Origin of the sequence: Bradyrhizobium ottawaense, assembly GCF_900099825.1 — a bacterium.
GTDB lineage: Bacteria > Pseudomonadota > Alphaproteobacteria > Rhizobiales > Xanthobacteraceae > Bradyrhizobium > Bradyrhizobium ottawaense_A.
In genome coordinates, this window is record NZ_LT629693.1 from 335,612 (window position 1) to 450,954 (window position 115,343).

A 115,343-nucleotide genomic window follows, 5' to 3' on the forward strand; every position below is an offset into this window, starting at 1 on the left:
AATTTTTCGGCCGAGCGGAACGGCGAACGCAGCTTGTTGAGGCGATCCTCGATCTCCTTCAGCTTCAGTGCGGGATCGCCGGCGGCGTCGATGTCGGCGCGATAGGCGGCCTCGATGCCGCCTTCCAGCGGCAGCGAGCCCCAATAGGCGGACGGCCACGCATAGCGCATCGAATAGCGGTTGGCCGGCTGGTGCACGACGCCGGCGACGCCAAAGGCGTTGCGCACGATGATGGTGCACCAGGGAACGGTGCTCTGGTTGACGGCGGCCATCGCCCGCACGCCATGGCGGATGGTCGCCGACTTCTCGGCCTCGAGCCCGATCATGAAGCCCGGGCAATCCATCAGATAGACGACCGGCAGATGGAAGGTTTCAGCGAAGTCGACCCAGCGGATCACCTTGTCGCAGGCGTCCGCCGTCCACGAGCCGCCGTAATGAAAGGGATCGCTGGCGAGCACCATCACCGCGCGGCCTTCAAGGCGCGCAAGCCCGGTGATCACCGGACGGCCGAAATTGGCGTTGACCTCGAAGAACGAGCCCTTGTCGACGACAGCGTCGATGATCGGGCGCATCTTGTAGACTTGGCGGCGGTTGCGCGGCACCGCCTTCATCAGCGATTCCTCCGCCCGTTCCGGATCGTCGCTGCACGGCGTGGTCGGCGGCAGGTCGAACACCGAGGATGGGAGGTAGGACAGGAATCGCCGCGCGCGCACGAACGCCTCCTCCTCGGTGTCGACGGCATCGTCAACGCCGCCGGCACGGGTCTGGATATCGGCGCCGCCGAGTTCCTGTTTCGTCAAATCCTGACCGAGGCGCTTCACCACCGGCGGACCCGCGACGAACATCGCCGAGCTCCGGGTCATGATCGAGTAATGACTGGCCGCCAGCCGTGCGGCGCCAAGGCCCGCGACCGAACCGAGGCCAAGACCGACCACCGGCACCCGCGCCATGTTCGCCGTCGTGAACCAGTACGCCCGCGTGCCGCCGACGCCGCCCGGCAGATTGGCCGCCCCCCGGGTTTCGATGGTCTTGACCGAACCGCCGCCGCCGGAACCTTCGATCACGCGGATCATCGGCAGGCGGAAATCATGTGCCATCTCCTCGGCCATCAGCGGCTTCGTCGAGATCGAGGCATCGGCCGAGCCGCCGCGCACGGTGAAGTCGTCGCCGACCACGACCACGGTGCGGCCGTCGATCTTGCCGCGGCCGAACACGCAGTTCGCCGGTGTCAGATGCTTGAGTTCGTTGTTTTCGTCGTATTCGCCGACGCCGGAGACCGCGCCGACCTCGTGGAAGCTTTTTGGATCGACCAGTTTGTCGATGCGCTCGCGAACGGTGAGCCGGCCCTGGTCATGCTGACGCTTGACCTTGTCAACGCCTCCCATCTCGCGCGCGAACGCTTCGCGCCGGGCGAGGTCGTCGAGTTCCGGCTTCCAGTTCATTCGTCTCCTCCGTTTTTATGATTTTATTGTTGTTGATCTTATGGGTCGGCACCGGAAGCGGCTTTCGTTCCAGCCGGCTCGAGAAGATGTCGCCGTCGGCGCCTTCGAGCAGGCCGCCGATCGCAGCCGCCAGTTCGCGCATCGGCGGCGCCACTTCGCGGTGCAGCCGCTTCTCGTCGAACATCGCGGAGAGAAGCCCGATCGTCGCCACCACATAGGTCTGGTATTGCGGCGACCACAGCGGCACCGCGAGCCCGTTGATGTGCGGGCTCCACAGGCCGCAAGCCACGACATAGCCGTGTTCGCGCAAGTGACGGCGGTTGTCCTCGATGCGCGGCTTCAACAGCTTGGCGCTTTCCGGGATCTCGCGCTCCATCTCCGCGATCAAGGCATCGCCGACGTCGATATCGAGTGCGGCGGTATAGGCATGGCCCGCCGCCGTGCTCGCCATCGCGATGCGGCTACCGGTGGTCTCGTGCAGGCCGAGCGCGTTCGCCGCGCGCGCGAATTCGAGATAGACCAGATGAAAGCGATCGGGGATGACGAAGCCGACCGTGCCCGGCAATTGCTCGGCGACATCCTGCAGCCGCAGCCGGATCAGGTTGCGAAGCTGCAGCCCCTTCATCATAGAGGTGCTCATCGCCACCGCGCTCGGTCCGATGCGATATTTCTGGTCGCGCGGCAGATAGACGAGTTGCCCCATCCGCGTCAGCGTGTGCGTCAGCCGCGACACCGTCGAGCGCGGCAGGCCGCAGCGATTGGAAATTTCGAGATTGCCGAGCCGGGCTTCATGACCCTCGAAGCAGCGCAGGACATCGAAGGCCCGCGATACCACCTGAATCACGTCGCCCTCGCCTGCCAGATCGCTGGCGAGCATTCCCTGTTTGCTGAGCCGTTCCGAGCGTCTTCCCATCGATGGCCTCATTCCGTCGAGCGGAATAAAATTCCACTTGCGGATCAAGCTACCTCAGGCAATCTGCCGCCACAAACAAAAAGCCGTTCACAAGGACGAAAAGTCCATCAGACGGTCCCGGGAGATTGGAATGCCAGATATCAAGATCGTCACCGAAGTGGCCGGCCGCGTCTGCGCGCTTGCGGTCGAGAACGGCGCAAGCATCGGTGACGGCGACGAGATTGCCTTCGTCGAAGCCATGAAGATGGAAATCCCGGTCACCTCGACGGCCGCAGGAAAAATCAAGGCAATTTTGGTCAAACTCGACGACGTCATCGCCGAAGGACAGGTCGTCGCGATCATCGACGCCTAGAACTTCACCACCCTACTTATGACGCGCGACAATCTGTCCGGTGGTGGATCGGCTGCAATTGCGGCTTTGAAACTGTGCGGACGTTGTCATCGCCATCCTGCGATGACATGATCGCGGCAATCAAAAGTTTCGTCTGACGAAACAATTAGGGGGAAACATGATCGGTCGGCTGATGAACTTCGCACCTGCCGCGTTGGCAGGCATCTCGCTCGTGGCATCCGCCGCGGCACTGGCCGACGACGTCAAGCTGCCGCCCACGATGGCGGTCACCGCCTACGACACCGGCACCGCCGGCTTCAACATCGCGGTCGGCGTCGGCAAGATGATGAAGGACAAATATTCGACCGACGTTCGCGTGCTGCCCGCCGGCAACGACGTGGCGCGGCTGGCGCCGCTGCGGGCCAAGCGTGCGGCGATGTCGGCGATGGGATCGGGCAGCTATTTCGCGCAGGAAGGCGTGTTCGAATTCGGCGCCAAGGAATGGGGCCCGCAATCGCTGCAGTTGCTGCTGTCCTCGGTCGACTGCAATACCGGCACCCTCGGCGTCGCTGCGGATGCCGGCGTCAAGGAAGTCAAGGATCTCCGCGGCAAGCGGGTCGGCTTCGTCGTCGGCTCGCCGGCGCTGAACCAGAACTCGCTGGCCATTCTCGCCTTCGCCGGCCTCAAGCAGACCGACGTCAAGATCGTCGAGTTCGCCAGCTACGGCGCGATGTGGAAGGGCCTGATCAACAACGATACCGACGCCGCCTTCGGCACCACCATCACCGGGCCCGCCAAGGAAGCCGAAACCTCGCCGCGCGGGCTGGTGTGGCCGCCGCTTCCCGCCGGCGACAAGGCCGGATGGGAGCGGGTCAAGAAGGTCGGCTCCTTCTTCTTCCCGCAGGTGGCGACCTGTGGCGCCGGTATCTCTCCGGACAAGCCGATCGAGTCGGCGAACTACCCCTACCCGGTCTTCGTCACCTATGCCGCGCAGCCGGCCGAACTCGTCTATGCCATCACCAAGGCGATGATCGTGAACTATGACGCCTACAAGGATTCCGCGCCCGGCGCGGGCGGCCTTGCGGCCAACCGCCAGACCAAGAACTGGGTAGTCCCGGTGCATCCCGGTGCCGTGAAGGCGCTGAAGGAAGCCGGCCAATGGACCGCCGAGCAGGAGGCCCACAACAATGGCCTGCTGAAGCGCCAGGACGTGCTGGCAGCGGCATGGGCCGAGTACGGCAAGGGCAGCCCGGCGTCGGACGACAAGGCGTTTCTCGACGGATGGATGACCGCGCGCGCGGCAGCCCTTGCCAAAGCCAATATGCCGAACGGCTTCGAACAATAACCGCCGTTTTCGCTCGCGCGGAAAATCGAAGGCGAACACGATTCTGCTGGGGGTAAATGATGTCTGCGTCCGATAGTGCGGCGGCTACGACGAAGCGAATCGAGTTCGAGGATCCGCACGCGGGCATCGGCAATCTGCAGGAAGCCGAAGTCACGCGGGTGCGGGTCTTGCAGGGTGGTTGGCGCTGGGCACTGGTGGTCGCGACCGCGGCCACCATCCTGCTCTGCATCAACCAGCAATTCTCGCTGCGGTTCTTCGTCGACTATACCCAGCTCAACACCGAATATTTCTATCTGCTGATCGCGCTGATGCTGCCCTTCACGTTCCTGATCTTTCCGGGAACCGAGACCGCGCCGCTCGACCGCATCCCCTGGTACGATCTGTTGCTGTTCGTGGCGACCTTTGCCGCCTCGATCTGGCTGATGCTGAACGTTCGCAAGGCTGCCCAGTTCGGCTGGGAATCCGATGGCGCGCCGCAGAACGTGATCGCGGCGGGCCTGGTGATGTGGTTCGTGCTGATGGAGGCGCTGCGCCGCACCGGCGGCTGGAGCCTGCTGTTGAGCGTGCTCCCCTTCACCGTCTATCCGTTGTTCGCCGAAGCCAGCTGGCTCGGTCCGTTCCGCGGCTCGCAGCTCACCTTGGACCAGACCACGGCCTATCACGTGCTGTCGGGCGAAAGCCTGCTCGGCATTCCGATCCAGGCCTTCGCCGATACCGTGATCGGCTTCCTGGTGTTCGGCACCGCGCTGATGATGACGGGCGCCGGCAAGTTCTTCATCAACATCGCCTTTGCGATGTGCGGGACCTTCCGCGGCGGCGCGGCAAAAGTCTGCATCTTTGCCTCCGGCCTGCTCGGCATGATGTCCGGCTCGATCATCTCGAACGTGCTGACCGCGGGCACCATGACGATTCCCGTCATGAAGAAGAGCGGCTTTCGCGCCTCCTATGCCGGCGCCATCGAGGCCTGCGCATCGACCGGCGCGGTGCTGGCACCACCGGTGATGGGCGCGACCGCGTTCGTGATCGCCCAGTTCCTCAATGTCAGCTATGCCGACGTCGCCATCGCCGCGATCATTCCGGCCGCCCTGTATTATGTCGGCCTGTTCATGCAGGTGGATTCCTACGCCGCGCGCCATGGCCTGAAAGGCATTCCGCGCAGCGAACTGCCGAAGATCTGGGACACCATCAAGGCCGGCTGGTACTACGTCTTCGTCATCGCGCTTTTGGTGGTGATGCTGCTCTACTTCAAGCGCGAGAGCCACGCGCCGTTCTACGCCACCGCGTTGCTGCTGGTGCTGAACCAGTTGTTCTCCAAGGACACCCGCTGGACGCTTTCGACCATCAGCAAGTTTCTCGAGGTCAACGGGCGCACCTTCGTCGAACTGGTCGGCATTCTCGCCGGCTGCGGCCTCCTGATCGGCGCGTTCTCGATGACCGGCGTGGTCTCGAGCCTCGCCAACGACCTGCTCGCGATCGCCGGCGACAACGCCTTCCTGCTGCTTGGCATGTGCGCCTTCACCAGCCTGATCCTCGGGCTCGGGCTGACCACGACGGCCTGCTATATCTTCCTCGCCATTCTGGTGGCGCCGGCGCTGGAGAAGCTCGGCCTCAACCGCATGGCCGTCCACATGTTCATCTTCTATTGGGGCATGCTGTCGTCGATCACGCCGCCGGTTGCGATCGCCTCGTTCGCCGCCGCCGGCATCGCCGGGTCGCCTGCGATGAAAACGGGATGGGAATCGATGTGGGTCGGCAGCATCATCTACTTCATCCCGTTCTTCTTCGTGCTCAATCCTGCTCTGGTGCTGCAGGGTGACAACCCCTATCTCGAAGGCCTCGGCCTGATGGGGCTGGCCGCCTTCGGCACGCTGTTCATCTGCGGCGGTATCCAGGGCTATCAGGCCTTTGTCGGCGACCTCCGCGGCGCCGGCGCGCTGGAATGGCCGTTGCGGGTATTGCTGGTGATCGGCGGCTTTGTGGTGGCGACGCCCGGCGGCGGTATCATGCCGCTGTCGCAGATCCAGGTCACGTCACTGGGACTCGCCATCCTCGTTCCCACCGTGTTGATCGCGCTGCTGCTGGTCCGCCGCCAATCTCTGGTGGCGAACCAGTTGCGCGTTCCGTGATTGCGTTGCAAAACGGGGGCGATGAAAGTATCGCCCACCGGTGCTGCGGCCTGGACCAGCTCGAAACCGCCTTTGCTGCGGTTTCTGAACGCGTGTCACGCGGATTTCGCGGCAGAGACCGGCGGCGCCGTCGCCGATTACATCCCTGAACTCGGCAAGGCCGACCCTGCCCATTTTGGCATCAGCCTCGCCACCCTCGACGGCCACGTCTACGAGGTCGGCGACACCCAGATTCCCTTCACCATCCAGTCGATGTCAAAGCCGTTCGTGTTCGCGCTGGCGCTGGACACGCTGGGCGCCGCCCGCGTCGAAAGCGCGATCGGCGTCGAGCCGTCGGGCGACCCCTTCAACTCGATCCGCCTCAACGCCGAGAACCACCCCTTCAATGCGATGGTCAATGCCGGCGCGATCGCCTGCACCGGGCTGATCCACGAGACCAAGGGCGACGGCGCGTTCGAATACATCCGCCAGGCACTCGGGCGATTCGCCGGACGCGACCTCGACGTCGATGACGCCGTTTACGCCTCCGAGAGCGCCACCGGCGACCGCAACCGGGCGATCGGCTATCTCCTGCGCACCAACGCCGTCATCAAGGACAATGTCACGTCGGTGCTGGAGGCCTATTTCCGGCAATGCGCGGTGCTGGTGACCGCGCGCGATATCGCCGTGATGGCGGCGACTCTGGCCAATCGCGGCGTCAACCCGGTGACCGGCGAACAGGTGATGACGCCGTACGCGATTTCGCGGACGCTGTCGGTGATGACGTCATCGGGCATGTACGACTATGCCGGCGAATGGATCTACCGCGTCGGCATTCCCGCCAAGAGCGGCGTCGGCGGCGGTATCCTGGCGGCATTGCCCGCCCGGCTCGGGCTCGGCAGCTATTCGCCGAAGCTGGACAAGCACGGCAACAGCGTGCGCGGCATCAAGGTCTGCGAAGCGCTGTCGTCGCATTATAACCTGCACATGCTCAACCGCAGCGACGACGCCCGCAACAGCATCATCGCCGACTACAACATGGGCAAGAGCCCGTCGCGGCGCAGCCGCCGCCCGCACGAACAGAACATCCTCTCCGCGCATCACCAGGACGTGCTGGTCTATGAACTGGTCGGCGCACTTTCGCTCTCCAGCGTCGATTATGTCTCGCGCGCGCTGGCGGCCAAGCCGCGTCCGCAATTCGTGATTTTCGACCTGCGCCGCGTCGCCTCGGTCACCCCCGCCGGCGCCCGGCTGTTCGCCGAGGAATTCCGCGAGCTCGCGGCCTACCATGTCACCGTGATCCTGTCCGGCATCAAGCGCGCTTCGCCGGAATGGAAGATGATCGCGGAATGGACCGAAGGTCTCACCAACATCCGCAACTACTTCTTGCTCGATGCGGCGATCGAATGGGCCGAGGATCAGGTGGTGTATCGCCATGGCGGCGCGATCGATTTTTTCGAAGCGACGGAACTGTCCGAGCAATCGCTGCTGGATGGGTTGACCGACGAGGAACTGACCGACCTCGCTTCGCTGGCTTCGATCAGGAAATATCAGGCTGCCGAGAAGATCATCACGACCGGCGATGACGCCGGTTCGCTGTTCTTCCTCAGAAGCGGCGTGGTTCACGTCACCCTGCCCGACGGCATCCGGCTGGCGACGCTGACGGCGGGAATGCCGTTCGGCGAGATGGCGCTGTTGGAACCGCGCCGCTCCGCCGACGTGGTCACCGATATGTCCGCCACCGCCTATGAAATTCCGCTGCGCGATTTCGAACGCTTCCGAAAGCAGCACCCCCGCGCCGGCGAGCGCATCATGCGCAACCTCGCGCAACTGCTGGCCGATCGCCTGATCCTCGCCAACGCCAAGGTGAACCTGCTGACGTCGAGCTAGGACCGGCCGACTCGACAGCGGCCACATGGTTCGAGACGCACGGCGTTGCCGTGCTCCTCACCATGAGGATTTGAGACCTCATCTCAGGAATAAGCGCCCTTGCGCTTATTCCGAAGGAGCATCGCACAGCGATGCGTCTCGAAGGATGAGAGCCACCGAATCCACCTCTAGGCGCCAGTTTTACCCCGCCCGTTTTTCTCGGCCGCGCGGCGCAGCGCTTCGGCGAGTGCGCCACCGCCCGACGCCTCCTGCGGCTTGCGCGGTGCCGACGACGTCATCGACGCCTTGGAAAACTCGCGTTGCCGGTCTGCTGCCGCCGGCTTGGCGCCCTTGGCGCCGATCTCGTCATCCAGCCGCAGCGTCAGCGCGATGCGCTTGCGGGCGACCTCGATCTCCAGCACCTTGACCTTGACGATGTCGCCCGGCTTCACCACCTCGCGCGGATCCTTGATGAAGGTTTTTGACATCGCCGAGACGTGCACCAATCCGTCCTGATGCACCCCGATATCCACGAACGCGCCGAACGCCGCGACGTTGGTAACGGTCCCTTCGAGGATCATGCCGCGCTTGAGATCCTTGATCTCCTCGACGCCTTCCTTGAACACCGCGGCTTTGAAGGCCGGGCGCGGGTCGCGGCCCGGCTTTTCCAGTTCGCGCAGGATGTCGGTCACGGTCGGCAGGCCGAAGGTGTCGTCGACGAAGGCCTGCGGCTTCAACTGCCGCACGATCTCGGCATTGCCGATCAGCGCCTTGATGTCGCTCTTGGTCGCCTCGAGAATCCGCCGCACCACCGGATAGGCCTCCGGGTGCACGCCGGACGTATCGAGCGGGTCCTCGCCATCGTTGATCCGCAGGAACCCTGCGCACTGTTCAAAGGCCTTCGGCCCGAGCCGCGGCACTTCCTTCAGCGCCTTTCGCGACTTGAACGGACCGTTGGCGTCACGATGCTGCACGATGCTCTGCGCCAGGCCGAGACCGATGCCCGACACCCGCGCCAGGAGCGGCGCCGACGCCGTATTGGCATCGACGCCGACCGCGTTGACGCAGTCCTCGACCACGGCGTCGAGCGAACGCGCCAGCTTGGTTTCGCCGAGGTCATGCTGATACTGCCCGACGCCGATCGCCTTGGGATCGATCTTGACCAGCTCGGCCAGCGGATCCTGCAGCCGCCGCGCGATCGACACCGCACCGCGCACGGTCACGTCGAGTTCAGGCAGTTCTTCCGACGCGAAGGCCGAGGCCGAATAGACCGAAGCTCCGGCTTCCGACACCACGATCTTCGACATTTTCAGGTCGGGCAACAGCTTGACCAGTTCGGTGGCGAGCTTGTCGGTCTCGCGTGACGCCGTGCCGTTGCCGATCGCGATCAGGTCGACGCGGTGGGCGACCGCAAGCCTGCCCAGCGTCGCCAGCGCTTCGTCCCACCTCTTTTGCGGTTCGTGCGGATAGATCGCCGTGGTCGCCACCACCTTGCCGGTCGCATCGACTACCGCAACCTTGACGCCGGAGCGATAGCCGGGATCGAGCCCCATGGTGACGCGTGCGCCGGCGGGTGCCGCCAGCAGCAGGTCGCGCAGGTTGGAGGCAAACACGCGAACGCCTTCGGTCTCCGCGGTCGTCCACAGCCGCATCCGCAGGTCGATGTTGAGATGCACCTGGATCTTGGTGCGCCACGCCCAGCGCGCGGTGTCGATCAGCCAGCGGTCGCCCGGGCGGCCCTGATCGGTAATGGCAAAGCGCTGCATGATCTTCAGTTCATACGGACTCGGCGGGCTGGCGCCGGTCACCGGCGGCTGAGCATCCGGCATAATCTGCAGCTCGAGAATTTCCTCCTTCTCGCCGCGGAACATCGCGAGGATGCGGTGCGACGGCAATTTGCTCAGCGACTGGGAGAATTCGAAATAGTCCTTGAACTTCTCGCCCTCGGTCTTCTTGCCCTTGCGCACCGTCGAGGCCATCAGCCCGTCCGACCACATCTGCTCGCGCAAGCGCCCGATCAGATCGGCATCTTCGGCAAAGCGTTCCACCAGGATGGCGCGGGCGCCTTCGAGCGCCGCGGCCACGTCGGCGACCTGTTTCTCGGCGTCGACGAAACCGGCGGCCACGACCTGCGGGTCGTTTTGCGGCTGCGTCAGCAGCATCTCGGACAACGGTTCCAGGCCGGCTTCCCTGGCGATCTCGGCCTTGGTGCGGCGCTTCGGCTTGAACGGCAGATAGATGTCTTCCAGCCGCCCCTTGCTGTCGGCGGCCATGATCGCCGCTTCCAGCGCGGCGTCCAGCTTGCCCTGTTCGCGGACCGAATTGAGGATCGCGACCCGGCGCTCCTCGAGTTCACGCAAATAGGTCAGCCGCTCTTCCAGCGTACGCAGTTGCGCGTCATCGAGACCGCCGGTGATTTCCTTGCGGTAGCGGGCCACGAACGGGACCGTGGCGCCGCCGTCGAGCAGTTCCACCGTCGCGTTGATCTGCTGCTCGCGTACGCCGAGTTCTTCCGCGATCTGTCGATTGATATTTGCCACGCAAACTCTTTCCTGAACCGTCGCCGCAGGTGAATCGCCCGCCGCCGGATGCCGCTTATGGACCATCGCCGATTATTTCATCAAGGCGTCACACCAAACAAATTGATCTGTGGATGGACCTGGGCAGCGAATTGGCGGGCAATAACAACAGGCTGGCATGACACGACGAGATAAAGGTGGATCGATGGCGCCGTAATGTGTAAACGGACGCTCCTCCTGGAGCTCCCATGTCCATCTGCGGCCTAGATTTCGGAACGTCGAACACGACGCTCGGCACTATCGACGGCCATGCGCCGGTTCTGGTGGCGCTGGAGGATGGCGAGAGCACAATTCCCAGCGCGATCTTCTACGAGACCGACGGCGCCGTGCTGATCGGCCGCAGGGCCGTGGACGCCTATGTCGAAGGGGCTCCCGGCCGGCTGATGCGGAGCCTCAAATCGGTGCTCGGTACCTCGCTGATCGACGAGACCACCCGGTTGGGCCGCGAACGGGTCAGTTTCCGCGACGTGATCGCCTATTACCTTGGCGCCGTGAAACGCCGCGCCGAACAGACGATGGGCCGCGAGTTGCGTGACGTCGTCCACGGCCGGCCGGTGCACTTCGTCGACAACGCGCCGGACTCCGACCGCAAGGCGGAGGAAACCCTGCGCGTGATCGCCCGCGGGATCGGCTTCGACGAGGTCACCTTCCAGTTCGAACCGATCGCGGCCGCACTCGAATACGAACGCCAGATCGGCTCGGAGGAAGTGGCATTGATCGCCGACATCGGCGGCGGCACGTCGGATTTTTCCATCGTGCGTCTCGGCCCAGAGCGTCACGGCAAGGCCGATCGCGCCGCCGACATTCTCGCCAATGACGGTGTGCGCATCGGCGGCACCGATTTCGACCGTCAGCTCAGCCTCGGCGCGGTTATGCCGCTGTTCGGCTTCGGCAGCGCCATGAAGCGTGCCGGGCTCGACGTTCCCTCGAGCTATTTCCAGGACCTCGCCACCTGGTCGAGCATCAACCGCATGTACGAGCCGCGCGTGATCGCCGACATCCGCCAGGTCCGGCACGAGGCCAGCGAGCCTGAACTGCTCGATCGGCTGATCCGCGTGGTCCACGAACAGCGCGGCCATACGCTGGCGATGGAAGTCGAGGACGCCAAGATCGCGCTGTCCGAAAAGCGCCGAGCGGATATCCCGCTGGAATGGGTGGCGCCCGGCCTGGGTGCGGCCATCGGCCGCCCTGACCTTGTCAGCCACACCAGACAATTGGCCGATCGCATCGCGGCTCGCATCAAGAATTGCCTGACCCAGGCCCGCCTCGCCGCCGGCGACATCGACGCCGTGTTCCTGACCGGCGGTTCGGTCAAGCTCGCCCATGTCCGCAAGGCGATCACCAACGCGGTGCCGTCGGCCCGCATCGTCGAGGGCGACATCTTTGGCGCGGTCGGCAAGGGATTGACGCTTGAGGCGCTGCGGCGATACGGACCCGGACGCTAAGGTTCGCATCAGGCAACGCCAGGACGCTGCCATTCCATCACGACGAACCACGGCACGCGCCGAAACCGCTCTCTGTGTTGCTGGTCACCGGACACCGAATCGGGTTCCGAGAAAAACGTGAGCCGCAAACCGCACTTCAGGAAGGTTTCCATGTAAGCCGCCAACGGCCGGTGCCAGTTTTCAATGCGTATCCCCGCCCATTCGAACCAGAATGAAAGTTCTTCCAGGTAATTGTCGACCGGGAAATGTATCGGCTGGCCGTCTGCGTCCTTCACCCAGCCTTGCGCGGCGCCGGCCGAGGCGAAGCCGGTAAGATTGGCGATCAGCAGCGAGCCGCCCGGCTTCAACACCCTCGTCATTTCGCCGATCGCGGTCCTGAAATCGGCGATATCGAGCAACGTGAGATAGCTGACCACCAGATCGAAACTGGCGGTATCAAATTCGAGCCGTTCCGCGCAGCCGGATCGATAATCGCCGGTAGGGTCTCGACGCCGTGCGGTCTCGATCAATTGTGGGGTCGGCTCGATTCCAACCGTGTTCACGCCGGCCGACTTCAGCATTCTGCAGAACCGGCCCTCGCCACAACCGACATCGAGCGCGTTGGAAAACCGGCCGTCGCTGACGCGGCCGAGCATGACCGGATCGAGCACGTGCTCCCGCGCCCAATCGCCGCGCTCGCCCATGGAGTCGATCCATGCCTGCGCCGAACTTTCCCATCCGTTGCTCATGACCCCACGTCGCTCCCGAGTCACCGCTGCCTGGACGCCACCGACCTCATTCACTTCGCAAGTCTGGTCGACGGCTGGTATTGCGATTCCAGCCGGTTGCCGTGGCGATGAAGGAGACGCCACTCGCCGGCCTCCTTGCGAAAAATATGCGTCACCCGGTTGGACCAGCCGGTGATGTTCTCGGCATCGGCGACGCGCTGGTTCTCGAAGGTTTCGATATCGGTCACATAGAACAGTTCCGGCGTGATGACCGTGGAGACGTTCTCGTAACGAACCGTTCCGCCCGTGAACTGGGCGCCGGCCCAGTCCCAGCGCTGCGAAACCGCTGGCCATCCCTTCTCGTAGCCACCCCAGCCGTAGAAGCTGGTGGCGTCGTCGCTGTGCGAATAGAGCGCCTTGATAGCCGAAACGTCACCGTTCGCGACTTTGGCCATCGCCGCATGTAAGCGCGCGATGGCCGCATGCACCGACGCTTCGACTTCCGCGTGGCTCATCGCCTCACTCTGACTGGTTGGCTGCCTATGAAATCACTTCCGTCACCGGCTGCATGTCGATGGCGAAGGTTTCGAGGAACTTCGAGGTCATGATGTAGAAGCCGACCGAGAGTTGCAGTTCGACCAACGCGCCCGGGGTCAGCTTGGACGCGATCGCGTTAAAGGTCGCATCGGTCGGCTTGCGCAGCTTGACGATCTCGTCGGCGAAAGCGAGTGCGGCGCGCTGCACCTCGTTGAAGCATTTTGCCGACTGCCAGTTCTCCAGCGCTTCGTTCTGTTCGTCGGTGACGCCGACATTCTTGCCGATCCGCTTGTGGGCGACGATCTCATACGGCGCCTCGCACAGGATGCCGGTGCGGGTGATGGCGAGTTCGCGCACCACCGGATCCAGTTCGCCCTTGTTGCGGATCGCCCCGCCCAGCCGGCAATATTGTTCGAAATAGCTCGGCGAATGCGCCATCATCCGGAAGATGTTGGCGTTGCGGTTCTTGCCGAGAATTTCGCGGGTGCGGTCGCTGGCTTTCGCGGGATCGCTGTAGTCGATACGGGCCATTCATCACCTTGGGTGTTCTGGGTTTTTATGATTTTTAGCGGCCGGATCATGCCCTGCAGCAAGGGGCTGATCAACCCACCGAAACGCGGCAATCCGGGGTTAGGGCCAGACCTTTGGGCAGCCAAGCGACGCCAAAAAACTCCATCCCGCGCGCACAAACCGGCTGCGCCCGGGCCAAATTGCCGCCGTATTGCTGGTCGATTTTGAGACGGTCGATATTCGCTGAGTGGGGACTCAATCAAAAGCGAATACTCGTCGCGGGGTGTTCCGAGTTAAAAATCATTGGCCGTTGCTTGCGCGTTGTTCGCGCAACGATGAGCCATGCCCAGGAGTGCGCTTCGCGCACGTCTAATGAAAACGCATGATCTTACGCCAAATCGCTCACGCCTTGGCGGATCATGCGCTAGGGAGTTGGACATGAAGGAAGCCACCAAAAGGGCAGCCTCGGAAGCGCTTGCGCAGACGCTGGCGGTGACGGCAATGCTCGTCATCGCCAGCTTCGTCTTCTACTCGCGGTAACAGCCGTTGCCGCGAGTCTTAACGCGACGAAGCAATCCAGACCTTTATAGTTTTGCGTAGCTCTGGATCGCTGCGTTGCCTCCTATAGCGTTTTCAAGCGAAGTGGGTACCGGTTCGCGTAAAGAAAACGCGTCAAAACAAAAGTGATCACTTCGCCTTGGTGAAGTACGGCACCAGTCTGCCCGCAAACGGCTGGTAGCGTGCCGTGACTTCGTCGCCGATGGCGAGGTCGTTGTCGCCATGAGCCATCATGCGAAAGCCTTCGGCGGTGTCGACCAGCACAATGTTGTAGGGAACGTGGGCCCGGGTTTCCGGCGTCGCGGCACGGCAGACCAGCGACGTCGCATAGACCGTCCCTGCCCCGCCGGCGCGTTTTTCGGCCGGCTCCGGCGCGCCGCAGGCGGCGCAGAAGCTGCGGTGGAAATACTGCGCCTTCCCGCATGCGCCGCAGGCTTGGTAGACGATGGCTTCCACGCCCTTGGTCCAGTCGGCGAGTTTGTCGCTCATCGCACCCGCTCCAGGAACATGCTGACATGCGACGACAGCACGCCGCCGTCGCCATGCAGCAGCGCGATCGAGGCGTCGCGGACCTGTCGGTTGCCCGCGCGCCCTGTCATCTGCAAATGCGTTTCCACCAGATGCGCCATCGCGCCACCGACGCCGCAATGGCCGTAGCTCAGCAGCCCGCCATGGGTGTTGAGCGGCATCGCGCCGTCGCGCGCGAAATGACCTGATCGCACCCGCGCCGCCGCCTCGCCGCGCCCGGCCAGCCCGAGGTCTTCCAGCAGCATCGCCAGCGTAATGGTAAAACTGTCGTAGACTGCGGCATACCGCACGTCCGAGATCGCAAGGCCGGAGGTCGCCTTGGCCCTGGCGATCGCAATCTCGGCGCCAAGCTCGCTCAAGGCCGGCGCCGCGGTGATGTGCTGATGCGTATGGGCCTGCGCACAGCCGCGCACCTGAACGCCAGCTTCTCCGGTCCGCTCACGGCTGATCACGAACGCCGCGCCACCATCCGACACCGGGCAGCAATCCAATAGCTTCAGCGGCATCGCCACCGGCTTTGACGCCATCACGTCGGCAACCGTGATCGCCTCGTGGAATTGCGCGCCGGGATGGGTCAAGGCGTGGGACCGCATCAGCACCGCGAATTCGGCGAGGTCTTCTTGTGTCACGCCGTATTCGTGCATGTAGCGGGAGGCGACGAGGCCGTAATAAGCGGGGATCGTCGGTCCCAACGTCACCTCGTAATCGGGATGACCGACCTGCGCCAGCGCCTGGATCGAGGCGTCGCGGCTCTGACCGGTGAGGCGGTTCTCGCCGCCCACCACCAATACATGCTTCACCACGCCGGCATCGACCAGATGATGCGCCAGCATGGTCATCGCAAGGCCAGTGGCGCCGCCAACCTGCACGGCATGTGCGTAGGACGGCTGGATACCAAAGTGTTCGGCGAACACGGTCGCCAGCATGATGTGCGGCGACACGGTCGAATAGCCGCACAAAATGCCGTCGATCTCGGGTCGCTTCAGCCCGGCGTCGGCAATCGCAAGCTCGGCCGCCATGCTCATGAGATCGAGCGAGGACGAGCCTTCGTGCTTGCCGTAGGACGTCAGCCCGACTCCGGTGATGAAACTCATGGTCGATGCATCTTCCTAATACGACTTCGGCAGGCCCAGCACCCGCTCGGCGATGAAGCTGAGAATGAGCTGCGGGCTGATCGGGGCGATGCGCGGGATCAAGGATTCCCGCAGGTAACGCTCGACATGATATTCCTTGGCGTAGCCGAAGCCGCCATGGGTCATGATCGCCTGTTCGCAGGCGTGGAAGCCGGCTTCGGCGGCGAGATATTTCGCGGCATTGGCGGCCGGTCCGCAGGGCATACCCTGGTCGTATTGCCAGCCGGCAGAGAGCACCATCAGCCAGGCGGCTTCCAGCTCCATCCAGTTTTTCGCCAGCGGATGCTGGATGGCCTGGTTCATGCCGATCGGGCGGTTGAACACGATGCGGCTTTTCGCGTAGGCGGAAGCCTTGGACAGCGCGATCTGTCCGAGACCGACAGCTTCGGCCGCGATCAGGATGCGCTCCGGGTTCATGCCGTGCAGGATGTATTCGAAACCGCGGCCTTCCTCGCCGAGCCGATCCTCGACCGGAATTTCAAAGTTCTCGAAGAACAGTTCGTTGGAGTCGACGGGCTTGCGGCCCATCTTCTCGATCTCATGCACGGTGACGCGCTTCTTGTCGAAGTCGGTGTAAAACAGGCTTAAGCCCTGCGTCGGCGTCTTCACCTCTTCCAGAGGCGTGGTGCGCGCCAGCAGCAGGATCTTGTTGGCGACCTGGGCTGTGGAAATCCACACCTTCTGGCCGTTGACGATATATTTGTCGCCCTTGCGCACGGCGCGGGTCTTCAACTGCGTGGTGTTGAGCCCGGTATTCGGCTCGGTCACCGCGAAGCAGGATTTGTCGCGGCCGTCGATGATCGGCGGCAGCATGCGCGTGCATTGCTCCTTGGTGCCGAACACCACGACCGGATTGAGCCCGAACACGTTCATGTGCACGGCTGATGCGCCTGACATGCCGGCGCCGGATTGCGCGATCGTCCGCATCATGATCGCAGCGTCGGTGATGCCGAGACCCGAGCCGCCATATTCCTCGGGGATGCAGATGCCGAGCCAGCCGGCATCGGCCAGCGCGCGGTGGAAGTCAGCGGGATAGCCGCCCTCTTTGTCCTTCTTCAGCCAATAGGCATCGTCAAACCGCGAACAGATCTTGCCGACCGCATCGCGGATCGATTCCTGGTTGGCTGAGAGCGCAAAATCCATCTGTCTTGTCCTATGTGTTGGGTATCGCTTTGGTGACGCCATCGCGCACCAGCGCCGTGATTTCGTCGGGTGAGAAGCCGGCTTCCCGCAAGATTTCCGCGCTGTTCTCGCTGAGGCGCGGCGCCAGCCGCTTGGTCTCCACCGGCGTTTCCGAAAACCGCGCCGAGGGCCTCATGTTGCGAATGCGTCCCTCGGTCGGATGATCGATGACGGGAAAGAAATCGGTCGCGACGATGTGCGGGTCTTGCAGCAGGCTCTCGAGATCGTGCATCGGCATGACCGGCACATCCGCCTTCTCGAGGATGTCGCTCCACTCGGCGGTGGTTTTGGTTTCCAGAATGCGCGCGAGTTCCGCATAGACGACATCGATGTTGACGGCGCGGCCGGCAAAGGTCGCAAATTTCGGATTGGTCCTGAGATCCTCGCGGCCGGTCGCAGCGAAGAAATTCTGCCACTGCTTGTCGTTGTAGACGATGACGCAGATGTAGCCGTCGGAGGTCTTGTAGGGCCGCCGGTCCGGCGACAAATGCCGCGCATAGCCGCCCTTGTCGAGCGGCGGCTCGTAGGTGAGCCCGCCCATATGGTCGCCCATCACGAAACCGGCCATGGTCTCGAACATGGGGATGTCGACGCGCTGGCCGCGGCCGGTGCGGTCGCGATCGACCAGGCTGGCGCAGATCGCGCCAACCGCCGTGAGACCGACGATGCGGTCGACCAGTGCATTGGGCACATAGCGCGGCACGCCGTCGGAGGTTTGCGCCATCAGCGCCGGCAGCGCGGTGGCGCCCTGGATCAGGTCGTCATAAGCGGGCTTTGCCGCATAGGGTCCGTCCTGGCCAAAACCGAACACGCCGGCATAGATCAGCCGCGGGTTGATTTTCGATACCACGTCGTAGCCGAGCTGCAGCCGCGCCATCGCCTGCGGACGCACATTGTAGACCAGCACGTCGGCGGTCTTGATCAGCCGCAGCACGGCGTCGCGCCCGGCCGGCTTCTTCAGATCGAGGCAGATCGATCGCTTGCTGCGGTTGGTATTGAGGAACACCGGTCCCATGCCGGGGTGGCGGGTCGGGCCGATCTGCCGCGTCACGTCGCCGTCGAGCGATTCCACCTTGATGACGTCGGCACCGTAATCACCGAGCATCTGGGTGGCATAGGGCCCCATCAGCACGGTCGTCATATCGATGACCTTGATGCCCTCTAGCGGTCCCATGGTCCCATTCGCTCCCGGATGTTGTCGTTCCGGTCTAGTAACGGGAGGTTTTCGGGAAGATCAAGCGCGCCCCGGGTATGGGCGTATGCGTGGGCACTGTCGTCCCGGCCTGGTGCACAATTGCGCATCAGGCCGGGACGAAAGCAGATATCTACTTCTTCAACCTGACGTCGCGCTCCTTGATCAGCCTTTCGAGCTCTTCATTCTGCGCGCTGAGGCGGTCGGCGACACGCTCTTCGTTTCGTTCGCCGGAGGCACCGGCGCCCTGTTCGACGAGCTGCCGGATGTTGTCCTGGAGAATTGCAATCCGGTCGCTAAGTTCGGCCAGTGACAGCGAGCCTTCGTTACCCATGCGATACGTCCTCCAGGAACTTGCCAGACCGTAACGTGGGCTCGGCGCAAGCGTGCCGTAGCCCACCTAACCAACCCCCGGTTACTTCGCCGGTTCCAGCACGGAGACGTAATTCGCCACCGCAGCGCCACCCATGTTGAAGATTCCGGCAAGCTTGGGGTCCTTGAGCTGCATGCCCTCGGGCGCCTGGCCGACGAGTTGCATCGCGCTCATCACGTGCATGGAGACCCCGGTGGCGCCGATCGGGTGGCCCTTGGCCTTCAGGCCGCCGGACGGATTGATCGGCAGCTTGCCGTCCTTCTGGGTCCAGCCTTCCTTAATGGCGCGGGCGCCCTGCCCGCGCGGCGTCAGGCCCATCGCTTCATACTCGATCAATTCGGCGACGGTGAAGCAGTCGTGGGTCTCGACAAAGGAGAGATCGGAAAGCGTCACGCCGGCCTGCGCCAGCGCGCGCTGCCAGGCGACCGTGCAGCCTTCAAACTGCAGGATGTCGCGCTTGGACATCGGCAGGAAATCCTGCGCGTGCGCGGTGGCGCGGATATTCACCGCCTTGCCCATCGTCTTGGCGGTTTCGCTGTCGGTCAGCACCAGCGCCGCCGCGCCGTCCGATACCAGCGAGCAATCGGTACGCTTCAAGGGACCGGCGACGAACGGGTTCTTCTCGCTTTCGGCGCGGCAGAACTCGTAGCCAAAGTCCTTGCGCATCTGCGCATAGGGGTTGGCGACACCGTTCTTGTGGTTTTTCGCCGCGATCATCGCCAGCGCATCGGACTGGTCGCCATATTTCTGGAAATAGCTCTGCGCGATCTTGCCGAACACGCCGGCAAAACCGCCGACGGTATCGCCGTCCTCAGGCAGATAGGACGCCTTCAAGAGGTTTCGGCCGATCTCGGCCGCGGGCGTCCGCGTCATCTGCTCGACGCCGACCACCAGCACGATCTTGGCCGCACCGGCCGCAATCGCCCGGATACCCTGATGCACGGCGGCCGAACCGGTGGCGCAGGCGTTCTCGACCCGCGTGGTCGGCTTGAAGCGCAGTGCCGGATCGGCCTGCAATACCAGCGAGGCGGTAAAATCCTGCGGCGAGAAGCCGGCATTGAAATGCCCGAGCACGATTTCGTCGACATCGGCTGCGGAAATGCCGGCGTCCGCCAGTGCTTCGGTCGCAACCTTCACCACGAGGCTTTCAACGGTTTCCGCGTCGAACTTGCCGAATGGCGTGTGCGCCCATCCCACGATGCTGGCTGTCATGGTCGTTCTCCCTGATCTGGTTTCGGACGGCTTTGTAGCCTATCGGCCAAAAGACTTCACGCCGGTTTCAGCAATTTCATGGCCCGCGCACACATGGCTGAAATGCCGGCCCAGTTGCCGGACCGGATATCCGCCGGCGGGCAAAGCCAGGAACCGCCGACCGCCAGCACATTCGGCTCGGCCAGCCAGGACGCCGCATTGGCCTCACCGACGCCGCCGGTCGGGCAGACCCGGATGTTCGGAAACGGTCCCGCCAGCGCCCGCAGTGCCTTGATACCGCCGGACTGCTCGGCCGGAAAGAATTTGACGATGTCGAGGCCGTGCGCCAGCGCCTGCATCAGCTCCGACGCCGTCGCGATCCCCGGCGCGAACGGCAGATCGCCTGCCGCCGCGGCTTTCAAAAGCTCCGGCGTGCCCCCCGGGCTGATGCCGAATTTGGCGCCGAGCGCTTTGGCCCGCGCGAGATCGTCGGCGTTCAGGATGGTGCCGATGCCGACAATGGCATCCGGTACCTCTGCGATCATGGCCTTGGCCGCCTCGATCGCGACCGGCGTCCGCAGCGTGACTTCGAGGACGCGTACACCGCCGGCGACCAGCGCCCGGGCCAGCGGCACCGCGTCTTCCAGCCGCTCAATGGTGAGCACCGGGATCACCGTGGCTGAGGTGAAGAGATCGGCGAGTTTTTGCTGCCTGGATGCGGTCATGGAGAAACCCCGGTGAATCCTGAAATCAAGTCCGACGGCATCGCCGCACGCGGGATGATGGCGCCGGGATGACATACCACAATGCCGGCCAGACGATGCCCGGCGCGAGCAGCTTCCACGGGCCCAGCACCCGCCAGCCGCGCGGCCACATAGGCCGCGGCAAAGCTGTCACCCGCCGCCGTGGTATCGACGACGGGCGCGGTGACGGGCTCCGCCTTGATCGCGTGCGAAACATTCGCGATCCGCAGGATGCTGGCGGGTTCGGAAAGCTTCAGCGCCACCTCCCCACCGGGAATGCGCGCCAGCAAAGCTTCATGGCTTTCACTGGGATAGAGCGGCAGCAGATCCTCGGTCGAAGCCAGCACGATATCGGCAATCTCAAAAGCCTGCCGAAAGACGTGGCGCGCGACCTCGAGATCGGGCCAGCCGCGGGCGCGGAAATTGGTGTCGAAGGCAAAACGCGCCCCACTCGCTCGTGCGCGTTTCAGCCCGGCGAACAGCCGCTCGCGTCCCTTTTCGCCGTACAACGACAATGTGATCGCCGAGAGATAAACGACGTCATAATGCGCCAGCGAACTCAGGATGCTGTCGGTCTCCGGCAAATCCATCAGGCTGCGCGCGGCGGCACTGTCGCGCCAATGGAAGAATCGCCGCTCCCCGCTGGCATCGGTCTGGATCATGTAGAGGCCCGGCAGCTTGCCGCGCAACCGCAGCACCTGCCCGGTACCGACGCCTTCCGTCGCCCAGCCGGCGATCATCTCGTCGCTGAGCGGATCGTCGCCGAGCGCGGTGATGTAATCGACGCCGGCGCCGAGCCGGGCGAGATAGACGGCGGTATTGAGCGTGTCGCCGCCATAGCCCCGCGAAAACAGGCCGCTGCCGGCCTGTTTCAACTCGACCATGCATTCGCCGATGCAGGCTACCTTGGTCATGACCGCATCCGCGCGAACAGGCGTGAAGTCACCTCAGGCCGCGAACTTGCCGCCGAGCTCATCGTCGATGTGAATCCGGATGATGTCGTCAAAGGTCTTTTCGGCCGTGGTGAAGCCGAGCTTGAGTGCGCGATCGGTGACGAAATCGCGCGGCCAGCCGCCGACAATGCCGATGATGGTCGGATCGGGCACGCGCTTGATGCGCGCGGTGACGTTCTTGCCGGCCACGCGATCGAGCGCGGCGATCTGCTCGCCGACGGTCACCGACATCCCGGGCATGCTGAGATTGCGCCGTGCGCCCATGGCGTCGAGGTCCATGGTGCCGGCATGAATCAGAAAGCCGACCGCCGATTTCGGCGAGGCGTGCCAGTGCCGCACGTCGTCGGACACCGGCAGTATCGCCTCCTCGCCCGCGAGCGGTTCACGCATGATGTTGGAGAAGAAGCCGGAAGCCGCCTTGTTCGGCTTGCCCGGCCGCACGCAGATCGTCGGCAGGCGGATGCTGATACCGTCGAGCAGGCCTTTGCGGGTGTAGTCGTTGATCAGGAGTTCGCAGATCGACTTCTGGGTGCCGTAGCTCGTCAGCGGCGTATGGAAGAACTCGTCGCCGATCTTTTCCGGGAACGGCGCGCCGAACACCGCGATCGAGGACGTGAACACCAGCCGCGGCTTGTAGCCGCCGCCGACCGCGCGGATGGCATCGATCAGAAATCGCGTGCCGTCGAGATTGATCCGGTAACCCTTGTCGAATTCGGCTTCGGCTTCGCCCGAGACGATCGCGGCGAGATGAAAGATCACCTCGGGCCGGTGGGCGATCAGCGGTCCCGCAGCCCCGGCATCGGCGAAATCGGAGGCCACCACCGTGATCGGGATCGACGCATTGGCGGGTTTCGCTGGCGCCACCACGTCCTGCAGGGTCATGCGGGTGATGTCGTGCTTGCCGAGGCGTCCGTCGCGCAGCAGCCGTTCGGTCAGTTTGCGACCGACCATGCCGGCGGCGCCCAGAATCAGAATGTGCAAGACCCGTCTCCTTTTTGAACGTTCTTATTAGACGTGGGCCCCGTTCACTCCTTCACGGCTCCCGTCATCGCCGACACATAATGCTCAACGAAGAAGGCGTAAAGGATAACCAGCGGCAGCGAGCCCGCCAGCGCGCCCGCCATCAGCGAGCCCCAGCGGTAGACGTCGCCGTCGACGAACTCGTTGACGATCGCGACCGGCACCGTCTTGTTGGAGGTCGATTGCAGGAAGGTCAGCGCGTAGATGAATTCGTTCCAGCACAATGTGAAGCAGAAGATAAACGCCGAGATCAGGCCCGGGATCGCCAGCGGCAGCACGATCTTGATCAGGATCTGCCAGCGGCTGGCACCGTCGATCAGCGCGCATTCCTCGAGCTCGAACGGGATGGTCTTGAAATAGCCCATCAACAGCCAGGTCGAGAACGGGATCAGGATGGTCGGATAGGTCAGGATCAGCGCCATCGGCGAATCGAACAGGCCGTACTGAAACACGACGGTCGCCAGCGGAATGAACAGGATCGAGGGCGGCACCAGATAGGACAGGAAGATCAGGCCGCCGACCCAATGGGCGCCCTTGTAGCGTAGCCGTACAATCGCATAGGCAGCCAGCACGCTGGCGACGATCGACAGGACGGTGGCGCAGACGGCGACATACATCGTGTTCCAGAGCCAGTGCGGATAGTAGCTCTCGAACAGCAGCTTGTGGATGTGCTTGAAGGTCGGATTCCAGGTCCAGAACGGATTGAACTTATCGAGATCGATCAGTTGCTCGTCCGGCTTGATCGCCGTCAGACCCATCCAGTAGAACGGAAACAGCAGGACGATCACAATGATCGACAGCGGCAGATACAGCGTCACCATCCGGCGCGGCACCGACTGCAGATAGCTCATGCCCTCGCTGTGATCGATGCGCGACGGCGTCGACAGGATGGCCTTGAGATCGACCGGCTTCTGGGTCGCGGGGAGATCAGTCATTGTTTTCACCCTGCTGCCACAGCGCGCACGGGGCCTGCCCCGTTCGCGTAAAAATAAAGAGCGCCTTGGTGATTCCTTGGGGATTAGTCATTGTTCTCCCCCTGCTGCCACTTGCGCCGCTGCAATCCGAACCACGACACCATGATCGCGGCGAGCAGGAACGGAATCATCGCGCTCGAAATCGCGGCCCCCTCGCCCAACTGACCCGCAATGATCGCGCGCTGGTACGACAACGTTGCCATCAGATGCGTGGCGTTGACCGGACCGCCCCGCGTCATCGCCCAGATCAACTGGAAATCCGTGAAGGTGAACAGTACCGAGAACGTCATCACCACCGCGATGATCGGCGTCAGCAGCGGATAGGTGATGTAGCGGAACAGCTCCCACCTGCTCGCGCCGTCCAGCGTCGCGGCTTCATACAGCGACGGCTGCACGGTCTGCAGCCCAGCCAGCAGCGTGATCGCGACGAAGGGAACGCCGCGCCAGATATTGGCGAAGATCACGCAGATCCGGGCCCAGGTGGTATCGCCGAGGAAATTGATGTTCTGGGTGATCAGCCCCATGTGCTTCAGCGACCACGAGATGATCGAGAATTGCGAATCGAAGATCCACCAGAACGCCAGCGCCGACAGCACGGTCGGCACGATGAAGGGAATCAGCACCAGCGCCCGCAGCATCGCCTTGAACGGCATGTTCTCGTTCAACAGCAGCGCAAGATAGAGGCCGATCGCAAACTTGATCGCACTCGCGATGAACGTATAGAGCAGCGTGTTGAAGACCGAGAGCCAGAAGATCGAGTCATCCCAGAGCCACTGGTAGTTCTCGACACCGATGAACTGGCCGGGCCGTCCGATCTTGGCGTCCGTGAACGAAATCCAGATGCCCAGTCCCAGCGGATAGGCCAGGAAGAAGATCAGAAACCCCATCGCCGGCATCATGAACCAGAAACCAAGCCAGTTGCGGTTGGTCTTGATCAGGTCCCACCTCGTGGCCTCGCGGATCTGCGGCTTGGCTATCCGTGGTTGGAGCGCGATGTCAGCCATGTGCGGTGTCCCGATTGAAATGCGAAGGAGCGGACGGCGGTCACCCGCCGCCCGCTCCAGTTTCGTCAGCGATAGATACGCTTCAGTTGCCGTTCGGCTTCCGACATCGCCGTCTTGGCATCCTTCGATCCGGTGCAGTAGTTGGCGAACATGTCGACCACGATGAAGTCGGCGATTGCGGTCGCCGCCTTTTCGCCGGGCGTGCCGATGCCGGAAGCCGGAAGCGCGCGCTTGCTGGCCTGGCTGAACACCTGATTCTTCGGATCGGCGGTCCACACCGGGGCCGAGTCGTAGGCGTTGAGCGTGTGGGTCAGATAACCCCGCGCACCCGACAGCCACTTCTCGAAGTTCTCCTTCTCCAGCATGAAGGCGATGAACGCCTTCGCCGCATTCGGATATTTGGTGAAGTTGAAGGCCAGGATCGGAACTGCAAGCTGCAGCTCGGTCGGCTTGCCGATCGGACCGACCGGCATCAACGCGTGGTAGGTGTCGTCGGCGAGATCCTTCATCTTCGGATCGTCCTTGGCCGCGACATAGATCGAGATGCCGTTGGCGGTGCAGAACAACTCGCCGGCCAGGAACGCCTTGTTGTTCGATCCGTCGTTCCAGGAGGCGACGCCGGGAATGAAGCTGTCCGACAGTTGCTTGCAATATTCCAGCGCCTTCGCCGTTTCCGGCGAGTTGATGATGACCTTGTCGTCCTTGTCGACGGTGTAGGCGCCGTGGCCCCACAGGATCCAGTGCAGCCAGCCATTGGCGTCGCCCGTGGCGTGACCGAGCGCGAAGCCCGCCGGGGTGTTGTTGGCCTTCAGCGCCTTGCACATCGCAAGGAAGCCCGGGAAGTCCGTCGGGAATTCCTTGAAGCCGGCCTTGTCCAGCGCCGACTTGCGGTAGGTCATGTAGCCGCCGATGGTGGCGACGGGGATGCCGAGCCAGTCATTGCCGAGCTTGCAGGTCTTGGCAGCGGCATCGGTCCATCCGCCGTATTTCTTGCCGAGATAGTCGGCCACGTCGTTCATTTTCAGCACTTTGGTCGGGAACAACTGCGGCAGCGTGTGCAGGCCCCAGGCGAGATCGATGCCCGAACCGGTATTGGCAGCGACCGAGGCCTTCGGCTGCACGTCCTCGAAGGATTCTGAGAACACGTTCATGTCGGTGCCGGTCGCGGTCTTGAACGCCGCCACCATCGCGTTGAAGGCATCGTCTTCCGCCGGCACGAAGCGCTTCCAGCGCATCACCGTCAGCTTGGCGCCCGCCTCGGCTTTCCACGGCGCGGTCTGCGCCCAGGCCTTGGCGAATTCAAGCAGTGCCGGCCCGGTCAACGCGCCGGCGGCCGCCAGCGCGGTGCCGCCCTGAAGCAGAGAGCGGCGAGTAAAGTCATTCATGGTCCATCCTCCCGTTGAATTATTTTTTGATTATCGCTCAGCCATTCAGTCGCTTGCCCGAGGTCTCGTCGAACAGATGCACGAGCGACGGATCCGGCTTGAGCCGGACCTTGTCGCCCGGACTGAATTGATGCCGCTCGCGGAACACCGCGACCACCTGCTCTCCGCCGAGCTTGGCGAAGACCTGGGTTTCCGAACCGGTCGGCTCGACCACGACGATTTCGGCTTCGGCGCCGTCATCGGCAATGGTGAAATGTTCGGGCCGCACGCCATAGACGGCGGGCTGGCCGTCGGAATTGGCGGGCGCGGATGCCAATGGCAGCTTGACGCCGTTCGGACCTTCGAAATAGGCGCTGCCGTTGACCTTCACCTTGCCTTTAAGGAAGTTCATCGCCGGCGAACCGATAAAGCCCGCGACGAACTGGTTGGCGGGCGTGTCGTAAAGCTCGAGCGGCGTGCCCATCTGCTCGACGATGCCGTCATGCATCACCACGATCTTGTCGGCCATGGTCATGGCCTCGATCTGGTCGTGGGTGACGTAGACCGTCGTGGTCCGCAGCCGTTGGTGCAGTTCCTTGATCTCGGTGCGCATCGCGACGCGCAGCTTGGCGTCGAGGTTGGACAACGGTTCGTCGAACAGGAACACCTGCGGATCGCGCACGATGGCGCGGCCCATGGCGACGCGCTGGCGCTGGCCGCCGGACAATTGCCGGGGGTAGCGCTCGAGCAGCGGCGTCAGCGCCAGGATTTCCGCAGCACGGCTGACGCCCTTGGAGATTTCGTCGGTGCTGGCGCCGCGCAGCTTGAGCGAGAAGCCCATATTGTCGGCGACCGTCATGTGCGGATAGAGCGCGTAGTTCTGGAACACCATCGCAATGTCGCGCTCTTTGGGCTGGACATTGTTGACGACGCGTTCGCCGATCGAAATCGTGCCCGAGGTGATGTTTTCCAGGCCTGCGAGCATCCGCAGCAGGGTCGACTTGCCGCAGCCGGAGGGGCCGACGAGCACGACGAACTCGCCGTCCTCGATTGGAATCGACACGCCGTGCAATACTTCGAAATTGCCGAACGACTTTCGCACGTCGCGAATCTGTACCGACGACATCGGAATCCACTCCCCTCATTTTATGTTTTCTGGCGCCTACACCGAAGGTGACGCCTTGACTGTCTTGTTCGACTTTAACGCCGGCCGAGTTCGACGGGCGCCATCATCAGCAGTTTGAAGGTTTTTAGCAATCCGATGGTAGCGCTGTCAATAATTGTTCAAACGTCTAATGCATTGTGATAAGAGCGTTGCATGGGACGGAAAACGACAAAGTCTGGCAAAATACGCCTCATGGAGGTCGCCAAGCTTGCTGGCGTCAGTCCGATCACGGCATCCCGGTTTTTCAGAAATCCCGAAGCGCTGTCGTTAGCTAAGCGCGAGCGCGTCGATAGTGCGGTGAAGGAACTGGGTTACGTGCCCAATCTTGCGGCACGCGCGCTGGCTTCGCACCGCACCGAAGTGATCGGCGTCGTCATCCCCTCGCTCACCAACAACGTATTCGCGGACGTCCTGCGCGGCATCTATGATTCCTCGGAAGGAAGCCGCTACAGCATTCAGCTTGCCAACACCCGCTACAGCATCCTGCAGGAAGAGAAACTGCTGCGGCTGTTTCGCGCCCAGAAGCCGGCGGGATTGATCGTGACCGGCATCAACCAGACCGCAGATTCCCGCGCGATCCTGGAGTCGATGAATTGCCCGGTCACGCAGATCATGGAGATCGGCGATTCTCCGGTCGACATGATGGTCGGATTCTCGCATTACGATGCCGGTTTCGCCGCGATTTCGCATATTCTCGCGCAAGGCCGCCGGCGTATCGGATTTCTCGGCGCGCGCATGGACCCGCGCGTGCAGCGGCGGTTCGAAGGGTATCGCGAGGCCATGAAAGCGGCCTCGCTGTTCGACCCCAACCTGATCGTTACCACGACGGTGCCGACCACGGTCACGCTTGGCGGCACGCTGTTCGCCGACCTCGTCGCGCGAACGCCCGATATCGACGCGGTCTTCTGCGTCAACGACGACCTGGCGCTCGGGGTGCTGTTCGAATGCCAGCGCCGCCAGATCTCGGTTCCACGGGATCTCGCCATTGTCGGCTTCAACGACCTCGAATTCATGGCCTCCGCCGTCCCGTCGCTGACCAGCGTCCGCACCAATCGGTATGAAATGGGCCGCCACGCCGTCACCATGGTAATCGAAGCGATCGAGGGACGCCGCCCCGAGGTCCCGGTCCTCGACCTCGGTTTTCAACTCATGGTGCGCGAAAGTTCGACGGCGCTGGACACGTGATCGCGACAAGACGCGGCATCCGGATAGACGACGGTCAAAAAATGGTAGCGCTACCTTTTGGGCCGAACTAAGATTGTGACGGGCTTGCATTTGCAGCGGTCGAAATTCTGGGCAAGGTTCGCGCCGCCGCCAGGGTCTGAGCCCTCTTCAGTTTGCAGTGCGGGAGGAACCAATGAAAAAAACCGACAACAAGACCAACGGCAAGGGCCGAAAGCTTCGCTCCCTGGAGTGGTTCAATAATCCGCATAACCCCGGAATGACCGCACTCTACCTCGAGCGCTACCTCAATTACGGCCTGACCCGCGAGGAATTGCAGTCCGGCAAGCCCATCATCGGCATCGCGCAGACCGGCAACGACCTGTCGCCATGCAACCGCCACCATCTGGAACTGGCGCACCGGGTGCGCGAGGGCATCCGCGCCGCGGGCGGCATCGCGATGGAATTCCCGATGCACCCGATTCAGGAGACCGGCAAGCGGCCGACTGCGGCGCTTGACCGCAACCTCGCCTACCTCGGCCTGGTCGAAATCCTGTTCGGCTATCCCCTCGATGGCGTGGTGCTGACGACCGGCTGCGACAAGACGACGCCGGCCTGCCTGATGGCGGCGGCGACCGTCAACATGCCGGCGATCGTACTCTCGGGCGGACCGATGCTGAACGGCTGGTTCAACGGCGAGCGTACCGGTTCCGGCACCGTGGTCTGGAAGGCCCGCGAACGGCTCGCCGCCGGCGAGATCGACTACAACCAGTTCATCGACATCGTGGCCTCGTCCGCCCCGTCGGTCGGCCACTGCAACACCATGGGCACCGCCTCGACGATGAATTCCCTTGCCGAGGCGCTCGGGATGTCGCTGCCGGGATGTGCGGCGATCCCCGCGCCCTATCGCGAGCGCGGCCAGATCGCCTACGAGACCGGAAAGCGCATCGTCGAGATGGTCTGGGAGGACTTGAAGCCGTCCGACATCCTGACTCGCAAGGCGTTCGAGAACTGCATCGTCGTCAATTCGGCGATCGGCGGTTCGACCAACGCGCCGATCCATATCAACGCGCTGGCGCGGCATATCGGCGTCGAACTCTCGATCGACGACTGGCAGAAACACGGCCACCAAGTTCCGCTGCTGGTGAACATGCAGCCGGCCGGATTCTATCTCGGCGAGGAATACCACCGCGCCGGCGGCGTGCCGGCAGTGGTGCGCGAATTGATGGCGCACAAACTGATCCACGAAGACGCCGTCACGGTCAACGGCCGCACCATGGGCGACAATTGCCGCGAGGCACCCAAGCCCGACGGCGACGTGATCTGGAGCTACGACAAGCCGCTGGTGAAAGATGCCGGCTTCCTCGTCTTGCGCGGCAACCTGTTCGATTCCGCGATCATGAAGACCAGCGTGATCTCCAAGGAATTCCGCGACCGCTACCTCATCAACCCCAAGGATCCGAACGCCTTCGAGGGCCGCGCCATCGTGTTCGAGGGTCCGGAGGATTATCACCACCGGATCGACGATCCCGCGCTCAATATCGACGAGCACTGCATCCTGTTCGTCCGCGGCACCGGGCCGATCGGCTATCCCGGCGGCGCCGAGGTCGTCAACATGCAGCCGCCGACGGCGCTGATCAAACGCGGCATCCTCTCGCTGCCCTGCATCGGCGACGGCCGGCAGTCCGGCACTTCGGGTTCGCCCTCGATCCTCAACGCCTCGCCGGAGGCTGCCGCCGACGGCGGGCTGGCGATTCTCAAGACCGGCGACAAGGTTCGCATCGACCTCAACAAGCGCACCGCGAATATCCTGATCCCGGATGCGGAGGTCACAAAACGCCACGCCGATCTGAAGGCGAAGGGCGGCTTCCCCTACCCGGCCAACCAGACCCCGTGGCAGGAAATCTATCGCTCGACCGTGGGCCAGCAGTCCACCGGCGCCTGCATGGAGTTGGCCACGCGCTATCACGACATCGTCGGCAAGGTCGGCGTCGCCAGGGATAATCATTAGGTAACCGCCGTCATTGCGAGCGGAGCGAAGCAATCCACAGCCCAGCAAGGACTGGATTGCTTCGTCGCTTCGCTCCTCGCAATGACGAATGAAAAACAAGGAGAGAAGACCATGTCAGACCGCCTGAAGGGCAAGCGTGCCTTCGTTACCGCTGCCGCCGTTGGAATTGGCCGCGCCTGCGCGGTGGCGTTTGCGCGCGAGGGTGCGACCGTATTCGCCACCGACATCGACGAGGGCAAACTTGCCGCGCTGAAGAGCGAAGGCATTGCCGAAGTGGCAAAACTCGATGCCCGCGACAGCGCGGCGGTGGCCGCGATGGCCAAGCGCGCCGGCAAGACCGACATCCTGCTCAACGCGGCCGGATTCGTGCACCACGGCACCGTGCTGGAATGCTCCGACGAAGACTGGGACTTCTCGTTCGACCTCAACGTCAAGTCGATGCACCGCACGATCCGCTCGTTCCTGCCGGGCATGCTGGAAAATGGTGGCGGCGCGATCGTGAACATTTCCTCTGCGGCGGGCGTCTTCAAGGCGGCGCCCAACCGCTACGTCTACGGCGCCACCAAGGCCGCGGTCGCGGCGCTGACGCGCGCCGTCGCCGCCGACTTCATCACCAAGGGCGTGCGCTGCAACTGCATCTGCCCCGGCACCATCGAGACGCCCTCGATGCTGGACCGCGCCGCGGCCGCGGGCCCCAACGGCCGCGAGATGTTCATCGCGCGGCAGCCGATGGGCCGGCTCGGCACCGCCGAGGAAATCGCCATGCTCGCCGTCTATCTCGCCAGCAACGAAAGCGCGTTTACCACCGGCGTTGCTCACATCATCGACGGCGGCTGGACGCTGTAACTCACCCCTCATCCCGAGGAGCCGCGCCCGCGCGGCGTCTCGAAGGATGGGCCACGGGCCACATGGTTCGCCCGGCGATGCGAAGCATCGTCCGGAGACGCGCAAGAGCGCTCCTCACCATGAGGATCTTCAACCGAAAGGATCTCGCATGAACAAGATCGATCTGAACGGCCGCTGCGCCATCGTCACCGGTGGCGCCCAGGGTTTTGGCCGCGCCATCACCGAACGCTTCGTCGCCTCCGGCGCCAAGGTCGCGATCTGGGACCACGACCTGCCGTTCGCGGAAAAGACCGCGAAGGAAATCGGCCCCAATGTCACAGCCTTCAAGGTCGACGTCTCCGACCTCGCTGCGGTTCAGCAAACGACCGACGCAACGCTGAAGGCGCTCGGCAAGATCGATATCCTCGTCAACAATGCCGGCATTGCTGGCATCAACAAGACCGTGTGGGAAACCGACCTTGCGGAATGGCGCAAGGTGATGAGCATCAATCTCGACGGCCCGTTCATCTGCTGCAAGGCGGTGGTACCGGCGATGCTCAGGCAGAAGTACGGCCGCATCATCAACATCGCCTCGATCGCCGGCAAGGAAGGCAACCCCAACGCCGCGCATTATTCGGCCTCGAAGGCCGGCGTGATCGCGCTGACCAAATCGCTCGGCAAGGAGCTCGCGCAGCACGATATCCTCGTCAACGCGGTGACCCCCGCGGCGGCCAAGACCGCGATCTTCGACCAGATGACGCAAACCCATATCGACTTCATGCTGTCGAAGATTCCGAAGGCCCGCTTCGTGCTGGTGGAGGAACTCGCGGCGATGGTGGCATGGCTGGCGTCGGAAGATTGCGCCTTCTCGACCGGCGCGGTGTTCGACATTTCCGGCGGCCGCGCGACTTACTGACGTGGGCGGGACCCGGGAAGGCGGATGCCTGTGCGGCGCGGTCAGGTTTCGGACCGAGGGCGAGCCGCTCAACGTCCGCATCTGCCATTGCCGCACTTGCCAGAAGGCGATGGGCTCGCCGTTCTACGCCCGTGCGCTGTTTGAGCCGCGCGCGCTCCACGTCGAGGGCGAGACCGGGCGCTATCCGTCGTCGGAAACACTCCATCGCGAGTTCTGCAAGGCCTGCGGCACCAGGCTGTTTTCGAGACGCACCAACGGCACCGCGGTCGGTGTAGCGCTCGCCACCTTCGACGACCGCAACGCCTTTGCGCCGACCGCACATCTGGGTCTCGGAGAAGATCGAGTGGGTGCGGATCGGCGATGGTCTGCCGCAACATCAATACGGGCTGCCGAAGGTGCCATAGCCGGGGCGTTCCGGCCTGCCGCTCCCGGATTGCGCTTCGCTCCATCCGGGCTACGATGCCGGACAACTTCAGGGGCCATCAGATTGAACATCTCCTTATATGACGTCTCGGTCTGGGTGCTCCCGCTCGTCATTGCCATCACCTTTCACGAGGCCGCCCACGGCTTCGTCGCCCACCGCCTCGGCGACAACACGGCCTTTGCGCTCGGGCGGGTCAGCTTCAACCCGCTGAAGCACATCGATCCCTTCGGCACCCTGATCCTGCCGGGCATTCTGCTGCTGTCGCATTCGCCGTTCCTGTTCGGTTATGCCAAGCCGGTTCCGGTGAATTTCCGCAACCTGAACCATCCCCGGCTCGACATGGTCTGGGTGGCGCTCGCCGGCCCCGTCACCAACATCATCCTGGCGCTAACAGCGGCGTTTGCGTTCCACGCCCTGCCCTTCGTTCCCGCCGACGCCGCGAAATGGACCGCGGACAACCTCAAAAACGCGTTCCTGATCAATATCGTGCTGGCGGTCTTCAACATGCTGCCGATCCCCCCGCTCGACGGCGGTCGGGTGGCGGTCGGGCTGCTGCCACGGTTCCTGGCGTACCCGCTGTCCCGGCTGGAACCCTATGGCATGCTGATCCTGATCGGCCTGTTGATCCTGCTTCCGATAGTGGGAACGCAGCTCGGCCTAAATCTTGATGTTATTTCGGCGATACTGCGGACAGTTACCGGCTATGTGATCGGCGCGCTTCTCTTCCTCACCGGCAACGCCTAATAAACCGGAGATAGAAACGACGGGTGCAGGAAAGAACCGGCTTGGGGCCATGGCGATAAAAGCTGCCGACATGTTGATCGCACGACGCGCGGACACCCGTGCGAGGGCAGACTTTGCGACCTGGAAAATGCTGGCCAAACTCAACGGCGCCTCCGCTTTGCCCACCGAGGCGCAGAACTTCCTGGTCAGCTACAAGCAGATGCTCGGCAAGATGACGGATGCAGAGGCTTCCGAGGCCACCATCCAGCTCATGTACAAGAGCTATTATGCCGAGATGGGCGGCACCGGCGCGCCGCCCGAGATCCCCCCACGTTCGAGCGATCCGGCCCCGGATACCGGCAACGTCACCGCCTTCCGCCGGCCGGCGCCGAAGCCGAAGCCCACCGCCTCCGGGGCGGCGTCCAAGCCGCGGCTGCCGGTGGCGCTGATCTTCGCCTGCCTTTGCGTGGTGTATGTCGGCATCCGCTATTACTGGCGATAGCCGAGGCTTTCTGATTCAATTTTCAAACAGCGTAGCCCGGATGAGCGAAGCGATATCCGGGGCGGCGACAGCGTGGTCCCGGATGTCGCTTCGCTCATCCGGGCTACGAATTTTACTGATTCAATTCTCAAACAGCCACTGCCGTCATTGCGAGCGCAAGCGAAGCAATCCTTCGCGCCGCAACAAGAAAGAATGGATTGCTTCGTCGCTTCGCTTCTCGCAATGACGTTGAGACATGTGCGAACGCGACTCCTCATTCTCGCGGCGCAAAGCGCCCGAAGTTTTGCATTTCGTTTGCCCTCCAAAAGTCAGAGGGCGCGGGGAAGACCGGGTGCGCGCTGCACCCGCGGTCTCGCAGGCTTGATGCATAACAAGATGCGCCCACGAGCATACAGGTTCAGCGGAGAACACTCCGGCCTCCCCCACGCAATGGCTTTACGGCTTATACGCGTTCGCCCTGGTGACCGGCTTTCTTGCCACCATCATCTGCAAGAGCTTTCACCCTCACGCAACTTGACGCCAGCACCGGGACGTCAGGCCCACACGACTTCACCGTACGCAAAAGCCACGCTCGTCAGTCGCAGCCTCACGTCCACCGCATCCCACCGCACGTCGTGACGATCGCGATCGCCCCTCTGCTTGCTGCGAGACGGGCGAAGTTAAACTTCTGATTTGCCCGACGGCACAACCAGAATATCTTTCGCGCGAGGGCTGGACAGACTTTTGGTGATTTGCCCGTCGGGTTACTTTGTCGCAGGGCGAGAAATCAATCTCATTGCGCGCGCAGGCGAAGCAGTGCATGCGCCGCATCGACTGACCTGCCCCCGAGTACCGGCCCCGCTCGCCAAATTCCCCTGCAGCGGAATATCCCGCCCCCGGGCCATTGGTCGCAACGGCTAGGCGGCAGGCCGAATGCCGGGCATAATGACCGCTTCAGTTCAATGAAATACTCAAAATGTCCTTGGAGGGGAAATGAAGCGATCACTCGCAGCCTTGATTATGACCACGAGCCTGGTGTTTGCCGGCGGCGCGTTAATTGCTGGCGGCGCCTTAGTATTTGCTGGCGGCGCCTTGGCGCAAACCATGGACAAGGTCGTCAAGGTCGGAAGCCTGGGAGACCAGTCGGGTCTCTACCAGGACATCGGCGGCCCCGGCTCGTCGGTCGCAGCCCAGATGGCAATCGATGATTCCGGGTTGCTCGCCAAGGGCTGGAAGATCGAACTGATCTCGGCCGATCACCAGAACAAGCCCGACGTCGGCGTCAATATCGGCAAGCAATGGATCGACGTCGAGAAGGTCGACGTGTTCGTCGATCTCGCCAGCTCCGGCGTCGGCCTCGCCATCGCGAACCTCGCCAAGGAAAAGAACGTCGTCAACCTGAACTCCGGTTCGGCTTCGTCCGATCTCACCGGCGCGCAATGTTCGCCGAACACGGTGCACTGGGTCTACGACACCTGGATGCTCGCCAACGGCACCGGCAAGGCGCTGGTCAAGTCGGGCGGCGATACCTGGTTCTTCCTCACCGCCGACTATGCGTTCGGTCATGCGCTCGAGCGCGATACCGCCGCGGTCGTCACCGCCAATGGCGGCAAGGTGGTCGGCGGCGTCAAGCATCCGCTCAACAATGCCGACTTCTCCTCGTTCCTGCTGCAGGCGCAGAGCTCGAAGGCCAAGATCATCGGCCTTGCCAATGCCGGCGGCGACACCACCAACGCGATCAAGCAGGCGGCGGAGTTCGGCATCGTGTCCGGCGGGCAGAAGCTCGCGGGCATGCTGCTGTTCATCACCGACGTGAACTCCCTTGGATTGAAGGTATCCCAGGGCCTGAACTTCACCGAGACCTTCTACTGGGACATGAACGACCAGACCCGCGCCTTCACCAAGCGCTTCAACGAGAAGTTCAAGAAGCAGCCCCCGACCATGGTCCAGGCCGGCGTCTATTCCTCGCTGATCCATTACTTCAAGGCACTGGAAGCGCTCGGCGGCAATCCGCATGACGGCCGCGCAGTGGTCGCCAAGATGAAGGAGCTGCCGACCGACGATCCCCTGTTCGGCAAGGGCTCGATCCGCGCCGACGGCCGCAAGATCCACCCGGCCTATCTGTTCGAGGTGAAGAAGCCGGAAGAGTCGAAGTATCCGTGGGACTACTACAAGCTCATCGCCACCATCCCGGCTGACGAAGCTTTCATCCCGCTCGAGAAGAGCGTCTGCCCGCTGGTGAAGAAGAGCTGAGGTTTAAGCAACGATTAAACAGAAATGCCGGCGATCACTCGCCGGCATTTTTTGTATTCGTAGGATGGGTGGAGCGAAGCGATACCCATCGATACTGCCCGTGTGGCGATGGGTATCGCTTCGCTCCACCCATCCTACGGTTCACGCAGTCTCAGTTCTTGCCCTTGACGCGGAAAATCACCGGCACGGTAAAACTCAAGCCATCGTCCGCGACCAGCGGCGGCGGCGCCGGCACCGGATCGGAGCGCCGCACCATCGCCAGTGCCGCCTCGTCGAACGCGGGATCGCCCGAGCCCTTCTCGATGCTGGTCGAGAGCACATGGCCCAGCCGGTCCAGCGTGAAGCGGACATAGATCTCGGCGGCCTTTTGCTGGCGTTCCGATGGGTAGCGCTTGTGCTTGTCGAGATGGGCGACCAGTTCCTTCTGCCAAGTCGCGCGAATACGGCGCGCCGTTTCGCCAGTCCCGATCGCCGGCGCGATCGAGCGCGGCCCTTCCGGGATCGCGTCCGAACTCGGCGTCGCCGTGGCTTCGGCCGCAACCGACTCGGTGGAAGCGGAGGTCTGCACCGCCGCGACCTTCGGATCGTCTTCCTTCGGTTTCTTCGACTCGTTCGGCGTCACCACCCGATCCGCCTCGTCGGTCTCGGTCGGCTTGTCCTGGGGAAGTTCGGTTTCCTTCAGCTCGGCCTTCTGCTCGGCGAGCTGCGGCGACGCCATCGACGCATCGGTATCCGGCCCCGCCGGCAGGTCGGTCGTTTCGCGGCGCACCGACGCCAGTTCTAACCCCACCTCGATCGCGTTGGCACCAACGGAATCTTCGGGCTCATCGGTCTGCAGATGCGCGATGGCCAACGCCGCGCCACCGGCATGCAGCACCAGCGCGGCCACTGCGGCCAAAACCCAAAGCCGCCGGGGCGGCTTTTGTTCGTCAAGGCCGCTCACGGCCTGGCCGGCGCCGCTTGCGCCGCCGCCGCATCCGGAACGCCTTCGAGCGCCACCAGCTTGATTTTCGAATAGCCGCCGGAACGCAGGATTTCCAGCACGTCCATCAGTTCGCCATAGGGTACGGCGCGATCGGCGCGCAGGAAGACCGGGCGATCCTTGCTGACATCAGACATCGTATCCAGCGTACGGACCAGATCGACCCGCTTGACCAGGTTCTCCCCGATCGCGACCGCGAGATCCGGCTTGATGCTGACATAGGTCGGCTTGTCCGGCTTCTTCTGCGGGATTGCGGTCGATGTCGGCAGGTCGATCGGCAGATCGACGGTCGACAGCGGCGCCGCCACCATGAAGATGATCAGCAGGACCAGAATGACGTCGATGAACGGCGTGACATTGATCTCGTGCGATTCCGCGAAATCGCTGTCGTCATCGAGGTCGGTATCGGCGAGTGAAACGCCCATCGGCTACTCCGCCGCTGCGCGGGAATGCGAACCGCTGACGGAACTGACATGGGTGCGGTCGAGATCGCGCGACAGCAGCCGGCCCGCGGCGCCCGAGGCCCGGCCGACCTGCTCCATGTAGCCTTTGGTGACGCGCGCGAAGTGATTGTAGAAGATCACGGCCGGGATCGCCGCAACGAGGCCGATCGCGGTGGCCAGCAGCGCCTCGGCGATACCGGGTGCGACCACGGCCAGGTTCGTGGTCTGCGATTTCGAAATGCCGATGAAGCTGTTCATGATGCCCCAGACGGTGCCGAACAGTCCGACAAAGGGCGACGTCGCGCCGATGGTCGCCAGCAAGCCCATGCCCAGCCGAATCCGTCGCGCCTCGGCGCGCACGATTTCGCCAAAACTCGACGCAGCGCGTTCCTTGATGCCGGCGTCGCTGGAAATTCCGGCCGACATCCGCGCCTCGCGCATGGCGGCTGCCAGCAACGAAAACAGCACGCTGCCCTTCGAGCCCAGCGCGAATTGCGCTTCCGCCAGCGACCGGGCGTCCGCGATCTTGCCGAGCGCCGCGCGCAGGTTGCGCTGCACGACGGACAGTTCGATCATCTTGGCGATAAAGATCGTCCAGGTGACAAGCGACGCAAAGGCAAGGCCGATCATGACCGCCTTGACCACCACATCCGCCGACAGGAACATCGACCACGGCGAGAATTCGCGCAGCTCAACTCCGGCCGCTTTCAACAGTTTGCCTTCCCGCTCGGGCGGCGGGGCGGCCGTATCGGTCTCCGCGGGCGCGGCTGCGGCGGCTGGCGCCGGCGCGGGAACGACGGCCGGCGGCGGCACCGCTACGGCCGGCTGACCGATCGTCGCCGGCGCCTGTGGTGAGGGAACCGTGGCGCGCTGTTGAGCGACGGCGGCGGAGGCCGCGGCAAGGATCGCCGCGCCAGCCAGCAATTTAAGAATCATTCTAAACATTGCCGCTCTTTTCCTTCGCCTCGGTAGCTGCCGCTCGGCGGATCATCGCAAGGTCAATTCGGCGAACAAGCCCAAACCATAGCCCAAATCCGACGTCCAAGCCTCAATCAGATCGCGGGAGCGGCATGCCGTAACACGCTCCGGCGCTCGAAAAAAGGCGCAAGTACCCCTGCTCACGGCATCGGCATCATCCGTTTCAGGTGGCCTCCTCCGCCTGTTCCGAGCCGCTAGAATTTCGCCATCGCGGTCAGGCGGAACGTGCGCGGCTGGCCGGGCGAAATGTTGTTGTTGCTGTCGGCCGTCGCCCAGTAGCCCTTGTTGAAGAGGTTCTCGACGTTGAGCTGCACCCGCCACATCTCGTCGATCTTCGCATAAACCGCGGCATCGACGCGGACGAACCCGGGCAGCCGCACGGTGTCGTCGGAAGAGGCGAAGGAATCCGAGAAATAGATCACGCCGAGCGCAGCCGCCCAGGTCGGGTTGAACTGGTACTTGTTCCACAGCGAGAACTGGTTGTAGGGCACGAGCTGCACGCGATTGCCGGCAACGATCGTCGTCGACGTGTCACTGGTAATCCGCGCGTTCGTGTAGGCATAGCCGATCACGGACTGCCATTCGGGCGTCACGTAACCGGTCAGGGCCGTTTCGAACCCGCGGATCTTGTGCGCGCCGCTCGGGAAGAAAGTCCCGTCACCGTTCGGATTTGCAATCGGCACGTTGGTGCGAATGAGATCATAGACCGCAGCGGTCCACAGCAGCTTGGGATTGATGTTCCATTTCGCGCCGATTTCGGTGTTCTCGAATTTCTGCGGCTGCAGGATCAGGGTGCCGGTGCTCAATGCACTGAACTGGTCGCCCGACGCCGGCAGATACGAGACACTCCAGGCCGTGTACAGCGACACACTATCCACGGGCTTGACGATGACGGCCGCGCGCGGCGAAACATTTCCGTCGACCCGGTTGCGCTGGATGTTGGTATTGAGGTCGAGGGCGGTCATATCGAAACTGTCGTAACGGGCACCGACCAGGAACTGCAGCCAGCGTGTCAACTCGATCTGGTCCTGGACATAGCCCGAGGCGATATTGAGCCGGTATTTGCTGTTGGCGTCGGTTGAGATGTGATTGAAGTTGACCGGGCCGAGATAGGCGGCGTTGAACGGATTGACGATCACAAACGACTTGTTGCCGTTGTCCGGAAAGAAGCCAGAATCGCGCAGCGACAGGCCGGTCTGACGGCCGAACTCGGTGCCGAAGGCCACGGTGTGGCGGATCGGGCCCGTCACGGTCTTGTAAATGAAATCGGTCTGGTTGAACGCGTTCTCACGGGGTGTGTAGTTCTGATATGCGTTCAGCGCGAGCTGCGTCTGATCCGGCGTCACCGCGCCGCCGCCGGCCGAGGCCGGTGCGCCGGTGCCACCCGGATAGACGTTGCGGTAGCCGCGGTTGTAGTCGGAATAGATCGATCCGTTCCTGACCGTCAGCCCGTTGCCGAAATCGTGCTCGATGACGGCCATGCCGGTCTGCACCTCGACCTTGGCGCTGTTGTAGAGCGGACTGCCGAAGAATTTGGTCATGTCGCCATTCGGCGCGAACGGCGTGGTCGGATTGAACCTTGTCGCCCCGCCGACGATACCTTGCGAGGGATTGCCGCGATCGGACAGCCGGAAGTCGTGAAAGAACTCGTAGCTCAGCTTCACGGTGGTGTCGTCGCTCGGCTTCAGCGTGACCGTCGGATTGAAGCCGTAGCGCTCCAGATGGCCGAAGTCGCGGAAGGTTTCGCTGCCTTCGTAGAAGGCGTTGAGGCGCACCGCGACGTTCTCATTGACGGCCTGCCCGGCGTCGAGCGAGACGCGGCGGTCGTTGTACGATCCGGTCTGCATCGTGGCTTCGTACACCCGCGTGCCGTCGGCTTCCTTGAGCGTACGATTGACCAGCCCGCCGCCGGCGCCGCGGCCGAAGATCAGCGCGCTCGGCCCTTTCAGTATTTCGAGGCTCTGGGTGTTGTAGAGGTCGCGAAAGTACTGCACGTCGTCGCGAAAGCCGTTGACGAAGAAATTGGCGCTGGAATCGACACCGCGGATCACGAGTTCGTCGCGATTGCCTTCGCCCTGGTGGATCGCCACGCCCGGCACGTAGCGCGTCACATCGGTGACGCTCTGAAAGCTCTGGTCGCGGATGAAGTCCTTGGTCACGACCGCGACCGACTGCGGGATGTTGACCAGCGGCGTGTTGGTCTTGGTCGCGCTCGAGGTGCTGTTGGCATAGACGCCGACGGTGCCGGTGCGCGCGGCTTGCGAAACCCCAAAGCTCTTCGGCGCGGCCTGCGGTTCCGGGGCGCGCGCAGCCTGAGATCGGCGTTGCGCGCCGCGACTGGCGCGCTGCGCCGTGGGAATGCCAGTGGCGCGCCGCTTGGCCTGCGGCGGCGGCGACACTTCGATCGCCGGGAGTTGTTTTTGATTGTCGGAGGACTGCGCGCGGACCGCTGCAATGTCGCTCAACAGGCCGAGCGCCGTGCAACTGACGGAAAGCAACGCCGCTTTGGCGATCAAGTTGATTCGATTCTTCTGTGCGTTTCTTTTTGTCACTGCGTGCCCCAACCACAATTCGATCGCGTGTCATTTTGATGCGCGACGAGTTAGCCCGATGGCTTGGTACTGAGCGTGCAAAGAGCGGTCAACGCGAATACGCGCGGAGATTCTTGAATCCATCCAGATCAAAACGATTCTAATCTGCAGTTTCAAATCGTTCTAAACGGCACTTTGTAAGCGTTCTAAACAGGCCCGGGAAATACCGCTAAATCTGGCGTTACCTGCATCGGGCAACTTCGGCAGCCCCTCGATCGCCGCGCCGCGGCTTCATTCGCAAACGCAGTTGATCGACGTTGGATTGCGCGATGCGGTTGACGCGATCCGCGGTTCATGTCGGCGATGTTGGCGCCCTTCACCACGGCTTTGATCTCGTCGCCGAGGTCAGTGAGGAAGCGCAGCGGATCGGGCGAGTTGTTGGCGATGCGCGCGGACGACATCCCTTCGCGTTTCAACCCGGACCGGGATGGCGCCGGCGCGACGTGCGCGCGCAAGCCTTGCTTTGCTCCCGGCCAATGCCATGGCGCAGGAGGCGCCGGCGGACCGGCCGCCGACAGCTCCGCGCCTCGCCCCAGGCGCTATTTTCCGGATCGCGCAATCCAGAGGAGAAAACCCCGCAAACCTTTCCAATTGTTTAGAATTCTCAAGCGTTAGTGTGTGTACATATGTCGCACCGGCAGACTATATCTGACGGCCTTGGGGAACCGTTTTGAGCACCCATTCGTTGTCTTTTGAACCCATGGGACCGTATGTCGACATCGCGAACCATCCGCTGGGTGTTGCTGGCCGCGGCGATCGTCGGGCTGGGTTATTTCGGTTGGCAGAAATTCCACGGTCAGGAGCAGTCGGCACAGGCTGACGCCCAGAAGCGCGCGCCGGCCCGCGTCGCCGTCCCCGTCAAGATCGCCCCCGTCGAAAAGGCCGATTTTCCGGTCTATTTGACCGGTCTCGGCACCGTGCAGGGATTCAACACGGTGGTGGTCCGCAGCCGGGTCGATGGCCAGATCAACAAGATCGCTTTCCAGGAAGGCCAGTTCGTCAAGGAAGGCGACACGCTGGTCGAGATCGATCCGCGGCCGTTCCAGGCGGCCCTCGATCAGGCCACCGCCAAGAAGGCCCAGGACGAAGCCAATCTCGCCAACGCCAATCTCGACCTGCAGCGCTATACCAAGCTCGGCGAATTCGCGACCCGGCAGCAGACCGACACCCAGCGCTCCACCGTAGCGCAACTGACGGCGCAGATTCAGGCCGACGCAGCGGCGATCTCGAACGCACAAACCCAGCTCGATTACGCGACCGTCAAGGCGCCGATCTCCGGCGTCGTGGGCCTGCGCCAGGTCGACGTCGGCAATATCGTCAACGCCGCGACCCAGACCGGCATCGTGTCCATCGCCCAGATCGAGCCGATCGCCGTGATCTTTACCGCCCCCGAAGACCAGTTGCCGGACATCAAGGGGGCGCTGGCCGCCTCCCCGCCGAAGACGATCGCGCTCTCCACCGACGGCAAGCGCGCGCTGTCGACGGGAACGCTGTCGCTGATCAACAACCAGGTCGATACGACAAGCGGGACTATTCGGCTCAAGGCGGTGTTTGACAACAAGGACCACGCGCTGTGGCCGGGCCAGTCGGTTTCGACCCGGCTCCTGATCACAACCTTGAAGGACGCCACCGTGGTGCCCGACGATGCCATCCAACATGGTACCGACGGCCTCTATGCCTTTGCGGTCACGCCCGAGAACAAGGCCGAACTGCGCAAGATCAAGTCGACGCGGTCGATCGATGGACGTTCGGTTGTCGATGAAGGACTGTCGCCCGGCGAGCAGGTGATCACGGCCGGCCAGTACAAGGTACAGCCCGGCACACTGGTCTCGACAGCAGTGGCGAGTTCAGATCCGGCCCAGGCCAAGGTCAAACAGGAATGAGCGACGGAATCTCGGCGCCCTTCATTCGCTATCCGATCGGCACCTCGCTGATGATGGCGGGGATTCTGTTCGTCGGCCTCGTCGCCTATCCGCTGCTGCCGGTGGCGCCGCTGCCGCAGGTCGACTTCCCGACCATCCAGGTTGCGGCCTCGCTTCCGGGCGGCAGCCCCGAAACGATGGCCTCGTCGGTGGCGCAGCCGCTGGAACGTCAGCTCGCGCAGATTCCCGGCGTCGCGCAGATGACCTCTACCAGTTACCTCGGCACCGCCGCGGTAACGATCCAGTTCGATCTCAACCGCTCGATCGATGCCGCCGCCAACGACGTCCAGGCCGCGATCAATGCCGCCGGCGGACAGTTGCCGAAAAACCTCCCCTCGCCGCCGACCTATCGCAAGGTCAACCCGGCGGATTCGCCGATCCTGCTGTTGTCGGCAACATCAGACACACTGCCGCTGACCACCGTCAGCGATGCCGTCGACGCCCAGCTCGCGCAGCAGATCAGCCAGATATCCGGCGTCGCCCAGGTCATCATCGGCGGCCAGCAAAAGCCCGCGATCCGCGTCCAGATCGATCCGGCCAAGCTCGTCGCCAAGGGCCTTTCCCTGGAGGACGTGCGCGCCGCGATCGCGATCACGACTGTCGACAGCCCGAAGGGCAACATCGACGGCGATACCCGCGCCTATACGATCTACGCCAACGACCAGTTGCTCGATTCCAAGGACTGGAACGACGTCATCATCGCCTATCGCAACGGCGGCCCGCTGCGGATCAAGGATATCGGCCAGGCCGTCACCGGTCCGGAGGACGCCAAGCAGGCGGCCTGGGCCAACGGCAAGCGCGGCGTGTTCCTGGTGGTGTTCAAGCAGCCCGGCGCCAACGTCATCGAGACCGTCGACAAGATCAAGGCGACGCTGCCGCGGCTGGTCGCGGCGATCCCGCCGGCCATCAAGATCGAGCTCATCAGCGACCGTACCCAGACCATCCGCGCCGCAGTCGAAGACGTGCAATTCACCCTGCTCTTGACCATCGCGCTGGTGGTGATGGTGATCTTCGTTTTCCTGCGTAGCTTCTGGGCCACCGTGATCCCGACTGTCACGGTGCCGCTGGCGCTGCTCGGCGCCTGCGCGCTGATGTGGGTGTTCGGTTACACGCTCGACAATCTGTCGCTGATGGCGCTGACCATCGCCGTCGGCTTCGTGGTCGACGACGCGATCGTGATGCTCGAAAACATTACCCGCTATATCGAGGAAGGCGAGAAGCCGATGGCCGCCGCCTTCAAGGGCGCCCAGGAAATCGGCTTTACCATCGTGTCGATCAGCGTCTCGCTGGTCGCGGTGCTGATCCCGCTGCTGTTGATGGGCGGCATCATCGGACGGCTGTTCCGCGAATTCGCCGTCACGCTGGCGATGACGATTTTCGTGTCGATGATCGTGGCGCTGACGCTGACGCCGATGATGGCCTCGCGTTTCCTGCGCGCGCATGGCGAGACCAAACACGGCCGGTTCTACCAGTGGAGCGAAAGCGCGTTCGACGCGATGCTGCGCGGCTATGAACGCGGTCTCGACCTCGCGCTGCGCTGGAAGTTCACCACGCTGATGATCTTCTTCGCCACGCTTGGACTGTCGGTCTACCTGTTCGTCGTCATTCCCAAGGGCTTCTTCCCGCAGCAGGACAATGGCCTGATCACCGCCACCTCGGAAGCCAACCAGGACATTTCCTTCGCCGACATGAAACGGCACCAGGAAGAGCTCGGCAAAATCGTGCAGGCCGATCCCGACGTCGCCACGGTCGCGATGGCGATCGGCGGCAGCGGCCGCGCCGGCAACAACGGCAACCTGTTCATCACGCTGAAGCCGCGCAACGAGCGCAAGGCCAATGCGCAGCAGATCATCGCCCGGCTGCGGCCTAAGCTCGAAAAGGTCGAGGGCGCCCGCCTCTATATGCAGGCTGCGCAAGACGTCCGGCTCGGAGGCCGGCCGACCCGAACCCAGTTCGAGTTCACGCTGCAGGATGCAGATCTCGGCGAACTGAATACATGGGCGCCGAAGATTCTGGCGAAGATGCAGACCTTGCCCGAGTTGCGCGACGTCGCCACCGACCAGCAAACCAACGGCACCACGCTTGAGCTCAAGATCAACCGCGACACCGCCTCGCGCTACGGCATCCAGCCGCAACTGATCGACGACACGCTGTATGACGCGTTCGGCCAGCGCCAGGTGACGCAGTACTTCACGCAGCTCAACAGCTATCACGTGATCCTCGAGGTGCTGCCGGAATTGCAGGGCAGTCTCGACACGCTGAACAAGATCTATGTGAAGTCGCCGACCACGGGCGATCAGGTGCCGTTGTCGACCTTTGCGACCTGGACCAGCGTCCCGGTGCGGCCGTTGTCGATCAGCCATCAGGGCCAATTCCCGGCGATCACCATCAGCTTCAACCTCGCGCAGGGCGTAGCGCTGGGCCAGGCCACTGTCGCCGTGCAGAAGGCGATGGCCGAACTCGGCGCGCCGACGACGCTCAATTCGAGCTTCCAGGGCACGGCGCAGGCGTTCCAGCAATCGCTCGGCACCGTGCCGCTGCTGATCCTGGCCGCGCTCGTGGTGGTGTACCTGATCCTCGGCATTCTCTACGAAAGCTACATCCACCCGATCACGATCCTGTCGACACTGCCATCCGCCGGCGTCGGCGCGCTCGCCATCTTGATGCTGTTCGGCTTCGACTTCAGCCTGATCGCGCTGATCGGCATCGTGCTTCTGATCGGCATCGTGAAGAAGAACGGCATCATGATGGTCGACTTCGCGATCTCGGCCGAACGCGACGAGCATCTGGAGCCTGAGGCCGCCATCCGCAAGGCGGCGCTGCTCCGGTTCCGCCCGATCATGATGACGACAATGGCGGCCCTGCTCGGCGGCGTGCCGCTGATGCTCGGCACCGGCACCGGTTCGGAAATCCGCCAGCCGCTCGGTTACGCGATGGTCGGCGGCCTGATCGTCAGCCAGGCGCTGACGCTGTTCACGACGCCTGTCGTATATCTCTATCTCGACCGGCTTTCGAACGCGTTTGCGGGTTGGGGGCGATCGACGCCATCAGACGAAGCGGAGCGTCCGGACACGCACAGTTCGGTCAAGCAGGCGGCCGAGTGACTTGACTTTAACCGGCCAACGGCACATCCGAAGGGTGCACATTCCGGAGCCGGTTCATTGAAAAATTCAGTCAGACTTTTCATCACCATCACGTTTGCCCTGGCCATGGCGCCCGGCCTGCCGGGTCTGGGCTACGCCCAGGCTCCCAAAGCCAAAAGCGCGCCTGCCGCACAGGCAGCGCCGGTGGCGGCGACGGCGGCTCCGGCCACCGCGCAGGCCGAGGCCGCGCCTGCAAACCCGCCCGCCGCTCCCGGCTGGAGCGCGCGATGCAGCAGCGTCAGCCGCGGTGCGCCGCTCGAATGCGCGATCGAGCAGACCGCCGTGCTGACCAAGACCGGTCAACTGATCGTGCTGATCAACATTCGCGTTCCCGCGGATACCCATGCGCCGGTCGCCGTCATTCAACTGCCGCTCGGGCTGAACCTGCCGGCCGGCGCCAAGCTGCAGGTCGATGACGGCAAGGCTACAGACCTGCAGATCCAGACCTGTGAGCAGCGCGGCTGCTACACCAATACGCCGATTTCGCCCGAGATGCTGGCGGCGATGAAGACGGGCAAGCAGCTCAAGGTCTCGTTCCAGAACCTAGCCAAGGAAGTGATCGCGATCCCGATGCCGCTCACCGATTTCGCCGCGGCGTACGACAAGATCAAGTAGGCGGACGCGAGCACTATCACCGTCATTGCGAGCGCAGCGAAGCAATCCATTTCGCGGCATAACGGATAGATGGATTGCTTCGTCGCTTGCGCTCGTCGCAACGACGAGGAAAGACCTTGCCTACTGCCGCGCCATTTCCGCGGCCCCGACGCCGTCGCCGTCGAGCTTCTGGTCCTCATGCATGTCGACCGTCACCCGTAACAGTCTCCCGGTGAATTCGAACGGCGCGGTGTAGTGCGAGACCGGGCTGGAGCGGTCGCGGCCGATGTCGAGGCCGGACCAGGAGATGAAATTGTTGAATCCGAGCTGGGTCTCGATGGAGCCCACGGGTTCACCGTCGATCACGAGCGTATAGGCCGTCACCCCGGTCCGCGCGCCCTTGGCCGGCGCCTCCTTGCGCACCAGCCGCTCGACATGCACGCCGAGGCGATGCGCCCCCGCCGGCACCTTGCGGCTCGAAGTCACGATCTCATGGCCGCCGCCGATATTGAGGTCGTGCACCAGCAAGCCGTCCTTGACGTACAGGCTGTAGCCGGTCGTCATATCGCCGTGCGCGATCAGCACGCCCTCGGCGCCTCGCTCGCCGATCTCGACATGGGCTTCGATGGTGTAGCTGCGGCTGCGGACATCGGGCGCGACATCGGTCGGCACATGGCCCATGCCGGCATGGAAGGTGAACTTGTTGCGCGCACCCTGGAACCGCGCCGCGTTTTCCGCAAACCGCGCCGCGAAACGATCGTCGAGCGGCAGCACATTGTGCTTCTCGGCCTCGCTCCACCACAGCTTGACCATCTCGGCCAGGCGCTCGGGCTCTTTTTCCGCGAGATCGTTGGTTTCGGGGAAATCCTGGTCGAGATGGAACAGCTCCCACTTGTCGTTCTCGAACGGCGTGCCCGAGGGGTGGAAGGAGACTGCCTTCCAGCCGTTCTGCCAGATGCCGCGATGGCCGAACATTTCGAAATATTGCGAGGAGGACTTTGACGGCGCCGACGCATCGCTGATGGAGCGGGCAAAGCTTTCGCCCTCCATCGGCATCTGGGGAATGCCGGCAATTTCCGCTGGCGGTTTGACGCCGATCAGGTCGAGCAGCGTCGGCGTCAGGTCGCAGGCGTGCACGAATTGATGGCGCAGCTCGCGCTTGGCGGCGATCCTGTTCGGCCAGTTCATGATGAAGGGATCGCGGATGCCGCCGCCGTGGGTGTTCTGCTTGTAGCGCCGCAGCGGCGTATTCGACGCCATCGCCCAGCCGTGCGGGAAATTGCTGTGCGAGTCGGGTCCGCCGATATCGTCGATCCGTCGTATCTTTTCCGCGATCGGCTCGGGACGAAAATTATACGGCCCCATCGCGTTGACGAAGCCGAGCGGCCCGCCCTCCTGGCTGGCGCCATTGTCCGACAGCACCAGGATCAGGGTGTTGTCGCGAATACCGGCGGTGTCGAGAAACCCGATCAGCCGGGCGAGATGCTGGTCGGCGTGGTCGAGCATGCCGGCAAAGGCCGCCTGCAGCCGCGTGAACAGGCGCCGTTCGTCGTCATTGTAGCTGTCCCAGGCCCAGACGCCGTCGTTGCGTGGGGGCATTCTGGTTTGTTGCGGAACGATCCCCATCGCTTTCTGGCGCGCCATGCGCTGCTCGCGCTCGATGTCCCAGCCATGGGCGAAGGTATCGTCATAGCTCCTGATGAGTTCGGCAGGGGCCTGATGCGGCGCGTGGCAGGCCGCCGGCGCCAGCCAGGTCAGCCACGGGATATCGGGCCGGTCGGCGGTGTGATCGGCGATGAAACGGATCGCCTGATCGACCAGATCCGATGTCAGATGATAGCCATCGGCAAACGTCCCCGGCGGGTCGATATGAGTGTTGTCGGAGACCAGTTCGGGCGCGAACTGATCGGTCTCTGCGTCAAGGAAGCCGTAGAAGCGGTCGAAGCCGCGCCCCAACGGCCAGCCGTCGAACGGCCCGGTGGCGCCGCTCTCGGTCAGCGGCGTGACGTGCCATTTGCCGACCATGTAGTTGCGATAGCCGTGCGGCCGCAGCATCTCCGCCAGCGTCCCCGCCTCGCGCGCGATCTTGCCGCGGTAACCGGGATAGCCACTGTCGAAATTGGCGAGGCAGCCGACGCCGACCGAATGGTGGTTGCGTCCGGTCAACAGCGCCGCGCGCGTGGTCGAACACATCGCGGTGGTGTGAAAGCCGGAATAGCGCAGGCCTTCGGCCGCGAGCCGGTCGATGGTCGGCGTCCTGATCGGCGAGCCGTAACAGCCGAAATCGGAAAAGCCGACGTCGTCGAACAGCACGACCAGGATATTGGGCGCGCCTTGCGGCGGTTTTGCCGCATCCGGCCACCACGGCTTGGAGCCGGCCACCGTCTTGTCGATGACGCCGCCGAACGATTTTGCGTTGCCTGCCGCCATGCTTGCCTCCCGTACCATTTGCGACCGCGGTTGATCCGCCGGCTTCGCTCGAAGCGATGGCCATGCCGTCGATGGGAACCATCCCGGGACGGCATTGCCAAAAACCATAATCCGAATTATCATTATGGATATTTTGCACGGAGATGCAATATCCCGATGCCGTCCCGACCCAGCGAATTCGACCTTCCCGGCGTCACCCCGTCGCGACAGAAGCGCAGCCGCGAGACCACCGCGGCCCTGCTTGGGGCCGGCGCGGACATGCTTCGCACCCACAGCCTCGCGGAATTGTCGATCGAGGCGCTGTGCCGGCAGGTCGGCGCCACCGTCGGCGCCTTCTACAGCCGGTTCGAGAGCAAGAACGCCTATTTCAACGCGCTGATGGCGCTGGCCGCACGCGACGGCGAACGACGGGTATCGGAAATGGCCGACGATGCGCGCGGCGACGCCGACCTCGCAACCCGCTGTCGCCAGCTGGTTGGCGGCATCATCGACTGGATGCGCGCGCATGAGGGCGTGCTGCACGCAGCGCTGCAACACGACGACAACCGGCCGGACAGTTGGAGCCCGTTCAAGGCGCTGGCCCGCGCCAACACCGAACGCGCCATCCCTCTCCTGCTGCCGGCCATGGGCAAGCGCCGCCGCGCCGCCAAGAGCCGCGCCATCGCCTTCGGTTTTCAGGTCGTGCTCGGCACGCTGGTCAATGCGATCCTCAACGATCCCGGACCATTGTCGCTGCACGACGCGGAGTTGAAGGTGCGGCTGAGTGATTGTCTGTTGCTGCTGCTCGAAGCCGAGATGAAGCAGAAATCGTAGGGCCGGTAGGATGGGTGGAGTGCAGCGATACCCATCACTCACGATCGCAAAGATGATGGGTATCGCTTCGCTCCACCCATCCTACGCATCACGCCCCGAGATACGCCTTCTGCACCTGCGGGTCTGCCGCCAGCGCCGCCGCCGTGCCTGACAGCACGCTCTTGCCGACTTGAAGCACGGTGGCAAAGTCCGAGACTTCCAGCGCCAGTTCGATCGACTGTTCGGCAAGCAGGATGGTCAGACCTTCCCGGTGCAATCGCTCAAACGTCTCATACATGGATTCGACCACGGCCGGCGCGAGGCCGAGCGACGGTTCGTCCAGCAACAGTAGTTTCGGATCGCTCATCAGCGCGCGGCCGACCGCCAGCATCTGCCGTTCGCCGCCGGACATGGTGCCGGCGCGCTGGGTGCGGCGTTCCTTCAGTTTCGGAAAGATCTCGTAGACGCGTTCCAGCAGCGTGGCCACGCGCGCCTTGTCGCGCAGCGGCGTCGCACCGAGCAGCAGGTTGTTCTCGACGCTCTGCTGCACGAACAGCCGCCAGCCTTCCGGCGACAGCGCCAGGCGCTTGCGCACGATCGCAAACGCGCTCTGCCCGCCGATCTCCTCGCCGTTGAAGCGGATCGACCCGGCATGAACAGGAATTAGCCCGGCGATGGCGTTGAGCACCGTGGTCTTGCCGCCGCCGTTGGAGCCGAGCAGCGCCACCACGCTGCCCTCGGGCACGTCGAGTGAAACATCTGCCACGCCGATCAGGTCGCCGTAGCGGACTTCGAGATGCTGGATCGAAAGCAGCGCCCCGGTCATGTCGCGGGTCCGCCCATCAATTCGACCGGCGTATGACCGGCAGCGGCTTTGGCGGCGCGGGTGCCGAGATAGGCTGCGATCACGGCCGGATTGGCGGTGACCTCGCGCGGGCTGCCGCGCGCGATTTCCTTGCCCTGGTGGAACACCACGACGCGGCTTGCCAGCGACATGATCACTTCCATGATGTGCTCGACGATCACGAGCGTGATGCCGGAGCGATGGATGTCGCGCACCAGGTCGATCGCAAGCCGCACCTCGCTCTGGGTCAGCCCGGCCATCGCCTCGTCGAGCAGCAGAACTTTTGGCTCGGTGGCGAGCGCGCGCGCGATCTCCAGCCGCTTGCGGCCGGGCGTGCCGAGCGAACGCGCCGGCGCATCCGCCAGTTTGCTCATGCCGACGCGTTCCAGCACGGCACGGGCCTTTGCCTCGGCCTGCGCGCGATGCGATGTGCGCAGGAAGGCGCCGATCATCACGTTTTCCAGCACCGTCATGCCTTCGAACGTCAGCGGCACCTGGAAGGTGCGCGCCAGCCCGAGTTGCGCCCTCGCCTCCGGCGTCATGGCAGTGATGTCGTGGCCTTCGAACAGCACCTTGCCGGAGGTCGAGACCAGATCGCCGGTCAGGCAGTTGAAGAAGGTCGACTTGCCGGCGCCATTGGGACCGATCAGGCCGAGAATGTCGCCCTGCTCCAGCGTGACGCTGGCGGCGTCGACGGCCTTGAAGCTGCCGAAGGCTTTGGTGACGTCGCGGGCTTCAAGAAGCATGGGGTGCTCCCTGCGCAGCCGGCGTCTCGGCAGGCTTGCGCTTCGCCCACAGCCGGTTGATCAGCGCCAGGATGCCGCCCGGCTGGAACCGGGCGATGATCACGATGATGGCGCCGTAGACGACGAAGGTGAGGCCTGCACCCTTGCCGCCCAGCAGATTGTTGGAGATTTCCTCCAGCGGCACCAGGATCGCCGCGCCGACCAGCGGTCCGAACAGCAGCCCGGCGCCGCCAAGCGCCGCCATGATCAGCATTTTTACCGAGATCAGGATGCCAAGGCCGGATTCCGGATCGACGAAGCCGAACATCATCGAATAGAGCGCGCCGCCGACGCTGGTAAGTCCCGCACTCAGCATGAACGCGTAGAGCTTGATGCGGCTCGCGGGTGCACCGAGCGAACGCGCCGCGCGCTCGGAATCCTTGATGGCGCGCAGGTAAAATCCGATCCGGCTGTTGGTCATCCACCAGGTGATGCCGAGCGTAATCAGGAGAACCGCGAGGAACAGATAGTAGTAGGGCAATGCCGAGATGAAGGAGAGATCGAACACCGTGCGCGGCACGGTCGGGCCGCTGAGGCCGACAGCGGCGCCGAGATATTCGGTGTTGGTGACGATCAGGCGCGCGAGTTCGGCGACCGCGATCGTCGCCATGCTGAAATAATGGCCCGACAGCCGCAGCGTCGGAACGCCGACCACGGCGGCGATCGCCACGCTGGCGACGATCCCGGCGGGAATGCCGACCAAGGGCGGCAACCCGAAATGCGAATACGCGGCCATCGAGGCATAGGCGCCGCAGCCGAAGAACACGACATGGCCGACCGACACCTGCCCGGCGTAGCCGCCGACGATGTTCCAGGCGGAGGCCGCGATCGCATAGAGCAGGATCAGCGCGCCGAGCCGCTGCTGGAACGGCGTGGTGAACACCAGCGGATAGAGGATGACCAGCGCGAGGGCGACCGATGGCCAGAGGAAACGCCGCATCACATCTTGCCCATCAGGCCTTGCGGCCGGAACCAGAGGAAACACAGGAACAGCGAATACACCACGATGTCCTTGTAGATCCCGCCGATCAAATAGGCCGAAACCGACTCGATGACGCCAATCAGGAGCCCCGCGACCAGCGCCCCCGGCACGCTGCCGAAACCGCCGAGCGACACGGTGACGAAAGCGACGATGCCAAGCGTCTCGCCGACCGTCGGCGCGATATAGAAGAAGGTCGCGATCAGCGCGCCGGCCAGGCCGGTGGCGCCGGCCGCGATCGCCCAGGCGATCGCCTGCATGCTGTCGGGGCGAATGCCCATCAGTTGCGCCGCGGTGGCATCCTCGGAAACCGCGAGCATCTTCGAACCGAGCGAAGTGCGCGTCAGCAGCAGATGCAGTCCAAGCGTCACCAGCAATGCGACGACGCCGGCCAACAGACGCGAAGCCTGCAGCTTGATACCGAGCACGTCATAGGTGCCGCCGACCAGGTCCCCCGGCAGGGTGAGGAAGTTGGCACCGAAAGCCCAGAACACGGAATAGCGCAGCAACAGCGCAAGCCCGAATGTGCCGAGAATCTGGGCCAGCATCGGCCCCTTCATCACGCTGCGGATCAGCCCGAAATAGACGACGATACCGACGGTCGCCAGCACCAGGGCCGCGATCGGCACCCCGGCCAGCGGCCCGACGCCGAGCAGCGTCCAGACCACGAAGGCGGTGTACATTCCGAGCATGACGAAATCGCCATGCGCGAAATTGACGATGTTCATCATGCCCCAGATCAGCGTGAGGCCGGATGAAAATAGCGCGTAGACCGCGCCGAGCAACAGGCCGCCGACGATTACCTGAACGAGAATGGAGGACATGTCAGCGGCTTGCGGGTTGGACGTCAGCGATCACGAAGCAACGGGATAACAGAGGCCGGCACCGAGGCGCCGGCCTCATGACCTTACCAACCCTTGTACGGAAATGCCGGAGCGGTCTTGGCCAGTTGCTTCGGCCAGACCGGCGTGTAGTTCTCGCCGTCCTGCAACTGGATCACGAGGCCCGCGGCGAGCACGTTCTGGCCCTTGTCGTCGAACTTCACGCCCTTGTAGCCCATGATCAATTGATCGGGCTTGAGGTCAGTGGCCTTCAGCGCGGCCTGGATCTTGGCGGGCTCGGTCGAACCGGCGCGGTCGATTGCCTCGGCCAGCACGAAGAAACCCTGCATCTGGCGCGCGGCGGTATCATCGAGATCGTCGCCACCGCTCTTCTTCTTGTACATCTCGTTGATCAGGAAGGTCGGCGTTCCCGGAGCCCCGATCGCGAAAGACGAGCGATTGAACAGGCCCTGCGTGAGCTTTCCGGCGGCCTTGATGAACGACGGATCGGAGAAACCGGAATTGTCGGCGATGATCATCGGCGGCTTGTAGTCCAGCGCCTGCATGGTCTTGGCGTACAGGATCGCATCGGACGTATAGCTGACCATGATCACCACGTCCGGCTTCTTGTCCTTGAGCTGCAGCACCTGGCTCTGCACGTCGGTGGTGTTGGCGGCGTAGGGAATATCGAGCGCGATGCTAAGGCCGTTGTCCTTGAAGACCGAGGTGATGACGCTGGCAACCGACGTGCCGTACTCGGTATTCTCGTGCACGATCGCGACATTGTCGGTCTTGATCCCGTTGGCCTTCATGTCCTTGAGGAATTCCAGATAGATCTTGGCGAAGTCCGACGCCACCGGCGTCACGCGGAAGAACCATTTGAAGCCGCGCTCGGTCAGGTTGGCGGCAACCGACTCGCCATTGACGAAGGGAATGCCGTATTTCTCGGCGATCGCACTGGCGGTCAGCGTGATGCCCGACTGATAGGCGCCGCCAAGCGCAACCACCTTTTCTTCGGTGATCAGACGAAGCGCCTGATTTTGGCCGACCGCGGGGCTGCCTTGGTTGTCAGCGAAGACGACCTCGAGTTTGGCGCCGCCGAGGCCCTTGAGGCCTGCGTTGTTGGTGAGCGGCAGATTGCCGAAACCGCCGCTACCGCTGTTGATGATCTCGACCGCGGTTTCGATCGCGGCCTTGCCGTGCGTGCCGGCGCTCGCGGCGTTGCCGCTCAGCGGAAGGACCATGCCGATCTTGACGGTCTTGTCCTGGGCTGAAGCAGCGCCTGCCAGCGCAACCGAGATGGCGGCAGCCGAAATCAGCCCAACGATATGTTTGAATGCCATTCTGAAAATCTCCTGGAGGTACCGCCCGGTGTGTGGCTCTTGAGAGCTCTGGATAAGCTTGGGCACAATGGCCCAGCGCTTTCCTTGCTTTTTAGCCCGGTCAGCATCGCATGGCCGGTTGGCATCGGCAAGTTGCGGCGGCGTCCGCGCGCGCGGCAATTAGTCGGGTGGGCCATCAGGCCCTTCCGGCGACATAGACCGTGTTGGTGGCGATGTGTTCCCCCGCCAGATCGTCAAAGGTCACGACGTGTGCAGCGGCGGTTGCGAAGATATCCTTTAGCACGCGTTCGAACGCTTCATCCGGAGGATCGTTCGACCACAGCGCGAAGACGCCGCCGGGTTTCAGATGTTCGGCCAACCGGGCAAGCCCGTCCTTCTCGTAGAGCGCGGCGTGGCGCGGATGCAGCAGCTTTGTCGGCGAGTGGTCGATGTCGACCAGCAGCGCATCGAAGCGGCGGCGCGGCGTTTGGGGATCGCAACCGCCGGCGGACTGCGTCATCGCGAAGAAATCGCCGTGGACCAGACGGCAGCGCGGATCGCCGGTCAGTTGTTTGCCGAGCGGCAGCAGGCCCTGCTCATGCCATTCGATCACTTCGGCCAGCGCATCGACCACGACCAGCGACCGCACGCTCGAATGTTCGAGCACGGCTTGCGCGGTGTAGCCGAGCCCGAGGCCGCCGACGACGACATCGAGATCCCCGCGCGTCAATGCCGCCAGCCCCAGCCGCGCCAGTTCGATCTCGGCGGCGGTGAACTGGCTCGACATCAGATACTCGTCGCCGAGCTTGATTTCGTAGACATCGACCCCGGTGGAAAGCGACCGGCGCCGCCGCAGGCTGAGCGCCCCGATCGGCGTCGGGCGATAATCCAGCTCTTCGAAATAGATGCTCATCCGCCCCGCCCTGAACGCGGCGCCAAGGCCGCCACAACAGGCCGGCGTTTATGGCCGGCCGCACCCTCAACGAAGCCGGACGCCCCGCTTGCCAAGGCCGGGAGCTAGCGGGTAGAAGGACCTCACTTGGACGCGATTTGCTGATCCGTCGCAAGCAATAGCCCAACGACCAATCTAAGCCATTGAATACGCTTAGGTATTGCCGCTGGAGCCGTTGGGGAATGGTGTAACGGTAGCACAACAGACTCTGACTCTGTTTGTCTAGGTTCGAATCCTAGTTCCCCAGCCAAAGTTTCCTGCTCAAAACCCTGGTCCGACGGCTGCCGGAGCGCTAGCGCTCTGAAGCCCCGCCGACGGGTCTACTTCGTTACGCCCCGGCCTTTCGAACTCGAGGCGCCTCGCGCAGCCGGGTCTCGCCGGGCTCCATTCCTCGATTGTGCCGTGTGCTGGCTCAGCCTTCTCGCCAACGTCTCCAGGTCCTGCTTCCGTCCGCTACGGAGCAGGTCCGAGAACTCCCGCGTATCGATCGACGAAATCGCGCGCGTTTCGGATGGCGGCGTCGACCAACGCCGCCAGGCCCGTCGCATCCAACGAAAAAATACGCGCGGTTTCCTCATTTGACGTCGGACGCAGAGGCCTCCTTCTGGGCGATCGGCGACACCGGCGAGCCGGGGCCGATCTTCTGCAGATTGCCTGTGATCACCCGGTCGGTTTCGACGAGGCCCTTCACGCTCACGGCATCGCCGTCCGTCGGCCCGAGGGTGACGATCTTCTGCTCGGCCTTGTTGCCCTCACCGACGACGTACACGTATTTTCCAAGCTGGCTCGATCCCAGAGCGACCTGCGGCACCAGCAGAGCGTCGGGCTCATCGCGCACATGCAGGCGAACGCGGACATATTGCCCGGGAAGCAGTGTGAATTTCGGGTTCGGCACGGTCGCTCTCGCCGTGATCGTTCCCGTCGTACGATCGACCCCGTTGTCGACGAAGGTAAGTTCCCCCGAATAATCCGCCGAGGCATCGTCGGGCAGAGAAACCTTGGCAACCACCTTGCTGGCAAGGCGCGCCGTCTGGATGACGCCGATATCCCGCTCGCTCGGATTGAACGTCACATAGAGCGGATCGAGTTGCACCAGCGTGTTGAGCGTGAAGCCGGATCCGCCGACCAGCGTGCCGACGGGAGCGCGATTGCGGCCGAGGCGCCCCGAAAATGGCGCGCGAATTTCGGTGTAGGCCAGATTGATCTCCGCCGAACGGACCGCGGCACTATCCTGCGCGACCGACGCCTCGCTCTGGCCGAGCGTGCTGGCACGCTGGTCGTAATTGTCCTTGGCCAGGAACCCGGTCTTCACCAGTTCATCGCCACGGTTGAAATTCGAGCGCGCATATCCGAGTGCCGCGACATTCCGTTGCGCCTGCGCCTTGGCCTGATCGAGCGCCGCCCGGTAGTCGCGTTCGTCAATCTTGTAGAGCAGCTCCTCGCCCTTGACGTCGGCGCCATCTGCCGCCGGCTGCGACTGGATGTAGCCGGCGACTTTGGCCTGCAGCGAGACTTCGCGGATTGACTCCGTGCGTGCGGAATATTCCAGATACACCGGGATCGTCCGCTTGATGACGGCCGTCACGGGGACCGGCATGGCCGGCGGACCCGACGGCGCCGCGGCGGCCACCGGCCCGGCACGGAGCGAGTAGGAGGCGATGGCTGCGCCGACACAGACGACGGCAGCGCCGCCGAGCAAGATTTTCCAGGCTTTCATGAGATTTCCTTGGGATTTCCTGATTTCATTCGGCCGGCGCGTGGCCCGGCTGAGGAGCATGTGATTCTTCGGATGAATGGCCGCGCTCACGGAAAGTTTCGATTGCGGCATAGAACACGGGTACGAACAGCAGGGTCAGGATCGTCGCCGCCAGCATGCCGCCGAACACGGTGGTTCCGATCGATTGCCGGCTGGCGGCCCCTGCCCCGCTCGCGATCATCAGCGGCACGACGCCGAGGATGAACGCGAAGGCCGTCATCAGGATCGGCCGAAGCCGCAGACGCGCGGCCTCCATCGCAGCGTCGACGATGCTCAAGCCTTCCTGGCGCCGGCGCTTGGCGAACTCCACGATCAGAATGGCGTTCTTGGCGGAAAGCCCGATCAGCATCACGAAGCCGATCTGCGAATAGACGTCGGTCTGCAGGCCGCGCACGAACAGCGCCAGGAAGGCTCCGAACAGCGCCAGCGGCACCGCAAACAGCACCATGAACGGCATCGACCAGCTCTCATACTGAGCCGCCAGAATCAGGAACACAAAGACGATCGCCAGCACGAACACGACCGTGGCGATCGATCCTGCCTTCAGTTCCTGATAGGTGATTCCGGTCCACTCGAACGCGAAGTCGCGCGGGAGTGCGACGGCCGCCGCCCGCTCCATCGCCGTGACCGCCTGCCCCGAGCTGTAACCCGGCGCAGCGCCACCGTTGACCAGCGCGGACGCGTAGTTGTTGTAGTGCGGAACGGTTTCCGGGCCGACGATCGGCTTGAGCAGGCCCAGTGTGCTCAACGGGACCATGCTGCCGCCTGAGTTGCGGACGTAGAGCCGGTTAAGATCCGTCGCCGCCGCGCGCGAATCCTTGTCGGCCTGCAACGTGACCCGGAAAGTGCGCCCGAACAGGTTGAAGTCGTTCACGTACAGCGACCCCAGGAATATCTGCAGGGTATTGAATACGTCAGGCACATTGAGCCCGAGCAACTTCGCCTTGGTACGATCGAGGTCGTATTTGAACTGCGGTGTTGAGGTCGAGAACGAACTGAACAACTGCATCGGATTCAGCTCGGGCTGCTTGCGTGCTTCCGCAATCAGCGCCTGCGTGGCCTCGTTCAGCGCAAAGCTGCCCCTGCCCGTCAGGTCTTCGACCTGGAACTCAAAACCACCGGTCGCACCAAGGCCCGGAATCGAAGGCGGATCGAAGCTCAGCACGAACGCCTCGGGAACCATCAACAGCTTCATCCGGACATCAGCCACGATTCGTGAAGCCGTCTGCGAAGCCGGCCGCTCATCCCAAGGCTTGAGAATTCCGAACTCCACCGCCGAATTCGATTGGGCGGCATTGGTGAGGAAGTTGAGGCCGCTGATCGATCCGACGATGTCGACCCCCGGCGTGCCTTCCAGTATTCCCCTCACCTTTTCGGCTACCGCATCGGTGCGTTGCAGCGAGGCGCCGTCCGGAAGCTGGATCACGACGAAGAAATAACCCTGATCCTCGACCGGCAGGAAGCTCGACGGAATGCGCTGTGCGAGAAAATAGGTTGCGCCCAGAACGCCAACGAATACTGCCAAGACCGCCCATCGCCATCCGATCAGCACCCGCACCAGCTTTGCGTAGCCGTGAGAGAGACGATCGAACCCGGCATTGAACCAGCGGCGCGAAATTTCCCGGGGGCCGGTGCCGCAAAAACGCGGCGCTCAGAGCCGGACTAAGCGTCAGCGAATTGAACGCGGAGATGCCGACCGAAATCGCGACCGTCAGCGCGAACTGATTGTAGAGACGGCCGGTCACGCCGGGGATGAACGCCACCGGCACGAACACGGCCATCAGCACCGCGGTGGTCGCGATGATCGGCCCTGTCACTTCAGCCATGGCGGCCTGCGCCGCCTTCAGCGGCGGGAGACCGTTTTCGAGTTGCCGTTCGACGTTCTCAACCACGACGATGGCGTCGTCCACGACCAACCCGATCGCGAGCACCATGCCGAGCAGGCTCAGCATGTTGAGAGAGAAGCCCATCACCTGCATGACGGCCAACGTTGCGATCAACGAGACCGGAATAGCGATAGTGGGGATGAGCGTGGTGCGCCAGTTTTGCAGAAAGATAAAGACGACGAGGACGACCAGGGCCAACGCCTCGGTCAGCGTGATGATGACGTCGCGCTTGGCTGCCTTGACGAACCGTGTGGTGTCGTAATGCAGGCCGTATTCGATCCCCTTCGGGAAGCGCTTCGAGAGCTCCTCCATCTTGTGCTTGACGTGCTGCTGCAGGTCCAGCGCGTTGGAACCCGGCATCTGGAACACGGCCAGCACGACGGTCGGATCCTTGCCGAACACGGCGGTCGAGGAATATTGCAGCGCGCCGAGTTCGATGCGGGCAATATCCTTCATCCTGACGATCGCCCCGCTGGCAGGATCCGAGCGCACCACGATGTCGCCGAACTGCTCGGGGTCGCTGAGCCGGCCGGTCGCATTCACCTGCATCTCGAAAGGCGTGCCCTCGGGCGCCGGGGACTGCCCGATCTTGCCGGCGGCAACCTGCACGTTCTGTTCGGCCACCGCCTGCTGCACGTCGACCGCGGTGATACCGAGCTTGGCGAGCTTGTCGGGATCGAGCCAGATGCGCATCGAATAGCGCCGTTCACCGAAGATCTGGACGTCGCCGACCCCCGGAACCCGTTTCAGCGGGTCCACCACCTGAAGATAGGCGTAGTTGCTGAGCGCGACCGGATCGACCGACCGGTCCGGCGAAACCAGGTTCACGATCAGCACGAAATTCGGGTTCTGCTTCTTGATGATGACGCCGCCCTGATTGACGATGGGAGGCAGCGAGGCAGCGGCCTGCGCCACGCGGTTCTGGACGTCGACCGCAGCGATGCTCAGGGGATATCCGACGTCGAACGTGACCGTGATCGTCGATGAGCCGTCGTTGGAACTCGAGGACGACATGTAAGTCATCCCCTGCACGCCGTTGATCTGCTGTTCGAGCGGCGTCGTCACGGTGTCGGCGACGACCTGGGCGCTCGCGCCCGGATATGCCGCGCTGACCACGACCTGAGGCGGCGTAATGTCGGGAAATTGCGAGACCGGCAGCAGGAAATAGCAGATGGCCCCGGCCAGGACCATGATAACGGCGATCGACGACGCGAAGATTGGACGGTGAATAAAAAAGCTAACCATGAAGACGGCCCGATCTTGACCCGAACTGTGGAGAAATGTTACTGGTCGGTAACGGCGGACATTACCGACCGGTAACACCGTGGTCAAGTGGGGCGGCACAATCAATATTCCTTGAGGAAACCAGATGCCCGAAGCACATTCCGACGCCCTGCGGCCGCGCGAACGAATCCTGTTGGCGGCCAGGGATTTGTTCCATCGTCACGGTATCCGCGGCGTAGGGGTCGAGACGATCGCCGAGGCCGCCGGCACCAACAAGATGACCCTCTATCGGCACTTCGATTCGAAGGACGATCTCATCGTCGCTTATCTGCAGAGCGTTGCCCTCGAGGTCGACGAGATGTGGCGGGATTTCGAGCGCGACCATCCCGGAGACATCCCGGCCCAATTGAAGGCCTGGCTGGTTTGCGCGGAGGAGTGTGTGACATCCGACGAACGCGGCTGCGAGCTCGCCAATGCCGCCATCGAACTGACCGCAGACAATCATCCGGGGCGCCGGATCATCGAGGAATTGAAGACCAATCACCGTAACCGCCTCGCTTCTCTCTGCCGCCGAGCAGGTATCTCGCAGCCCGAAGTGCTGGCCGACACGCTGACGCTCCTGCTCGAGGGCGCCCGCGTCAGCCGTCAGGCGGCCGGCAGCAAAGGTCCCAGTGCCAAGTTTACCGCCACGGCGGAGGCCGTGATCGCGACGTTCAAGGCAAAGTCAAAACCCGCCCGCAGATCTCGCTAGGCGCCGGCCGCCAAGCCACGCCGGCTGAATTCAGGACCCGCCGCGCATCTCCCCGCCCCGCAGCCTGCTGTGCTTTGCGCCGTACACGAAATAGATCGCAAACCCGGCCAACAGCCAAACCGCGAGTCTGATCCAGGTGTCGCCGGGCAGGCCCAGCATCAGAAAAAGCGACGTGGCCGCCCCGGCGGGCGCGATCACCCAGATCGCCGGCGCCCTGAATGGGCGCGGCAGGTCAGGCTCGATGATCCGAAGCGCCAGCGTGCCGATCGAGACCACGGCAAACGCAAACAATGTCCCGATGCTGACGAGTTCGCCGACAAGCCCGATCGGCAGCAGGCCGGCGAGCACAGCGACAACGATGCCACTGCCGATGGTTGAGATGTACGGTGTTCGAAAGCGCGGATGGATCTTGGCGAACGCCGGCGGCAGCAAGCCGTCATGGGCCATGGCGCGAAAAATTCGCGGCTGCCCGAGCAGCGTGACCAGGATGACCGAGGTCAGTCCGAGCACGATGCCGAGCTTGATCAGCGGCGACAGCCATCCGATTCCGATTTTGTCGATGCCGACAGCGATGGGATCGGGAACGTTCAAACGGTCGAACGGCACGATCCCGGTCAGGACAAAGGCAACCGCGATATAGAGCACCGCGCAGACGGCGAGCGAGCCGAGGATGCCGATCGGCATATCGCGTTCCGGCTTTTTGGCTTCCTGCGCCGCCGTCGAGACTGCATCGAAACCGACATAGGCAAAGAACACCATCGCCGCGCCGCGGACCACGCCGGACCAGCCGAATACGCCATTGGCAGTATTCGGCGGAATGAAGGCCCCCTCGGGATTGCCTGACGTCACCCAGTTCGCCGTCGACACCGAGGAAACCGCGCAGGCAATGAAAAGCAGGATCACCATCAATTTCACCGCGACGATGATATCGTTGAACCGCGCGGTCTCGCGGATGCCCACCACCAGCAAGGCCGTGACCGTCACGATGACGACCATGGCCGGCAGGTTGAAGATCGCCCCGGTCGACGACCAGACACCGGCATTGCCGTCATAGGCAAAGGGCGCGGACACCAGCCGCGCTGGCAGTTCGATGCCAAAATCCCGGGCAAAGCTGACGACATAAGCGGACCATCCGATCGCCACCGCGACCGCGGCGACCGCGTATTCGAGGATGAGATCCCAGCCGATGATCCACGCGATCAGCTCGCCGAGCGTGGCATAGGCGTACGTGTAGGCGCTTCCGCTGATCGGAACGCTCGAGGCCATTTCGGCGTAGCAAAGTCCGGCGAAGGCGCAGGCCACCGCGCCGAGCAGAAACGACAGCGTCACCGCCGGCCCCGCATTGGTCGCCGCCGCCTGCCCGGTCAGGATGAAGATGCCCGCCCCGATCACGCCGCCGATGCCGAGCATCACGAGATTGAATGCGGACAGCGAACGCTTCAGGGAATGGTTTTCGGAGTTTTCAGCCGCCTGCGCGGCCTCCTGCAACAGAACCGCCGTGGATTTTCGCGCCCAGATGTCTGGCAAACCGGCTCTCCGTTCTTCCAGCCTCGGTAGCCGGGCCATCGGCGACGGCGCGATCTTGACGCCGTTTGCTTTATGCCGCAACCGGCGGGGTACCGCGCGTGAAGCGATCGATCGTTCCCCCACGCGTTCGCGCTCTCGCGGCGCGATGCGCCCGAGGCTTGAGAGGCTCACCCTCGAAAGAGAGGGCGTAGGGAATGCCGGGCGCTCGCTGCACCCGCGGTCCCGCGCGCAAATGGAATTGTAGATACGCGCACGAGCATACAGGGTCAGCGGAAACACTCCGGCATCCCCTACGTAGCGGTCTTACGGCTTATGCCGTGCTCGCCCCGGCGACGAATTCGTTTTTGTCACCGTCGCTGGCGGATTAAGGCTGATCGAACCGGTTGGCCCGACTTCGCCTCCGCCAGCTTGACATCAGCAACGGATGCCAGGCCCACACGGTTTTGCCGTACGCTCAAACGTCGTTCGTTTTGCGCGCCTGCGATCCCTCACGGGGTTCAACCCGCCCTGTGACCACAGTGCACGCCAACGCTCTCGCGTCCACCACATCCCATCCCACGTTCGTGACGACGCGCGACCGCCCCTCTTGCCGGAACAGGATGGCCGGAATTAAGCAACTGATTTGGGGTTTCGGAAAAGCAGAAATTTGCACGTCGTGTTAATTTGTCGCAGGGCGACGGGCAAAGGGAAGCATGCGCACAAGTTCGAAAGCGCGGCTACACCTTCCTCGTCCCTGAGAGCTGACAAGTCTGACTCGGCACAGCATGGGGAAAGCACGCCTTTCTCATTGCGGTGGACTTCTAGCCACGGTTGAATATGCGAATCAATTAGGACCTTGAGGTTTTTCAAATTTCATCATGGCAGACTATTCTGCTTCTTTTCGGGAAGGCGGGGCACTACAATTCGATGCCGCGTCGATCAATGATCTAGCAACAGCCGCGCGCGACTATCTCGACACAGATCCGAAAGTGACAATAGAGTTTGTTGGCGACCATAAAATATCGAGCACAGACCTAAAGCAACTGCTTGATGATCCATACATTCGATCGCTACAAATCAAATTGATCAAGATCGACGGTTCACAATACAAGGTTGAGCCACGCCGATCGTTTGATCTATCGGTCGATCCTGACTTTTCATTTATGGGCGCTGTCGATGTCACGATCAGGGGAGATCGCGATGCAGCCGTCATGGTCCGCGACAAAATCGAAAAGACTCTTAGGGGGTGTTGGCTCTGGTATGCGAGACTGTTCCGCCCGATCGACCCTACGTTCGCGGCGTTTCGGTTAGTTTTTGCAACCCTCGCAATCTTCGCTTCTATTTTTGCGACTTATACCGTCATCAGGGGTTTTCCCGCCACGTCCGAAGATGCCCTTAAGCAAGGGGGTGAAACGTTACTGCTAACGCCGCTTTTCTATCAAGTGACGGCCTTCCTAAAACGGCGGCTCTTCCCCAAGCTTCTCTTTAGCATCGGCAAATCTTCGGACGCAGTGAACGCGGCAGCATATTGGCGAAACATAGTGTTTGTTGCTGTTATTCTGGCGATCATCGCGAGCATTGCGGCAACGTTGATCACTGATCGGTTCAAGTAAAGCTGACCTTCATGCCGATATCACACCGGCGGCGTGCCGTGGGTGTGAAACGACTCGATCGTCTTCAGCCCCCAGGCCTGGCCCTTCTTGCGTTCTTCCTCGGTCCAGACGATCGGCTTCCAGTCCGGCGCGAGGATGAGGCGGGCGCCGGCGTTGGCGACTTCGACGCGGTTGCCGCCGGGCTCATAGACATAGAGGAAGAAGGTCTGCTGGATCGCGTGCTTGTGTGGGCCGGTCTCGATGTGAACGCCGTTTTCGAGAAAGATATCGGCGGCGCGCAGGATTTCCTCGCGGCTGTCGAGCGCGTAGGTGACGTGGTGGAAGCGGCCTTTTTTGCCGTAGTGATCGCGGGTGTAGGCGAAGTCGTAGCTCTTGTTCGACATCGTCATCCACATCGCGGCTTCGGTGCCGTCGTTGAGCACGATCTGCTCGGTAAGCCGCAAACCGAGATAGTCCTCAAAGAAGATGCGGTTGGCCTTGATGTCGACCGCGAGGCAGTTGAGATGATCGAGCCGGCGGACATTGACGCCGCGGGCAGGAAACCGCTGCGCCTGGTTCTTCAACGCCGGCTTGAGCTCGGGCGGCGCCTGATACCATTCGGTTTCGTAATACAGTTCGACGATATGACCGTCAGGGTCCCGGCAGCGGAACGTCGGCCCCTGCCCCATGTCGCCGTCGATCCAGCCGATGTCGAAGCCGGAACCCTTCAGCGCGGCAACGCGGCGCTCCAGCGCCTGCGGGCTGCGCGCGCGCAGCGCCATGTGCTCCATGCCCGAGGTGTTCGACGCCGTCAGTTTTAGCGAATAGCGCTCGTAATCGTCCCAGCCGCGCAGGTAGACCGACTCGCCCTTGCGGCCACTGACCGTCATGCCCATGACGTCGACAAAGAACTTCAGGCTCTCGTCCGGCTTCGGCGTCAGCATTTCCATGTGGCCGAGATGGGCGAGATCGAAAATCGGCTCCGGGGTCATGTGCGTTCCCTCTCGTAGGGTGGGCAAAGCGCGGCGTGCCCACCGGTTCAAGCGACATGGTGGGCACGGCGCTTTGCGCCTTTGCCCACCCTACGGTTACAGCGCACGCGTGACGTCGTCGAACAACTCATCGACCCCGAACGCGCGCGGAATCAGTTTTTGCTGCGTGCAATAGTGAATGATCAATTCCAGCGAACGCCGCATCTCGTCGGTACTGAACCGCGGCGCCGCAGGCGCAGCCGCGGCCGACGCGTCGAGCAGCCGATGCACCTCGCGCACGGCGGCGGGATCGGTGTCGGACAGCTTCTGGCTCGCCACCACCATATGGTTGATCGGCGAGACCTTGTGTTTCGCGAACCAGGCTTTCTCTTCGGCCGCGGCATCCGCGAATAGCGGCTTCAAGTCCGGGTGGTCGGATTTTTCGCCGAGCACCGCATCGAGTTCGCCGTCGATCAGCATCTGCACGACCTGCTTGCCGGCCGGCGCCCGCTTGGTGGTGTCCTTGAACTCGGCGACATGGGCTTCCTCGAACGTGACCCAGTCGATCGAATCGAGATCGACGCCATAATCATTGGCGAGGATGCCGCGCAGCCAGGCGCCGGTCGTGGTGGTGAACGAGCGGATGCCGACGCGCTTGCCGTTGAGGTCGGCGGGCTTCAGCGTGCCGTGCTTTGCATTGTACAGCGCGTAGCCATGCTGCGCCCGCGCCACCACCACATTGGGCAACAGCACCACCGGCTTGCCAAAGCTCTTCGCCATCAGAAACGTGACGATGGCCAGTTCGGAGACATCGAACGCCGCCTCGCGCACCATCGGCTTGAAACCCTTGTGCGCCGGCGAGTAGTCGGCGAAATCCAACGCAACGGAATCGGACTTGATCGCCCCACTCTTCAGGGCTGCCGTTCCCGGATAATCGCCGAGCAAGGCGCGTAGACGCGTCGCCATCACGCCAGTTCCTCCACCGCCATCGGGAACAGCCGCTGATAGGCCTCGCCATAGGTCATGGCTTTGCCGGAGTTGCGTCCGCCCTGCACGCCCCGATTCAGCGCGACGCGTTCATAGTAGGCCCACAGATGCTTTTGCGCCGCGAGAATCTCGAACGTCTTGCGCTTGAGGTCCCAGACCTCGTCGATGTTGAGGATCACCTGCGGCTTGAAATTGCACTGCTCGGGCTGGTGCGGCTCGAACAGAAACACCGGCGGCGCGGCATAGGTGTACTTGGCGCCGGGCTTGTGGCCCATTGCCTGCGCCACCACCCGCGTCTCCTGGGCGAAATGCGCGGCGTTGGGATGATCGAAATTGTAGGGATCCTCCAGCGCGTGGGTCAGCACGAAGGACGGATTGAGTTCGCGGTAGATGTCGACCATGCGGTCGAAATGCGCCTCCGTCAGCCGCAGCGGGTAATCGCCGGCATCGAAGAATTCGATTTCCGCCCCCAGCATTTCCGCCGCGCGCTGCGCCTCGTCGCGCCGGCCGGCCTTGACCTTCTCCAGCGTCGCGCCCGCTTCCTTCCAGGCGAACTGGCTCTCGCCGCGCTCGCCGAACGACAGGCACGCGATCTTGATGCGATAGCCCTTCTTGGCGTGCAGCGCGATCGCCCCGCCCGCGCGCCAGACGAAATCGCCGGGATGCGCCGTGACCACCAGGCCGGTCTTGTTCGCGTTGGTCATGCATTCCTCCTCTTTTTGTTTGACGCGTTTTCTACCGCAGATAAGTCTACGCAATCTGCGTAAACTTGATTGTTATGCGAACCGGTGTCCACTTCGCTCGAAAACGCTATGGCTATTGTTTTTCTATTCCCGCGCGATCGATCACGTCGGCCCATTTGCCGATATCGTCCTTCAATCGCCCAAGGATCTCCTCGGGAGAGCTGGCCTTGGCCTCGATGCCGAGTTCGAGCGCGCGCTGTTTCAGCTTGATATCATCGAGCACCTCGCGCAGCGCGGCGTTGAGGGTCTTGATCACGTCCGGCGGCGTGCCCTTTGGCGCAAAGATCGCATTCCAAGACCGCGCCTCGAAATCACCGCCGCCGGCTTCCTTCACCGTCGGCACCTCGGGCATGAAGCTGGTACGGACCAGTCCCGACGACGCCACCGCGGCCACCGCATGATCGGCAATGTGCGACTGCACCGACGTATAGTTCTCGATCGCCATCTGGATATCGCCGCGCAACAGCGCGATCAGCACATCAGGCGAACTGCGGAACGGCACGATGGTGACATCGACGCCGGCGGTCGACTTGAACAGTTGCGCGGCGAGGTTCTGGGTCGAGCCGACATTGATGGTGCCGACATTGAGCGTGCCGGGTTTTGCCTTCGCCGCCGTGATGAAATCCGCCAGCGTCGCGTAGGGCGAGCCTGATTTGGTGACGAAGATGAAGTCGAAAGTGCCCATGCTGGAGACCGGAACGAAATCGGTCACCGGATTGAAGTTCAGGCTCTTGAACAGCGACACCGAAATGGCGGTACCGTTGCTCAGCAGCGCCAGCGTATAGCCGTCCGGCGGCGACGACAGCACGGCGCGGGCGGCGGTGATGCCGCCGGCGCCCGGCATGTTCTCGATGATGAAGCGCTGGCCGAGCTTTTCGCCGAGTTTTTCGGTGACGATGCGCGCCGTGACGTCGGCAACCCCGCCCGGGCCGAACGGCAGGATCAGCCGTATCGGCCGGGTCGGATAATTTTGCGCGCAGGCGGTCTGCGGCATCAGCAGCGCAGCCGCTAATGCAACCAACCCGGCGATCGATGCTTGGCGCCTGTTAATGGAAAATCCTGCCATCTCAGAACTCGAACAGACGGGCGGGATTATCGACCAGGATCTTCTGCTGCAGCTCCGGCTCCGGCGCGAACAGCGGAATCAGATCGACGAGATCGCCGTCGTTCGGCATCGCCTTGACATTGGGATGCGGCCAGTCGGTTCCCCAGATCACGCGGTCCGGCGCGGTCTCGATGACGCGGCGCGCGAACGGCACCGCGTCATGGAACGGCGGCCCGCCGGACGAGACGCGCTCGCAGCCGCAGACCTTGACCCAGCATTTCTCGTCGCGGCTCATCAACTCGATCAGCGTCCGGAACGGCAGCTGATCGAGGCCGTCGGAAGCCTTGACCCGTCCCATGTGATCGATGGTGTAACGCACCGGCAGCTGTTGCAGCATCTGCGCATACTCAGGCAAATCGATCGCATCGAAATGCAGGTCGATGTGCCAGCCCAGCGGCGCCACCATCGCCACGATGCGATGGAACACCGCCATGTCGGGCACACCGCCGAGATGGCGCACGAAGTTGAAACGGCAACCGCGAAAGCCGCCCTCGTGCAGCTCGCGCAGGCCCCGTTCGGTAATGCTGTCGTCGATATTGGCGACCGCGCGAAAGGTGCCGTTGCTGACCGCGATGGCGTCCAGCGCCACCCGGTTGTCGGTGCCGTGCACGCTGGCATTGACGATGACGGCGCGGCCGATGCCGAGCTTCTTGTGCAGGGCCTGAAAATCTTCCAGCGGCGCGTCGGGCGGCGTGTAGGGTCGCCCCGGCGCGTAGGGATATTTGTCGCCGGGGCCGAAGATGTGCGTGTGCGCGTCACAGGCCAGCGGCGGCAGGCGAAATTTTGGCGTTCGCGTATCGGGATCGGGGCCGGGAATGGTTGGCTGCTGCATCATGTGGTCTGCTGATCGCTTTATTTCGCGCTTGCCTGCGTTCGCGCATTTTTGCGAGGGGCAGCTTTTGCAGGCGCTGCGGTGGCGTTCGCAACGCCCGGGAGGTGGTTGACGTCGGGCGCCTGCAACGACGCCACCGTCGCCGCCACCAGTTGCTCGATCGCCTCCGCCATATCGGCGCCGTCGGCCTCGCCGCGGGACAGCCGCGTGACCCGCTCCGGGTTGACGAGGGTGTAATACAGCGCGCCGAGCAGAAACTGCGATCGCCAGACGATCGCCGTGCGCGGCAGATGCGGCAGGCTCTGCTCGATCGCCTCGATGAAGGCGTTGGTGGTGTCGTCGAAGATTTCCGCAATAATGCGGCCGACCACCGCGTTGCCCTCCGCCGACATCACCGCCCGCAGCCGGGTGAACCGCGCCCCGCCGCCGGCAAGATCGCTGCTGGAGGAAAACGCCGGCTGCACATAAGCGCGCACAATCGCTTCCAGCCGGTCCTGCACGTCGCGCACGCGCGTCGCGGCGACCAAGAGCTCGATGCGGCGCTTGTTCATGGGGCCGCAATGCCGCTTGTAGATTTCCAGCAGCAGGCCGTCTTTGCTCTTGAAATGATAGGTGATGCTGCCGGGGTTGGCGCCCGCCTCCAGCGCGATGTCGCGGATCGACACGGCATTGAATCCGCGCGTCGAGAACAGCAGTTCCGCCGCGCTCAGGATCGCTTCGCGCATGTTGGGATTTCGCGTCATTGGATTTGCTTTCCGCGCGCTGGTTTTGTACGTTTGTACAAAATATAAGGTCTGGTCAACAAAAATCCGGACCGGCGCGGCCGCCTCATCGCCGCGATCTGGGATGACAAGGAGTTTTGGGATGCGCGGTGCCGTCGTTGCGTTGCTGATCGTTGCGGGATCGCTGGCCTGGCGCGGCGCGCCCGCCATCGCGGCCGATCCGGAACCGCGCGCGATCCTGGCGCCGACGGGCGTGTTGAGGGCCGCGCTCTATACGGGGACCCCGACCTCGATCCTGCCGGATCCGAAAGCGGGCGGCCCGCGTGGCGTCGGTTACGATCTCGGCAAGGAACTCGCCAGGCGCCTCGGCGTCCCCTACCAGCCGGTGGTGTTTTCCAAGAACGCCGATGTCCTTGCCGCGATCAAGAATGGCACCGCCGACGTCGCCTTCACCAACAGCTCGTCGGCGGCGCGCGCCAAGGACATGGATTTCGGTCCGCCTTTCATGGACGTCGAACTCGGCTACCTCGTCCCCAAGGGGTCCATGCTGGCAACCGTCGCCGAGGTCGATGCTGCCGGACTTCGCGTCGGCGTCACGGCGGGAAGCTCCTCGGAGGCGACCCTGACCCGCGACTTCAAGCACGCCGAAGTCGTTCGCGTCACCAACTTCGATGCCGGAATTGAAATGATGACAACCGGCACGCTCAACGCCTATGCCACCAACAAGGCCTCGCTGTTCGAGATGGCCGAAAAACTGCCGGGATCGAAAGTGCTCGACGGCCGCTGGGGGGTCGAGCACTTTGCCGCCGCCATTCCCAAAGGACGCGACCAGGGCATGGCGTTCCTGCGGCAGTTCACAGTTGACGTGAAGTCGGAAGGGCTGGTCAACGCGGCGATCGCGCGGGCCGGTTTGCGTGGCGCCGTGACGTCGGCGGCGGAGTAGCCAAAACGAGCATCGGCGCGCTCCATGCGACGCCTGAACTTGTTGAATCATCAGACTGACACAGAAGGACTTTTTGGTATGTCCCATCACGGCAACATCATCCGCGGCCTGCTTGCGGCAACGATCATTTCGCTCGCCGGCGCCGGCGCAAAGGCGGAGACGTTTCCGACCAAACCGGTGCGCATCCTGGTGCCCTATGCGGCCGGCGGCGCCGTCGACGTGCTGGCGCGCACCATCGGGCAGTCGCTGTCGAAGACCTGGGGCCAGCAGCCGGTGATCGAAAACCGCCCCGGTGCCGGCGGCATCATTGCGTCGCAGGCGCTGACGCAATCGCCGCCCGACGGTTACTCCCTGATCCTGGTGGCCAGCGGTCATCCATTGAACCAGTTCTTCTATCCAAAACTGCCCTACGACACCTTCAAGGACTTTACCGCGATCAGCGAAGTCGCTGCCTCGCCGCTCGCGATCGTGGTGTCGAAGACCAATCCGGTCAAAAATCTCGGCGAACTGCTGGCGACCGCGCGCGAAAAACCTGAAGCGCTATCCTACGGCATGTCCGGCAACGGCACCTCGGCACATCTCGCCGGCGAGCTGCTCAACTACATGGCCAAGGTCAAAATCCTGGCCATCCCCTACAAGGGCGGCGCGCCGGCCCTCACCGCGGTGATCGCAGGCGAAATTCCGATGAGCGTCAATCCGCTGCCGGAAGTCGTCGGCCAGCTCGACGGCGGTTCGGTGCGTGCGCTGGCCGTGACCACGGCCGCGCGCTCAAAGGCGCTGCCGGATGTGCCGACGGTCGCGGAATCCGGCCTGCCCGGTTACGACGCCTCGGTCTGGTGGGGATTTTTGGGACCCGCCGGCATGGCGCCCGACCTCGTTGCCAAGATCAACGCCGACCTCGCAACGGCGTTGAAAGACCCGGTGGTGCTGACGGCGCTTGAGAAGATGGGCGCCTCGCCGGTCGGTAGTTCACCGGCCGAGTTCGACGCCTTCATGCGCGCCGAAGCGGTGAAGTGGGAGCCGGTGCTCAAGGAAGCCAATATCAGGGTGCAGTGAGCCCGGTCGCCCCTTCGATCCGGTTCAGGCGATGGTCGGAATGAGACCGCCTTCAACCCGCAATGCGGCGCCGTTGGTCGCGGATGACAACGGACTGGCGATGTAGGTCACCATGTTGGCGACCTCCTCGGCCTCGATCATACGCTGAAGCAGCGACGACGGCCGGCTCTTGGCAAAGAACTCGGCCTCGATCTCCGCGGCCGGCGCCTCCGGTTTATCAGACACGCTGCGCAGGAAGTCGACGATCCCTTCGGAACGCGTCGGTCCGGGCATCACGGCATTGACGGTGACGCCGGTTCCCTTGGTGAGCCCGGCGAGGCCGCGCGAGATCGAGAGCTGCGCGCTCTTGGTCATGCCGTAGTGGATCATGTCACTGGGGACCACGACGCCTGACTCGCTGGCGATGAAGATGATCCGGCCCCAGTTCTGTTTCAGCATCGCAGGCATATAGAAGCGCGCGAGCCGCACCCCGCTCATCACATTGACCTCGAAATAGCGACGCCAGTCGTCGTCGCTGGTCGCGGTGAAATCCTTGCTTTCGTAGATGCCGAGATTGTTGACGAGGATGTCGACCTGCGGATGGGCTTTCGTGATCGCCGCCGCTCCGGCTGAGGTGGCCGCATCCGCCGCGATCCCGGAAATGTCCTTGGCGCCGGATGTCCGCAGGTTCGCGACGGCGGCGTCGAGCTTGGCGCGATCGCGGCCGGTGATGACGACCCTGGCCCCCTCCGCCGCGAGCTTGCGTGCGATTTCAAGGCCGATTCCAGCCGTCGCGCCCGTGACCAGCGCGCGTTTTCCGTTCAACTGCATGTCCATGGCAAACCCCTTTGATGTGCCTCATTGTGCGCAACATCTAGGGCTTGCCCGGCCGTCGACTATTTCCATATTGTTCATATCACTTGTGAACTGGAGGCATAGATGCCGCGCATCCTGATGGAACGGTCGGGCGAGATGGAGGTGTTCGCGCGCGTCGTCGAGAAAAGCTCCTTCTCGGCCGCGGCGCGCAGCCTGGATCTGACGCCGTCCGCCGTGAGCAAGCTGATCGGCCGGCTGGAAGGTCGTCTCGGCACAAGGCTTCTGGCGCGAACCACGCGAGCGCTGACGCTGACCGAGGAAGGCGTCGCCTATCATCGCGCGGCCGAGCGCATCCTCGGGGAATTGAACGCGGCAGACCAGGCGGTCGCCACCGGTTCGGCGCGCGGCCGCATCCGCGTCAACGCCTCGGTGCCGTTCGGCACGACCTTCGTCGCCCCCTCGATCGGCCGGTTCGTGGCAGACCATCCGAACCTGACCGTCGATCTCAGCTTCACCGACGAAGTGGTCAATCTGCTTGAGGAAAAAGCCGACGTCGCCATCCGCGTCGGCACTCTGCCCGACAGCACCTTGAAGGCGCGCAAGCTGGCCCAAAGCCGCCGTGTCGTCTGCGCCGCGCCGGACTACCTCAAGCGCCACGGTACCCCACAGCTGCCGGCCGATTTGTCGAAACACAACTGCCTGACCTTCAATTTCAGGCGCTCGCGGATCGGCTGGCCGTTCCGGCACAAGCGGCGCGAGTTCGAGCAGCCGGTGAGCGGAAACCTCCAGGTCAACAATGGCGAGACCATGCGCCAGATCGTGCTGTCAGGTGTCGGGATCGCCCGCCTCGGCCGCTGGCATGTCGCCGACGCCATCAGGTCCGGCGCCCTGGTGCCGTTGCTGGAGGAATTCAACCCTGATGACCTCGAGCTGATCCACGCGGTCTATCTCGGCGGCGGCACGGTCCCCAGCCGCGTCAGGACGTTTGTCGATTACATGATCGAGACGCTTGGCAGGTCGGACGTGTTCGAGCCGGCCAGATAGAGCCTTATCGGTCCGCGCGTTTTCTTCACGCGAACCGGTTTCCACTTCGCTCGAAAACGCTATGGCCCGCCGATACCGCCTTGCCGCGGGGCGAAAGCAGGAGCCGCCTGATCTCCGCGGCCGGGATCGCCGGGCTGAACAGAAAGCCCTGCATCTCGGTACAGCCGAGGATGTGGAGCAGGTTGCGTTGCTGCTCGGTTTCGACGCCTTCGGCGGTGGTCGTCATGTCGCTGGCGGCCGCGATATTGACGACGGCCTGCACAATCGACGACGAGGCCCCGGCACCGGCCAGATCCCGGATGAAGGAGCGATCGATCTTGATCTTGTCGAACGGAAAACGCAGCAGATAGCTGAGCGAGGAATAGCCGGTGCCGAAGTCGTCGAGCGCGATGCGGACGCCGAGCTTTCGCAACTGGTGCAGGACCTCGAGGGCTGCCTCGTCATCGCGGATCAGGACGGCTTCGGTGATCTCGAGCTCGAGCCGGCCGGCGGCGAGGCCCGAGGCCGCCAGCGCCGCGGCGACGTTGAGCGCCAGCGTCTGGCTTCTGAACTGAACGGGCGAGACGTTGACCGCCACCCGCACCTCGTCCGGCCAGTTGGCCGCCTCGGCGCAGGCCGTGTTGAGCACCCAGTGGCCGAGCTGATTGATCAGGCCGGTCTCTTCGGCGATCGGGATGAATTCCGCGGGCGAGATCATGCCGCGTTCGGGATGCCGCCACCGCAACAGCGCCTCACAGGAGGAGACCTTGTTGTCCTCGAGATTGACCACCGGTTGATACCAGGCCTCGAGGCTGCCATCGCTGATGGCCTGACGCAATTCGAGCTCCAGGCTTCGCCGCGCCTTGGCGCGCGCATCCATGCCGGTCTCGAAGAAGCGGTAGGTCCGCCGTCCGTCGCCTTTGGCCCCGTACAGTGCAAGGTCGGCGTTCCTCAACAACTGGTCGAGGTCGAGCCCGTCGCCGGCCGCGAGCGCGATGCCGATGCTGGCATCGGTGGTGATCAGATTCCCCGCACACTCGAACGGCTGTCTGATCGCCGAATGGATTTTATCAACGAGTTCTGTGGCTTCCGACTGGCTCTTGATAGCGGTCTGAATCACCGCGAATTCGTCGCCGCCGAGGCGGGCCGCGACGTCGGACGCGTTGAGGCAGCCGCGCAGCCGGTCCGCAACGCCCATCAGAAGCTCATCGCCGACGGGATGGCCGAGCGCATCGTTGACGCTCTTGAACTCGTCGATGTCGATATACAGCACGGCGAGTTGCTCGCCCGGCCGCACCGTCTTCAGCGCCTGTTCGAGCCGTTCGCGGAACAGCACCCGGTTCGGCAGGTCGGTCAGGGCGTCGTAATGCGCCAGATGCGCGATCTTCTCGTCGGCGCGGGTGCGCTCGGTAATGTCCTCGATCGTGGCCACCCAGCCGCCCGCCTTCAGCGGCCGGTTGATGATCTCGATCGCCCGGCCGCCCGGCGCTTCGGTGAGCTGACGCGTGGCCTTGCCGAGCGCGACCTTGTGGATGATGGCGTTGCAGAAGGCGTCGACGTCGCCGTCAAAGGATCCGGTCTCCTGCCGGTGAGCAATCAGCCGCTGCATGGTGCAGCCGGGCTTGACCACGTCCGGCGACAGGCCGAACATCTCGATATAGGGCTGGTTACAGATGATGATCCGTGCCGATGCATCATAGAGAACAAGGCCTTGCGGGATGTTGTTGACGGCGATTGCAAGGTGGCGCCGCTCCGCAGCCAGCCGCTGCTCGGTCAACCGATGGCGCAGCAGCAGCAGACCGACCATGACCGCGAGAACGGCGACAAGCGCGGACAGGATATGTTCGCGCAGGCTCCATGCCGAAATAGCAACGCCAAGCGAAATCGCCGCCGCGAGCAGCACGCAACAAAGAGCGACCCGCCTGACGATCCCGGCTCTATCGGCGGGACTGGCAGGACCTTCCGGCGAGTGATGGCCGTTGTCGATGGTCACCTTGGTGTTCCCTGGCACGCGAATGATCCGCGGCGGCCAAACGTCTGGAACGCGACCAGACACGCCACCGCAACGCCTGGCGCCGGTCGCGCCCTGCATCATTTCTACGCAGGACAGGTGGAAAGCCCGTTACAACTTGCGGTTAGCGGGTGGTTACCGCGGCGGCAGGCCGGGCCGGATCCACGCTACCTGACCGGAGGTTACCGGCGCGCGGCGGCACGGCCTTCGCTCTCCTTCGAAGTGGTAAACGAATGATTAAGCAGCGCCGACGCAGCGCGCTCACGCAAATGCGGAAAACGCTGATTTTGCAGCCTTACTGACCGCTGATGCCCCGAACGGGACGCGGTTGCAAAACGGTCTCTGACCAAGATGCCGCGGATTTAGCGAATGCGGAACCCGGCCGGCTTAACCGTTTCGCTAGCCCGGCTGTTCATAATGGGGGCCAGATCCAAATTCATGACATGCCAGGTCAATCCCGTGACATCTTTCGGACGAATAATTTCGGTGCGCGGCTCCCTCGCCCGGGTCGGGCTTCTGGCGGAACGCCAGTTGCCTGTTTCGGAGGTGCGCGCCACCGTCGGCCGCTTCATCAGCATTCGCTGCGCCTCCTCCACCATCGTCGCCATGATCACCGAGGTAAGCTGCGAGAGCCTGCCCGCCTCTGACGAGTATATCGCGACCGCATCGGTCGACCTGCTCGGCGAAATTCTCGGCGACGACCGCCCCAAGTTCCAGCGCGGCGTCACCAACTATCCGACCATCGGCGACAATGTCGACCTGATCACCAATCAGGACCTGCGCACCGTCTATGCGCCGAGCGGATCGGACCAGATCAATATCGGCACGCTGCAACAGGACAAGTCCGTCATCGCCTATGTCGATGTCGAGGAAATGCTCTCGAAGCATTTCGCGATCCTGGGTTCGACCGGCGTCGGTAAATCGACCAGTGTCTCGCTGCTGCTGAACGAAATCCTCCGGGCGCGGCCGAACCTGCGGATCTTCCTGCTCGACGTCCATAACGAATATGGCCGCTGCTTCGGCGACCGCTCGCTGGTGCTGAACCCGCGCAACCTGAAACTGCCGTTCTGGCTGTTCAACTTCGAGGAAATCGTCGACGTGCTGTTCGCCGGCCGTCCCGGCGTCCCGGAGGAACTCGATATCCTCGCCGAGGTCATTCCGATGGCCAAGGGCCTCTATACCCAGTACCAGAATTCGGATCGGCTCGGGCTGAAGCGTGTCGACCCCAAATCGGTCGGCTACACCGTCGATACGCCGGTGCCCTACCGCCTGGTCGACCTGATTTCGCTGATCGACGAGCGCATGGGCAAGCTGGAGAACCGCTCGTCGCGTATCATCTATCACAAGCTGATCTCGCGCATCGAGACCGTCCGCAACGATCCGCGCTACACGTTCATGTTCGACAACGCCAATGTCGGCGGCGACACCATGGCCGAAGTCATCAGCCATCTGTTCCGCCTGCCCGCCAACGGCCGGCCGATGACCATCATGCAACTCGCCGGCTTCCCGGCCGAAGTCGTCGATTCCGTGGTGTCGGTATTGTGCCGGATGGCGTTCGATTTCGGCCTCTGGAGCGATGGCGTGTCGCCGCTCTTGTTCGTCTGCGAAGAAGCCCATCGATACGCCGCCGCCGACCGCAACATCGGCTTCGGCCCGACCCGCAAGGCGGTTTCCCGCATCGCCAAGGAAGGCCGCAAATACGGCGTCTATCTCGGCCTCGTCACCCAGCGTCCGGCCGAACTCGACGCCACCATCATCTCCCAGTGCAACACGCTGTTTGCGATGCGTCTGGCCAACGACCGCGACCAGGCGCTGTTGCGCTCGGCGGTGTCGGACGCCGCGGCAAACCTGCTGTCGTTCGTGCCCTCGCTCGGCACCCGCGAAGTGCTGGCGTTCGGCGAAGGCGTGGCGCTGCCGACGCGGCTGCGCTTCAAGGAAGTTCCGGTGCACCAGTTGCCGCGCAGCGAGGCCACCATTGCCACCGTGCCGTCGGTCGCCGCCGGCCATGACCAGCACTTCGTCAACGCCGTGCTGGAACGCTGGCGCGGCGCCACCTCGCATCGCGATGTACCGAACGATCCCGGCATCAACGAACGGCCCGCCGCGCGCCTCATGACGCCGGTGGAAGCGCCGATCCTGCAACCGTCGATGGGGCTCGATCCCGATCGCTTCTCGCTTCTGAAAAAGCCGCTGCGGTAACGGGCACTGCGTTCGCGCGATTTTGTTCGCGCGAACCGGGTATCCACACCGTTCAAAAAACGCGATATGGTTCCGGCATCGCCGTCTCAGGCGGCCCCAGCCGGAACCACTTCATGACGCAGCCTGCCGCAAAACGATTTCCGACGCCCGCCATCGACACCCTGCCGGACGATATCCGCACCCGCATCCTGGCGGTACAGGAGAAATCCGGATTTGTGCCGAACGTATTCCTGTCGCTGGCCTATCGTCCCGACGAGTTTCGCGCGTTCTTTGCCTATCACGATGCGCTAATGGAAAAGGACGGCGGCCTGACCAAGGCCGAACGCGAGATGATCGTGGTGGCGACCTCGAGCGCCAACCAGTGCCATTACTGCGTGATCGCGCATGGCGCGATCCTGCGCATCCGCGCCAAGAATCCGCAGATCGCCGACCAGATCGCGGTCAACTACCGCAAGGCCGACATCACGCCGCGGCAGCGCGCCATGCTCGACTTCGCCATGAAGGTCAGCCAGGAGGCCAACAAGGTCTCGGAAGCGGACTTTGCCGAGGTCGCCGGCCACGGCTTCACCGACGACGACATCTGGGACATCACGGCAATCGCTGCGTTCTTTGCGCTGTCGAACCGGATGGCCAACGTCACCTCGATGCGTCCGAACGACGAGTTCTACATGATGGGGCGACTGCCGAAATAAGGCCTAGCGTTTTCGAGTGAGGTGGATACCGGTTCACATACCAATCAGGTTTACGCAGATTGCGTAGCCTTATCTGCGATAGAAAACGCGTCAAACAAAAGCCCCGCTCAACCCGCATCAATCGTCCGTCGTCGGCCCGCACCAGCCGGGCAGATAGACCGCGTCCTTGCTTTTGACGAAGCCGAGGCCTTTCTCGATCGCCTTGGCGAAGTTCTCTTCCACGCTCTTGCGCGACATCTTCCGGCGCAGGAAGTCAGCCCACAGGAATTCGCTGAACGGGGTGGTGTCCTTGGCAAACCCGCCGGCGCGGCGCAGTTCGCCGGCGAGGCTGCGGAACGGATCGTCCTTGAGATCGATCACCGATTTCGGCAGGTCCTTGAAATGCCGGCGTTCGCCTTTGGCGTCGTAAGGATAGACCCACCGTTTGTTGTCCATCACCCCCCAGAACGCGTCGCGTTGGACCATGGTGAGATCGCCAATCACGGTCACCAGGATGTCCTTGACGCCTTCCGCGTGCAGCGCGCGCGCGAGATGATGGTGGTCGACCACGTAGTAGCGTTGGTCCGGCCCGAGCACGACCGGGATCATGTGCTTGCCGAGCAACTCGGCGCGCTTCTTTTCCGACTTGTGCTCGCGCCAGCGCTTGCTCTTTTCCTTCACTTCCCGCATTCCGACCGTCATCTGGGTCGGACGCAGCGACAGGATCGGGACCGGCTTGAGAATGGGTTCGCGCGTATTGGCCATGACTTGAAACCTCTATTTTGAGCTCGACTTGATTTTAAGCTCGACTTGATTTTGGGCTCGACTTGGACCCCGGGCCTGACCGGCAAAAACCGCTCTGAAACGGGTTCCACTATGCCATGATGGCGCGGCTGGTTAAATGCCCACCCGACGCCTGCGAGAGAGCTGAACCATGGCCAGAAGCCCAAATGAACGAACGGCAAAAACACAGGTGGTGCGTCTTGGCGGCCGCGAGGTCGTCACCGAAGGTTTGAATCTGAATTTCTGGGCCGACATCAGCCATCGCTGCATGACGGCCTCCTGGCCTGCCTTTATCGGCGGCGCCGCGACGGTGTTCGTCGCCTTCAACGCCTTCTTCGCATTCTTCTACTGGATCGGCGACCAGCCGATCTCCAACGTGCCCGGCGGCGCCTACATCGATTATCTCTATTTCAGCATCGAGACGCTCTCGACCGCCGGCTACGGCGACATGCACCCGCAAACCCATTACGGCCATTTCGTCGCCACCGTCGAGCTGTTCACGGGCATCTTCTCGATGTCGGTCATGACCGGGCTGGTGTTCGCCCGCTTCTCGCGGCCGCGCGCCCGGCTGCTGTTCGCCGAGAACCCGGTGATATCGGATCATGAGGGCGAGCGGACGCTGATGATCCGCCTCGCCAACGAGCGCCACAACATCATCAGCAATGCCAACGCCAGGCTCTGGCTGTTCAAGAATATCGTCAGCAAGGAAGGCCAACCGCTTCGCCGGTTCTACGAACTGCCGCTGTCGCGCAACGAAAGCCCGGCGCTGGCGCTGAGCTGGACCCTTTTTCACGTCATCGACGAGGCCAGCCCGTTATACGGCCTAAACGCCGAAGATCTCGGAGCCAACAATATCGCGCTGGTGGTGGTGGTGTCCGGATACGACGTGGTTGCAGCGCAAACCGTCCATGCCCGCAAATCCTATGACTATCCCGACATTCGCATCGGTCACCACTATGCGGAAATCCTCGACACCACCGAGGACGGCCGCCTGCGGGTCGACTACGGCCGGTTCCACGAGACGTTGGAGGATTAGGACGTTGCAAGGCCGGCGCGGCAGTCATGCACGCCAAGATTTGATATTGGAAGCAGCGCAGGCGGTGCTAAAAAGAACTTCGATTTGTCGCGGACCGACGATGACGATTGGGAAAACCCAGCGGCCGATACCAGGGAATGACGAGCACGTCGTGCTCAAATTCCGGCCGCGCACCTCGGCCCATCCGCTTGGCCGGCACGAAGAGCCCGCCGCGCCCCGTGCCCTGCCGGCCGCGAACGACCTGTCCCGCTACGAGCGCCCGCACGACGAGCCCGACGACTTCCGCCATCGCATGCTCGCCAATGTCGCAGCGCTGGCGTTCACCATCGCGCTGACCGCGATCGGCATCTGGCTCGCCATGAGCATCGCCGATCTGCGCCGAACCCAGGACTGCGTCCTGATGGGCCGGCGCGACTGCGCCCGGATTTCCGAGATGCCGCGTAGCTAGAGGCCTATCGGTTCTGATTGAATCAGAACCGGGCTCCAGTCTCTTGTTTTGACGCGTTTTCTTTACGCCAACCGGCGCCACTTCGCTCGAAAACGCGATGGCCCCGGAAACGGCCATTTTTGCCGGAAAATCCGTCCCGGCTGGGGCCACCCGCCTCCATTGAACTCAGGGCCCCGCTCCGATATACGGGCACTCGACTCCGGCCGGGGAAACAGGGCATTCCGGGGCGTGCGCCCGTCTCCTCCAGCCAATCCGGATTATCTCCAATATATCAAAGGCTTAATGATGTCCTCTACATACGATCAGATCGCCAACATTATCGCCGAGACCTGCGACATTCCCCGCGACACCATCAAGCCGGAGAGCCACGCCATCGACGATCTCGGGATCGACAGCCTCGACTTCCTGGACATCGCCTTTGCAATCGACAAGGCGTTCGGCATCAAGATGCCGCTCGAGAAGTGGACCCAGGAAGTCAACGACGGCAAGGCCACGACCGAACAGTATTTCGTGCTGCAGAACCTCGCCGATCGCATCGACGAACTGGTCGCCGCCAAGAACGCGGGAACGGGCGCGTAATCGCCTTCCATGGACCTTGATTATTTCAAGCTGATCGACCGCATCGTCGACCTCAACCTCGACGCGAAGACAATTACGGTCGAGGCGCAGGTTCCAGAGAAGCACACCATCTTCGAGGGGCATTTCCCGGGCCACCCGATCATGCCCGGCGTGCTGCTGACGGAGGCGATGGCGCAGACGTCCGGCTGGCTGCTGATTGCTCTGACGAAGTTCGAGCGCATGCCGTTTCTGGCCGCGATCAAGGAAGCCAAGATGCGCGGCTTCGTCAGCCCCGGCGATCTCCTGAGCATCGAGGCCAGTCTTGTCCACGAAGGCTCGGGCTATGCCATCACCGCCGCCAAAGTGCGCGTCGGCGGCAAATTGAGGTCTGAGGCCACGATCACGTTCGGTGTCGTCCCCTTCCCGCATCCTGACCTGCGCGTACACATGGACGCGATGGCGGCCAAGATCGGCTTTCCCCTGCAGGCGTTGACGCATGACTGAGTTCAAATCCCCGCCTGCAAAGGAAGTCTGGATCACCGGCATCGGCATCGTGTCCTCGCTCGGCGAAGGGCTGGACGCGCACTGGGATGCGCTGAACCAGAAGCGGATCAATACCGAAGCCCAGCGCTTCGCGCCCTACATCGTGCACCCGCTCGCCCCAGTTTCGTTCGACGCCCAGATTCCGAAAAAGGGCGATCAGCGCCAGATGGAAGCCTGGCAGCGCATCGGCACCTATGCCGCGGGGCTGGCGCTGGATTCCGCCGGGATCAAGGGCAATGCGGAAATCCTCGGCCGCACCGACATGATCGTCGCCGCCGGCGGCGGCGAGCGCGACCTTGCGGTCGACCTCGCGATCATGAACGCCGACGCCAACGGCAATTCCGGGCCCGGCTTCCTCAACGAGCGGCTGATGAACGACCTGCGGCCGACGCTGTTTCTGGCCCAGCTCTCCAACCTGCTCGCCGGCAACATCGCCATCGTCCACGGCGTCTGCGGGACGTCGCGGACCTTCATGGGCGAGGAAGCCGCCTCGATCGACGCGGCACGGATTGCGCTCGCCCGAATCGAATCCGGACAGAGCGACATCGCCCTGGTCGGCGCCGCGCATAATGGCGAGCGTTCCGATCTGCTGGTGCTTTACGAGTTCGGCGACTTCAACCTGACCGACAACTTCGCACCTGTGTGGGCGCGCGAGAACAACAGCGGTTTCGCGCTCGGCTCCGCCGGCTGTTTCCTGGTGCTGGAATCCCGCGAGCACGCCGAAGCGCGCGGCGCCAAGCCTTACGCGAAACTGACGAAGGTGGTCGCCGACCTCGCGCAGCGCAAGCAGCCGGGCGCGGTGACCAGATCGCTGGAAGCGATGTGGCCGAAGCTCGGCGTGCTCACCGACAACGGCAACCTCATCACCGGCGCCACCGGCGTGGAACCGGTAACGTCGGAAGAAAAGGCGTTCCTGGCCCAGCATCCCGGCTTTGCGGTGCGCGCCACCGGGACGATGTTCGGCCACACGCTGGAGACGCAATTTCCGCTCGGGCTCGCACTGGCCGCACTTTCGATCTCGCGCGGCGCCCTGTTTCCGCCCAACGATCCGACCGGCCTCGAGGTTGAAAAACAGGACGCGCCGACCCAGATTGTGGTGATGGGGACCGGCCACTGGCAGGGCGAAGGCATGGCGCTGGTGGAAGCGATCAAGTAACGCGAGCGCAGACGCACTCTTAAAATACGGCGCGCAAGCGCGCCGTTGGAAATTCGGCGCGCAGGCGCGCAGCATCGACGGGGGAACCATGTCAGCACCACGCGATAAACTCGGCAGGCCGATCGTCGTCGTTACCGGCATGGGCGTGGTGACCTCGCTCGGCGCCGGCAAGCAGGACAACTGGACCCGGCTGACCGCGGGTGAATCCGGGATCCGGACCGTGACGCGGTTTCCGGTCGATGGCCTCAAGACCACCATGGCCGGCACCGTCGATTTCGTCACCGTCGATCCCGCCACGTCGACCGGTCTCACCGAGCGCCTCGCCGAGATCGCGACCGAGGAAGCGCTCGAACAGGCCGCCATCGGGACAAAAGCGGATTTTCCCGGGCCGCTGTTTCTCGCGGTCGCCCCGGTCGAGGTCGAATGGCCGCAGCGGCTCGCGATCGGGCGCGCGACCGGAATGACCAAATTCGACTATGGCGACGTGCTGCGCGTCAGCGGCGGCGGCGCCTTCGGCGAATATCATCACCGCTTCATGTTCGGTTCGATCGCTAGTCGCCTTGCCGAGACCTTCGGCACCAAGGGCTCGCCGATCTCGTTGTCGACCGCGTGCGCCTCCGGCGCCACCGCGATCCAGCTCGGCGTCGAGGCGATCCGCCGCGGCGAGGCCGACGCCGCCCTGTGCGTCGGTACCGACGGTTCGGTCAATCCGGAAGCGCTGGTGCGCTTCTCACTGCTGTCGGCGCTGTCGACCCAGAACGCGCCGCCGCAGGGTGCCTCAAAACCGTTCTCGAAAAACCGCGACGGTTTCGTCATGGCCGAAGGCGCCGGCGCGATGGTGCTGGAGAGCTATGAATCCGCGATGGCGCGCGGCGCCACCATTCTCGGCGTCGTCGCCGGTTGCGGCGAATTGACCGACTCGTTCCACCGCACCCGCTCCAGCCCGGACGGCAAGCCGATCATCGGCTGCATGCGCAAGACGCTGGCCGACGCCGGCCTCGAGCCGGAGCAGATCGACCACATCAACGCGCACGGCACCGCGACGCCCGAAAACGACAAGATGGAGTACAACACGACCGCGGTCGTGTTCGGCGAGCACCTGTCGAAGATCCCGGTGTCGTCGAACAAGTCGATGGTCGGACACACCATCTCCGCGGCCGGTGCGGTCGAGGCGGTGTTCTCGCTGCTGACGCTGGAGCATCAGCGGATTCCGCCGACCATCAATTACGAGGTGCCGGACCCGGCGATCCTGTTTGACGTCGTCGGCAACAAGGCGCGCGACGCCCGCGTCACCGCCGTGATGTCGAACTCGTTCGGTTTTGGCGGGCAAAATGCCTCGCTGATCCTGACGCGCGAACCTGTGTAGCGCGTTAACAGCTACTCTTTTTGTTTTGACGCGTTTTCTTAACGCGAACCGGTATCCACTTCGCTTGAAAACGCTATCACCATGAACCGTCTGCTCCTCCGCACCAAGGCGCGCCTGCGCGACGCTGCCAAGCCGGTTTCGGAAGCGGCCGTCGGCGCGCTGACGATCGGCCTGTTGCGCACGACGCGCTATTTCGACCCGGACAAGACCTCGAACTTCTTTGGCCGCGTCACCCGTTTCATCGGCCGAAGGCTGCGCGAGGATCGCATCGGCCGCGAAAATCTTGTCGCCGCCTTCCCCGAGAAATCGCCCGAGGAGATCGAGACCATTCTGGCCGGCGTCTGGGACAATCTCGGCCGCATCGGGGCCGAGTTCGCCCATCTCGACCACATCTGGGATTACGACGTCGATCATCCCGAGAAACCCAGCCGGATCGAGTTCAGCGCGCGGACCAAGCAACTGTTCGATGCGCTGCGCGATGACGGCAAGCCGGCGATCATTTTCGCCAGCCACCTCGGCAACTGGGAAATTCCGGCGCTGGGCGCCGTCGCGCATGGGCTCGATTGCGCCATCCTGTTCCGGCGGCCGAACATCGAGTCCGCCGATCGCGCCATCGAACGGATCCGCGCGGTCAAGATGGGCACACTGGTGCCGGCTGGCCGCGAGGCGCCGCTGAAACTCGCCGAAGCGCTGCAGAACGGCCAGCACGTCGCGATGCTGGTCGATCAGTACATGGGTAATGGCGTCGAGGTGACGTTCTTCGGCCGCAAGACCAAGGCCAACCCGACGCTGGCGCGGCTCTTGCGGCAGGTCGAATGCCCGGTCCACGGCGTGCGCATCATCCGCCTGCCCAACCACCGCTTCCGCGCCGAACTGTCCGAAGAGGTCAAGCCGGCGCGCGACGCCGCCGGCCAAATCGATATCCAGGGAACGATGCAGGCGGTCACGTCGGTGATCGAAGGCTGGGTGCGCGAATATCCGGACCAGTGGCTGTGGCTGCACCGCCGCTGGCGGTAGGAGTACGTTCGTAGCCCGGATGAGCGAAGCGACATTCGGGAAACACGAACCGGCCCCGAATGTCGCTTCGCTCATCCGGGCCGACCTCATGGTGAGGAGCGCGTCTTCGCGCGTCTCGAACCATCGAGCCCCACTGTGGCCATCCTGCGAGACGGCGCGGAGCCTGTCATCGGGCGCGCATTCGCGCGACCCGTTGGCGCCTCCTCAGGATGAGGGAAGTCACTTCCCCGTCTTCACCTTCGTCCACAACCGGTTGATGATGCGCTGTGTGGCAGCGTCGCGGGCCTGGATCACGAACAGCTTCTTCTGCATCGCTTCGTCCGGATAGATATTTTTGTCGTTCAGAATCCTGGGGTCGACCAGCTTCTGGCTCGCCAGGTTGCCGTTGGCGTAGGACAGGAAATCCGAATTCTTCGCCGCGACATCCGGGCGGTAGAGATAGTTGATCAGCTCATAGGCTTCCGCGACATTCCTGGCATCCGATGGAATCGCCAGATTGTCGAAAAACATCTGCGCGCCCTCCTTCGGGATGGTGTAGCCGATATCGATACCGTTTTTGGCCTCCGCCGCGCGGCTGCGCGCCTGCATGATGTCGCCCGACCAGCCCACCACGAAGCAGATCTCGCCGGACGCCAGCGCGCCGAGATATTCGGACGAGTGAAATTTTCGGACATAGGGCCTGATCTTGACGACGAGATCGGCCGCCTTTTCGAGATCGGCCTGCTTGGTCGAATTCGGGTCGATCCCGAGATAGCTCAATGCGGCTGGCAGAATATCGTCGGCGGAATCCAGCATGTGAATGCCGCACTCCTTGAACTTGGCGAGGTTCTCCGGCTTGAACACCATGTCCCAGCTATCGATCTTCGCATCCGGCCCGAGGATTTTCTGCGCCATCTTGACATTGTAGCCGATGCCGGTGGTCCCCCACATGTAGTTGGCGCCGTAATTGTTGCCGGGATCGTAGATCGCGAGCTGCTGCGTCACCACCGGCCAGGCGTTGGCAAGGTTCGGCAGCTTCGCCTTGTCGAGTTTCAGAAAAACCTTCGCCGTGATCTGGCGCTGCAGGAAATAGCCGGTCGGCACCACGACGTCGTAGCCGGATTTTCCGGCCAACAGCCGGGTCTCCAGCGTCTCGTTGGCGTCGAAGGTGTCGTAGACCACCTTGATGCCGGTCTCCCTGGTGAAATTCTCCAGGACATCCGGCGCCATGTAGTTCGACCAGTTGAAGAAATTGACCGTGCGCTCTTCGGCCTGCGCCGGGGCTGCCAGCACAACCACCGCCGTCGCAGCCAGCAAATAAACCTGCAAACGAAGTTTGTTCCGGGCCTGGTCGCGCATCTCTTCTACCTCTTGCGGCGATGGACCGCGTCCGACAGACGCTCCAGCGCGGTATCCAGCGTGGCATCCTTCTTGGAGAAACAGAACCGCACCACCGACGTCACCGCATCCTGCTCGTAGAATGCCGACACCGGGATCGCGGCGACCTTGTAATCGTTGACGATGCGCTGGCAGAACGCCACATCGGTTTCGTTCAATCCGAGCGGCGACAGATCGACGGTGAGGAAATACGTGCCCTGCGATTTCAGCACCGGGAAACCGATGCTCTCCAGACCTTTGGTGAGGCGGTCCCTGCTTCGCGCCAGATCCTTGCGCATGTCGTAGAAATATTCCGCCGGCTTGTTGAGGCCGTAGGCGACGGCGGCCTGCAGGTTGGGCGCTGTGGTGAAGGTGAGAAACTGATGCACCTTGGCGGCGACCCGCAGCAGCGGCGGCGCGGCACAGACAAAGCCGATCTTCCAGCCGGTCAGCGAGAAAATCTTGCCGGCGCTGCCGACCTTGATGGTGCGGTCGCGCATGCCGGGAATCGTGATCAGCGGAATGTGCTCGCGGCCGTCGAACACGACGTGCTCCCAGACCTCGTCACAGATCGCGATGGTGTCGAACTCCTGGCAGAACCGCGCCAGCAATTCGAGGTCTTCGCGCGGATAGACCACTGCGGCCGGATTGAGCGGATTGTTGAACAGCACCGCCTTGGTCTTGTGGTTGAAGACGCTGCGCAGCATCTCCTCGTTCAGCCGCCACTCCGGCGGCTCCAGCCGCAGCAGGCGCGGAATGCCGCCGGCCTGGCGGATGATCGGCAGATAGCTGTCATAGACCGGCTGAAACACCACGACCTCGTCGCCGGGCTCGACCACCGCGAGGATCGACGAGGTCAGCGCCTCGGTCCCGCCCGACGTCACCATCACCTCGGTCATCGGATCGAGCGTGAGATGGTGCCAGCGCCCGTAATGATCTGATATCGCGGTTCGCAGTTCCGGAATGCCCATCATCGACGGGTATTGGTTGTAGCCGTTGACGGACGCGTCCGCGGCGGCGCGGCGGATGTCCTCCGGGCCGGGATCGTCAGGAAAACCCTGGCCGAGATTGATCGCATTGTTGTCGCGCGCGAGCTGCGACATGGCTTCGAAGACGGTGACGGGAAGGTCGGCGAAGACCTTGTTCATGGAAGTCATGACTAAGTTCAGCCGCCGGTCCTGGTCGGCAGTCCGGCCGCCTTCCAGCCCAGGATGCCGCCGGCCAGATGGTGGTCATAGGCAAGGCCCGCCGCCTGCGCCGCCAGCGACGCCGTCACCGAGCGCTTGCCGGACCGGCAGGCGAAAACCACCGTCTTCCCTTTGGGGTCGGGAATGGCAGCCGGATCGAATGTCGAGAGTGGAACCACCACGCCATCCGGATAGGCCTCCACCGCGACCTCATTGGGCTCGCGGACGTCGACCAGAAGATAGCGTCCTTCCGCGATCCCGTTCGACACTTCCTCCGGCGTTAAATCGTGCACCTGATGATCCGCCACGCAAACCTCCCGACCTCTTGCAGGGGCCATCTGACCCGCTATTCGGGGCGCAAAGTCGCCTCTCGCGCGGCGAAAATCAAGCGCTGCAAACGGTTTAAACCGCCGCCCGAAAGCTGTTCCGCAAGCCGTTACCGAAGCTGCTTCGCGATCGGCCAGGCCCCCTTGGGGGTTTGCGGCCCGGACATCAGGTAGCCCCGTCGAAGATAGAACGCCCGGGCGTTCGAGCTTGCCTCCGCACGGACGGCATCGACGCCGCTTCCACGCATCCGTCGCTCGAGCATTTCGAGCAGCGCCGTGCCGACGCCCCGGCCGGCAAATTCCGGGGCCGTATACAGCCCCTCCAGCGTATCGCCGCGAATGGCAGCCCATCCGGCCGCGACGCCATCAAGCTCGGCAACCCAGATTTCGAATTCGCGAAGCTTTTGCGCCATTCCGGCCAGCGTGAGCTTCGTCGCCCACGCTTTGGCCTCACCGGCAGGCATTCCCTGCGGCGCCAACTCGAGGATCGCCTTGCGCCTGATCTCGAACAGACCGGTCGCATCATCAGGCGTAGCCAGACGGTGAACGGCGCCCATGTCGACCTGTCATCCAACGGAGGCTGGAAGGAATTCGTAGAGGACCGCTGGCTAGATCGTCACCTGCGTGCCGACCTCCACCACGCGGCCGGTCGGGATCTGGAAATAATCGGTGGCGTCGTTGGCGGAGCGGCTGAGCCGGATGAACAGCAGGTCCTGCCAGCGCGGCATGCCGGAATGCGCGGCCGGCTTCAGCGAACGGCGGGACAGGAAGAACGACGTCGACATGATGTCGAACTGCCAGCCGAGCTTGCGAGCAATCGCCAGCGTTTTCGGCACGTTGGGCGATTCCATGAAACCGAACTTCAAGGTCACCTTGGAGAAAGTGGCGCTGAGCTGCTCCATGCGTACCCGCTCGGAAGGGTCGATGCGTGGCGTCGGTGCGGTCTCGATGGTGAGAATGACGTTCTTCTCGTGCAGCACCTTGTAGTGCTTCAGGCTGTGCATCAGCGCGGTCGGCGCGCTGTCCGGATCGGAGGTCAGGAACACGGCGGTGCCGGAGACGCGCTGCGGCGGGCGCTTTTCCAGCATCGCCACCAGATCGGCCAGCGGGAATTCCAGCTTGCGCGACTTCTCGAACAACAGCCGGCTGCCGCGCCGCCAAGTATACATCAGCAGCATCACGATGCCGCCGAGCGCCAGCGGCACCCAGCCGCCCTCCAGCACCTTCAACAGGTTGGCCGCAAGGAACGTGAGGTCGAGAAACAGAAACGGCGCGATCAGCGCGGCGGCGGCGATCGGCGACCATTTCCAGACCCGCCAGATCACGACAAAGCCCATCATCGCCGTGACCACCATGGTGCCGGTCACCGAGATTCCATAGGCCGAGGCCAGCGCGCTCGACGAGCGGAACAGCAGCACCAGCAGCATGACCGCAACGAACAGCAGCATGTTGATGCGCGGGATGTAGATCTGGCCGGAATGCGCTTCCGAGGTATGACGAATTTCGAACCGCGGCATCAGGCCGAGCTGGATCGCCTGCCGCGTCAGCGAATAGGCGCCGGTGATCACCGCCTGGCTCGCGATCACGGTCGCCGCCGTCGCCAGCGCGACCATCGGAATAAGCGCCCAGTCCGGAAACATCAGGAAGAACGGATTTTCGATCGCCTTCGGATCGGCGATCACGAGCGCGCCCTGCCCCAGATAATTCAGTGCCAATGACGGCAGCACGATGAAGAGCCAGGCGGTCTGGATCGGCCGTTTGCCGAAGTGGCCTAGATCGGCATAGAGCGCCTCGGCGCCGGTGACGGCGAGAAACACCGCGCCGAGCGTCACGAATCCGATCAGGCCGTGATGGAGCATGAAGGAAACGGCATACAGCGGATTGAGCGCCAGCATCACTTCGGGATGCCGCATGATCTGCGGCACGGCGGCAACCGCAATCACCGTGAACCAGACGCACATCACGGGGCCGAAGAACGTCGCGACACTGGCGGTACCGCGCGACTGAACCGCGAACAGCACCACCAGAATGACCACGGTGAGCGGCACGACATAGGGATCGAAGGTCGCGGTGACGAGCTTGATGCCTTCGATCGCCGACAGCACCGACAGCGCCGGCGTGATGACCGCGTCGCCGTAGAACAGCGCGCCGGAGATGATGCCGAGCAGCACGATCGCGCCGCCGCCCTTGGTCACGGCGCGCTGCGCCAGCGCCATCAGCGCCAGCGTTCCGCCTTCGCCATGGTTGTCGGCGCGCAGCAGGATCAGCACGTATTTCAGCGTCACCACGACGATCAGCGCCCACAGGATCAGGCTGAGCACGCCGAGCACGGCCTGCGGCGTGGCATCGACCGAAGCACTGCTGGCGGCCACCACCGCTTCGCGCAACGCGTAGAGCGGGCTGGTGCCGATGTCGCCGTAGACGACGCCGATGCTGCCGAGCATCAGGGCCTTGAAACCTGCGGTGGAATGCGCTTCCCCATGTCCATTGGCCGCGGGCGTTTCCGCCGCGGTGACCGCGCTTTCGGATGACATTGGGGTGGGCCTCAGCCGTTTCTTTCGCACTGCACAATGCAGGAACGAAGCCGTATACTCCCGGCGGGAATGCAAAGGTTAGCCTGAAATCAGGCCTCAGGCATGCATTTTATGCATAGATCGAAATCGCCAGCGGGGACGAATCCCCTCAGGCGATCAAATAGTTACCTGCGTACCGACCTCGACCACGCGCCCAGTCGGGATCTGGAAGTAGTCGGTGGCATCGTTGGCCGACCGGCTCATCGCAATGAACAGATGATCCTGCCACTGCGGCATGCCTGATTGTGCCGACGGCTTCAGCGACCGCCGCGACACGAAGAACGACGTCGCCATGATGTCGAACTGCCAGCCGAGCTTGCGCGCGATCACCAGCGCCTTCGGCACGTTCGGCGATTCCATGAAACCGAACCGCAAGCGCACGGTCGCGAACTTGTCGCTGATGGTTTCCATCCGGACCCGTTCCGCCGGATCGACGCGCGGCGTCTGCGCGGTTTCGATGGTCAGGATGACATTGTGCTCGTGCAGCACCTTGTTGTGCTTGAGATTGTGCATCAGCGCGGTCGGCACGAAACTCGGATCCGAGGTCAGAAACACCGCGGTGCCCTTGACGATGTGGGGCGGACGCTTTTCGAGGCTCCGGATCAGGTCGGTCAGCGGCACCTCGATGCGCCGCGTCTTGGCGATCAGGATGGCCGCGCCACGGCGCCAGGTCCAGATCATCACGGCCACGGCCGCGCCGAACAAAAGCGGCACCCAGGCGCCTTCGAGCAGCTTCAACAGGTTGGCGCTGAAGAAGGCCATGTCGACGACGACGAAAGGAAGGATCAGCGCCGCTGCGGTCGCGCCACGCCAGTTCCACAATTTCCAGACCACGACAAAGCCCATGATTCCATCGGCGACCATCGTGGTGGAGACGGCGATGCCATAGGCCGAAGCGAGACCACTGGAGGTGCGGAACAACAGCACCAGCAGGATCACGCCGAGCAGCAGCATCCGGTTGACCCGCGGCAAATAGATCTGGCCGGCGTGGCTCTCCGAGGTGTAGCGAACCTCGAAGCGCGGCAAGAGGCCGAGCTGCACCGCCTGCCGGATCAGCGAAAAGGCGCCTGTGATCACGGCCTGGCTCGCGATCACGGTTGCCGCCGTCGCCAGCACCACCAGCGGCAGCAGCAGGGCATCCGGAACCATGCGGTAGAACGAGTTCTCGATCGCCGACGGATCGGACAGCACCAGCGCGCCCTGCCCGAAATAGTTGATCAGCAGCGAGGGCAGCACGAAATACAGCCAGCCTGCCTGGATCGGCTTGCGCCCGAAATGACCGAGGTCCGCATAAAGCGCCTCGCCGCCGGTCACCGCCAGGAATACCAGGCCCAGCGTCACCAGGCCGATGGTGCCATGGGACAGCACGAACTGGATTGCATAGTAGGGATTGATCGCCGCCAGCACGGTGAGATCGTCCTTGATGTGAAACAGCCCCATCGCCGCCAGCACCGTAAACCAGACCACCATGACCGGTCCGAACGCCGAGGCGACGCGCGCGGTGCCGCTGCTCTGCACCGAGAACAGCAGGACCAGAATGAAGATCGTCAGCGGCACGACGTAATGTTCAAGCCCCGGCGTGACCAGCTTGAGGCCTTCGACCGCCGACAGCACCGAAATCGCCGGCGTGATCATGGAGTCGCCGATGAACATCGAGGCGCCGACGACGCCGAGCGCCAGCAGCGGCAGGCTTCGGCGGCCCAGCGCGCGCTGCCCCAGCGCCATCAGCGACAGCGTACCGCCCTCGCCGTTGTTGTCGGCGCGCAGCAGAAACAGCACGTATTTGGCAGTCACGACGATGAAGAGCGCCCACAGGATCAGACTGAGCACGGCGAGCACGATCGTGCGCGATATCGGTTCGCCATGGGCGGCGTGCGCGACGGCCTCGCGAAACGCGTAGAGCGGCGAAGTGCCGATATCGCCGAACACCACGCCGATACCGCCCAGTGTCAGGGCCCAAAAGCCGGAGGTGGCCGGCGCCTCATGGGCTTCGGTGGATGTGACGCTGACAGTCATGACGCGGGGGAAACGCTCGTGCAGTTGAATTGATCCGGGCGGCTATCGACGCTTCCGCGTTGCCTGTCAATCGAGCATAGCACCGCTGCCGACGCGGAGGCGCACCGAAAGCAGGTACTCACCACATCGCAATAGAGGTAATATGGTAGTTGGGTATTTTTACGGCTTCAGGTCAGGCGGCAACGGCGGCGCTTCGCGCATCAACGTGATGGTCACACGGCGGTTGGCCGGCAGCGTCGGATCGTCGGGAAACAGCGGCTGGCCGTCGGCCTTGCCGGCGACCGCGAAGATATGGGACGGCGGCAGCCCTTCCCGTTCGAGGATCTGGCGCACCACGTTGGCGCGGTCGGCCGAAAGGTCGAACGCGCCGTAGTCGCCGCGCGCGGGCACGAAGTTCGCGGAGGTGTGGCCGCTGATGTTGACCCGCAGCGGCGTCGCCTTGAGCGGACCGGCGAGTTTCTGGATCAGACGGCGGGTACGGTCGTACGGCACCTTGGAGCCGTCGGCGAACATCGAGCGGCCCTCCTGGTCGACGATTTCGAGATTGAGGCCCTCTTTGGTCTCCTCGAACATGATGTGCTTGGAGATCTCGGTCAGTTCCGGCATGTCCTGCAGCGCCTGGCGCAATGAGGCCGAGGCCAGCGAAAATTCGCGATCGACCGCCAGCTTGGCCCCGCTCTCTTTGGACTTGTTCTGGTCATCCGGGGTCGGGGTAGCCGACGAATCTTCCGGAGAAATATGATCAACGTTCTTCAGCTTCGGCCGGGTCGGCAGGCCGTCGGATTCGACGATGCCGGAATAGCGCACGTTGGTCTGTACGCCGAACGCGTCGCGCATCGAGCCCGCGACGATCTTCAGCTTGTTGTTGTCCATGGTGGAGAAGGCGACGAGCATCACGAAGAAGCTCATCATCAGGCCCATCAGGTCGGCGAAGGTCACGAACCAGCCGTGACCACCGCCGTGTGCGTCGCCGCGTTTTTTCTTGGCCATGGCTTACGCTCCGGACTGCCGTACCCGCGCCTCAGGCCGGAACCGGTTCGCCCTCTTCGTGGCGGTGTTTTTCCGGCAGATAGGCCAGCAACATTTCCCTGACCAGCGCCGGGCTCTTGGAGTCGCGGATCATCAGAATGCCGTCGATGATCAGCGTGCGGTTGGTTTCCTCGTCCAGAAGCTTGCCGTGGAGCTTGTCGGCGATCGGAAGACAGAACAGGTTCGCCACCAGCGCACCGTACAGCGTCGCGAGCAGCGCGGTCGCCATGAACGGGCCGAGCTTCGACGGGTCGGTCATGTTGGCAAACATCTGCACCATGCCGATCAGCGTTCCGATCATGCCGAACGCCGGGGCGCAGTCGCCAATGGCGCGGTAGATCTTGCTGCCCTCGTCGAGATGCATCAGAAAATTGTCGCGGTCGCGTTCGAGATTGTCGCGGATGAATTCGAGGTCGTAGCCGTCGGCGACATAGCGGATTCCCTTGGCGAGGAACGGCTCGTTGGTCTCGACCTTTTCGAGACCGACCGGTCCTTGCTTGCGGGCGATCTCGGCGATGCGGGCGAGCTCGTCGACGAGGTCGCGCGCGGAAAGCCGGCTCATGGTGAAAGCGAATTTGGCGCCGAGCGGCAGGCCGTGCATCATCACGCCGAGCGGAAAGCGGATCATGGTGGCGGCGATCGAACCGCCGAAGATGATGATCATCGCATGTTCGGAGACGAACATGTGCAGGTCGCCACCCATGAGCACCATTACGGTGATAACAGCGATACCGGACAACAGCCCGACGCTCGTCATAATATCCATGGGAAACTCCACGCTTACGCAACACCCGCCTATCCTGGACGGTGCGCGGCCCAAATCGGGCCACGTAGGGCAACCCTACGGACCTGCCATTAAAGACGCGTAAAGGTTAAGTGCGGCAATTGCGGATGCAGCGCCTGGCGGACGATCCGGCGCTATCTCAATCTTTTGCTAACCATAAGGCCGCCGTGGCGGGCGTCTATTGCGCCTGCGCGCCGATGCCGGCTTCCTTGATGATCGGCCACCATTTTTCGATCTCGGTCTTCTGGAACGCGGCCAGCCCTTCCGGCGTCTGCTGGGCGCGGGGCGCGACGTCGAGGCCCAGTTCCGTGAACCGTTTCTGGATCGCGGAGTCCGCGAGCGCCTCGGTTGTCGCGGCATTGAGTCTCGCGATGATCTCCTTCGGCGTCCCCTTCGGCGCCCAAAAGCCGAACCAGCCCGACATATAGAGGCCGGCGACGCCGGTCTCGTCGGCGGTCGGAATGTCAGGCATCGAGGCCGAACGCTGCGGCGAGAGATTGGCGAGCGCCTTGATCTTGCCGGCGCGGATCTGCGGCAGCGCCACCGCCCCTTGCACCACCAGCAAATCCACCGTGCCCGACATCAGGTCGGTCATCGCCGGCCCGGCGCCGCGGTACGGAATGAACTGCACTTTCTGCTTGGTCAGGTTCTCGAACAGCACGCCGGAGACATTGGCCGCCGCGTTCTGGTTGACGAAGTTGATCTTGCCGGGGTTCGCCTTCATCCAGGTCACGAGTTCGCCAAGCGTATTCGCCGGCAGGTCGTTCTTGGCGACCATCAGCTGCGGATTGTTGGAAATCAGCGCGATCGGCTCAAAATCCTTTTCGAGGTCGTAATCGAGCTTGTAGATGATGCTGCCGACATGGGTGTCCCACTGGCCGATGTCGAAGGTGTAACCGTCAGGCGCCGCGCGCGCGACGCGCCCGACCCCGATGCTGCCGCCGGCGCCGCCGACATTCTCGATCACCACGGATTGCCCGAGCGGCGCGCGCATCCGCTCGGCCATGATCCGGGCAGCGGCATCGGTCGAGCCGCCCGGCGGAAACGGAACCACCAGCGTAATGGGGCGCGATGGCCAGGTCTGCGCTTCGGCAGCGGGGACGCCGACGAGGATCAACAACACAGCCGCCCAAAACCCGCGCATCACGTTTCTTCCCTCGCCTGCCGAAGTGCCCTGACTTTTCGTCAGTGGTTCTGCTTCAGTGAATCTCCGCCGATTTCTTCAGCGCCGCTTTCAGCTTCTCGAGCGAGAAATCCTTGCTGCGGGCGATTTCCAGAATCGGCGTTTCGCGGCGGGCGCAGAGTTCGCAGGCATCGGGAACTTTCGCAGCGATATCGTGCGGGATCACGATCGCGCCATGGCTGTCGGCGTGAATGAGATCGTCCGAGCGCACCGTCATGCCGGCAACGCGGACTTCGCCGCCGAAATTTTCCGCATGCACCCAGGCGTGCGACGGTCCGATCGATCCGGCCAGCGCCTGAAAGCCCGGCGCCCATTGCGGGATGTCGCGGATCGAGCCGTCGGTGATGACGCCGAGACAACCCAGCGCCTTGTGTACGTTGCTCTGAACCTCGCCCCAGAACGCGCCGTAGCCGACGTCTTCGCCGTCGATGTCCTGGATCACGGTGATGCGGGGCCCAAATCCGGTGCCGACATATTCGTAATATTCGATGCGGCGCTTGGCTTGCTCATCGGCCGGCAGGCCCGACTTCAGCACCGAGCGGATCGTCACGGTGCGAGCATAGCCGACCATCGGCGGCAGATCGGGAAACGGGCAGACCAGCGGTTTGGTGGTGTAGCCGATCAGCCGGCGCTCGGGCGCGACGATTTCCATCGCATTGCAGATCGTCGGCGTGTCGTACCGCCCCAGCGCTTCGAGGACGGACGCGGGCAGCGGGGCTGTAACGGCTTTGTTCACGGCGTTTCTCCTTGATTAATTATCGGGCCGGCTGTTTTTCGAAAGCCGTGCATCCATAGCCCTATAACCTAGATCGGGATCGAACCCAACTAGGCGGCGGCTCATGGCAGATATCGGAAGTTGCGCGCAGGCCTCAGTTCAGCCTCGTCGGCCGTTCGTCCTCGGTATCGCTTGGCGCTGGCGCAAATGCCGAAGCCGCCGTCGTCGTCGTCGGTGCGGCAGCACCGGCCGTCGTCGCCGCCGCGGCGGACGCCGCAAGGCGCTCTTGATCGCGATACGACTTCCATCCCAGCGGCAGGCTTATCAGATACAGCACCGAGCAGATCGACAGGATGTACCAGGGATAGCCGATCAAGAGCGCGATGAAGAACACCACCGAGACGAATACCGGCAGCACCATCTCCGGCGGCACCCGCATCTTCACCGATTTGCCTGAAAATACCGGCAGCCGCGACACCATCAGGAATGCGATCAGAAGCGTATAGGCCGCGGTCAGCACGGCCGGCGCTCGGGGAATGCCGAGGAAGGCGAGATAGACCGGCAGCAGCGCCAGGATCGCGCCGCCCGGCGCCGGCACGCCGGTGAAATAATTCGCCGCAAAGGCCGACTTGTCGGGATCGTCGATCGAGGCGTTGAAGCGCGCCAGCCGCAGGCCGCCCGAGATCGCAAACACCATCGCCGCGATCCAGCCGCCATTGTTGAGTTCGTGCAACTGCCAGAAGTACAGGATCAGGCCGGGCGCGACGCCGAAATTGACGAAGTCCGCGAGGCTGTCGAGTTCGGCACCGAACTTCGACTGGCCCTTGATCATGCGCGCGACGCGGCCATCGACCCCGTCGAGCACGGCCGCAAACACGATGGCGTAGACCGCGAGATCCATCCGTCCTTCGGTCGACAGCCTAATCGCCGTCAGCCCGGCGCAGATCGCCAGCAAGGTGATGAAGTTCGGCACCAGCATTCGCACCGGGATCGGGCGAAACCGGCGGCGGCGCATTTGCGGATTTTGGGGGTCGAAGGGCGTCATGGCTTGCCAATATATAGCAGGCGCAGCCGGCTTCCGCTATCGCACGCCCCAGGCAGCAGGTCCGGCCGCCCGGATGGTTAATCGGCGCGGAAAGTCCGCCCCTGCTCGCTGGAGCCGAAATCGGCCAGAATGGTCTCACCCGCAATCGCGGTCTGGCCCTCGGAAACCAGCGATTTCATGCCTTCCGGCAGATAGACGTCGAGACGCGATCCGAACCGGATCAGGCCGAACCGTTCGCCGGCACCGATCGACTGCCCTTCGCGCACGAATGAGACGATCCGCCGCGCCACCAGGCCGGCGATCTGGACCACGCCGATCCGCCCGTTGGCGGTGGAGATCACCAGCGAGTTGCGCTCATTGTCTTCGCTGGCCTTGTCGAGTTCGGCATTGATGAACGCGCCCGGACGGTAGGCGATGCGGTCGATCCGGCCGGCAACGGGGCTGCGGTTCACATGGCAGTTGAACACGCTCATGAAGATCGAGATCCGCGGCAGCGGCCGGTCGCCGAGACCGAGTTCGGCCGGCGGCAGCACCTGCGCGATCATCGAGATGCGACCGTCGGCCGGCGCCACCACGATGCCTTCGCGCACCGGCGTCACGCGAACGGGATCGCGGAAGAACAGTGCGCACCAGACCGTCAGGAGGGTTCCGATCCAGCCCAGCGGGGTCCAGATCCAGAACAGGACCAGGCTGGCCAGCGCAAAGCCGCCGATGAAGGGATAGCCCTCCCGATGAATCGGCGGGATCTGCGCGCGGATCGAATTCACAATCGACATGATGGCTCGCTGTTGTCTGTCACAATCCCGCACCGGGAGGCGACGTTTCCTTACGATTATTCCGCAGCGGTCGCTATCGGATCTTTCGCCGGGTCTTTGACAGGCTCTTGCACGGGAGCGCCGGGTTGATCATCGACGTGCGGCGGGACGCGGTTCGGCGCCCCGTTGTCGTCGTCGATCTGCGCGAGCTTCTCCCGCGCCTCCTCGGCCTCACGCTGCCTGTTCCACATACTGGCATAGAGTCCGCCGGAAGCCAAAAGCCGGGCGTGGGTGCCGCGTTCGGCGATGCGGCCCTGATCGAGCACGATGATTTCATCGGCGCCGACGATGGTCGAGAGCCGGTGCGCGATCACCAGCGAGGTGCGGCCGCGCGAGACGCGCTCCAGCGATTCCTGGATCTCGTGCTCGGTGTGGCTGTCGAGCGCCGAGGTCGCTTCATCGAGCACCAGGATCGGCGGCGCCTTGAGCACCGTGCGTGCGATCGCGACCCGCTGCTTCTCGCCGCCCGACAATTTCAGCCCGCGCTCGCCGACCTGGGTTTCATATCCCTTCGGCGACATCTTGATGAAACTGTCGATCTGCGCCAGTTGCGCGGCCTCCTCCACTTCGGCATCGCTGGCGTCCCAGCGGCCGTAGCGGATGTTGTAGCGGATGGTGTCGTTGAACAGCACGGTATCCTGCGGCACCATGCCGATCGACGCCCGCAAGGAACCCTGCGTGACATCACGGATATCCTGGCCGTCGATCAGGATTCTGCCGCCGGAGACGTCATAAAGACGGAACAGCAGCCGCGAGATCGTCGACTTGCCGGCGCCGGAGGGACCGACGATCGCGACCGTCTTGCCGGCCGGCACCTCGAAGCTCAGACCTTTCAGGATCGGCCGCTCGGGATCATAGGAAAAACGCACGTCGTCGAAACGCACATTGCCCGAACTCACGATCAGGGGCACGGCCCCCTTGATATCCTTGACCTCCGGATTGCGCGACAGGACCTCGAACATCTTCTCGATGTCGATGATGGCCTGCTTGATCTCGCGATAGACCATGCCCATGAAATTCAGCGGCTGATACAACTGGATCATCATGGCGTTGATCATGACGAAATCGCCGACCGTATGGGTGCCGTTGCGGATGCCGGACACGCACATCAGCATGGTCGCGGTAAGGCCGGCGGTGAAGATCACCGCCTGCCCGGTATTGAGCAGTGCCAGCGACGTATAGGTCTTCACGCTCGCCTTTTCGAAGCGCTCCATCGAGTGGTCGTAGCGCGTGGCTTCGCGCTGCTCGGCGCTGAAATATTTCACCGTCTCGTAGTTCAAGAGCGAGTCGATCGCCTTGGTGTTCGCCTCTGTGTCGGAATCGTTCATCTTGCGGCGGATCTCGATCCGCCACTCGGTCGCGAGATAGGTGAAGTACATGAAGACGACGACCGTGAGCAGGACGGCGGCGACATAGCGCCAGTCGAACTGCCACAGCAGCACGCCCGCCAGCAGCACGACCTCGACGACGGTCGGGATCAGTTGCAGGATCACCATCCGCACGATCACCTCGATGCCGGAGCGGCCGCGCTCCAGCACCCGCGTCAAGCCGCCGGTCTTGCGCTCGAGATGGAAGCGCAGCGACAATTCATGCATGTGAACGAAGGTGATGTAGGCGAGCTTGCGCACCGCATGCATCGCGACCCGCGCGAAGATGCCGTCGCGCCATTGCGTCAAAATCGCCATCAGCACGCGCAGGCCGCCGTAACTGAGCGTCATCAGGAGCGGCGACGCGATCAGCCACAGCGTCCAGTTCGACGGCTGAACGGGTGCGCTGCCCGCACCGCTGAGCGCGTCGATCGCCCATTTGAAGGTGAACGGCACCGCCAGGGTCGCGACTTTGGCGATCAGCAGCAGCACCACCGACCAGACCACGCGCATTTTGAGATCGGCACGATCGCCCGGCCAGATAAACGGCCACAAATGCACCAGCGTCCCGATCAGCGTGGCCTTGTCGGCGGGACTGGCTGATGACGGGGCGTCATGGGCCCGCGGGTGCGAATCGGTATGGGCCATCAGTTCGGCGCCCGCATCAGGTGGGCGCACCGGTTCGCAATCAGATGTTTTTCAGGGGCTCGCATATGCCCGTCATATAGAGCGTTTGAATGCTCCGTACAGCCTTGAAAGATAAAACTTTCCCGTTTTGGGGACCTTTCCGGGCCAATTCCGCTGCGGCCCCGGCATCGCCGGACTTGAGCTTTTTTCGCTGCAGTGCCACATGAAAGGGATGAACCAAATCAAAACCGTCTGCGTCTATTGCGGCTCCGGCTCCGGCTCCAATCCCCGCTTTGTCGAAGCAGCCGTGGCCCTTGGCAAGGTTTTCGCCCAGAACCATGTCCGGCTCGTCTATGGCGGCGGATCGGTCGGGTTGATGGGCGCGGTCGCCAAGTCCGTGCTCGATCACGGCGGCTCGGTCACCGGGATCATTCCGGAATTTCTCCGGGCCAAGGAAAACGCGATGTCCGGCGTGCAGGAGATGGTCATCACGCCCGACATGCATGAGCGCAAGCGGCTGATGTTCGAACGCTCGGACGCATTCGTCGCCCTGCCCGGCGGCATCGGCACGCTGGAGGAACTGGTCGAGCAGATGACCTGGCAGCAACTCGGCCGCCACAACAAGCCGATCTTGCTCGCCAATATCGACAATTTCTGGGAACCGCTGCTGTCGCTGCTCTCGCATATGCGCGTCACCGAGTTCATTCGCCCGGGGCTAAGTATCGACATTCTCAAGGCTGAACGGGTCGAGGATATCCTGCCGCGCCTGCGCGCCGCCGCTGCGCTCGCCCCCGCCGGCACCCAGGAAATGGCGCCGGAAGTGGCGCGACGGCTTTAGCCGCGCGCGTCTTTATTCGCTCGGAAACGTCACCGCCTCGATGCGATTGCCATCGGGGTCGATGACGAAGGCGGCGTAATAGCGCACGCGATCATGCGGCCGCAGCCCGGGCGCACCGTCGGAGCGGCCGCCGGTCGCCAGCGCCGCGGCATGAAACGCATCGACATCGCCGGTGGCTTTGGCGCGAAGGCAGATGTGGGTGCCGCTCTCGTGCGAGACCGGCGCGATCCCGGCGCGAAGGTTGATCCAGAACTCCGGATAATTTTTGCCGAAGCCGATAGTGGCGGGACGCGTCACCAAGCGCGACAGGCCGAGCGGCGCCAAGGTTGCTTCATAGAAGCGTGCGGCACGTTCGAGGTCGCTGACGCCGACGGAGATGTGGTCGATCATGTGAAGGCCCCCCGCTCTCTCCCCGTAGCCCGGATGAGCGAAGCGAAATCCGGGGTCTACTGTCGATACAAGCCCCGGATTTCGCTTCGCTCATCCGGGCTACATTCTCATTCACGCCGGCGCGTTCGACTTCACCAGCTTGTAGATCACCGAATCCATCAGCGCCTGGAACGAGGCGTCGATGATGTTGGGGGATACACCGACCGTGGTCCAGCTCTCGCCCTGCTCGTCCTCGCTCTCGATCAGCACCCGCGTCACCGCTTCGGTGCCGCCATTGAGGATACGCACGCGGTAGTCGATCAGCTTCAGGCCTTCGATGTATTTCTGGTACTTGCCGAGGTCTTTTCGCAACGCGACGTCGAGCGCATTGACGGGGCCGTTGCCTTCGGCCGCCGAGATCAGATGCTCGCCGGCGACATCGACCTTCACCACCGCCAGCGCCACCGTGACGCGCTGACCGTTGGCGTTGTAGCGCTGCTCGACATTGACGTCGAACTGCTCGACCCGGAAATATTCCGGCACCCGGCCGAGCGTGCGCCGCGCCAGCAAATCGAACGAGGCGTTGGCGGACTCATAAGCAAAGCCAGCCGCCTCGCGCTCCTTCAGCTCCTCGACCAGGCGCGCCAGTTTCGGATCGCTCTTTTCATAGGGGATGCCGGCGCGGTCGAGCTCGGCCATCACATTGGAGCGGCCGGCCTGGTCGGACACCAGCACCTTGCGATGGTTGCCGACCAATTCAGGCAGCACATGCTCGTAGGTGTGCGGGTCCTTCATCACGGCGGAGGCATGAATGCCGGTCTTGGTCACGAACGCGCTTTCGCCGACATAGGCGGCGTGGCGGTTCGGCGCGCGGTTGAGCATGTCGTCGAGCGTGCGCGACACCGTCATCAGCGTCGCCATCTTCTCCGGCGTCACCCCGATCTCGAACGCGTCGGAGAACTCGTTCTTCAGCCGCAGCGTCGGGATCAGCGAACAGAGGTTGGCGTTGCCGCAGCGCTCGCCAAGTCCGTTCAGCGTGCCCTGGATCTGCCGCGCGCCGGCGCGCACCGCGGCCAGCGAATTCGCCACCGCCTGCTCGGTGTCGTTATGGGCGTGAATGCCGACATTGCCGCCGGGGATGTTTTTCACGACATCGCCGACAATGGTCTCAACCTCGTGCGGCATGGTGCCGCCGTTGGTATCGCACAGCACCACCCAGCGTGCGCCGGATTCGTAGGCGGCCTTCGCGCAGGCCAATGCGAATTCGCGGTTTTCCTTGTAGCCGTCGAAAAAGTGCTCGCAATCAACCATCACCTCGCGGCCGGCGGCCTTTGCCGCGCCGACGCTGTCGCGGATCGAGGCGATGTTTTCCTCGTTGGTGGTCTCGAGCGCGACGCGCACCTGGTAGGCGGAGGCTTTGGCGACAAAGCAGATCGCATCCGCCTTGGCTTCCAGGATGCCGGCGAGCCCGGGATCGTTGGAGGCCGAGCGGCCCGGCCGCCGCGTCATGCCGAACGCGGTAAACTTCGCGTGGTCGAGCTTCGGCTTGGTGGCGAAAAATTCGGTGTCGGTCGGATTGGCGCCGGGATAGCCGCCCTCGACATAGTCGATGCCGAGTTCGTCAAGCATGCCGGCGATGATCTGCTTGTCATGCAGCGTGAAATCGACGCCGTTGGTCTGGGCGCCATCGCGCAGCGTGGTGTCGAACAGATAAAGGCGTTCGCGGCTCATGATGGCGCTCCCGGCGCGGCGTTTTCAGCCAGCGTCTTCTGCATCGTGGTGTTGGCGAGCCATTCGCCATTGACGGTGATGGTGTTGCGCTGCTTGCCGACATAGCCGCGCCTCTGGAAAAACGTCTCCGCGGTATCGCTGGCGTCGACCGTCAGATTCGTGGCGCCGCGGGCGCCGGCGAGCTTCTCCAGCGCGTCGACCAGCATCGTGGCAATGCCCTGCCTCGCCGCGCCCGGATGCACATAGAGCAGGTCGATGTGATCGGCCCCTTTCAGCGAGACAAAACCCACCGGCGAATTCTGCAACGTCGCGATCAGCGTTAACTGGCCGGCGAGACGTTTGCCGAATGCCGCCTCATCTTCGGCGGCAGCAGCCCAGGCTTCCTGCTGCGCTTCGCTGTAGTCGTCGCCGGTCAACTCCTGGATCGCGGCAACGAAAATCGCCGCCAGGATCGGCGCATCCGCCGGCAAAAACGGCCGCAGACCGGGTTTGGGCAAGGTCTGCCCCATCACGCGATCTCCCAGGTGGTCACGGGTTTTCCGTCGGCATCCTTGCCATCCTTGATGGCCACGCCCATGGCGGCGAGTTCGTCGCGGATACGATCGGACTCCTTGAAGTCCTTTCGCGCTCGCGCGGCGGCACGCTCCGCGATCAGCCGGTCAACCTGCGTCGCATCGACGCCGCTGGCCTGCTGCTTTCGGCCCTTCCATGCGGCAGCGCTCTCGGAGAGGAAACCGAGAAGGCGCAGGGAAGCAGCAAACTGGTCGCGATCCCCATCGTTTCCGGAAGCAGCACTATTCCGCAAACCGTGCAGCGACGCGACCATCTGCGGCGTGTTCAGGTCGTCCGACAGCGACGCGATGACGGCATCGGAAGGCCGTCCGCCCTTGATGTCGGCGGCGACCCAATACCAGTCGTCGAGCGTTTTTGCGCTTTCTTCCAATCCCTTCAACGTCCAGTCCATCGGCGAGCGGTAATGCGCCTTCAACATATTGAGGCGAAGCACTTCGCCCGGCCAATCGGCCAGCAGTTCCCGGATCGTGACGAAGTTGCCGAGCGACTTCGACATCTTGGTGTCTTCGATCTGCACGAATTCATTGTGCATCCAGTAATTCGCCATCGCGGGTGTGCCATGCGCGCAACGCGATTGCGCGATTTCGTTCTCGTGATGCGGAAAGATCAAATCCAGGCCGCCGCCGTGGATGTCGAACACGTCGCCGAGATAGGCTGCACTCATGGCCGAGCATTCGATGTGCCATCCCGGGCGGCCCCTGCCCCACGGGCTTTCCCATCCCGGCTCGTCGCCGGACGATTGCTTCCACAACACAAAATCGCCCGGATTTTTCTTGTGCGCATCGACAGCGACGCGCGCACCCGGTCGCTGCTCGTCCAGCTTGCGGCCCGAAAGCGCGCCATAGTCCGGCATCGACGCCGTATCGAACAGAACTTCGCCGCCCGCTTCATAAGCGTGACCACGCGCGATCAACTGCTTGATGAGCGTCACCATATCCGTCTTGCCGTCCGCGCGCGGCAGCACGAAGTCAGTCGCGCGGGGTTCGAACGTCGGTGGCAGTGAGCCCAATGCCGCAGCGTCGGCGTAAAACTGGTTGGCGGTCACTTCGGTAACCTTGCGGATCGCCTCGTTCAGCGGCAGACCCGGAAAATCCCGCACCGCCCGCGCGTTGATCTTGTCGTCGACGTCGGTGATGTTGCGGACATAGGTGACGTGCTCGGCGCCGTAGAGGTGCCGCAGCAGCCGGAACAGCACGTCGAACACGATGACCGGGCGCGCATTGCCGATATGGGCAAAGTCGTAGACCGTTGGTCCGCAGACATACATGCGGACATTCGAGGGATCGAGCGGCGTGAACGGCCGCTTCTCCTTGGTCAACGTATCGTAGAGGCGCAATTGCATGGATATCCCGTCCGTTGCGGCCGGGCGTCGAGTGATCTCATGTTGAGAAAAGACGGCCTCAGCCAGCGAATCGCTAGCTAATAATCTCGCGGCAAATGCTGCAGATGGCGAGGAGACCGTTCATGGTTCCACCATGTCCCAGCCCGGGGCACGGCGTCAAGGCCTTGCTTGCGCCCGATTTGGGGCCGAATTGGCCGATCCGCCGCCTCCCGACATTGCCGTCGGGCGATCATGGTTAATCATTATTAACATTTTGGGCTTATTCCTGAGGGCGGTCCCTAATCCCGCACCGGTGTTGCCCATGCGAATTTCGTCAGCATTCATTTTCGATGCAATCCTGGTCTGCGGACTTCTGTTCGTCGTCTCGGCCGCGCATGCCGACAGCCGCGTTTTCATCGTCGCCAATCAGGCCGATGGCTACGGCGTCGATCAGTGCCTGGCCAGGGGCGACAAGTGCGGCGCCCATGCCGCCCGCTCCAATTGCCAGTCACGAGAATTTGCACAGGCCACCGCCTATCGCCGCGTCGATCCCGACGAAATTACCGGCTCGGTTTCCAAGGCCGGGAATGAGAAATGCACCGGCAGTGGCTGCGACGAATACGTCGCCATCACCTGCCAGCGCTGACCCGGTTATCCCTGCCGAATCAAGGGGCGGTTTGCCACACCCGCGCCCCGGAAACGACGTGACGCTGCCCCGAGAAGCAGGTATGTGATGCGGCCGTGGCCGCACGATGCCGCCATGGCCGCGCCTCAAGGCTCTCGAGCCACGCGGAACCTCTCGATGGCCGGATATGCTCGAAATACCTGACGCTGCCTTTCCCCGCCGGATCCTGACTGGCGCCATGCTGCTCGGCCTCGTTGCCGTGAACGCGCCTGCGTTGGCGCAGATGAGCCAGGGCGCTCCGCCGCCGCCTCAGCAAAGCGCGCCGCAGGCGGGTCCCGCGCAGGCCAATCCCGCGCAGTCTAATCCGATGTGCGTCCGGCTCGAAGGTCAACTCGCGACCATCGACCGCGGCGCCGGCAGCGGCGATCCCGCCAAGGACGAGCAGATCCGCCGCTACCAGGAGGCGGCCGCCAAGCAGCAGGCCGAACTCGATCGCGTCACGATGCAGGCCAAGCGCATGGGCTGCGAAAGCTCGGGCTTCTTCTCGCTGTTCAACGGCCAGTCGGCGCAATGCGGACCGGTCAACAACCAGATCCAGCAGATGCGCGGCAATCTCGATCAGATCAACACCAGCCTTGAACGTCTGCGCAGCGGCGGCATCGGCGGCGCCGACCGCGAAAACCAGCGCCGTTCGGTGCTGACCGCGCTGGCGCAGAACAACTGCGGTCCGCAATATGCGGCCGCGGCGCGCGGCGGTGGCAATTTCATGGACAATCTGTTCGGCAACAACAACGGCAACCAGATCCCGCCGCCGGCTGCCGAATTCGGTCCGCAGTCCGGCACCTTCCGCACCGTCTGCGTCCGCACCTGCGACGGCGCCTATTTCCCGGTCTCGTTCGCGACCGTGCAGGCGCGGTTTCCCGACGACGAGAAGACCTGCAAGGCGCTGTGCCCGGCGACGGAAGCGAGTTTGTTCACCTACCGCAACCCCGGCGAAGACATCAACCAGGCGGTCTCGGTCAGCGGCCAGCCCTATTCGGCACTTCCGAACGCGTTCAAGTTTCGCAGCGAGTTCAACCCGTCCTGCGCCTGCAAGGCGGCGGGCCAGACCTGGTCCGACGCGCTGAAATCGGTCGAGGACAAGGCCGCCGCCGAACAGCAGGGCGACATCATCGTCACCGAGGAAAGCGCGCGAAAGATGCAGCAGCGCGCGCAGCCGGGGGCGAAAACCACGCCGGCCAAAAAGGGAGCGGCTCCCGCCGCCACCACGGCCACCGCCCCGCCGCCTGCAACGCCGGCACCTGAGCCGACCGGCGCGACCGATGAGAAAAAGCCGATCCGCACCGTCGGCCCGACGTTCATCCCGCCGAAGCAGTAAATTTTCGCGAAGCTAGCCTTCGAACGCGTCCGCCGATGCGCGGCCGGCGCGCGCGACGAGCTCTTCGTCGGGCTCCGGCAATGCCTTGCCGTTGTCGCGAAAGCGGTTGGTGATGGGATAGCGGCGATCCCGGCCAAAGTTCTTTTGCGTCACCTTCACGCCCGGCGCGGCCTGGCGGCGCTTGTATTCGGCGACATTGAGCAGCCGGTCGATCCGCGTCACGACATCGGCCGGGAAACCGGCCGCGATGATCGCCGCCAGCGGCTCCTCGCGCTCGACCAGACGTTCGAGAATGCCGTCCAGCATGTCGTAAGGCGGCAGCGAATCCTGGTCGGTCTGGTTCTCGCGCAACTCCGCCGTCGGCGGCCGGATGATGATGTTGACCGGGATAACCTCGCCCGACGGCCCGAGCGCGCCGTCCGGCTTCCATTCGTTGCGCAGGCTCGAGAGCCGGAACACCTCGGTCTTGTAGATATCCTTGATCGGATTGTAGCCGCCGTTCATGTCGCCATAGATGGTGGCGTAGCCGACCGACATTTCCGACTTGTTGCCTGTCGTGACCACCATGGCGCCGGTCTTGTTCGAAATCGCCATCAGCAGCGTGCCGCGGGTGCGCGCCTGCAGGTTTTCCTCGGTGATGTCGCGCGGCAGACCTGCGAACGGCACCGACAGAATCTTCTCAAAACCGTTGACGGCATCCGCGATCGGCAGCACCTCGTAGGGAAAGCCGAGCGCCTTGGCGAGCTTGGCGGCATCGTCGAGCGACACCTGGGCGGTGAAGCGGAACGGCAGCATCACGCCGCGGACCTTTTCGGCGCCGAGCGCATCGACCGCGATCGCCGCGCAAAGTGCGGAATCGATGCCGCCTGAGACGCCGAGCAACACGCCGGGAAATCCGTTCTTGCGGACGTAATCGCGCAAGCCGAGCACGCAGGCCGCGTAATCGCCCTTGTCGCCGTCGAGCAGCGGCGCGACCGGGCCTTTGCAGCGCCAGCCATCCGCGCCCTTGGTCCAGCGCAAGGTGGTGATGTTTTCCTCGAACGCCGGCAATTGGACCGCAACCGACAGATCGGCGTTCAGCGCGAACGAGGCGCCGTCGAACACCAATTCGTCCTGCCCGCCGATCTGGTTGAGATAGACCAGTGGCAAGCCGCTCTCGGTGACGCGTGCCACCGCGATCGACAGCCGCAGATCGTTCTTGTCGCGCGCATAGGGCGAGCCGTTCGGCACGACAAGGATTTCCGCGCCGGTCTCGGCCAGGCATTCGACGACGTTCTCGTATTCCTCCGACTCTTCGAGCCAGATGTCCTCGCAGATGGGAACGCCGACCCGGATGCCGCGAACGGTGACCGGACCCGCGGCCGGACCGCGTGCGAACAGGCGCTTTTCGTCGAACACGCCGTAGTTCGGCAGGTTGGCCTTGAAGCGAAGGGCGGCGATACGGCCCTGATCGAGCAGCGCGCAGGCATTATAAAGTTTGCCGTCCTCGACCCAGGGGGTGCCGATCAGCACCGCCGGTCCGCCGCCGGCGGTCTCGCGCGCCAGCTCCTCGATCGCGGCGCGGCAGGCAGCCTGGAACGCGGGCTTCAGCACCAGATCTTCCGGCGGGTAACCGGTGATGAACAATTCCGGCAGCACCAGCAGGTCGGCGCCGTCGGCCTTGGCCTTGTCGCGCGCGGCGTGCGCCTTGGCGGCGTTGCCGGCAACGTCGCCGACCGTCGGGTTCAACTGCGCCAGCGTGATCGTGAATGTCGTTTCGGTCATGAGCCGATGGTGCCTTGCACAAGAGCAAACTGCAAATGCTCGCTTTAGATCGCGCCCATGCGTTCGGCGAGGGCGAACAGCCAGAACCCGCCGGCCATCAGCAGCGCCACGCCGACCGCGGCCGATCCCATATCCTTGACCAGGCCGATCTGCGGATCGTGATCGGTGGTCAGGCGGTCGGAGAGCTTTTCGATCGCGGTGTTGAGCAGTTCCACCACCAGCACAAAAGCCACCGCCGCGACCAGTTCGAACCGGCGCATCGCGGTGGCGCCGACCAGCCAGGCCAGCGGCAGCGACAGCGCCAGCGCAAACAGTTCCTCGCGGACAGCCTGCTCCGACCGGATCGCAAAGGCTAATCCGTTACGCGTGTTGACCGTGGCCCGCCAGATTCGCAGCAAATCAAAGTCCCGCTGCGGCCGGCATCGGCTTTTCCTTAGCCACGCGATCCTGCTTCAGCAGTTCGGCGATCAGGAAAGCCATGTCGATGGATTGTTCGGCGTTGAGGCGGGGATCGCAGACCGTGTGATAGCGGTCGTTGAGATCCTCGTCGGTGATGGCGCGCGCGCCGCCGATGCATTCGGTGACGTCCTGACCGGTCATCTCCAGATGCACGCCGCCGGCGTGGGTGCCTTCGGCGGCATGGATGGCGAAAAACGATTTCACTTCCGACAGCACGCGGTCGAACGGGCGGGTCTTGTAGCCCGACGTCGAGGTGATGGTGTTGCCGTGCATCGGATCGCACGACCAGACCACGACGCGCCCTTCCCGCTGCACGGCGCGGATCAGCGGCGCCAGGTGATCGCCGACCTTGTCGGAGCCGAAGCGGTTGATCAGCGTCAGCCGTCCCGGCTCGTTGTCGGGATTGAGGATGTCGATCAGCTTCAGCAACTCGTCCGGCTTCAGCGACGGGCCGCATTTCAGGCCGATCGGGTTCTTGATGCCGCGGAAATATTCGACATGGCCGTGGTCGAGCTGGCGGGTGCGGTCGCCGATCCAGATCATGTGGCCCGAGGTCGCGTACCAGTCGCCGGTGGTCGAGTCGACGCGGGTGAAGGCCTGCTCGTAGCCGAGCAGCAGCGCTTCATGGCTGGTGTAGAAATCGGTGGCGCGCAGTTCGGGATGACTTTCCAGATCGAGGCCGCAGGCCTGCATGAAATTCAGCGCGTCCGAAATGCGATCAGCCAGTTCCTTGTAGCGGCGGGACTGCGGCGAGTCCTTGAGGAAGCCCAGCATCCACTGGTGCACGCTGCCGAGATTGGCGAAACCACCGGTCGCAAACGCGCGCAGCAGATTCAGCGTCGCCGCCGACTGCCGGTAGGCATCCAACTGCCGCTGCGGATCCGGAATGCGCGCTTCGGGCGTGAAGGCGATGTCGTTGATGATGTCGCCGCGATAGCTCGGCAGTTCGACGCCGCCAATCTTTTCGGTGTTCGACGAGCGCGGCTTTGCAAATTGCCCGGCGATGCGGCCGACCTTCACCACCGGCAGCGCGCCGGCATAGGTCAGGACGACAGCCATCTGCAGCAGCACCCGGAAAAAATCGCGGATGTTGTTGGCGCCGTGCTCGGCAAAGCTCTCGGCGCAATCGCCGCCCTGCAGCAAAAAGGCCTCGCCGGCCGCGACGCGGCCTAACGATTTCTTCAGGTTGCGGGCCTCGCCGGCGAACACCAGCGGCGGAAACGTGGCCAACTGGGCCTCGACATCCGCCAATGCCTTGGCATCGGGATAATCGGGCATTTGCAGCACCGGCTTGGTGCGCCAGCTGTCGGGTGTCCACCGCTCGGACATGGGCGTTAACTCCTGAGCAAAAACCGCTACTTACCGGAAAGTCGCGAAGGGCCGCGTTATACACAGGCCTTCTGCCGACCGCCAGCCAGATTTCCACCTGTTTCGTCAAGCCCTTGCGGGAAAAGCCGAATTCGCATTTGCTGTGGCGCTCGCAAGATACCTTACGGAGGAGACGCGGTGGCCGATCCGGCTCAGGACGACGTCTTTGTCGATGATATCACGCTGCCGGCAGCCGATGGCTATCCGCTGGCGGCGACGCTGTTTCTGCCGCGCGGCGCCAAGCGCAATGCTGTCCTGATCAATTCGGCGACCGCGGTCCATCGCAAGCTTTATCGCGGCTTTGCCGGCTATCTCGCCAAGCGTGGCTGCGCGGTTCTGACCTACGACTATCGCGGCACCGGCGACAGCAGGCAGAAATCGCTGACCGGCTACAACCAGCCGAAGTCGCTGGTCGGCTTCAAGGCCTCGATGTCGGACTGGGCGGCGCAGGATATCACCGCCGCTGTGGCGTGGATGCGGCAACGCTATCACGGCATGCCGTTCGCCTATGTCGGGCACTCCTTCGGCGGCCAGGTGCTCGGGTTGCTGCCGAACAACACCGAGATTTCGCGCGCGCTCTTGATCGCAGCACAGGCCGGCTACTGGAAGCTGATGACGGCGCCGGAGCGCTACCGCGTCTATGCGCTGCTGAATTTCATCGGCCTGCCCCTCACCCGCGCGCTCGGCTACATGCCGGGTAAAGCGGGGCTCGGCATGGACCTGCCGAAGGATGCGTTCGTGCAATGGGTCTCCTGGGTGATGAGCCCGCGTTATCTGTTCGATTCCAAGCTCGAGGCGTTGCAGAACTTTCCGAACTACAAGGGTGCGTTGCGCGCGCAGTGCCTGTCCGACGATCCCTGGGCGACGCGGCCGGCGGTCGAGTTGCTGTGCTCGGGCTTCACCTCGATCAAGCCCGAGATCATCACCGTGACGCCCGCCGACACCGGCGTCGCGTCGATCGGCCATATGGGCTTCTTCCGCGCCGAACACCGCGACACGCTGTGGCGCGGGGCGGCGGAATGGATCCAGGCGGGGGAGTAGGCTCGCCGTCATTCAAGCGCCCTCTTCTTTCACCCTCCCCTGGAGGGGGAGGGTCGACGCTCATGCAATGAGCGGCGGGGTGGGGTGACGGTCTCTCCTCGCGAGCAGTGCCCGAGTTGAGAGATCACCCCACCCCGTCTCACATTCCGCTGCGCTTCATGTGAGCCGACCCTCCCCCTCCAGGGGAGGGTAAGCGAAATTGTTCTCGCGGCGCGATGCGCCCGAAGTTTTGAAAGAAAACCTTGCCCTCGAAATCAGAGGGCGCAGGGAAGACCGGGTGCGCGCTGCACCCGCGGTCTTGCGTGCGATAGTTGCAACAAAATGGTGCACGCAAGCATACAGGTTTGGCGGAAGCCTCCGGCCTTCCCTGCGCAATGGCTTTACGGCTTATACGAGATCGTCCTGGTGACCCTGCTTTTTGTGACACCATCGCTCTCCGGCAGCGTTGGCTGCCCTCGAACTTGACGCCTGCATCGGGGCGTCGGACCCAAACGATTTCACCGTACGCAAAGGCCACGCTCGTCAGTCGTGACCCTGCGTCCACCGCATCTCTCCGCACGTCGTGACGATCGCGAGCGCCCCTTGTGTCGGCAAAAACTGGCAGAATGTGCGAACGGGCGGTTGAAGCAGAACCGCCCGTTGCTGGAACTGAGCCCGTAACGCCCCAAAGCGGCAGAGCCTGTATGAGAGCGAGGGACAGCTCCGGTGTCTTCCTCAACCCGAACAGTTGCAAGGGCCGTTGAGCCCGTACCGAGCAAGGAAGGGAGTGGATGATGGCACAAAATGGTCTCGTTGTCGTCGGCATCGATGTAGCAAAGGACAAGGTCGATGCGTGCATTCGCGAGTTGGCGCTGCGGCAGACGTATCCGAGCACTGCCCAGGGTCATCGCAAGCTGGTTGCCTGGCTTCGCAAGCACAAGGTGAACAGGGCGGTGATGGAGGCCAGCGGCGGCTATGAGCGCGATTGGGGGAAGGTGCTCCGTCTGGCCGGCATCGCCGTACGGATCGTCGACCCCAAGCGAGTCCGCAGCTTTGCGCAGTCGGCCGGACGCCTGGCCAAGAACGATACGATTGATGCAGAGATGATCGCTTGGTTCGCAGAGACGTTCAGCGAGGCGCCGGGCCAAGTGCACGATGCCGCGCGCGAAGAGCTGCAGGCGCTGGTGAAAGCTCGTCTCAATCTGGTCGATCTCAAGATACGACTGGAAGCTCAAAACGAGCATGCTGCACCAGGACAGGCTCGGAAAGCGCGGACCCGTATCTTGAAGAGCTTGCTCGAGGAAATTGCCAAGCTCGAAGTCGCGATCTCGGCCCAGGTCAGGGCCACACCTCATCTTGCCGAACGCGCCGAGATCGTCGAGAGCGTGCCAGGCTTTGCCGAAACGAGCTCAGCGAACCTCATTGCTGGAATGCCGGAGCTTGGCCAAGTGAGCGACGAGATCGCCGCGGCGTTGTTAGGCGTTGCCCCTTATGACGATGATAGCGGAAAGCGCCGCGGCGAACGCCACATCAAGGGCGGCCGCCGTTGGGTCCGAAACGCCCTCTACATGCCGTGCCTCGGCGCGGCCACACAGAACAATCCTGTCTTCAAGGCCTACTATCAACGGCTACTTGCCAAGGGGAAGGAGCCGAAGGTTGCGCTCGTCGCCTGCATGCGAAAGCTGATCATCATCCTCAACACAATGATCGCACGCCGGCAGAAATGGGATCCCAGCCGTTACGCACTGAATTGAGCGAGCGCACTTCACCGCGCTCGGTCCTCGACCGAGCGCATGCCTAGCCAACAGACCGGGGAGCGGACGGCGTCAAGGCCGTAAGCCGCCGAAGGCGGGGGCGCGCCTCGCGCCAGCCTTGAGGCCAGCCGATCACCGGTCTACTTCAGCACAGTTGCTCTGGTGGGACAGGATGGCGGGAGTCGTAAATCTGATTTGCGCGACGGCCCAAGCGGAATATTTTTGCGCGAAGGGCTGGACCAACATCTTGGGGTGATTTGCCCGTCGGGCAGTCTGCAGATCGTAGGTTGCTATTTCGTCATTGCGAGCGAAGCGAAGCAATCCATAGCGCGGCTTGCCGAAACATGGATTGCTTCGTCGCTGGCGCTCCTCGCAATGACGATAAGCGCGAACGCCTAGGCCGGTTTCCCCATCACGTAGGGCTTCAGCATCGCATACATCGTGCCGTGGGTCGGCGTGGGCACGCCGAGTTCGCGGCCAAGCGCCACCACCTTGCCGCTGAGCCAGGGCAGCTCCAGCCGGTTGCCGCGGTCGAGATCGAGCGCCATCGAGGCCTTCATGGCCGGCGGCGCGTGGCCGATGAATTCGACGATCTTGCCCAGCGCATCGGCCGGCAGCGGCACGCCCCTGGCGCGGCCGACATCGATCACTTCCTGGAACGCCGCCAAGATCACCGGGCGAATATCCGGATCGTCGCGCAACTTGCCGATCGGCTGGCGCGTCGACGCCGTGATGCCGGCATTGCTGGCGAGCAGCACGAACTTCATCCAGAGTTCGGTGACGATCTGATCGCTCAGCGTGGCGTCGAAGCCGGCCTTCTGGCACAGCGCGAGGAAATCCTCGCCGCGCTGGGTGCGCGTGCCGTCGAGCTCGCCAAAAATCATGCGCATGAAGGTGCCGACCTGCGTGATGACGCCGGGCGCGGTGATCGAGGCGCTGATTTGCGCGACACCGCCCATCACCGCCTTCGGGCCGAGGATCGGCAACAACCGCTCGGCGGCGTCGATGCCGTTCTGCAAAGGAATAACTGCCGTGTTCGGCCCGACCAGCGGCTTGATCGCCTCGCCCGCGCTTTCGACGTCCCACAATTTGACGCAGAACAGCACCACATCGACCGCGCCAATGCCTTTGGGATCGTCGGTCGCCTGCGTCGGCACCACATGGGTCTCGCCGCGGCCGCCCTGAATCTTCAAGCCAGCGCTTTTCATGGCCGCCAGATGCGCACCGCGCGCGATGAAGGTGACGTCGGCACCCGCTTTCGCCAGCGCCGCACCAAATCCGCCTCCAACGCCGCCGGCGCCGACAACCGCAATACGCATGACGTTTCCCTTAATTGGATGTGTAGGATGGGTGGAGCCACCGGGTCCGGCCTTCGGCCGGCCCGATGATAAACTCCGCGATACCCATCACCTGCCGCGCAAGTATCTGATGGGTATCGCTTCGCTCCACCCATCACCTGCCGCGCAAGTATCTGATGGGTATCGCTTCGCTCCACCCATCCTACGAATGACGCAGATTATTTCCCGTAACTATAAAACCCCTGCCCGGTCTTGCGGCCGAGATGGCCGGCGGCGACCATTTCCTTCAACAGCGGCGCCGGGCGGTATTTCGGATCGTTGAAGCCTTCGTAAAACACTTCCATCACCGACAGCATGGTGTCGAGCCCGATCATGTCGGCCAGCGCCAGCGGCCCGATCGGGTGGTTGCAGCCGAGCTTCATGCCGGCGTCGAGGTCCTCGGCGGTGGCAATGCCTTCCTGCAATGCGAAGATCGCCTCATTGATCATCGGGCACAGGATGCGGTTGACCGCAAAGCCCGGGCTGTTCTTCGCGGTAACCGCGACTTTGCCGATGCGCTTGGCGAACTCGGCGGCCTTGGCGTGGGTGTCGTCGGAGGTCTGCAGGC

At 63.3% G+C, this 115,343-nt stretch carries 97 protein-coding genes, 1 tRNA gene and 4 pseudogenes (2 of these 102 running past the window's edge); 37 read left to right on the forward strand and 65 right to left on the reverse strand.

Annotated elements, in window-relative coordinates; all coding sequences use genetic code 11:
• Nucleotides 1–1,442, reverse strand: the 5' portion of a protein-coding gene (locus tag BLR13_RS01700) for an acyl-CoA carboxylase subunit beta (RefSeq protein ID WP_074828273.1). 118 nt of this gene lie to the left of the window's left edge; 1,442 of the gene's 1,560 nt are visible here — the first part of the coding sequence; it begins with the start codon at nucleotides 1,440–1,442; its stop codon lies off the left edge, out of view.
• Nucleotides 1,372–2,355: an IclR family transcriptional regulator gene (locus tag BLR13_RS01705; protein WP_074828272.1), complete on the reverse strand. Its 984-nt coding sequence runs from the start codon at nucleotides 2,353–2,355 to the stop codon at nucleotides 1,372–1,374. The genes BLR13_RS01700 and BLR13_RS01705 overlap by 71 nt, the downstream gene beginning before the upstream one ends.
• A gap of 130 nt (nucleotides 2,356–2,485) precedes the next feature.
• On the opposite strand from BLR13_RS01705, the gene BLR13_RS01710 reads away from it, so the two are divergent.
• The 4 genes from BLR13_RS01710 (at nucleotide 2,486) to glsA (ending at nucleotide 8,026) form a co-directional block, all read left to right on the forward strand.
• The gene (locus BLR13_RS01710) at nucleotides 2,486–2,707 is read left to right on the forward strand and encodes an acetyl-CoA carboxylase biotin carboxyl carrier protein subunit (RefSeq protein ID WP_074828270.1); all 222 of its coding nucleotides are present in this window, start codon (nucleotides 2,486–2,488) and stop codon (nucleotides 2,705–2,707) included.
• Nucleotides 2,708–2,864: 157 nt separating this feature from the next.
• Complete coding sequence (locus BLR13_RS01715; RefSeq protein WP_074828267.1) at nucleotides 2,865–4,031, forward strand: TAXI family TRAP transporter solute-binding subunit; 1,167 nt, start codon at nucleotides 2,865–2,867, stop codon at nucleotides 4,029–4,031.
• Between the two features lie 56 nt (nucleotides 4,032–4,087).
• The gene (locus tag BLR13_RS01720) at nucleotides 4,088–6,157 is read left to right on the forward strand and encodes a TRAP transporter permease (RefSeq protein ID WP_091976315.1); all 2,070 of its coding nucleotides are present in this window, start codon (nucleotides 4,088–4,090) and stop codon (nucleotides 6,155–6,157) included.
• Nucleotides 6,158–6,178: 21 nt separating this feature from the next.
• Entirely contained in the window at nucleotides 6,179–8,026 is a 1,848-nt protein-coding gene (gene glsA / locus BLR13_RS01725; RefSeq protein WP_074828265.1) for a glutaminase A, read from the forward strand.
• 167 nt (nucleotides 8,027–8,193) lie between these two features.
• Here the strand turns inward: glsA and BLR13_RS01730 are convergent, their stop codons facing one another.
• Nucleotides 8,194–10,545, reverse strand: coding sequence for a Tex family protein (locus tag BLR13_RS01730; RefSeq protein WP_074828263.1), 2,352 nt, complete (start codon nucleotides 10,543–10,545; stop codon nucleotides 8,194–8,196).
• Between the two features lie 227 nt (nucleotides 10,546–10,772).
• Between BLR13_RS01730 and BLR13_RS01735 the strand changes: the two genes are divergently transcribed.
• Nucleotides 10,773–12,029, forward strand: a complete 1,257-nt coding sequence (locus tag BLR13_RS01735) for an Hsp70 family protein (RefSeq protein ID WP_074828260.1) — start codon at nucleotides 10,773–10,775, stop codon at nucleotides 12,027–12,029.
• A gap of 8 nt (nucleotides 12,030–12,037) precedes the next feature.
• Here the strand turns inward: BLR13_RS01735 and BLR13_RS01740 are convergent, their stop codons facing one another.
• From BLR13_RS01740 to BLR13_RS01815, 16 genes are all read right to left on the reverse strand, one after another.
• Nucleotides 12,038–12,757, reverse strand: coding sequence for a class I SAM-dependent methyltransferase (locus tag BLR13_RS01740; RefSeq protein ID WP_074828258.1), 720 nt, complete (start codon nucleotides 12,755–12,757; stop codon nucleotides 12,038–12,040).
• Between the two features lie 50 nt (nucleotides 12,758–12,807).
• Nucleotides 12,808–13,251: a YybH family protein gene (locus BLR13_RS01745; RefSeq protein WP_074828256.1), complete on the reverse strand. Its 444-nt coding sequence runs from the start codon at nucleotides 13,249–13,251 to the stop codon at nucleotides 12,808–12,810.
• Nucleotides 13,252–13,276: 25 nt separating this feature from the next.
• Entirely contained in the window at nucleotides 13,277–13,804 is a 528-nt protein-coding gene (locus BLR13_RS01750; protein WP_074828253.1) for a carboxymuconolactone decarboxylase family protein, read from the reverse strand.
• Between the two features lie 666 nt (nucleotides 13,805–14,470).
• Nucleotides 14,471–14,830: a Zn-ribbon domain-containing OB-fold protein gene (locus BLR13_RS01755; protein WP_074828252.1), complete on the reverse strand. Its 360-nt coding sequence runs from the start codon at nucleotides 14,828–14,830 to the stop codon at nucleotides 14,471–14,473.
• The gene (locus BLR13_RS01760) at nucleotides 14,827–15,963 is read right to left on the reverse strand and encodes a thiolase family protein (RefSeq protein ID WP_074828249.1); all 1,137 of its coding nucleotides are present in this window, start codon (nucleotides 15,961–15,963) and stop codon (nucleotides 14,827–14,829) included. The genes BLR13_RS01755 and BLR13_RS01760 overlap by 4 nt, the downstream gene beginning before the upstream one ends.
• Before the next feature lie 15 nt (nucleotides 15,964–15,978).
• Nucleotides 15,979–17,145: an acyl-CoA dehydrogenase family protein gene (locus BLR13_RS01765; RefSeq protein ID WP_074828247.1), complete on the reverse strand. Its 1,167-nt coding sequence runs from the start codon at nucleotides 17,143–17,145 to the stop codon at nucleotides 15,979–15,981.
• A 10-nt stretch (nucleotides 17,146–17,155) separates the two neighbouring features.
• A complete protein-coding gene (locus BLR13_RS01770) occupies nucleotides 17,156–18,358 on the reverse strand; it encodes a CaiB/BaiF CoA transferase family protein (protein WP_074828245.1) in 1,203 nt (400 codons plus the stop codon).
• A 151-nt stretch (nucleotides 18,359–18,509) separates the two neighbouring features.
• Nucleotides 18,510–18,710, reverse strand: a complete 201-nt coding sequence (locus BLR13_RS01775; RefSeq protein ID WP_074828240.1) for a hypothetical protein — start codon at nucleotides 18,708–18,710, stop codon at nucleotides 18,510–18,512.
• Between the two features lie 81 nt (nucleotides 18,711–18,791).
• Nucleotides 18,792–19,961, reverse strand: coding sequence for an acetyl-CoA acetyltransferase (locus tag BLR13_RS01780; protein WP_074828237.1), 1,170 nt, complete (start codon nucleotides 19,959–19,961; stop codon nucleotides 18,792–18,794).
• A 56-nt stretch (nucleotides 19,962–20,017) separates the two neighbouring features.
• Entirely contained in the window at nucleotides 20,018–20,665 is a 648-nt protein-coding gene (gene eda, locus BLR13_RS01785) for a bifunctional 4-hydroxy-2-oxoglutarate aldolase/2-dehydro-3-deoxy-phosphogluconate aldolase (protein WP_074828234.1), read from the reverse strand.
• Complete coding sequence (locus BLR13_RS01790) at nucleotides 20,662–21,597, reverse strand: sugar kinase (protein ID WP_074828231.1); 936 nt, start codon at nucleotides 21,595–21,597, stop codon at nucleotides 20,662–20,664. Before BLR13_RS01790 ends, eda begins: the two co-directional genes overlap by 4 nt.
• Before the next feature lie 33 nt (nucleotides 21,598–21,630).
• A complete protein-coding gene (gene denD, locus BLR13_RS01795; RefSeq protein WP_074828228.1) occupies nucleotides 21,631–22,617 on the reverse strand; it encodes a D-erythronate dehydrogenase in 987 nt (328 codons plus the stop codon).
• Between the two features lie 44 nt (nucleotides 22,618–22,661).
• Nucleotides 22,662–23,591, reverse strand: coding sequence for a carbohydrate ABC transporter permease (locus BLR13_RS01800; RefSeq protein WP_074828225.1), 930 nt, complete (start codon nucleotides 23,589–23,591; stop codon nucleotides 22,662–22,664).
• An 83-nt stretch (nucleotides 23,592–23,674) separates the two neighbouring features.
• On the reverse strand, nucleotides 23,675–24,634 hold the full coding sequence (locus tag BLR13_RS01805) for a carbohydrate ABC transporter permease (protein WP_074828220.1): 960 nt from the start codon (nucleotides 24,632–24,634) through the stop codon (nucleotides 23,675–23,677).
• 65 nt (nucleotides 24,635–24,699) lie between these two features.
• Nucleotides 24,700–26,019: an ABC transporter substrate-binding protein gene (locus tag BLR13_RS01810; RefSeq protein WP_074828218.1), complete on the reverse strand. Its 1,320-nt coding sequence runs from the start codon at nucleotides 26,017–26,019 to the stop codon at nucleotides 24,700–24,702.
• A gap of 37 nt (nucleotides 26,020–26,056) precedes the next feature.
• The gene (locus BLR13_RS01815) at nucleotides 26,057–27,124 is read right to left on the reverse strand and encodes an ABC transporter ATP-binding protein (RefSeq protein ID WP_074828216.1); all 1,068 of its coding nucleotides are present in this window, start codon (nucleotides 27,122–27,124) and stop codon (nucleotides 26,057–26,059) included.
• Between the two features lie 192 nt (nucleotides 27,125–27,316).
• On the opposite strand from BLR13_RS01815, the gene BLR13_RS01820 reads away from it, so the two are divergent.
• From BLR13_RS01820 to BLR13_RS01850, 8 genes and pseudogenes are all read left to right on the forward strand, one after another.
• Complete coding sequence (locus BLR13_RS01820; protein WP_074828213.1) at nucleotides 27,317–28,348, forward strand: LacI family DNA-binding transcriptional regulator; 1,032 nt, start codon at nucleotides 27,317–27,319, stop codon at nucleotides 28,346–28,348.
• A 172-nt stretch (nucleotides 28,349–28,520) separates the two neighbouring features.
• Nucleotides 28,521–30,335, forward strand: coding sequence for an IlvD/Edd family dehydratase (locus tag BLR13_RS01825; RefSeq protein WP_074828208.1), 1,815 nt, complete (start codon nucleotides 28,521–28,523; stop codon nucleotides 30,333–30,335).
• A 111-nt stretch (nucleotides 30,336–30,446) separates the two neighbouring features.
• On the forward strand, nucleotides 30,447–31,181 hold the full coding sequence (locus BLR13_RS01830; protein WP_074828204.1) for an SDR family oxidoreductase: 735 nt from the start codon (nucleotides 30,447–30,449) through the stop codon (nucleotides 31,179–31,181).
• A 148-nt stretch (nucleotides 31,182–31,329) separates the two neighbouring features.
• Entirely contained in the window at nucleotides 31,330–32,076 is a 747-nt protein-coding gene (locus tag BLR13_RS01835; protein ID WP_074828201.1) for an SDR family NAD(P)-dependent oxidoreductase, read from the forward strand.
• A gap of 1 nt (nucleotide 32,077) precedes the next feature.
• Nucleotides 32,078–32,480, forward strand: a pseudogene (locus tag BLR13_RS39820) (GFA family protein).
• 83 nt (nucleotides 32,481–32,563) lie between these two features.
• Entirely contained in the window at nucleotides 32,564–33,244 is a 681-nt protein-coding gene (locus BLR13_RS39825; protein ID WP_074832112.1) for a site-2 protease family protein, read from the forward strand.
• Between the two features lie 70 nt (nucleotides 33,245–33,314).
• Nucleotides 33,315–33,725 carry a hypothetical protein gene (locus BLR13_RS01845; protein WP_074832109.1) on the forward strand — a complete coding sequence of 137 codons (411 nt, stop codon included), beginning with the start codon at nucleotides 33,315–33,317 and terminating at the stop codon, nucleotides 33,723–33,725.
• A gap of 972 nt (nucleotides 33,726–34,697) precedes the next feature.
• Nucleotides 34,698–35,957: an ABC transporter substrate-binding protein gene (locus BLR13_RS01850; protein WP_074828198.1), complete on the forward strand. Its 1,260-nt coding sequence runs from the start codon at nucleotides 34,698–34,700 to the stop codon at nucleotides 35,955–35,957.
• A 151-nt stretch (nucleotides 35,958–36,108) separates the two neighbouring features.
• On the opposite strand, the gene BLR13_RS01855 is transcribed toward BLR13_RS01850, so the two are convergent.
• The 5 genes and pseudogenes from BLR13_RS01855 to BLR13_RS41465 all read right to left on the reverse strand — a co-directional run bounded on the left by BLR13_RS01855 (nucleotide 36,109) and on the right by BLR13_RS41465 (nucleotide 41,352).
• Nucleotides 36,109–36,855 carry an energy transducer TonB family protein gene (locus BLR13_RS01855; RefSeq protein WP_171945004.1) on the reverse strand — a complete coding sequence of 249 codons (747 nt, stop codon included), beginning with the start codon at nucleotides 36,853–36,855 and terminating at the stop codon, nucleotides 36,109–36,111.
• Between the two features lie 41 nt (nucleotides 36,856–36,896).
• A complete protein-coding gene (exbD, locus tag BLR13_RS01860) occupies nucleotides 36,897–37,364 on the reverse strand; it encodes a TonB system transport protein ExbD (RefSeq protein ID WP_074828194.1) in 468 nt (155 codons plus the stop codon).
• Nucleotides 37,365–37,367: 3 nt separating this feature from the next.
• On the reverse strand, nucleotides 37,368–38,327 hold the full coding sequence (gene exbB, locus BLR13_RS01865) for a tonB-system energizer ExbB (protein ID WP_083387656.1): 960 nt from the start codon (nucleotides 38,325–38,327) through the stop codon (nucleotides 37,368–37,370).
• Between the two features lie 227 nt (nucleotides 38,328–38,554).
• On the reverse strand, nucleotides 38,555–40,876 hold the full coding sequence (locus BLR13_RS01870; protein WP_074828192.1) for a TonB-dependent receptor: 2,322 nt from the start codon (nucleotides 40,874–40,876) through the stop codon (nucleotides 38,555–38,557).
• A gap of 256 nt (nucleotides 40,877–41,132) precedes the next feature.
• A pseudogene (locus tag BLR13_RS41465) lies at nucleotides 41,133–41,352 on the reverse strand (hypothetical protein).
• A 309-nt stretch (nucleotides 41,353–41,661) separates the two neighbouring features.
• Here BLR13_RS41465 and BLR13_RS01880 point away from each other — a divergent pair.
• The 3 genes from BLR13_RS01880 (at nucleotide 41,662) to BLR13_RS01890 (ending at nucleotide 46,631) form a co-directional block, all read left to right on the forward strand.
• The gene (locus BLR13_RS01880) at nucleotides 41,662–42,834 is read left to right on the forward strand and encodes an efflux RND transporter periplasmic adaptor subunit (protein WP_074828189.1); all 1,173 of its coding nucleotides are present in this window, start codon (nucleotides 41,662–41,664) and stop codon (nucleotides 42,832–42,834) included.
• Nucleotides 42,831–45,977 (forward strand): multidrug efflux RND transporter permease subunit, encoded by a 3,147-nt coding sequence (locus BLR13_RS01885; RefSeq protein ID WP_074828186.1) that lies wholly within the window; start codon nucleotides 42,831–42,833, stop codon nucleotides 45,975–45,977. The genes BLR13_RS01880 and BLR13_RS01885 overlap by 4 nt, the downstream gene beginning before the upstream one ends.
• Before the next feature lie 105 nt (nucleotides 45,978–46,082).
• The gene (locus BLR13_RS01890) at nucleotides 46,083–46,631 is read left to right on the forward strand and encodes an invasion associated locus B family protein (RefSeq protein WP_074832103.1); all 549 of its coding nucleotides are present in this window, start codon (nucleotides 46,083–46,085) and stop codon (nucleotides 46,629–46,631) included.
• 120 nt (nucleotides 46,632–46,751) lie between these two features.
• Here the strand turns inward: BLR13_RS01890 and BLR13_RS01895 are convergent, their stop codons facing one another.
• Nucleotides 46,752–49,040 carry an arylsulfatase gene (locus BLR13_RS01895; RefSeq protein ID WP_074828185.1) on the reverse strand — a complete coding sequence of 763 codons (2,289 nt, stop codon included), beginning with the start codon at nucleotides 49,038–49,040 and terminating at the stop codon, nucleotides 46,752–46,754.
• 156 nt (nucleotides 49,041–49,196) lie between these two features.
• Here BLR13_RS01895 and BLR13_RS01900 point away from each other — a divergent pair, with 156 nt between their 5' ends.
• Nucleotides 49,197–49,853, forward strand: a complete 657-nt coding sequence (locus tag BLR13_RS01900) for a TetR/AcrR family transcriptional regulator (RefSeq protein ID WP_074828183.1) — start codon at nucleotides 49,197–49,199, stop codon at nucleotides 49,851–49,853.
• 88 nt (nucleotides 49,854–49,941) lie between these two features.
• On the opposite strand, the gene BLR13_RS01905 is transcribed toward BLR13_RS01900, so the two are convergent.
• From BLR13_RS01905 to BLR13_RS01930, 6 genes are all read right to left on the reverse strand, one after another.
• Complete coding sequence (locus BLR13_RS01905) at nucleotides 49,942–50,658, reverse strand: ABC transporter ATP-binding protein (RefSeq protein WP_074828180.1); 717 nt, start codon at nucleotides 50,656–50,658, stop codon at nucleotides 49,942–49,944.
• Nucleotides 50,655–51,422: an ABC transporter ATP-binding protein gene (locus BLR13_RS01910; RefSeq protein WP_074828177.1), complete on the reverse strand. Its 768-nt coding sequence runs from the start codon at nucleotides 51,420–51,422 to the stop codon at nucleotides 50,655–50,657. Before BLR13_RS01910 ends, BLR13_RS01905 begins: the two co-directional genes overlap by 4 nt.
• Entirely contained in the window at nucleotides 51,412–52,401 is a 990-nt protein-coding gene (locus BLR13_RS01915; RefSeq protein ID WP_074828171.1) for a branched-chain amino acid ABC transporter permease, read from the reverse strand. The genes BLR13_RS01910 and BLR13_RS01915 overlap by 11 nt, the downstream gene beginning before the upstream one ends.
• The gene (locus BLR13_RS01920) at nucleotides 52,401–53,264 is read right to left on the reverse strand and encodes a branched-chain amino acid ABC transporter permease (protein WP_074828169.1); all 864 of its coding nucleotides are present in this window, start codon (nucleotides 53,262–53,264) and stop codon (nucleotides 52,401–52,403) included. The genes BLR13_RS01915 and BLR13_RS01920 overlap by 1 nt, the downstream gene beginning before the upstream one ends.
• An 83-nt stretch (nucleotides 53,265–53,347) precedes the next feature.
• On the reverse strand, nucleotides 53,348–54,604 hold the full coding sequence (locus BLR13_RS01925; protein ID WP_074828167.1) for an ABC transporter substrate-binding protein: 1,257 nt from the start codon (nucleotides 54,602–54,604) through the stop codon (nucleotides 53,348–53,350).
• A 175-nt stretch (nucleotides 54,605–54,779) separates the two neighbouring features.
• The gene (locus BLR13_RS01930; RefSeq protein WP_074828165.1) at nucleotides 54,780–55,496 is read right to left on the reverse strand and encodes a spermidine synthase; all 717 of its coding nucleotides are present in this window, start codon (nucleotides 55,494–55,496) and stop codon (nucleotides 54,780–54,782) included.
• A gap of 215 nt (nucleotides 55,497–55,711) precedes the next feature.
• On the opposite strand from BLR13_RS01930, the gene BLR13_RS01935 reads away from it, so the two are divergent.
• A tRNA-Gln gene (locus BLR13_RS01935) sits at nucleotides 55,712–55,785 on the forward strand.
• A gap of 324 nt (nucleotides 55,786–56,109) precedes the next feature.
• Here the strand turns inward: BLR13_RS01935 and BLR13_RS01940 are convergent.
• Both BLR13_RS01940 and BLR13_RS42500 read right to left on the reverse strand, forming a co-directional pair.
• Nucleotides 56,110–57,252 (reverse strand): efflux RND transporter periplasmic adaptor subunit, encoded by a 1,143-nt coding sequence (locus BLR13_RS01940; RefSeq protein ID WP_074832100.1) that lies wholly within the window; start codon nucleotides 57,250–57,252, stop codon nucleotides 56,110–56,112.
• 25 nt (nucleotides 57,253–57,277) lie between these two features.
• Nucleotides 57,278–60,422: pseudogene (locus BLR13_RS42500) on the reverse strand (efflux RND transporter permease subunit).
• A 124-nt stretch (nucleotides 60,423–60,546) separates the two neighbouring features.
• On the opposite strand from BLR13_RS42500, the gene BLR13_RS01950 reads away from it, so the two are divergent.
• On the forward strand, nucleotides 60,547–61,152 hold the full coding sequence (locus tag BLR13_RS01950; protein WP_074828163.1) for a TetR/AcrR family transcriptional regulator: 606 nt from the start codon (nucleotides 60,547–60,549) through the stop codon (nucleotides 61,150–61,152).
• 30 nt (nucleotides 61,153–61,182) lie between these two features.
• Here BLR13_RS01950 and BLR13_RS01955 read toward each other — a convergent pair whose 3' ends face one another.
• Nucleotides 61,183–62,679, reverse strand: coding sequence for an amino acid permease (locus BLR13_RS01955; RefSeq protein ID WP_197679509.1), 1,497 nt, complete (start codon nucleotides 62,677–62,679; stop codon nucleotides 61,183–61,185).
• An 857-nt stretch (nucleotides 62,680–63,536) separates the two neighbouring features.
• Between BLR13_RS01955 and BLR13_RS01960 the strand changes: the two genes are divergently transcribed.
• Entirely contained in the window at nucleotides 63,537–64,271 is a 735-nt protein-coding gene (locus BLR13_RS01960) for a hypothetical protein (RefSeq protein WP_074828160.1), read from the forward strand.
• Nucleotides 64,272–64,291: 20 nt separating this feature from the next.
• Here the strand turns inward: BLR13_RS01960 and BLR13_RS01965 are convergent, their stop codons facing one another.
• The 6 genes from BLR13_RS01965 to BLR13_RS01990 all read right to left on the reverse strand — a co-directional run bounded on the left by BLR13_RS01965 (nucleotide 64,292) and on the right by BLR13_RS01990 (nucleotide 69,631).
• The gene (locus tag BLR13_RS01965; protein ID WP_074828158.1) at nucleotides 64,292–65,242 is read right to left on the reverse strand and encodes a catechol 2,3-dioxygenase; all 951 of its coding nucleotides are present in this window, start codon (nucleotides 65,240–65,242) and stop codon (nucleotides 64,292–64,294) included.
• Between the two features lie 96 nt (nucleotides 65,243–65,338).
• Nucleotides 65,339–66,187, reverse strand: coding sequence for a hypothetical protein (locus BLR13_RS01970; protein ID WP_074828155.1), 849 nt, complete (start codon nucleotides 66,185–66,187; stop codon nucleotides 65,339–65,341).
• A complete protein-coding gene (locus tag BLR13_RS01975) occupies nucleotides 66,187–66,912 on the reverse strand; it encodes a PIG-L deacetylase family protein (RefSeq protein ID WP_074828152.1) in 726 nt (241 codons plus the stop codon). Before BLR13_RS01975 ends, BLR13_RS01970 begins: the two co-directional genes overlap by 1 nt.
• A gap of 112 nt (nucleotides 66,913–67,024) precedes the next feature.
• Nucleotides 67,025–67,972, reverse strand: a complete 948-nt coding sequence (locus BLR13_RS01980; protein ID WP_244525053.1) for a Bug family tripartite tricarboxylate transporter substrate binding protein — start codon at nucleotides 67,970–67,972, stop codon at nucleotides 67,025–67,027.
• Nucleotides 67,973–68,018: 46 nt separating this feature from the next.
• Nucleotides 68,019–68,891: an amidohydrolase family protein gene (locus BLR13_RS01985; protein ID WP_074828149.1), complete on the reverse strand. Its 873-nt coding sequence runs from the start codon at nucleotides 68,889–68,891 to the stop codon at nucleotides 68,019–68,021.
• A 17-nt stretch (nucleotides 68,892–68,908) separates the two neighbouring features.
• A complete protein-coding gene (locus BLR13_RS01990) occupies nucleotides 68,909–69,631 on the reverse strand; it encodes a TetR/AcrR family transcriptional regulator (protein WP_074828147.1) in 723 nt (240 codons plus the stop codon).
• Between the two features lie 121 nt (nucleotides 69,632–69,752).
• Between BLR13_RS01990 and BLR13_RS01995 the strand changes: the two genes are divergently transcribed.
• Nucleotides 69,753–70,553, forward strand: coding sequence for a transporter substrate-binding domain-containing protein (locus tag BLR13_RS01995; protein ID WP_091976317.1), 801 nt, complete (start codon nucleotides 69,753–69,755; stop codon nucleotides 70,551–70,553).
• A 78-nt stretch (nucleotides 70,554–70,631) separates the two neighbouring features.
• Nucleotides 70,632–71,609 carry a tripartite tricarboxylate transporter substrate binding protein gene (locus tag BLR13_RS02000; RefSeq protein WP_074828142.1) on the forward strand — a complete coding sequence of 326 codons (978 nt, stop codon included), beginning with the start codon at nucleotides 70,632–70,634 and terminating at the stop codon, nucleotides 71,607–71,609.
• A gap of 24 nt (nucleotides 71,610–71,633) precedes the next feature.
• On the opposite strand, the gene BLR13_RS02005 is transcribed toward BLR13_RS02000, so the two are convergent.
• On the reverse strand, nucleotides 71,634–72,425 hold the full coding sequence (locus BLR13_RS02005) for an SDR family NAD(P)-dependent oxidoreductase (protein WP_074828140.1): 792 nt from the start codon (nucleotides 72,423–72,425) through the stop codon (nucleotides 71,634–71,636).
• 102 nt (nucleotides 72,426–72,527) lie between these two features.
• Between BLR13_RS02005 and BLR13_RS02010 the strand changes: the two genes are divergently transcribed.
• Entirely contained in the window at nucleotides 72,528–73,448 is a 921-nt protein-coding gene (locus BLR13_RS02010) for a LysR family transcriptional regulator (RefSeq protein ID WP_074828138.1), read from the forward strand.
• A gap of 25 nt (nucleotides 73,449–73,473) precedes the next feature.
• Here the strand turns inward: BLR13_RS02010 and BLR13_RS02015 are convergent.
• Nucleotides 73,474–75,255, reverse strand: a pseudogene (locus BLR13_RS02015) (putative bifunctional diguanylate cyclase/phosphodiesterase); the annotation flags it as partial.
• 621 nt (nucleotides 75,256–75,876) lie between these two features.
• Between BLR13_RS02015 and BLR13_RS02020 the strand changes: the two are divergent.
• Nucleotides 75,877–77,637: an ATP-binding protein gene (locus tag BLR13_RS02020; protein ID WP_074828134.1), complete on the forward strand. Its 1,761-nt coding sequence runs from the start codon at nucleotides 75,877–75,879 to the stop codon at nucleotides 77,635–77,637.
• A 113-nt stretch (nucleotides 77,638–77,750) separates the two neighbouring features.
• Nucleotides 77,751–78,329, forward strand: a complete 579-nt coding sequence (locus BLR13_RS02025) for a peroxidase-related enzyme (RefSeq protein ID WP_074828131.1) — start codon at nucleotides 77,751–77,753, stop codon at nucleotides 78,327–78,329.
• A gap of 117 nt (nucleotides 78,330–78,446) precedes the next feature.
• Here the strand turns inward: BLR13_RS02025 and BLR13_RS02030 are convergent, their stop codons facing one another.
• Nucleotides 78,447–79,073 (reverse strand): ParB-like protein, encoded by a 627-nt coding sequence (locus BLR13_RS02030; RefSeq protein WP_074828129.1) that lies wholly within the window; start codon nucleotides 79,071–79,073, stop codon nucleotides 78,447–78,449.
• A gap of 169 nt (nucleotides 79,074–79,242) precedes the next feature.
• On the opposite strand from BLR13_RS02030, the gene BLR13_RS02035 reads away from it, so the two are divergent.
• From BLR13_RS02035 to BLR13_RS02065, 7 genes are all read left to right on the forward strand, one after another.
• Complete coding sequence (locus BLR13_RS02035) at nucleotides 79,243–80,127, forward strand: ion channel (protein WP_074828119.1); 885 nt, start codon at nucleotides 79,243–79,245, stop codon at nucleotides 80,125–80,127.
• 100 nt (nucleotides 80,128–80,227) lie between these two features.
• Nucleotides 80,228–80,575: a hypothetical protein gene (locus BLR13_RS02040; protein WP_074828117.1), complete on the forward strand. Its 348-nt coding sequence runs from the start codon at nucleotides 80,228–80,230 to the stop codon at nucleotides 80,573–80,575.
• 285 nt (nucleotides 80,576–80,860) lie between these two features.
• Nucleotides 80,861–81,154: an acyl carrier protein gene (locus BLR13_RS02045; protein WP_074832091.1), complete on the forward strand. Its 294-nt coding sequence runs from the start codon at nucleotides 80,861–80,863 to the stop codon at nucleotides 81,152–81,154.
• 9 nt (nucleotides 81,155–81,163) lie between these two features.
• Nucleotides 81,164–81,637, forward strand: coding sequence for a 3-hydroxyacyl-ACP dehydratase FabZ family protein (locus tag BLR13_RS02050; RefSeq protein ID WP_074828115.1), 474 nt, complete (start codon nucleotides 81,164–81,166; stop codon nucleotides 81,635–81,637).
• Nucleotides 81,630–82,832 (forward strand): beta-ketoacyl-ACP synthase, encoded by a 1,203-nt coding sequence (locus BLR13_RS02055; RefSeq protein WP_074828110.1) that lies wholly within the window; start codon nucleotides 81,630–81,632, stop codon nucleotides 82,830–82,832. The genes BLR13_RS02050 and BLR13_RS02055 overlap by 8 nt, the downstream gene beginning before the upstream one ends.
• Nucleotides 82,833–82,920: 88 nt before the next feature.
• Nucleotides 82,921–84,198 carry a beta-ketoacyl-ACP synthase gene (locus tag BLR13_RS02060; protein ID WP_074828108.1) on the forward strand — a complete coding sequence of 426 codons (1,278 nt, stop codon included), beginning with the start codon at nucleotides 82,921–82,923 and terminating at the stop codon, nucleotides 84,196–84,198.
• 81 nt (nucleotides 84,199–84,279) lie between these two features.
• Complete coding sequence (locus BLR13_RS02065) at nucleotides 84,280–85,215, forward strand: lipid A biosynthesis lauroyl acyltransferase (protein ID WP_074828105.1); 936 nt, start codon at nucleotides 84,280–84,282, stop codon at nucleotides 85,213–85,215.
• A gap of 219 nt (nucleotides 85,216–85,434) precedes the next feature.
• Here BLR13_RS02065 and BLR13_RS02070 read toward each other — a convergent pair whose 3' ends face one another.
• The 13 genes from BLR13_RS02070 to BLR13_RS02130 form a co-directional block, all read right to left on the reverse strand.
• Nucleotides 85,435–86,553, reverse strand: a complete 1,119-nt coding sequence (locus BLR13_RS02070) for a polyamine ABC transporter substrate-binding protein (RefSeq protein ID WP_074828102.1) — start codon at nucleotides 86,551–86,553, stop codon at nucleotides 85,435–85,437.
• Between the two features lie 5 nt (nucleotides 86,554–86,558).
• Nucleotides 86,559–87,728, reverse strand: a complete 1,170-nt coding sequence (locus tag BLR13_RS02075; protein ID WP_074828098.1) for an aminotransferase — start codon at nucleotides 87,726–87,728, stop codon at nucleotides 86,559–86,561.
• Between the two features lie 8 nt (nucleotides 87,729–87,736).
• Nucleotides 87,737–88,066: a rhodanese-like domain-containing protein gene (locus BLR13_RS02080; protein ID WP_244525054.1), complete on the reverse strand. Its 330-nt coding sequence runs from the start codon at nucleotides 88,064–88,066 to the stop codon at nucleotides 87,737–87,739.
• 128 nt (nucleotides 88,067–88,194) lie between these two features.
• Nucleotides 88,195–88,641 (reverse strand): GNAT family N-acetyltransferase, encoded by a 447-nt coding sequence (locus BLR13_RS02085; protein ID WP_074828093.1) that lies wholly within the window; start codon nucleotides 88,639–88,641, stop codon nucleotides 88,195–88,197.
• 51 nt (nucleotides 88,642–88,692) lie between these two features.
• The gene (locus BLR13_RS02090) at nucleotides 88,693–90,618 is read right to left on the reverse strand and encodes a potassium transporter Kup (RefSeq protein WP_074828088.1); all 1,926 of its coding nucleotides are present in this window, start codon (nucleotides 90,616–90,618) and stop codon (nucleotides 88,693–88,695) included.
• A 156-nt stretch (nucleotides 90,619–90,774) separates the two neighbouring features.
• A complete protein-coding gene (locus tag BLR13_RS02095; protein WP_074828085.1) occupies nucleotides 90,775–92,673 on the reverse strand; it encodes a potassium transporter Kup in 1,899 nt (632 codons plus the stop codon).
• 159 nt (nucleotides 92,674–92,832) lie between these two features.
• Nucleotides 92,833–93,663, reverse strand: coding sequence for an OmpA/MotB family protein (locus BLR13_RS02100; protein ID WP_074828082.1), 831 nt, complete (start codon nucleotides 93,661–93,663; stop codon nucleotides 92,833–92,835).
• Nucleotides 93,664–93,694: 31 nt separating this feature from the next.
• On the reverse strand, nucleotides 93,695–94,468 hold the full coding sequence (locus BLR13_RS02105; protein WP_074828079.1) for a motility protein A: 774 nt from the start codon (nucleotides 94,466–94,468) through the stop codon (nucleotides 93,695–93,697).
• Between the two features lie 196 nt (nucleotides 94,469–94,664).
• Complete coding sequence (locus BLR13_RS02110) at nucleotides 94,665–95,630, reverse strand: Bug family tripartite tricarboxylate transporter substrate binding protein (protein WP_091976318.1); 966 nt, start codon at nucleotides 95,628–95,630, stop codon at nucleotides 94,665–94,667.
• A 55-nt stretch (nucleotides 95,631–95,685) separates the two neighbouring features.
• Nucleotides 95,686–96,405 (reverse strand): RraA family protein, encoded by a 720-nt coding sequence (locus BLR13_RS02115; protein ID WP_074828071.1) that lies wholly within the window; start codon nucleotides 96,403–96,405, stop codon nucleotides 95,686–95,688.
• A 133-nt stretch (nucleotides 96,406–96,538) separates the two neighbouring features.
• Nucleotides 96,539–97,429 carry a CDP-alcohol phosphatidyltransferase family protein gene (locus tag BLR13_RS02120; protein WP_074828068.1) on the reverse strand — a complete coding sequence of 297 codons (891 nt, stop codon included), beginning with the start codon at nucleotides 97,427–97,429 and terminating at the stop codon, nucleotides 96,539–96,541.
• 77 nt (nucleotides 97,430–97,506) lie between these two features.
• The gene (locus BLR13_RS02125) at nucleotides 97,507–98,208 is read right to left on the reverse strand and encodes a phosphatidylserine decarboxylase (protein WP_283806930.1); all 702 of its coding nucleotides are present in this window, start codon (nucleotides 98,206–98,208) and stop codon (nucleotides 97,507–97,509) included.
• 53 nt (nucleotides 98,209–98,261) lie between these two features.
• Entirely contained in the window at nucleotides 98,262–100,259 is a 1,998-nt protein-coding gene (locus BLR13_RS02130) for an ABCB family ABC transporter ATP-binding protein/permease (RefSeq protein WP_074828060.1), read from the reverse strand.
• A 211-nt stretch (nucleotides 100,260–100,470) separates the two neighbouring features.
• On the opposite strand from BLR13_RS02130, the gene BLR13_RS02135 reads away from it, so the two are divergent.
• Nucleotides 100,471–101,076 (forward strand): TIGR00730 family Rossman fold protein, encoded by a 606-nt coding sequence (locus BLR13_RS02135; RefSeq protein ID WP_074832088.1) that lies wholly within the window; start codon nucleotides 100,471–100,473, stop codon nucleotides 101,074–101,076.
• Nucleotides 101,077–101,088: 12 nt separating this feature from the next.
• Here BLR13_RS02135 and BLR13_RS02140 read toward each other — a convergent pair whose 3' ends face one another.
• The 4 genes from BLR13_RS02140 to cysS form a co-directional block, all read right to left on the reverse strand.
• On the reverse strand, nucleotides 101,089–101,466 hold the full coding sequence (locus BLR13_RS02140) for a VOC family protein (protein WP_074828058.1): 378 nt from the start codon (nucleotides 101,464–101,466) through the stop codon (nucleotides 101,089–101,091).
• Between the two features lie 111 nt (nucleotides 101,467–101,577).
• On the reverse strand, nucleotides 101,578–103,176 hold the full coding sequence (gene cimA / locus BLR13_RS02145; RefSeq protein ID WP_074828054.1) for a citramalate synthase: 1,599 nt from the start codon (nucleotides 103,174–103,176) through the stop codon (nucleotides 101,578–101,580).
• Nucleotides 103,173–103,685: a GNAT family N-acetyltransferase gene (locus BLR13_RS02150; protein ID WP_074828049.1), complete on the reverse strand. Its 513-nt coding sequence runs from the start codon at nucleotides 103,683–103,685 to the stop codon at nucleotides 103,173–103,175. The genes cimA and BLR13_RS02150 overlap by 4 nt, the downstream gene beginning before the upstream one ends.
• Nucleotides 103,685–105,091 carry a cysteine--tRNA ligase gene (cysS, locus tag BLR13_RS02155; protein WP_074828045.1) on the reverse strand — a complete coding sequence of 469 codons (1,407 nt, stop codon included), beginning with the start codon at nucleotides 105,089–105,091 and terminating at the stop codon, nucleotides 103,685–103,687. The genes BLR13_RS02150 and cysS overlap by 1 nt, the downstream gene beginning before the upstream one ends.
• Nucleotides 105,092–105,392: 301 nt before the next feature.
• Here cysS and BLR13_RS02160 point away from each other — a divergent pair, with 301 nt between their 5' ends.
• Nucleotides 105,393–105,716: a hypothetical protein gene (locus tag BLR13_RS02160; RefSeq protein WP_074828043.1), complete on the forward strand. Its 324-nt coding sequence runs from the start codon at nucleotides 105,393–105,395 to the stop codon at nucleotides 105,714–105,716.
• A 166-nt stretch (nucleotides 105,717–105,882) separates the two neighbouring features.
• Entirely contained in the window at nucleotides 105,883–107,073 is a 1,191-nt protein-coding gene (locus tag BLR13_RS02165) for a DUF2865 domain-containing protein (protein ID WP_244525055.1), read from the forward strand.
• Between the two features lie 12 nt (nucleotides 107,074–107,085).
• On the opposite strand, the gene BLR13_RS02170 is transcribed toward BLR13_RS02165, so the two are convergent.
• Genes BLR13_RS02170 through BLR13_RS02180 form a run of 3 tightly spaced genes read right to left on the reverse strand, consistent with a single transcriptional unit; the run spans nucleotide 107,086 to nucleotide 110,625 of the window.
• Nucleotides 107,086–108,837 carry an NAD+ synthase gene (locus BLR13_RS02170; RefSeq protein ID WP_074828040.1) on the reverse strand — a complete coding sequence of 584 codons (1,752 nt, stop codon included), beginning with the start codon at nucleotides 108,835–108,837 and terminating at the stop codon, nucleotides 107,086–107,088.
• 44 nt (nucleotides 108,838–108,881) lie between these two features.
• Nucleotides 108,882–109,235, reverse strand: coding sequence for a diacylglycerol kinase (locus BLR13_RS02175; RefSeq protein ID WP_074828038.1), 354 nt, complete (start codon nucleotides 109,233–109,235; stop codon nucleotides 108,882–108,884).
• Between the two features lies 1 nt (nucleotide 109,236).
• The gene (locus BLR13_RS02180; protein ID WP_074828036.1) at nucleotides 109,237–110,625 is read right to left on the reverse strand and encodes a class II 3-deoxy-7-phosphoheptulonate synthase; all 1,389 of its coding nucleotides are present in this window, start codon (nucleotides 110,623–110,625) and stop codon (nucleotides 109,237–109,239) included.
• A gap of 177 nt (nucleotides 110,626–110,802) precedes the next feature.
• Between BLR13_RS02180 and BLR13_RS02185 the strand changes: the two genes are divergently transcribed.
• Together BLR13_RS02185 and BLR13_RS02190 are read left to right on the forward strand one after the other, a co-directional pair.
• Nucleotides 110,803–111,705 (forward strand): alpha/beta hydrolase family protein, encoded by a 903-nt coding sequence (locus BLR13_RS02185; protein ID WP_074828028.1) that lies wholly within the window; start codon nucleotides 110,803–110,805, stop codon nucleotides 111,703–111,705.
• A 770-nt stretch (nucleotides 111,706–112,475) separates the two neighbouring features.
• On the forward strand, nucleotides 112,476–113,438 hold the full coding sequence (locus BLR13_RS02190) for an IS110 family transposase (RefSeq protein ID WP_091976312.1): 963 nt from the start codon (nucleotides 112,476–112,478) through the stop codon (nucleotides 113,436–113,438).
• Nucleotides 113,439–113,833: 395 nt separating this feature from the next.
• Here the strand turns inward: BLR13_RS02190 and BLR13_RS02200 are convergent, their stop codons facing one another.
• Nucleotides 113,834–114,757: a ketopantoate reductase family protein gene (locus BLR13_RS02200; RefSeq protein WP_074828024.1), complete on the reverse strand. Its 924-nt coding sequence runs from the start codon at nucleotides 114,755–114,757 to the stop codon at nucleotides 113,834–113,836.
• A gap of 197 nt (nucleotides 114,758–114,954) precedes the next feature.
• On the reverse strand, nucleotides 114,955–115,343 hold the 3' portion of the coding sequence (locus BLR13_RS02205; RefSeq protein ID WP_074828021.1) for a 3-hydroxybutyryl-CoA dehydrogenase. 463 nt of this gene lie beyond the right edge of the window; 389 of the gene's 852 nt are visible here — the last part of the coding sequence; its start codon lies off the right edge, out of view — the gene reads right to left on this strand; its stop codon occupies nucleotides 114,955–114,957.

Coding starts and splice junctions, on each gene's coding strand:
- BLR13_RS02030 (WP_074828129.1), bottom strand. CDS start 79,073: ATGGCCAATACGCGCGAACCCATTCTCAAGCCGGTCCCGATCCTGTCG.
- BLR13_RS02010 (WP_074828138.1), top strand. CDS start 72,528: ATGCCGCGCATCCTGATGGAACGGTCGGGCGAGATGGAGGTGTTCGCG.
- BLR13_RS02040 (WP_074828117.1), top strand. CDS start 80,228: ATGACGATTGGGAAAACCCAGCGGCCGATACCAGGGAATGACGAGCAC.
- BLR13_RS01745 (WP_074828256.1), bottom strand. CDS start 13,251: ATGAGCCACGCGGAAGTCGAAGCGTCGGTGCATGCGGCCATCGCGCGC.
- BLR13_RS01850 (WP_074828198.1), top strand. CDS start 34,698: ATGAAGCGATCACTCGCAGCCTTGATTATGACCACGAGCCTGGTGTTT.
- BLR13_RS01760 (WP_074828249.1), bottom strand. CDS start 15,963: ATGAGTTTCATCACCGGAGTCGGGCTGACGTCCTACGGCAAGCACGAA.
- BLR13_RS02025 (WP_074828131.1), top strand. CDS start 77,751: ATGACGCAGCCTGCCGCAAAACGATTTCCGACGCCCGCCATCGACACC.
- BLR13_RS02160 (WP_074828043.1), top strand. CDS start 105,393: ATGCGAATTTCGTCAGCATTCATTTTCGATGCAATCCTGGTCTGCGGA.
- BLR13_RS01735 (WP_074828260.1), top strand. CDS start 10,773: ATGTCCATCTGCGGCCTAGATTTCGGAACGTCGAACACGACGCTCGGC.
- BLR13_RS01900 (WP_074828183.1), top strand. CDS start 49,197: ATGCCGTCCCGACCCAGCGAATTCGACCTTCCCGGCGTCACCCCGTCG.
- BLR13_RS01950 (WP_074828163.1), top strand. CDS start 60,547: ATGCCCGAAGCACATTCCGACGCCCTGCGGCCGCGCGAACGAATCCTG.
- BLR13_RS01810 (WP_074828218.1), bottom strand. CDS start 26,019: ATGAATGACTTTACTCGCCGCTCTCTGCTTCAGGGCGGCACCGCGCTG.
- BLR13_RS02100 (WP_074828082.1), bottom strand. CDS start 93,663: ATGGCCAAGAAAAAACGCGGCGACGCACACGGCGGTGGTCACGGCTGG.
- BLR13_RS02120 (WP_074828068.1), bottom strand. CDS start 97,429: ATGACGCCCTTCGACCCCCAAAATCCGCAAATGCGCCGCCGCCGGTTT.
- BLR13_RS02105 (WP_074828079.1), bottom strand. CDS start 94,468: ATGGATATTATGACGAGCGTCGGGCTGTTGTCCGGTATCGCTGTTATC.
- BLR13_RS01715 (WP_074828267.1), top strand. CDS start 2,865: ATGATCGGTCGGCTGATGAACTTCGCACCTGCCGCGTTGGCAGGCATC.
- BLR13_RS02020 (WP_074828134.1), top strand. CDS start 75,877: ATGACATGCCAGGTCAATCCCGTGACATCTTTCGGACGAATAATTTCG.
- BLR13_RS01930 (WP_074828165.1), bottom strand. CDS start 55,496: ATGAGCATCTATTTCGAAGAGCTGGATTATCGCCCGACGCCGATCGGG.
- BLR13_RS02095 (WP_074828085.1), bottom strand. CDS start 92,673: ATGACTGTCAGCGTCACATCCACCGAAGCCCATGAGGCGCCGGCCACC.
- BLR13_RS01790 (WP_074828231.1), bottom strand. CDS start 21,597: ATGACCAAGGTAGCCTGCATCGGCGAATGCATGGTCGAGTTGAAACAG.
- BLR13_RS01805 (WP_074828220.1), bottom strand. CDS start 24,634: ATGGCTGACATCGCGCTCCAACCACGGATAGCCAAGCCGCAGATCCGC.
- BLR13_RS02060 (WP_074828108.1), top strand. CDS start 82,921: ATGTCAGCACCACGCGATAAACTCGGCAGGCCGATCGTCGTCGTTACC.
- BLR13_RS02005 (WP_074828140.1), bottom strand. CDS start 72,425: ATGGACATGCAGTTGAACGGAAAACGCGCGCTGGTCACGGGCGCGACG.
- glsA (WP_074828265.1), top strand. CDS start 6,179: ATGAAAGTATCGCCCACCGGTGCTGCGGCCTGGACCAGCTCGAAACCG.
- BLR13_RS01775 (WP_074828240.1), bottom strand. CDS start 18,710: ATGGGTAACGAAGGCTCGCTGTCACTGGCCGAACTTAGCGACCGGATT.
- BLR13_RS02045 (WP_074832091.1), top strand. CDS start 80,861: ATGTCCTCTACATACGATCAGATCGCCAACATTATCGCCGAGACCTGC.
- BLR13_RS01705 (WP_074828272.1), bottom strand. CDS start 2,355: ATGGGAAGACGCTCGGAACGGCTCAGCAAACAGGGAATGCTCGCCAGC.
- BLR13_RS01925 (WP_074828167.1), bottom strand. CDS start 54,604: ATGGCATTCAAACATATCGTTGGGCTGATTTCGGCTGCCGCCATCTCG.
- BLR13_RS02140 (WP_074828058.1), bottom strand. CDS start 101,466: ATGATCGACCACATCTCCGTCGGCGTCAGCGACCTCGAACGTGCCGCA.
- BLR13_RS01815 (WP_074828216.1), bottom strand. CDS start 27,124: ATGTCGTCGGTACAGATTCGCGACGTGCGAAAGTCGTTCGGCAATTTC.
- BLR13_RS02135 (WP_074832088.1), top strand. CDS start 100,471: ATGAACCAAATCAAAACCGTCTGCGTCTATTGCGGCTCCGGCTCCGGC.
- BLR13_RS01905 (WP_074828180.1), bottom strand. CDS start 50,658: ATGACCGGGGCGCTGCTTTCGATCCAGCATCTCGAAGTCCGCTACGGC.
- BLR13_RS02200 (WP_074828024.1), bottom strand. CDS start 114,757: ATGCGTATTGCGGTTGTCGGCGCCGGCGGCGTTGGAGGCGGATTTGGT.
- BLR13_RS01780 (WP_074828237.1), bottom strand. CDS start 19,961: ATGACAGCCAGCATCGTGGGATGGGCGCACACGCCATTCGGCAAGTTC.
- BLR13_RS01960 (WP_074828160.1), top strand. CDS start 63,537: ATGGCAGACTATTCTGCTTCTTTTCGGGAAGGCGGGGCACTACAATTC.
- BLR13_RS01755 (WP_074828252.1), bottom strand. CDS start 14,830: ATGAGCGACAAACTCGCCGACTGGACCAAGGGCGTGGAAGCCATCGTC.
- cysS (WP_074828045.1), bottom strand. CDS start 105,091: ATGCAATTGCGCCTCTACGATACGTTGACCAAGGAGAAGCGGCCGTTC.
- BLR13_RS01765 (WP_074828247.1), bottom strand. CDS start 17,145: ATGGATTTTGCGCTCTCAGCCAACCAGGAATCGATCCGCGATGCGGTC.
- BLR13_RS01720 (WP_091976315.1), top strand. CDS start 4,088: ATGATGTCTGCGTCCGATAGTGCGGCGGCTACGACGAAGCGAATCGAG.
- BLR13_RS01830 (WP_074828204.1), top strand. CDS start 30,447: ATGTCAGACCGCCTGAAGGGCAAGCGTGCCTTCGTTACCGCTGCCGCC.
- BLR13_RS02180 (WP_074828036.1), bottom strand. CDS start 110,625: ATGTCCGAGCGGTGGACACCCGACAGCTGGCGCACCAAGCCGGTGCTG.
- BLR13_RS01975 (WP_074828152.1), bottom strand. CDS start 66,912: ATGACCAACGCGAACAAGACCGGCCTGGTGGTCACGGCGCATCCCGGC.
- BLR13_RS02000 (WP_074828142.1), top strand. CDS start 70,632: ATGTCCCATCACGGCAACATCATCCGCGGCCTGCTTGCGGCAACGATC.
- exbB (WP_083387656.1), bottom strand. CDS start 38,327: ATGTTTAGAATGATTCTTAAATTGCTGGCTGGCGCGGCGATCCTTGCC.
- BLR13_RS01940 (WP_074832100.1), bottom strand. CDS start 57,252: ATGAAAGCCTGGAAAATCTTGCTCGGCGGCGCTGCCGTCGTCTGTGTC.
- BLR13_RS01895 (WP_074828185.1), bottom strand. CDS start 49,040: ATGGCGGCAGGCAACGCAAAATCGTTCGGCGGCGTCATCGACAAGACG.
- BLR13_RS01885 (WP_074828186.1), top strand. CDS start 42,831: ATGAGCGACGGAATCTCGGCGCCCTTCATTCGCTATCCGATCGGCACC.
- BLR13_RS02110 (WP_091976318.1), bottom strand. CDS start 95,630: ATGCGCGGGTTTTGGGCGGCTGTGTTGTTGATCCTCGTCGGCGTCCCC.
- BLR13_RS01750 (WP_074828253.1), bottom strand. CDS start 13,804: ATGGCCCGTATCGACTACAGCGATCCCGCGAAAGCCAGCGACCGCACC.
- BLR13_RS02165 (WP_244525055.1), top strand. CDS start 105,883: ATGCTCGAAATACCTGACGCTGCCTTTCCCCGCCGGATCCTGACTGGC.
- BLR13_RS01800 (WP_074828225.1), bottom strand. CDS start 23,591: ATGACTGATCTCCCCGCGACCCAGAAGCCGGTCGATCTCAAGGCCATC.
- BLR13_RS02085 (WP_074828093.1), bottom strand. CDS start 88,641: ATGGGCGCCGTTCACCGTCTGGCTACGCCTGATGATGCGACCGGTCTG.
- BLR13_RS01970 (WP_074828155.1), bottom strand. CDS start 66,187: ATGGCGACGCGTCTACGCGCCTTGCTCGGCGATTATCCGGGAACGGCA.
- BLR13_RS02065 (WP_074828105.1), top strand. CDS start 84,280: ATGAACCGTCTGCTCCTCCGCACCAAGGCGCGCCTGCGCGACGCTGCC.
- BLR13_RS01770 (WP_074828245.1), bottom strand. CDS start 18,358: ATGGGACCGCTAGAGGGCATCAAGGTCATCGATATGACGACCGTGCTG.
- BLR13_RS02170 (WP_074828040.1), bottom strand. CDS start 108,837: ATGACCGAAACGACATTCACGATCACGCTGGCGCAGTTGAACCCGACG.
- BLR13_RS01990 (WP_074828147.1), bottom strand. CDS start 69,631: ATGACGCGAAATCCCAACATGCGCGAAGCGATCCTGAGCGCGGCGGAA.
- BLR13_RS01825 (WP_074828208.1), top strand. CDS start 28,521: ATGAAAAAAACCGACAACAAGACCAACGGCAAGGGCCGAAAGCTTCGC.
- BLR13_RS02090 (WP_074828088.1), bottom strand. CDS start 90,618: ATGTCATCCGAAAGCGCGGTCACCGCGGCGGAAACGCCCGCGGCCAAT.
- BLR13_RS01835 (WP_074828201.1), top strand. CDS start 31,330: ATGAACAAGATCGATCTGAACGGCCGCTGCGCCATCGTCACCGGTGGC.
- BLR13_RS02050 (WP_074828115.1), top strand. CDS start 81,164: ATGGACCTTGATTATTTCAAGCTGATCGACCGCATCGTCGACCTCAAC.
- BLR13_RS02130 (WP_074828060.1), bottom strand. CDS start 100,259: ATGGCCCATACCGATTCGCACCCGCGGGCCCATGACGCCCCGTCATCA.
- eda (WP_074828234.1), bottom strand. CDS start 20,665: ATGACCGCATCCAGGCAGCAAAAACTCGCCGATCTCTTCACCTCAGCC.
- BLR13_RS02190 (WP_091976312.1), top strand. CDS start 112,476: ATGATGGCACAAAATGGTCTCGTTGTCGTCGGCATCGATGTAGCAAAG.
- BLR13_RS02070 (WP_074828102.1), bottom strand. CDS start 86,553: ATGCGCGACCAGGCCCGGAACAAACTTCGTTTGCAGGTTTATTTGCTG.
- BLR13_RS02035 (WP_074828119.1), top strand. CDS start 79,243: ATGGCCAGAAGCCCAAATGAACGAACGGCAAAAACACAGGTGGTGCGT.
- BLR13_RS01845 (WP_074832109.1), top strand. CDS start 33,315: ATGTTGATCGCACGACGCGCGGACACCCGTGCGAGGGCAGACTTTGCG.
- BLR13_RS01890 (WP_074832103.1), top strand. CDS start 46,083: ATGGCGCCCGGCCTGCCGGGTCTGGGCTACGCCCAGGCTCCCAAAGCC.
- cimA (WP_074828054.1), bottom strand. CDS start 103,176: ATGAGCCGCGAACGCCTTTATCTGTTCGACACCACGCTGCGCGATGGC.
- BLR13_RS02055 (WP_074828110.1), top strand. CDS start 81,630: ATGACTGAGTTCAAATCCCCGCCTGCAAAGGAAGTCTGGATCACCGGC.
- BLR13_RS01915 (WP_074828171.1), bottom strand. CDS start 52,401: ATGCGGCGTTTCCTCTGGCCATCGGTCGCCCTCGCGCTGGTCATCCTC.
- BLR13_RS01985 (WP_074828149.1), bottom strand. CDS start 68,891: ATGATGCAGCAGCCAACCATTCCCGGCCCCGATCCCGATACGCGAACG.
- BLR13_RS01880 (WP_074828189.1), top strand. CDS start 41,662: ATGTCGACATCGCGAACCATCCGCTGGGTGTTGCTGGCCGCGGCGATC.
- BLR13_RS02075 (WP_074828098.1), bottom strand. CDS start 87,728: ATGACTTCCATGAACAAGGTCTTCGCCGACCTTCCCGTCACCGTCTTC.
- BLR13_RS01965 (WP_074828158.1), bottom strand. CDS start 65,242: ATGACCCCGGAGCCGATTTTCGATCTCGCCCATCTCGGCCACATGGAA.
- BLR13_RS01920 (WP_074828169.1), bottom strand. CDS start 53,264: ATGTCCTCCATTCTCGTTCAGGTAATCGTCGGCGGCCTGTTGCTCGGC.
- BLR13_RS01740 (WP_074828258.1), bottom strand. CDS start 12,757: ATGAGCAACGGATGGGAAAGTTCGGCGCAGGCATGGATCGACTCCATG.
- BLR13_RS02150 (WP_074828049.1), bottom strand. CDS start 103,685: ATGGGGCAGACCTTGCCCAAACCCGGTCTGCGGCCGTTTTTGCCGGCG.
- exbD (WP_074828194.1), bottom strand. CDS start 37,364: ATGGGCGTTTCACTCGCCGATACCGACCTCGATGACGACAGCGATTTC.
- BLR13_RS01995 (WP_091976317.1), top strand. CDS start 69,753: ATGCGCGGTGCCGTCGTTGCGTTGCTGATCGTTGCGGGATCGCTGGCC.
- BLR13_RS01820 (WP_074828213.1), top strand. CDS start 27,317: ATGGGACGGAAAACGACAAAGTCTGGCAAAATACGCCTCATGGAGGTC.
- BLR13_RS01710 (WP_074828270.1), top strand. CDS start 2,486: ATGCCAGATATCAAGATCGTCACCGAAGTGGCCGGCCGCGTCTGCGCG.
- BLR13_RS01910 (WP_074828177.1), bottom strand. CDS start 51,422: ATGCTTCTTGAAGCCCGCGACGTCACCAAAGCCTTCGGCAGCTTCAAG.